At 37.2% G+C, this 115,343-nt stretch carries 105 protein-coding genes and 7 tRNA genes (2 of these 112 only partly in view); 55 read left to right on the forward strand and 57 right to left on the reverse strand.

Annotated features, from left to right (window positions below):
- The 3 genes from KO02_RS07965 to KO02_RS07975 form a co-directional block, all read right to left on the reverse strand.
- Positions 1-1,110: the start of an efflux RND transporter permease subunit gene (locus KO02_RS07965; protein WP_038697361.1), read on the reverse strand. It extends 2,067 nt beyond the left edge of the window; only the first 1,110 of its 3,177 coding nucleotides appear in the window; its start codon is at positions 1,108-1,110; the stop codon falls past the left edge of the window.
- Between the two features lie 9 nt (positions 1,111-1,119).
- On the reverse strand, positions 1,120-2,508 hold the full coding sequence (locus tag KO02_RS07970; protein ID WP_038702314.1) for a TolC family protein: 1,389 nt from the start codon (positions 2,506-2,508) through the stop codon (positions 1,120-1,122).
- A 111-nt stretch (positions 2,509-2,619) separates the two neighbouring features.
- Positions 2,620-3,021 (reverse strand): hypothetical protein, encoded by a 402-nt coding sequence (locus KO02_RS07975; RefSeq protein WP_038697363.1) that lies wholly within the window; start codon positions 3,019-3,021, stop codon positions 2,620-2,622.
- Between the two features lie 820 nt (positions 3,022-3,841).
- On the opposite strand from KO02_RS07975, the gene KO02_RS07980 reads away from it, so the two are divergent.
- The 5 genes from KO02_RS07980 (at position 3,842) to KO02_RS23925 (ending at position 6,438) form a co-directional block, all read left to right on the forward strand.
- A complete protein-coding gene (locus tag KO02_RS07980) occupies positions 3,842-4,396 on the forward strand; it encodes a hypothetical protein (protein ID WP_051959811.1) in 555 nt (184 codons plus the stop codon).
- Between the two features lie 471 nt (positions 4,397-4,867).
- Positions 4,868-5,629 carry a hypothetical protein gene (locus KO02_RS07985; protein ID WP_038697365.1) on the forward strand — a complete coding sequence of 254 codons (762 nt, stop codon included), beginning with the start codon at positions 4,868-4,870 and terminating at the stop codon, positions 5,627-5,629.
- A complete protein-coding gene (locus KO02_RS07990; protein WP_038697367.1) occupies positions 5,629-6,033 on the forward strand; it encodes a DUF5675 family protein in 405 nt (134 codons plus the stop codon). The genes KO02_RS07985 and KO02_RS07990 overlap by 1 nt, the downstream gene beginning before the upstream one ends.
- A complete protein-coding gene (locus KO02_RS07995; RefSeq protein ID WP_200878611.1) occupies positions 6,030-6,275 on the forward strand; it encodes a hypothetical protein in 246 nt (81 codons plus the stop codon). The genes KO02_RS07990 and KO02_RS07995 overlap by 4 nt, the downstream gene beginning before the upstream one ends.
- Positions 6,268-6,438, forward strand: a complete 171-nt coding sequence (locus KO02_RS23925; RefSeq protein ID WP_200878612.1) for a hypothetical protein — start codon at positions 6,268-6,270, stop codon at positions 6,436-6,438. Before KO02_RS07995 ends, KO02_RS23925 begins: the two co-directional genes overlap by 8 nt.
- 279 nt (positions 6,439-6,717) lie before the next feature.
- Here the strand turns inward: KO02_RS23925 and KO02_RS23745 are convergent, their stop codons facing one another.
- A complete protein-coding gene (locus KO02_RS23745) occupies positions 6,718-6,888 on the reverse strand; it encodes a hypothetical protein (protein WP_158500274.1) in 171 nt (56 codons plus the stop codon).
- A 77-nt stretch (positions 6,889-6,965) separates the two neighbouring features.
- On the opposite strand from KO02_RS23745, the gene KO02_RS08000 reads away from it, so the two are divergent.
- The 15 genes from KO02_RS08000 (at position 6,966) to KO02_RS08075 (ending at position 20,531) form a co-directional block, all read left to right on the forward strand.
- Entirely contained in the window at positions 6,966-7,970 is a 1,005-nt protein-coding gene (locus KO02_RS08000; RefSeq protein ID WP_038702320.1) for a sensor histidine kinase, read from the forward strand.
- Between the two features lie 5 nt (positions 7,971-7,975).
- The gene (locus tag KO02_RS08005) at positions 7,976-8,728 is read left to right on the forward strand and encodes a LytR/AlgR family response regulator transcription factor (RefSeq protein ID WP_038697369.1); all 753 of its coding nucleotides are present in this window, start codon (positions 7,976-7,978) and stop codon (positions 8,726-8,728) included.
- Positions 8,729-8,873: 145 nt separating this feature from the next.
- Positions 8,874-9,959, forward strand: coding sequence for an alpha/beta hydrolase (locus KO02_RS08010; RefSeq protein WP_200878613.1), 1,086 nt, complete (start codon positions 8,874-8,876; stop codon positions 9,957-9,959).
- 19 nt (positions 9,960-9,978) lie between these two features.
- A complete protein-coding gene (locus tag KO02_RS08015) occupies positions 9,979-10,608 on the forward strand; it encodes a flavodoxin family protein (RefSeq protein ID WP_038697371.1) in 630 nt (209 codons plus the stop codon).
- A gap of 43 nt (positions 10,609-10,651) precedes the next feature.
- On the forward strand, positions 10,652-11,290 hold the full coding sequence (locus tag KO02_RS22715) for a cupin domain-containing protein (protein WP_200878614.1): 639 nt from the start codon (positions 10,652-10,654) through the stop codon (positions 11,288-11,290).
- Positions 11,291-11,314: 24 nt separating this feature from the next.
- The gene (locus KO02_RS23930; protein ID WP_200878615.1) at positions 11,315-11,509 is read left to right on the forward strand and encodes a nuclear transport factor 2 family protein; all 195 of its coding nucleotides are present in this window, start codon (positions 11,315-11,317) and stop codon (positions 11,507-11,509) included.
- A gap of 2 nt (positions 11,510-11,511) precedes the next feature.
- The gene (locus KO02_RS08030; RefSeq protein WP_038697373.1) at positions 11,512-13,128 is read left to right on the forward strand and encodes a carboxylesterase/lipase family protein; all 1,617 of its coding nucleotides are present in this window, start codon (positions 11,512-11,514) and stop codon (positions 13,126-13,128) included.
- Complete coding sequence (locus KO02_RS08035) at positions 13,125-14,228, forward strand: alpha/beta hydrolase (RefSeq protein WP_038697375.1); 1,104 nt, start codon at positions 13,125-13,127, stop codon at positions 14,226-14,228. Before KO02_RS08030 ends, KO02_RS08035 begins: the two co-directional genes overlap by 4 nt.
- A gap of 6 nt (positions 14,229-14,234) precedes the next feature.
- Entirely contained in the window at positions 14,235-14,957 is a 723-nt protein-coding gene (locus KO02_RS08040) for a carboxymuconolactone decarboxylase family protein (protein WP_038697377.1), read from the forward strand.
- A 38-nt stretch (positions 14,958-14,995) separates the two neighbouring features.
- Entirely contained in the window at positions 14,996-15,847 is an 852-nt protein-coding gene (locus KO02_RS08045; RefSeq protein ID WP_038697379.1) for an aldo/keto reductase, read from the forward strand.
- Between the two features lie 65 nt (positions 15,848-15,912).
- Positions 15,913-16,971 (forward strand): alpha/beta hydrolase, encoded by a 1,059-nt coding sequence (locus tag KO02_RS08050; protein WP_038697381.1) that lies wholly within the window; start codon positions 15,913-15,915, stop codon positions 16,969-16,971.
- A complete protein-coding gene (locus KO02_RS08055) occupies positions 16,971-17,459 on the forward strand; it encodes a cupin domain-containing protein (protein WP_235212366.1) in 489 nt (162 codons plus the stop codon). The genes KO02_RS08050 and KO02_RS08055 overlap by 1 nt, the downstream gene beginning before the upstream one ends.
- A gap of 914 nt (positions 17,460-18,373) precedes the next feature.
- Positions 18,374-19,414: a hypothetical protein gene (locus KO02_RS08065; RefSeq protein ID WP_038702328.1), complete on the forward strand. Its 1,041-nt coding sequence runs from the start codon at positions 18,374-18,376 to the stop codon at positions 19,412-19,414.
- On the forward strand, positions 19,414-19,911 hold the full coding sequence (locus KO02_RS08070; protein ID WP_051959812.1) for a type II toxin-antitoxin system death-on-curing family toxin: 498 nt from the start codon (positions 19,414-19,416) through the stop codon (positions 19,909-19,911). Before KO02_RS08065 ends, KO02_RS08070 begins: the two co-directional genes overlap by 1 nt.
- A 422-nt stretch (positions 19,912-20,333) precedes the next feature.
- Complete coding sequence (locus KO02_RS08075; RefSeq protein WP_144243278.1) at positions 20,334-20,531, forward strand: hypothetical protein; 198 nt, start codon at positions 20,334-20,336, stop codon at positions 20,529-20,531.
- 124 nt (positions 20,532-20,655) lie between these two features.
- Here the strand turns inward: KO02_RS08075 and KO02_RS08080 are convergent, their stop codons facing one another.
- Positions 20,656-21,060 carry a helix-turn-helix domain-containing protein gene (locus KO02_RS08080; protein ID WP_038697385.1) on the reverse strand — a complete coding sequence of 135 codons (405 nt, stop codon included), beginning with the start codon at positions 21,058-21,060 and terminating at the stop codon, positions 20,656-20,658.
- Between the two features lie 168 nt (positions 21,061-21,228).
- Here KO02_RS08080 and KO02_RS08085 point away from each other — a divergent pair, with 168 nt between their 5' ends.
- Genes KO02_RS08085 through KO02_RS08095 form a run of 3 tightly spaced genes read left to right on the forward strand, consistent with a single transcriptional unit; the run spans position 21,229 to position 23,484 of the window.
- Positions 21,229-21,696, forward strand: coding sequence for a hypothetical protein (locus KO02_RS08085; protein ID WP_038697387.1), 468 nt, complete (start codon positions 21,229-21,231; stop codon positions 21,694-21,696).
- A gap of 12 nt (positions 21,697-21,708) precedes the next feature.
- Complete coding sequence (locus KO02_RS08090; protein ID WP_038697388.1) at positions 21,709-22,335, forward strand: GIN domain-containing protein; 627 nt, start codon at positions 21,709-21,711, stop codon at positions 22,333-22,335.
- Between the two features lie 18 nt (positions 22,336-22,353).
- Entirely contained in the window at positions 22,354-23,484 is a 1,131-nt protein-coding gene (locus tag KO02_RS08095) for a hypothetical protein (RefSeq protein WP_038697390.1), read from the forward strand.
- Positions 23,485-23,572: 88 nt separating this feature from the next.
- On the opposite strand, the gene KO02_RS08100 is transcribed toward KO02_RS08095, so the two are convergent.
- The 6 genes from KO02_RS08100 to KO02_RS08125 all read right to left on the reverse strand — a co-directional run bounded on the left by KO02_RS08100 (position 23,573) and on the right by KO02_RS08125 (position 27,831).
- Positions 23,573-24,247, reverse strand: a complete 675-nt coding sequence (locus KO02_RS08100; protein WP_051959814.1) for an ATPase — start codon at positions 24,245-24,247, stop codon at positions 23,573-23,575.
- Complete coding sequence (locus KO02_RS08105; protein ID WP_038697392.1) at positions 24,171-24,938, reverse strand: hypothetical protein; 768 nt, start codon at positions 24,936-24,938, stop codon at positions 24,171-24,173. Before KO02_RS08105 ends, KO02_RS08100 begins: the two co-directional genes overlap by 77 nt.
- Positions 24,939-24,948: 10 nt before the next feature.
- Positions 24,949-25,221, reverse strand: coding sequence for a helix-turn-helix domain-containing protein (locus KO02_RS08110; protein WP_038697394.1), 273 nt, complete (start codon positions 25,219-25,221; stop codon positions 24,949-24,951).
- Positions 25,222-25,305: 84 nt separating this feature from the next.
- A complete protein-coding gene (locus KO02_RS08115; RefSeq protein ID WP_051959815.1) occupies positions 25,306-26,154 on the reverse strand; it encodes an RteC domain-containing protein in 849 nt (282 codons plus the stop codon).
- An 81-nt stretch (positions 26,155-26,235) separates the two neighbouring features.
- Positions 26,236-27,483 (reverse strand): site-specific integrase, encoded by a 1,248-nt coding sequence (locus KO02_RS08120; protein ID WP_038697396.1) that lies wholly within the window; start codon positions 27,481-27,483, stop codon positions 26,236-26,238.
- A 263-nt stretch (positions 27,484-27,746) separates the two neighbouring features.
- Positions 27,747-27,831: transfer RNA gene (locus KO02_RS08125), tRNA-Ser, on the reverse strand.
- Positions 27,832-28,075: 244 nt separating this feature from the next.
- Between KO02_RS08125 and KO02_RS08130 the strand changes: the two genes are divergently transcribed.
- On the forward strand, positions 28,076-28,639 hold the full coding sequence (locus tag KO02_RS08130; protein ID WP_038697398.1) for an NADPH-dependent FMN reductase: 564 nt from the start codon (positions 28,076-28,078) through the stop codon (positions 28,637-28,639).
- 40 nt (positions 28,640-28,679) lie between these two features.
- On the opposite strand, the gene KO02_RS08135 is transcribed toward KO02_RS08130, so the two are convergent.
- Positions 28,680-28,753, reverse strand: a tRNA-Arg gene (locus KO02_RS08135).
- A 373-nt stretch (positions 28,754-29,126) separates the two neighbouring features.
- Between KO02_RS08135 and KO02_RS08140 the strand changes: the two genes are divergently transcribed.
- The 6 genes from KO02_RS08140 to KO02_RS08165 all read left to right on the forward strand — a co-directional run bounded on the left by KO02_RS08140 (position 29,127) and on the right by KO02_RS08165 (position 36,461).
- Positions 29,127-29,933 (forward strand): helix-turn-helix domain-containing protein, encoded by an 807-nt coding sequence (locus KO02_RS08140; protein ID WP_038697400.1) that lies wholly within the window; start codon positions 29,127-29,129, stop codon positions 29,931-29,933.
- A gap of 315 nt (positions 29,934-30,248) precedes the next feature.
- Complete coding sequence (locus KO02_RS08145) at positions 30,249-31,679, forward strand: MFS transporter (protein WP_038697402.1); 1,431 nt, start codon at positions 30,249-30,251, stop codon at positions 31,677-31,679.
- Positions 31,676-32,125 (forward strand): VOC family protein, encoded by a 450-nt coding sequence (locus KO02_RS08150; protein WP_038697404.1) that lies wholly within the window; start codon positions 31,676-31,678, stop codon positions 32,123-32,125. Before KO02_RS08145 ends, KO02_RS08150 begins: the two co-directional genes overlap by 4 nt.
- Positions 32,126-32,234: 109 nt before the next feature.
- Positions 32,235-33,170: a proline dehydrogenase family protein gene (locus KO02_RS08155; RefSeq protein ID WP_038697406.1), complete on the forward strand. Its 936-nt coding sequence runs from the start codon at positions 32,235-32,237 to the stop codon at positions 33,168-33,170.
- A 94-nt stretch (positions 33,171-33,264) separates the two neighbouring features.
- Entirely contained in the window at positions 33,265-35,745 is a 2,481-nt protein-coding gene (locus KO02_RS08160) for a phosphocholine-specific phospholipase C (protein ID WP_038697408.1), read from the forward strand.
- 248 nt (positions 35,746-35,993) lie between these two features.
- Complete coding sequence (locus KO02_RS08165) at positions 35,994-36,461, forward strand: GyrI-like domain-containing protein (protein ID WP_038697410.1); 468 nt, start codon at positions 35,994-35,996, stop codon at positions 36,459-36,461.
- 296 nt (positions 36,462-36,757) lie between these two features.
- Here KO02_RS08165 and KO02_RS08170 read toward each other — a convergent pair whose 3' ends face one another.
- Positions 36,758-37,324: a hypothetical protein gene (locus tag KO02_RS08170; RefSeq protein ID WP_038697412.1), complete on the reverse strand. Its 567-nt coding sequence runs from the start codon at positions 37,322-37,324 to the stop codon at positions 36,758-36,760.
- A gap of 1,044 nt (positions 37,325-38,368) precedes the next feature.
- On the opposite strand from KO02_RS08170, the gene KO02_RS08175 reads away from it, so the two are divergent.
- Entirely contained in the window at positions 38,369-40,678 is a 2,310-nt protein-coding gene (locus tag KO02_RS08175; protein ID WP_235212367.1) for a tetratricopeptide repeat protein, read from the forward strand.
- Between the two features lie 126 nt (positions 40,679-40,804).
- Here the strand turns inward: KO02_RS08175 and KO02_RS08180 are convergent, their stop codons facing one another.
- The 6 genes from KO02_RS08180 to KO02_RS08200 all read right to left on the reverse strand — a co-directional run bounded on the left by KO02_RS08180 (position 40,805) and on the right by KO02_RS08200 (position 45,333).
- Positions 40,805-41,386, reverse strand: coding sequence for a YdeI/OmpD-associated family protein (locus KO02_RS08180; protein WP_038697416.1), 582 nt, complete (start codon positions 41,384-41,386; stop codon positions 40,805-40,807).
- Positions 41,379-42,341, reverse strand: a complete 963-nt coding sequence (locus KO02_RS08185) for an alpha/beta fold hydrolase (RefSeq protein WP_038697418.1) — start codon at positions 42,339-42,341, stop codon at positions 41,379-41,381. Before KO02_RS08185 ends, KO02_RS08180 begins: the two co-directional genes overlap by 8 nt.
- A 380-nt stretch (positions 42,342-42,721) precedes the next feature.
- Positions 42,722-43,111, reverse strand: a complete 390-nt coding sequence (locus tag KO02_RS08190) for a hypothetical protein (protein ID WP_038697420.1) — start codon at positions 43,109-43,111, stop codon at positions 42,722-42,724.
- Positions 43,112-43,220: 109 nt separating this feature from the next.
- Positions 43,221-43,331, reverse strand: a complete 111-nt coding sequence (locus tag KO02_RS24340) for a two-component regulator propeller domain-containing protein (protein WP_410528210.1) — start codon at positions 43,329-43,331, stop codon at positions 43,221-43,223.
- 296 nt (positions 43,332-43,627) lie between these two features.
- The gene (locus tag KO02_RS08195) at positions 43,628-44,773 is read right to left on the reverse strand and encodes a hypothetical protein (RefSeq protein ID WP_038697422.1); all 1,146 of its coding nucleotides are present in this window, start codon (positions 44,771-44,773) and stop codon (positions 43,628-43,630) included.
- Positions 44,770-45,333 (reverse strand): hypothetical protein, encoded by a 564-nt coding sequence (locus tag KO02_RS08200; protein WP_038697424.1) that lies wholly within the window; start codon positions 45,331-45,333, stop codon positions 44,770-44,772. The genes KO02_RS08195 and KO02_RS08200 overlap by 4 nt, the downstream gene beginning before the upstream one ends.
- Before the next feature lie 410 nt (positions 45,334-45,743).
- Between KO02_RS08200 and KO02_RS08205 the strand changes: the two genes are divergently transcribed.
- Together KO02_RS08205 and KO02_RS08210 are read left to right on the forward strand one after the other, a co-directional pair.
- Positions 45,744-46,796 carry a hypothetical protein gene (locus KO02_RS08205; protein WP_038697426.1) on the forward strand — a complete coding sequence of 351 codons (1,053 nt, stop codon included), beginning with the start codon at positions 45,744-45,746 and terminating at the stop codon, positions 46,794-46,796.
- A gap of 81 nt (positions 46,797-46,877) precedes the next feature.
- Positions 46,878-47,318 (forward strand): hypothetical protein, encoded by a 441-nt coding sequence (locus KO02_RS08210; RefSeq protein WP_038697428.1) that lies wholly within the window; start codon positions 46,878-46,880, stop codon positions 47,316-47,318.
- 416 nt (positions 47,319-47,734) lie between these two features.
- On the opposite strand, the gene KO02_RS08215 is transcribed toward KO02_RS08210, so the two are convergent.
- Positions 47,735-48,097, reverse strand: a complete 363-nt coding sequence (locus KO02_RS08215; RefSeq protein WP_038697430.1) for a winged helix-turn-helix transcriptional regulator — start codon at positions 48,095-48,097, stop codon at positions 47,735-47,737.
- A 96-nt stretch (positions 48,098-48,193) separates the two neighbouring features.
- On the opposite strand from KO02_RS08215, the gene KO02_RS08220 reads away from it, so the two are divergent.
- Entirely contained in the window at positions 48,194-48,724 is a 531-nt protein-coding gene (locus KO02_RS08220) for an NAD(P)H-dependent oxidoreductase (RefSeq protein ID WP_038697432.1), read from the forward strand.
- A gap of 208 nt (positions 48,725-48,932) precedes the next feature.
- Here the strand turns inward: KO02_RS08220 and KO02_RS08225 are convergent, their stop codons facing one another.
- Together KO02_RS08225 and KO02_RS08230 are read right to left on the reverse strand one after the other, a co-directional pair.
- A complete protein-coding gene (locus KO02_RS08225) occupies positions 48,933-49,211 on the reverse strand; it encodes a helix-turn-helix domain-containing protein (RefSeq protein ID WP_038697434.1) in 279 nt (92 codons plus the stop codon).
- 4 nt (positions 49,212-49,215) lie between these two features.
- Entirely contained in the window at positions 49,216-49,623 is a 408-nt protein-coding gene (locus KO02_RS08230) for a helix-turn-helix domain-containing protein (RefSeq protein ID WP_038697436.1), read from the reverse strand.
- 589 nt (positions 49,624-50,212) lie between these two features.
- Between KO02_RS08230 and KO02_RS08235 the strand changes: the two genes are divergently transcribed.
- From KO02_RS08235 to KO02_RS08260, 6 genes are all read left to right on the forward strand, one after another.
- Positions 50,213-50,878, forward strand: coding sequence for a hypothetical protein (locus tag KO02_RS08235; protein WP_144243279.1), 666 nt, complete (start codon positions 50,213-50,215; stop codon positions 50,876-50,878).
- 249 nt (positions 50,879-51,127) lie between these two features.
- Entirely contained in the window at positions 51,128-52,516 is a 1,389-nt protein-coding gene (locus tag KO02_RS08240; RefSeq protein ID WP_081918325.1) for a carboxypeptidase-like regulatory domain-containing protein, read from the forward strand.
- 67 nt (positions 52,517-52,583) lie between these two features.
- Positions 52,584-53,729, forward strand: coding sequence for a TonB-dependent receptor (locus KO02_RS08245; RefSeq protein WP_051959816.1), 1,146 nt, complete (start codon positions 52,584-52,586; stop codon positions 53,727-53,729).
- A gap of 11 nt (positions 53,730-53,740) precedes the next feature.
- Positions 53,741-54,124, forward strand: a complete 384-nt coding sequence (locus KO02_RS24235; protein ID WP_081918327.1) for a RagB/SusD family nutrient uptake outer membrane protein — start codon at positions 53,741-53,743, stop codon at positions 54,122-54,124.
- A 5-nt stretch (positions 54,125-54,129) separates the two neighbouring features.
- Positions 54,130-55,104, forward strand: coding sequence for a RagB/SusD family nutrient uptake outer membrane protein (locus KO02_RS24240; RefSeq protein ID WP_051959817.1), 975 nt, complete (start codon positions 54,130-54,132; stop codon positions 55,102-55,104).
- 19 nt (positions 55,105-55,123) lie between these two features.
- Positions 55,124-56,380 (forward strand): TlpA family protein disulfide reductase, encoded by a 1,257-nt coding sequence (locus tag KO02_RS08260; RefSeq protein WP_081918328.1) that lies wholly within the window; start codon positions 55,124-55,126, stop codon positions 56,378-56,380.
- Between the two features lie 79 nt (positions 56,381-56,459).
- Here the strand turns inward: KO02_RS08260 and KO02_RS23520 are convergent, their stop codons facing one another.
- The gene (locus tag KO02_RS23520) at positions 56,460-56,684 is read right to left on the reverse strand and encodes a hypothetical protein (protein ID WP_144243280.1); all 225 of its coding nucleotides are present in this window, start codon (positions 56,682-56,684) and stop codon (positions 56,460-56,462) included.
- Between the two features lie 1,051 nt (positions 56,685-57,735).
- On the opposite strand from KO02_RS23520, the gene KO02_RS08270 reads away from it, so the two are divergent.
- The 4 genes from KO02_RS08270 to KO02_RS08285 all read left to right on the forward strand — a co-directional run bounded on the left by KO02_RS08270 (position 57,736) and on the right by KO02_RS08285 (position 67,732).
- On the forward strand, positions 57,736-60,678 hold the full coding sequence (locus KO02_RS08270; RefSeq protein WP_235212368.1) for a SusC/RagA family TonB-linked outer membrane protein: 2,943 nt from the start codon (positions 57,736-57,738) through the stop codon (positions 60,676-60,678).
- A gap of 11 nt (positions 60,679-60,689) precedes the next feature.
- Entirely contained in the window at positions 60,690-62,309 is a 1,620-nt protein-coding gene (locus KO02_RS08275) for a RagB/SusD family nutrient uptake outer membrane protein (protein WP_038697449.1), read from the forward strand.
- Positions 62,310-62,826: 517 nt separating this feature from the next.
- Positions 62,827-66,126 carry a SusC/RagA family TonB-linked outer membrane protein gene (locus KO02_RS08280; protein WP_038697451.1) on the forward strand — a complete coding sequence of 1,100 codons (3,300 nt, stop codon included), beginning with the start codon at positions 62,827-62,829 and terminating at the stop codon, positions 66,124-66,126.
- 13 nt (positions 66,127-66,139) lie between these two features.
- On the forward strand, positions 66,140-67,732 hold the full coding sequence (locus tag KO02_RS08285) for a RagB/SusD family nutrient uptake outer membrane protein (RefSeq protein WP_038697453.1): 1,593 nt from the start codon (positions 66,140-66,142) through the stop codon (positions 67,730-67,732).
- Positions 67,733-67,786: 54 nt separating this feature from the next.
- Here KO02_RS08285 and KO02_RS08290 read toward each other — a convergent pair.
- The 5 genes from KO02_RS08290 to KO02_RS08310 all read right to left on the reverse strand — a co-directional run bounded on the left by KO02_RS08290 (position 67,787) and on the right by KO02_RS08310 (position 68,311).
- Positions 67,787-67,859: transfer RNA gene (locus tag KO02_RS08290), tRNA-Phe, on the reverse strand.
- Positions 67,860-67,899: 40 nt separating this feature from the next.
- A tRNA-Phe gene (locus KO02_RS08295) sits at positions 67,900-67,972 on the reverse strand.
- Positions 67,973-68,009: 37 nt separating this feature from the next.
- Positions 68,010-68,085: transfer RNA gene (locus KO02_RS08300), tRNA-Phe, on the reverse strand.
- Positions 68,086-68,122: 37 nt separating this feature from the next.
- A tRNA-Phe gene (locus KO02_RS08305) sits at positions 68,123-68,198 on the reverse strand.
- Positions 68,199-68,235: 37 nt separating this feature from the next.
- Positions 68,236-68,311 (reverse strand) — tRNA-Phe (locus KO02_RS08310).
- Positions 68,312-68,498: 187 nt separating this feature from the next.
- On the opposite strand from KO02_RS08310, the gene mnmA reads away from it, so the two are divergent.
- Positions 68,499-69,590 carry a tRNA 2-thiouridine(34) synthase MnmA gene (mnmA, locus tag KO02_RS08315; RefSeq protein WP_038697455.1) on the forward strand — a complete coding sequence of 364 codons (1,092 nt, stop codon included), beginning with the start codon at positions 68,499-68,501 and terminating at the stop codon, positions 69,588-69,590.
- Between the two features lie 75 nt (positions 69,591-69,665).
- On the opposite strand, the gene KO02_RS08320 is transcribed toward mnmA, so the two are convergent.
- From KO02_RS08320 to KO02_RS08330, 3 genes are all read right to left on the reverse strand, one after another.
- Complete coding sequence (locus tag KO02_RS08320) at positions 69,666-70,106, reverse strand: nuclear transport factor 2 family protein (protein WP_038697457.1); 441 nt, start codon at positions 70,104-70,106, stop codon at positions 69,666-69,668.
- A gap of 235 nt (positions 70,107-70,341) precedes the next feature.
- Complete coding sequence (locus tag KO02_RS08325; protein ID WP_038702348.1) at positions 70,342-71,655, reverse strand: ABC transporter permease; 1,314 nt, start codon at positions 71,653-71,655, stop codon at positions 70,342-70,344.
- Positions 71,648-72,589, reverse strand: a complete 942-nt coding sequence (locus tag KO02_RS08330) for an ABC transporter ATP-binding protein (RefSeq protein ID WP_038697459.1) — start codon at positions 72,587-72,589, stop codon at positions 71,648-71,650. The genes KO02_RS08325 and KO02_RS08330 overlap by 8 nt, the downstream gene beginning before the upstream one ends.
- Positions 72,590-72,727: 138 nt before the next feature.
- On the opposite strand from KO02_RS08330, the gene yihA reads away from it, so the two are divergent.
- The 3 genes from yihA (at position 72,728) to KO02_RS08345 (ending at position 75,926) form a co-directional block, all read left to right on the forward strand.
- Positions 72,728-73,435, forward strand: coding sequence for a ribosome biogenesis GTP-binding protein YihA/YsxC (gene yihA / locus KO02_RS08335; RefSeq protein WP_081918329.1), 708 nt, complete (start codon positions 72,728-72,730; stop codon positions 73,433-73,435).
- A 3-nt stretch (positions 73,436-73,438) separates the two neighbouring features.
- A complete protein-coding gene (locus KO02_RS08340; RefSeq protein WP_038697461.1) occupies positions 73,439-74,290 on the forward strand; it encodes a UbiA-like polyprenyltransferase in 852 nt (283 codons plus the stop codon).
- A gap of 175 nt (positions 74,291-74,465) precedes the next feature.
- Positions 74,466-75,926, forward strand: coding sequence for an alanine/glycine:cation symporter family protein (locus KO02_RS08345; RefSeq protein ID WP_051959819.1), 1,461 nt, complete (start codon positions 74,466-74,468; stop codon positions 75,924-75,926).
- Positions 75,927-76,039: 113 nt separating this feature from the next.
- Here the strand turns inward: KO02_RS08345 and KO02_RS08350 are convergent, their stop codons facing one another.
- Both KO02_RS08350 and KO02_RS08355 read right to left on the reverse strand, forming a co-directional pair.
- Entirely contained in the window at positions 76,040-76,798 is a 759-nt protein-coding gene (locus KO02_RS08350) for a murein L,D-transpeptidase catalytic domain family protein (RefSeq protein ID WP_051959820.1), read from the reverse strand.
- 80 nt (positions 76,799-76,878) lie between these two features.
- Positions 76,879-77,913: a L,D-transpeptidase gene (locus tag KO02_RS08355; RefSeq protein WP_038697463.1), complete on the reverse strand. Its 1,035-nt coding sequence runs from the start codon at positions 77,911-77,913 to the stop codon at positions 76,879-76,881.
- Between the two features lie 239 nt (positions 77,914-78,152).
- On the opposite strand from KO02_RS08355, the gene KO02_RS08360 reads away from it, so the two are divergent.
- Entirely contained in the window at positions 78,153-79,202 is a 1,050-nt protein-coding gene (locus KO02_RS08360) for an alpha/beta hydrolase (protein WP_038697465.1), read from the forward strand.
- Between the two features lie 5 nt (positions 79,203-79,207).
- Here the strand turns inward: KO02_RS08360 and KO02_RS08365 are convergent, their stop codons facing one another.
- The 3 genes from KO02_RS08365 to KO02_RS08375 are packed head-to-tail and all read right to left on the reverse strand — an operon-like array spanning position 79,208 to position 81,397.
- The gene (locus KO02_RS08365) at positions 79,208-80,410 is read right to left on the reverse strand and encodes an oxygenase MpaB family protein (RefSeq protein ID WP_038697467.1); all 1,203 of its coding nucleotides are present in this window, start codon (positions 80,408-80,410) and stop codon (positions 79,208-79,210) included.
- Between the two features lies 1 nt (position 80,411).
- On the reverse strand, positions 80,412-80,774 hold the full coding sequence (locus KO02_RS08370) for a hypothetical protein (protein ID WP_038697469.1): 363 nt from the start codon (positions 80,772-80,774) through the stop codon (positions 80,412-80,414).
- On the reverse strand, positions 80,756-81,397 hold the full coding sequence (locus tag KO02_RS08375) for a YgjP-like metallopeptidase domain-containing protein (protein ID WP_038697471.1): 642 nt from the start codon (positions 81,395-81,397) through the stop codon (positions 80,756-80,758). Before KO02_RS08375 ends, KO02_RS08370 begins: the two co-directional genes overlap by 19 nt.
- 83 nt (positions 81,398-81,480) lie before the next feature.
- On the opposite strand from KO02_RS08375, the gene KO02_RS08380 reads away from it, so the two are divergent.
- Positions 81,481-83,484, forward strand: a complete 2,004-nt coding sequence (locus KO02_RS08380; protein ID WP_038697473.1) for a M13 family metallopeptidase — start codon at positions 81,481-81,483, stop codon at positions 83,482-83,484.
- Positions 83,485-83,552: 68 nt separating this feature from the next.
- Here KO02_RS08380 and KO02_RS08385 read toward each other — a convergent pair whose 3' ends face one another.
- From KO02_RS08385 to KO02_RS08405, 5 genes are all read right to left on the reverse strand, one after another.
- Entirely contained in the window at positions 83,553-84,527 is a 975-nt protein-coding gene (locus KO02_RS08385) for a bifunctional riboflavin kinase/FAD synthetase (RefSeq protein ID WP_038697476.1), read from the reverse strand.
- Between the two features lie 43 nt (positions 84,528-84,570).
- Complete coding sequence (gene truB / locus KO02_RS08390; protein ID WP_038697479.1) at positions 84,571-85,308, reverse strand: tRNA pseudouridine(55) synthase TruB; 738 nt, start codon at positions 85,306-85,308, stop codon at positions 84,571-84,573.
- A 170-nt stretch (positions 85,309-85,478) separates the two neighbouring features.
- Positions 85,479-86,294, reverse strand: a complete 816-nt coding sequence (locus KO02_RS08395; RefSeq protein ID WP_038697481.1) for an undecaprenyl-diphosphate phosphatase — start codon at positions 86,292-86,294, stop codon at positions 85,479-85,481.
- Between the two features lie 15 nt (positions 86,295-86,309).
- Complete coding sequence (locus KO02_RS08400; protein WP_038697484.1) at positions 86,310-86,540, reverse strand: DUF3098 domain-containing protein; 231 nt, start codon at positions 86,538-86,540, stop codon at positions 86,310-86,312.
- Between the two features lie 2 nt (positions 86,541-86,542).
- Positions 86,543-87,421, reverse strand: a complete 879-nt coding sequence (locus KO02_RS08405; protein ID WP_038697486.1) for a cell division protein FtsX — start codon at positions 87,419-87,421, stop codon at positions 86,543-86,545.
- 217 nt (positions 87,422-87,638) lie between these two features.
- On the opposite strand from KO02_RS08405, the gene leuS reads away from it, so the two are divergent.
- Positions 87,639-90,422 carry a leucine--tRNA ligase gene (gene leuS, locus KO02_RS08410; RefSeq protein WP_038697488.1) on the forward strand — a complete coding sequence of 928 codons (2,784 nt, stop codon included), beginning with the start codon at positions 87,639-87,641 and terminating at the stop codon, positions 90,420-90,422.
- Positions 90,423-90,645: 223 nt separating this feature from the next.
- On the opposite strand, the gene KO02_RS08415 is transcribed toward leuS, so the two are convergent.
- From KO02_RS08415 to KO02_RS08425, 3 genes are read right to left on the reverse strand one after another with little or no spacing between them, the layout of a single operon-like run.
- Positions 90,646-90,927 carry a GNAT family N-acetyltransferase gene (locus tag KO02_RS08415; RefSeq protein WP_038697490.1) on the reverse strand — a complete coding sequence of 94 codons (282 nt, stop codon included), beginning with the start codon at positions 90,925-90,927 and terminating at the stop codon, positions 90,646-90,648.
- 58 nt (positions 90,928-90,985) lie between these two features.
- Entirely contained in the window at positions 90,986-91,750 is a 765-nt protein-coding gene (locus tag KO02_RS08420) for a TIGR03915 family putative DNA repair protein (RefSeq protein ID WP_038697492.1), read from the reverse strand.
- Between the two features lies 1 nt (position 91,751).
- Complete coding sequence (locus KO02_RS08425; protein WP_038697494.1) at positions 91,752-93,008, reverse strand: putative DNA modification/repair radical SAM protein; 1,257 nt, start codon at positions 93,006-93,008, stop codon at positions 91,752-91,754.
- Between the two features lie 251 nt (positions 93,009-93,259).
- Here KO02_RS08425 and KO02_RS08430 point away from each other — a divergent pair, with 251 nt between their 5' ends.
- Positions 93,260-93,697 (forward strand): GNAT family N-acetyltransferase, encoded by a 438-nt coding sequence (locus KO02_RS08430; RefSeq protein ID WP_038697496.1) that lies wholly within the window; start codon positions 93,260-93,262, stop codon positions 93,695-93,697.
- A 7-nt stretch (positions 93,698-93,704) separates the two neighbouring features.
- On the opposite strand, the gene KO02_RS08435 is transcribed toward KO02_RS08430, so the two are convergent.
- A complete protein-coding gene (locus KO02_RS08435; protein ID WP_081918482.1) occupies positions 93,705-95,246 on the reverse strand; it encodes a DUF3943 domain-containing protein in 1,542 nt (513 codons plus the stop codon).
- Positions 95,247-95,356: 110 nt separating this feature from the next.
- Positions 95,357-95,944: a sugar O-acetyltransferase gene (locus tag KO02_RS08440; protein WP_038697498.1), complete on the reverse strand. Its 588-nt coding sequence runs from the start codon at positions 95,942-95,944 to the stop codon at positions 95,357-95,359.
- A 52-nt stretch (positions 95,945-95,996) separates the two neighbouring features.
- Here KO02_RS08440 and KO02_RS08445 point away from each other — a divergent pair, with 52 nt between their 5' ends.
- Together KO02_RS08445 and KO02_RS08450 are read left to right on the forward strand one after the other, a co-directional pair.
- The gene (locus KO02_RS08445) at positions 95,997-97,463 is read left to right on the forward strand and encodes an aminoacyl-histidine dipeptidase (protein ID WP_038697500.1); all 1,467 of its coding nucleotides are present in this window, start codon (positions 95,997-95,999) and stop codon (positions 97,461-97,463) included.
- A 473-nt stretch (positions 97,464-97,936) separates the two neighbouring features.
- The gene (locus KO02_RS08450) at positions 97,937-100,519 is read left to right on the forward strand and encodes a TonB-dependent receptor (protein WP_038697502.1); all 2,583 of its coding nucleotides are present in this window, start codon (positions 97,937-97,939) and stop codon (positions 100,517-100,519) included.
- Positions 100,520-100,900: 381 nt separating this feature from the next.
- On the opposite strand, the gene KO02_RS08455 is transcribed toward KO02_RS08450, so the two are convergent.
- The 5 genes from KO02_RS08455 to KO02_RS08475 form a co-directional block, all read right to left on the reverse strand.
- On the reverse strand, positions 100,901-101,974 hold the full coding sequence (locus KO02_RS08455; RefSeq protein ID WP_038697504.1) for a fatty acid desaturase family protein: 1,074 nt from the start codon (positions 101,972-101,974) through the stop codon (positions 100,901-100,903).
- Between the two features lie 280 nt (positions 101,975-102,254).
- Positions 102,255-103,424 carry a tetratricopeptide repeat protein gene (locus KO02_RS08460; protein ID WP_038697506.1) on the reverse strand — a complete coding sequence of 390 codons (1,170 nt, stop codon included), beginning with the start codon at positions 103,422-103,424 and terminating at the stop codon, positions 102,255-102,257.
- Between the two features lie 2 nt (positions 103,425-103,426).
- The gene (locus KO02_RS08465; RefSeq protein ID WP_038697508.1) at positions 103,427-104,524 is read right to left on the reverse strand and encodes a tetratricopeptide repeat protein; all 1,098 of its coding nucleotides are present in this window, start codon (positions 104,522-104,524) and stop codon (positions 103,427-103,429) included.
- A gap of 5 nt (positions 104,525-104,529) precedes the next feature.
- A complete protein-coding gene (gene gyrA, locus KO02_RS08470; RefSeq protein WP_038697510.1) occupies positions 104,530-107,112 on the reverse strand; it encodes a DNA gyrase subunit A in 2,583 nt (860 codons plus the stop codon).
- A 162-nt stretch (positions 107,113-107,274) separates the two neighbouring features.
- A complete protein-coding gene (locus KO02_RS08475; protein WP_038697512.1) occupies positions 107,275-109,374 on the reverse strand; it encodes a heavy metal translocating P-type ATPase in 2,100 nt (699 codons plus the stop codon).
- A gap of 108 nt (positions 109,375-109,482) precedes the next feature.
- Between KO02_RS08475 and KO02_RS08480 the strand changes: the two genes are divergently transcribed.
- Positions 109,483-110,337, forward strand: coding sequence for a mechanosensitive ion channel family protein (locus KO02_RS08480; RefSeq protein ID WP_038697514.1), 855 nt, complete (start codon positions 109,483-109,485; stop codon positions 110,335-110,337).
- On the opposite strand, the gene coaA is transcribed toward KO02_RS08480, so the two are convergent.
- The 6 genes from coaA to lysS form a co-directional block, all read right to left on the reverse strand.
- Complete coding sequence (coaA, locus tag KO02_RS08485; protein WP_038697516.1) at positions 110,334-111,293, reverse strand: type I pantothenate kinase; 960 nt, start codon at positions 111,291-111,293, stop codon at positions 110,334-110,336. The genes KO02_RS08480 and coaA overlap by 4 nt on opposite strands.
- A 69-nt stretch (positions 111,294-111,362) precedes the next feature.
- On the reverse strand, positions 111,363-111,767 hold the full coding sequence (locus KO02_RS08490) for an OsmC family protein (protein ID WP_038697518.1): 405 nt from the start codon (positions 111,765-111,767) through the stop codon (positions 111,363-111,365).
- Positions 111,768-111,833: 66 nt separating this feature from the next.
- Positions 111,834-112,208: a methylglyoxal synthase gene (locus KO02_RS08495; protein WP_038697520.1), complete on the reverse strand. Its 375-nt coding sequence runs from the start codon at positions 112,206-112,208 to the stop codon at positions 111,834-111,836.
- Positions 112,209-112,229: 21 nt separating this feature from the next.
- A complete protein-coding gene (locus tag KO02_RS08500) occupies positions 112,230-113,462 on the reverse strand; it encodes a nucleoside recognition domain-containing protein (RefSeq protein WP_038697522.1) in 1,233 nt (410 codons plus the stop codon).
- A 31-nt stretch (positions 113,463-113,493) separates the two neighbouring features.
- Positions 113,494-114,549: a patatin-like phospholipase family protein gene (locus tag KO02_RS08505; RefSeq protein WP_038697524.1), complete on the reverse strand. Its 1,056-nt coding sequence runs from the start codon at positions 114,547-114,549 to the stop codon at positions 113,494-113,496.
- A 182-nt stretch (positions 114,550-114,731) separates the two neighbouring features.
- Positions 114,732-115,343, reverse strand: partial view of a lysine--tRNA ligase gene (gene lysS, locus KO02_RS08510; RefSeq protein WP_038697526.1) — the 3' end only. The gene runs 1,107 nt beyond the window's last position; 612 of the gene's 1,719 nt are visible here — the last part of the coding sequence; its start codon lies off the right edge, out of view; the stop codon is at positions 114,732-114,734.

Here is a 115,343-nt window from a genome sequence, read left to right on the forward strand (position 1 = left end):
AAGAATGGCAATTGGAATGGTCAAAACCACAATGAGTGCTCCACGGCTATCACCTAGGAATAAGAATATCATCAATCCAGTAAACACAGCTCCCAAGATACCTTCGTGTATGAGGTTTGACAATGAGCGTTCGATGTATTTTGACTGATCAAATTCATAACGGACATCTACCTCTTCTGGTAGTTGATTTTTTAACTTGTCCATGGATGCTTTTAAATTATTAACAGCATCTAATGTGGAAGCATCAGCCTTTTTGATAATCGGTAAGTACACAGAACGTTTACCGTTCACCAGTGCATAACCTACCGTTTGATCCGCACCATCAGTTACCGAAGCGACATCTCTGACATAGATGGTTCCATTGTCCGTTGTCTTAATTGGTGTATTTAAAAATTCTTCAGGATTTTTGGCGATGGAGTTGATTGGAGCCATTAAGTTTTCATCTCCTATCCGGATGTTACCAGCAGGAGAGGGGGTACTACTTTTTGTGATGGCAATCGTAATATCTTCGGCACTTAAACCACTAGCTTGCATAGCTTGAGGGTCGATATTGACTACGATAGAACGGGCATTACCCCCAAATGGTGCAGGTGCAGTGATCCCCGAAATCTCAACAAACATTGGCCTGATCTTAGTCAGTACGAGCGTCTGTATTTCATTAATAGAAAGTTTGTCACTTTCAAATACCAATTGACCAACAGGAAGTGAACTACCATCAAAACGTACCACCATTGGCGGTACTGCCCCAGCGGGCAAAAAACCCATGGCTCTTGATACAGAAGTAGATACTTCACCAGCAACTTGTGCCATATTGGTGCCAGGGTAAAAGGTAAGCTTCATCAGACTTAACCCCTGTACACTTTTGAAGTCAATATTTTTGACTCCGCTGACAAATAGCAGGACCTTTTGAAATTCATTGGCCATAAATCCATCCATATAAGCGGGAGATAATCCGCCGTATGGCATAGCGATATACATGGCAGGTAGTTCAACTTCAGGGAAGATGTCTACGTTTATTTTTTTTATTGTGCTATAGGAAAAAAAAGCGATCGTAATGACTGCTACCATAATGGCTATTGGCTTCCTTAGCGCAAATCTGATTAGATTCATGTGTATGTATTAAAGGTTATTAAACAGGTAATCGAAATCCGCTGTCAATTCTGATTCGTATGCAAGTAACAGCCAGTAAGAGCGAGAAGCCTCGATATGATTATTCTCCGCTTGTTCTAACAATATGCGAATCTGTAATAATTCACTAAGTGAAATAAGTCCACTTTTGTACCGAGCAAGGTACATGGCATAGGCATCTTGAGCTTGCCTCACGGCAAGTTCCGATTTTTGAATTTGTTTATACTGCCAAAAACTTTTCGTTTGTGATGCCGAGAGGTCGGCCTCCATGGCTTGCTCGTATTGTGCATGAAGGAGTTTAGTACTTATAGCTTCCTTAAATAATCCTTCTCCTTTTAATCGGTTCGTATATATGTTCGTGATATTCCAGGTTAAACCTATACCAATTAGCATATTATTGGTGCTGTTGTTAAATCCATTTTTCCATGCTCCAGAACTATTGCCTGTTGCACTAACTCCTGTACCGCGGTAAGCGTAACCACCTAACAGTCTTAAAGATGGCATTGCCGCTCTTTTCTGCGCTTCACCACTTAGCGTATAGTATTGCGATTGTTTGTCCAATGCATTTAATAGTGGGTGTGATGGTGTTATCTTTTGACCTATTTTTAAACCATGTTTCTCCATGGGATTGGAAAAACGATGAGTAGATGCGCTATAAGAAATCCCTTCTGACCCATAAAGTTCCTGCAATTTAATAAATGAAGCATTTTTATTACCACTCCACTTATCATATTCCCCCAATGCTTGTATATAGGAAGAGGAAGCTAAGAGGCTATCTGCAGCCGGTTTAAGACCAGAAGCAGCTAATCCTGAGCTGATCTTGCGGATATCATCTAAGCGCTCTGTATTTGCTTTAGACCACGCTAATTTTGCATCATTATAAAGGAGTGTGATGTATCGCTCAGATAAGGTTTTTTTGAGGTTCAGCGCATATGCATCTTTTTCACTTACTTTTTTCTCGAATAGCGCATCTGCTGCTTCATTTTCTTTTGTAAGTCTACCGAACGAGAATAATTCCCATTCGATTGTAGCAGAGCCAAAGCTATTGGCGGCCATGTTGCTGCCATCAAGCGCATTTGGGGCACCACTTACATTGAAAAATCCAGGTTGAGGGAAAAAGGCTCCTGCACTACCTTCGTATGTGCCATAAGTGTTTTGTACCTGCGTTTTTATCTGTGGAAGTATGCCACTTTTTACAGCCCTAGCATTTAGCTTTGCTGCATCCATAGCATTGTTTTTAGCTCCTAAACCGGGATAATTTTCTTCCACCTTTGGCCATAAACTGCCCAAGGTGTTTTCTTTTTGTTGCTGTCCGTATGTGGGTAATACGGGTGCAATGGCAAGCCACAAAAGTGTAGTCGCCACCATGTGTTTGATCATAGTGATATTAAGTTTTGATAGGTTGGTAGTTAACCAACAATCTGTCTTGAATACAATAATAATGTTGCCCATTGAAAAATCAATAGGAGTAGAGGGGGGTAAAAAGAAGTGCTAAATTTGGAGATTACGATCTCGAATAAAGATGGGTATGGAACCTGATATTTTCAAGTTTCCATAATGGGGATGTGCTTGTTGGCTGCGAACGGTAACGCTAAACAGCAACATAAATGCAAGGGTAAATAATACTATTGGAGCATAGTCACCAGCCTGAAAAGAAACAATTTGGGATATCTGTGTATCTGTAGTTTCACTATTGATACATTTTTCCGTAATACTACTGGAAAATAGATTTCCGCTCTTTATAGGGGCTTGTGCTGTACTACTTGCGATATCTGCCCAGCTTTTGATGCTACTTTTAACTGCACAGGAAGTCAATAGCACAAAAAAAATCGTGGCAACGATAAATAAGGTGCTCTGAATTTTTTTTGTTATATGTAGTCTAAAGCGGTTCATATATCGGTAAATCTAGGACTTTTTATGTGAGCCAGCAAATATTGTGTTCTATTTTTTTGTTTTCTAACAGGTTTGTTGCTTAAGACACAATTTCATATTTCCTAAAAGTGCGATATGATTTTATGCGCATAAAAATCATAATATATTAATTTGGGCTGTTTTATGTTTAGGAATATTAAGGTTCACGATATAAACAACAAAAGCCCAACTTTGCTTTGGGCTTTATTTTTTGTTGGCGGAGAGCGAGGGATTTGTTACGACCCTCAATCCCCATACACAGTCTGCAACGATATTGTTCGAACCCCACCCAGCGCTTCTGGTCCGAATCGGCAACTGCTTTTTACAATATTTCATGCAGAGATTAAATTCTGTGCATAAAAAAAACCTTCATCTTTCGATGAAGGTTTCTTCGGAGAGCGAGGGATTATTCTATGAACCCTAAATGGGGGAGGCTTCATCAAAAAATAAAGCCATTCACTTCGCTCATTTTTTTGTTGCTTATAGCTTTTGTTTAAGCAAGCTTACAAAATCTTATAAACAACAAAAGCCCAACTTTGCAGTTGGGCTTTATTTTTTGTTGGCGGAGAGCGAGGGATTCGAACCTTGCTTGTAACTCCTTGATTTTGTATCTTTTATATCGTATAGTTTTTGCGGGTCTCTAAAAGGTCTCGCTAAAACTAATTACGTTTTTCCTACTTCTGATTTCTTATACAAATATACGAAATGAACAGCGTTATTTGATGTTTTAATTCTAATTTATACTTATGTAGATGTCTGTATATTAGTCTTGTTGCGATTGATTTTATATATTTGGGTATACATGTTTTATTATAAACCAATTGAGACATTTATTATGGAATTTAGAAATCTTTTTAGTGATTGTGTAGGTATTGGAAATCGGGAATATGTCTTTGATATTGTAGTAAATTCTGAAGAGAACTTGAAACTTATTATTTCTGAAAATCAACCTGCAGGTGTAAGAATTTATCAAAATAGTATTTGTGTACCTATTGAGGATGTCAAGACTATTAGAGATGCTTTAAATAAGTCACTAAAACGGATTGATAAAATTACTCGAATGAGATCTCATTCTTCATCAGAAATCTTTGAAAATCTTGGAACGAATGTGAGGATTATTTATAAAGAAGAGATTGGTGTCATTTATGGTCAAAGTCCAAAAAGTTATACATTAGATGATAAACGGAAAACCCATGCTCGAGCTTATTTGCCTTGGTCCGTTGACGATGACGAGAAACTTGAGAAGCTATTTTGTGATGGTATCAATACTAAGGAATTAGCTGAGATATTTCAACGAAACCCTGGGGCCATCATATCTAGGGTCAAAAAGCTAGAATTATGGGAAAAGTACGAATAGTGCCCTTTATAAGCTCTGTTTTATTTGATCGGTATCTAGCCCCAGATACTGACAAGCTTCATCTATACTGATCAATTGATGGGTTTGTTTATTGTGAATCTTTTTTATGTTGTGATAGATGCGCAGGCTTTGCCGGTAACTCTTGCCGGTTATTCTGGAAATATCCTTTGGATAAATACAAATTCTTTTCATAAACAATACTTTATGTACACTTCATCTATGCTGTTGGTTGGCTCTAGACCATGGGCAGCTGACTATTATTTAATCCTACCAAGTTGGTAACAACTTGTGGTTTGCATTGGTGGCTATTCCTTGTTGCAATTTACAAATTCTTTATAGTCTATTTTAGTAATTGAATGTCTACTAATGCCATTTGGTATGTGCTGCACTGTTTTGTAAGGTAGTTTTTGCAAGTTTTGTCTTATTGGTCACTAATAGCTGCAGCGGAGGTGAGATTAAAAATTAAGTGAGATGGCAAGACAATCAGGTATTATTAAACTAAAAGGTACTATCGGGGATATTACTTTTTACAAAAGTAAGGATGGCTATTTAGCCAGACAAAAAGGAGGGATCGATAAGGACCGGTTTTTAAACGATCCAAAATTTCAGCGTACTCGAGAGAATGCTGCAGAGTTTGGAAGGGCTGGTAAAGCTAGTAAGGTTTTATGCACAGCAATTCGTCCAGTGTTAAACAAGACACAAGATTCACGTATGATTTCAAGACTTGTCAAATTGATGATGAAGGTCATCAAGGCAGATGGAATTAGTGATCGTGGTAAGCGAAATGTGCTGGATGGAGAGTTAATCCTTTTGCAGGGATTTGATCTCAATGGAAATGCTAGATTATCTGCTACAGTTTATGCACCGGTTTCTTTTAGTATTGATCGCGCATTTGGAATTATGGAAGTCAATGTGCCGAGCTTTAATCCGAATAGTCAGATTGTTGCTCCTGGGGGCACTACGCATTTTAGATTTATTTCTGCGGGAGTTGAAGTTGATTTTGAGAATGAAACATTTGTTTTGGCTCAAGCTAGTACTGCTGAATTAAAGTATGATAATTCGAATACAGCATTAACTATTTTGAGTAATGAACTTGATATATCTGATTCTACTAAGCCTTTATTTTTGGTTTTTGGAATTGAGTTTCTTCAGGAAGTAAATGGTTCTTTCTACTCGTTGAATAACGGCGCATTCAACGCATTGAATTTGGTTGCAATTGATACTGGTGTGTAATGGTTATGCGGTTATTGCGGACTTATCATAGTCAGGGTACTCATGGTGAGATTTGGATCGGAGGTGAATTTGTTTGTTATGCTATTGAGTTGCCCTGGTTAGATAATGTCCGCAATAATTCTTGTATTCCGGAAGGGACATATTTACTGGCCAAGCGTTATAGCAAAAAATTTAAGTGGCATGTGTTGGTAAAGGATGTGTATGGGCGCAGTGAGATTTTGTTTCATCCGGCTAATGATGCGAAGACTGAATTGAGAGGATGTATAGCACCGGTCAGTCGGATTGTTGGAATAGGGGGAGGCGTTCAGTCAGTAGTTGCTTTTAACAAATTGAGGGAAATGGTTTATGCTTCGATCGATAAAGGTGAGCAGGTTTTGTTGGAAGTATTAAAAAAGGGGGAATGATGAATGTGATAGAGAGAGCTCAAGCTCCTACTCCGAAATTTTTTAAGTTGTTGAGAAGTGTAGGGATTATTGTTGCGGCAATCGGAGGAGCCATTCTAACAGCTCCTATTGCTTTGCCTGCAACACTTATTAGTGTTGGTGGTTATTTGACTGTTGTAGGTGGTGTAATATCTGCTATCAGCCAGATAACTGTTGATGATCAGAAGGTCGATAAAGGTATAGAGGAGATAAATAATGAATAGAGCTGCTGTTGGTCATGGTACTTTTGGCGGCGTATTGATGGGTATTTATCCGGCATTGATTATGGGTGATATTTTGAAAACAATTTTGCTGGCCTCCATTGGCGCGATAGTTAGTTTTTGTGTATCTTTACTACTTGGATCACTGACCAAAAGAAAAAAATAGAGTTGTGGTGGCTTTATTCAAATTAAAAGCTCGGCATTATGTCGAGCTTTTGTTATTTTGATTGATGCAAATAATTATTTGCTTGATGTTGTTGTTTTTAATGAGTGACCACGTCTCTGTGCAGATTTCAAAAAAGAACTTAACTCCAAAAGAAAAAGGAAAAAAAGAAAGTCTTTGCTACAATTGCTGAAGGCTAATAAAGCAAGGTTTTTGAGTGAAATACTATCCTACCGTAGGCGGATGGAGATTTCTCTTAAAACCAGGGCTTAACCTTGCTGTTTAGCCTGCTGCATTTAATTTTGTATTCTTTTTTGTCTTTCTTACAGTGTTTTTATAACGAGTGCGATATTTGTAATTATTGAAAATGGATAATCTGGCTTTGCCTATATTTAAAGCTATACTAAAGTAAGTTATGATTTTCGCTTTAAATACCCCATTTTTCGTTTTCATCCGAGATTACATATTTTAAGAATACTAATTTGTAATTTTAGTATATGCGAGATACCCCAATTGATAATACTCACCATATGTTAGATGAATTCAAGACTTGGCAACTAGCAGCTTTAGCATTGCTAGCTTCACTTTTTGTAATTTACCCAGATATCACTTGGCTGCCTTTTGAACTGAATGAGTTAGTAGGAAGCGCAAAGGTAGAACGGATTATGTTGTTGTTGATTCGCTACAGTTTACTTTCTACTTTGATCTTTTTATTAGTAAGATATAACTTAAAGTCGTTGCATAGCACTGCACTTTCTAAACGATTCTTTCTCAATCTAATAATTACTGTTACGATATTTGCCATTTATGGGGGTATTTGTTATCTACTTTTGGTGAAAATACGTCATTATGGTAGCTTAGTGCTATTCCAGTTTTTCATTGTGTCCGTATTGAGTACATTGGTTGGTCATATTGCTATGCTGTATCTGGACCAAAGGAAGAAAAACAAAGAAATCGAAGAATTGCGCGTGCAAAATTTGCAAAGCAGTTACGATGCATTGACTAATCAGATCAACCCTCATTTTTTCTTTAACTCGCTCAATGGTTTAGCCTCCCTCATTCGTAAGAAGGAGGATCGGGTGACATTGACCTATTTGGATAAGCTGTCTGATGTATTTCGCTACATCCTTCAAAGTCATAAGAAAGGTCTTGTTACACTAGCTGAAGAATTGGCCTTTGTCACTTCTTTTCAGTACATGATGGAGGTGCGCTTTTCGGACAAGCTACAGTATCATATCGAAATTGAAAAAAGTAAATTTACATTAAAGCTTCCCGTACTTTCCATCCTTCCGCTGCTAGACAATATTGTAGTTCATAATGTGGTAGATAGCGATCACAAAATGCTAGTCAAGATATGGTTAAACGAACAAGATGAATTATGTATCTCTAATCCAATCTATCCGAAGCTCGTGCGCCCCACAACCAATGGAACGGGTCTTGATAATTTAGAGAGCCGATTCAAGTTGTTGTTAGGGCAATCTATCCGTGTAGAAGATGATGGAAAGTTATTTACAGTCATATTACCTTTAAAATAAGCGCTATGAGAATCTTAATTGTCGAAGACGAAACTGCAGCATATGAAACCCTGGTTGATATACTTAAAGAAATTGATCCTACTATAAAGGTAGTTGGGAATACAGAAAGTGTATCACAGACGACAAAATGGTTAAATGAGAATCCTGCACCTGATCTTATACTGATGGATATCCATCTATCGGATGGTTCTTCCTTTTTGATATTTGATCATATTACCTTAGAGGTACCCATTATTTTTACTACAGCTTATGATGAGTACGCTATCGAAGCCTTCAAGGTCAACAGTATAGATTATCTGTTAAAGCCTATAAAGAGCCATGAGTTGCAACTTGCATTGAATAAGTTTAAGAAATTATCGCAACCTGATATTCTAGCCTATCTTTCGCAAATAAGCAATTTGAGCCCAGCTAAGAGCTATAGCGAACGTCTTTTAGTTCCTGTGAAAGATAAGTTGTTACCAATTCCAGTAATAGAAATCTCCTATTTCTATACGACAGACAAGCATACCGTTATACAATTACAGGATGGGAAGCAGTATCCCTATAGCAAGACTTTGGATCAGATCTTTCAGATGCTAGACCCTAATCTCTTTTATCGTGCGAATAAGCAATTTATCATCGCGCGTCATGCCATTAAAGATATTACAATTTGGTTTGATAGTCGTCTACTTGCCACATTGAACACCGATGTACCAGAGCCTATTTATATCAGCAAAAATAAAGCAGCAGCTTTTAAAGACTGGATGATAGTTGGTTAAGACTTTCGCTTTTATTCTTCAGTTTTTCGCTTTGGTCAGCGTATATATAAATGGAGAGACTATTATTTCGAAGTTTGTCTAAGTTTAAAAAAGATAAAGACATATGAACAAGTAGCATTTATTGTAAACAAATAATTCAATTTCCATGGAAAATATGACAAGAAAATATGTTTTTATATTGATCATTGTTTTCGGTTTATTTAACGCTCTTGTTGCACAACCGAAAACAGGAAGATTGCTTATTGCAGAGCAAGGAAGCTTTATGGTTGGTGGTACGCAGACTGTTGTTCCAGGTGCATTTTCAGTAGACAATGCGTTAAAACCAGAGGGGCAGACTTATCATGGCGACCATGCCTACATATTCTTTCAAAAACCAGTAAAATCACGTAAGCTTCCTTTAGTTTTCCTACATGGTGCGGGACAGTCCAAGAAAACATGGGAGACTACAGCAGATGGTCGAGAAGGTTTTCAAAATATATTTTTACGTCGCAACTATGCAGTTTATTTGCTGGATCAACCAAGACGAGGTGAAGCTGGTAAAAGTATGGTTGAAGGGACTGTAAAACCGACTGCCGATGAGCAGTTTTGGTTTACGCAGTTTAGACTTGGCAATTATCCGGACTATTTTCCAAATGTTCAATTTCCGAAAGATTCGCAATCTCTCGAGCAGTTTTATAGACAGATGACTCCTAATACTGGAGCTTTTGATACGAAAGTCGTAAGCGGTGCGATCTCGTCCTTATTTGATAAAATAGGCGACGGGATATTGGTTACGCACTCGCAAGGTGGCGGTCCAGGTTGGATGACAGCCATCCAAAACGATAAGGTTAAAGGTATTGTCGCTTATGAGCCTTACAGCGGGTTTGTGTTCCCAAAAGGGGAGCTCCCTGCTGCAATTCCGTCTAGTGGATTGTTTGGAGAATTGAAAGGAGTAGAAATCTCGGTAGAAGATTTTAAAAAACTAACTAAGCTTCCAATCGTTGTTTATTACGGCGATAATATTGCTAAAGAGCCAAGTAATGTTTGGAATATGGATCATTGGCGCTCAGGTTTAGAGATGGCTAGATTGTGGGCTGCTACTATTAATAAATATGGTGGAGACGCTCAGGTGGTACACCTTCCTGAAGTCGGTATCAAAGGCAATACACACTTTCCTTTTTCAGATCTCAATAATATCCAGGTGGCCGATGAATTATCGAAATGGCTAAAGGAAAAGGATTTAAGTAAGTAATCAAAAAATAAAGAGCAGGATGAAAATAATTCAAAACTATAGCCCTTGGATAGGCGTCATATTTTTGATGCTCACCTCTTGTTCCAGAGCTTCAGAGTTACCTGTGGGAAAAACGGAGCTTATTAATGACATGAAAGTATTGATTGTCTATTTGTCGAGAACAAAAAACACTAAAGCTATTGCTGAGATGATCAACCAAAAGATAAATAGTGATCTAATTGAGTTGGAGTTACAAACACTTTATCCAGCAGATTATAAAACAACAATAGATCAGGTCGCAAGCGAAAATGCAAGAGACTTTTTACCTCCTTTGAAAACGAAAATTGACAGTATTGAAAAATACGATATCATTTTCATTGGATTTCCGACCTGGGGCATGCGACTTCCGCCTCCGATGAAAGGCTTTTTGAATCAATATGATTTAAGCGGCAAAACAGTAATTCCATTTAATACCAATGCGGGTTATGGTATGGGGAGTAGTTTTGAAACAGTGAAGCAATTATGCCCAGATAGTCAGGTTTTGGAAGGTTTTTCGACCAAAGGTGGTAAAGAACGAGATGGCGTTTTATATGTGATGGAAGGCAATAGAGAATTTCAGGTGCAGGAAGAAATACAAAACTGGTTGATTCGTATAGGGATGATCAAATAGGGTAGACATAATTAATTAGAAAATATTAAAAGCAGTAGATATCATGAAGAAATTAATCTATTTAACAGGATTATTATTAACCGTTATTACGGTAAATGTAATGGCGCAAGATCAATCCATTTTTACATTGGGTGAAAAAGCCAAAAATGTAAACCATACAGGCGATGTATGGTTGCGTGAGTTAAACGCTGCGGATAAAGATATCAATTCACAAATATCACTTGCTGTTTTTGCTCCCAATGCGAAGTTAAATTGGCATACGCATTCCGCTGGTCAAATATTATTGATTACAGATGGAGCAGGCTATTATCAGGAAAAAGGTAAAACGGCACAATTGGTAAAGAAAGGTGATGTCGTGAAATGTCTTCCAGGTGTGGAGCATTGGCATGGTTCTACACCGACTACAGGTGTTACTTACTTAGCTGTCTCTCCTAAGAGTAGCACCACTTGGTTACATCCAGTAGATGAACAAACCTATTTAAACTTAGAAAGAACAACAGAGAATGCGCTGAATGATGAAGAGCAGCTAAAAGCTCTTTCAGCATCGAAATGGGGCTGGATGGCCGATAAAAATACAGACGAACTGAATAAGTTATTTCATGAAAAATCAATGTTTGTTCATATGGGTGGATCATGGGGCAAGCAACGTGAACTCGATGTAATTAAGAGTGGTGGGATATGATATAAGAAAGCAGAGGTATATTCGGTGACGCTAAATATTATTGGTAATACGGCTATATTGCTCAATGATATAGATCTAGAGGCGGTCGTCGGAGGTAATACCGTTACGAATCCTTTTATGGTGACAGAAGTATATGTTAAGGAAAATGGTGAATGGAAAATGGGATCACTAACATTTTCAAAGTTATCAAGATCAGTTAAGATGAATAAGGCTAAATAGAGATGGGAAAAGTAAGCTTAATCAGTGTTTTATTTCTTTTCATCAGTTCCTTTGGACAAGGTGTATATGCTGACACTTCTGAAGCCCCAGTGATTCGTACAAGTGCTGGACTTGTGAGAGGTAAAAGCGAATTAGGAGTAGAAAGTTTTAAAGGTATTCCGTATGCTGCTGCTCCTGTTGGAGCGCTGCGGTGGCAAGCACCCCAACGTGTTCAGCCATGGGAAGGTATACGAGATGCGAGTAACTTTTGTGCAGACTGTGCACAGGCGGGCTGGCCTCGAAACAGTGGAAAGCTTAGAGACAATACTTCAGAAGATTGTCTTTTCGTCAATTTGTGGAAGCCTACTATTAACAAAACGCAAAAGAAACTTCCTGTTATGGTATGGATTTATGGAGGAGGTTTTGTTGGAGGAGGGAGCTCATATGCTGAGACATCAGGGCAACAATTTGCGAAACAGGATGTTATATTGGTCAGTTTCAACTATCGCTTAGGGAGATTAGGACATTTTGCATTCCCTGCACTTTCTAAAGAAAACCCAACGGAGTTAAAAGGGAGTTATTCTTATATGGATCAGATTGCCGCGTTAAAATGGGTGCAGCAAAATATTGAAGCCTTTGGTGGAGATCCTAACAATGTAACAATTTTCGGAGAGTCTGCCGGAGGAGTATCTGTACACTCGCTGATGACTATTCCATCCGCAAAAGGACTTTTTCAAAAAGCCATTGTTCAATCAGGCGGTGGAAGGGATGGCGTATTGACAGGAAGACCGATTAGTAAAGAAAATGCAAGTATACATTATCCGGTTTCAGCTGAAGCTATAGGAGTAAACTTTGCTAGAAAACAAGGTATAGAAGGAATTGATGCTGATGCATTATCAAAATTACGCGCACTATCTGTTGAAGAAATCGTAGATGGCGGTGAAGAGTACTATGAAGGAATACCTATTTATTCGGGTCCTATACTGGATGGGAAATTGGTAGTCGAAACGGCGGAGCAAGCTTATAAAAGAGGAAGCCAGCATGAAGTCGCTTTAATGATCGGCTCTAACAGCGCTGAGGTTTCCGGTGGTTTTGTCAATGCGTGTTCAAAGGAGGAGTTGTTGGATTTGTTTGCTTCGTATAGACAAGAAGCAATAGCGGCTTACGACCCTACGGGTCAGACTGATTTTACCGAGATGCTTACTATGGTTAATACGGATAAAGTGTGGGCAGAACCAGCTCGATTTACAGCAAGATCTTTTTCAGATAATGGCTATCCAGCCTATATTTATCTCTATTCCTATGTTGCTGAAGCGATGAAAAGCAGAATGCGTTATGGCGCATCACATGCTTCTGAAATTCCTTATGTGTTTAATAACTTAACGGTAAGAAATGGAGCTTCCGTTTCGGATAAAGATCAGATTGTGGCAAGTATGTTGAATACCTATTGGGCGAACTTTGCTAAGACAGGAAATCCAAATGACAAAGATTTGCCAAATTGGCCAATCCATCAAAAGGAAAAAGGTGGCATTATGGAATTTACTGATTCAGGTATAGGGATAGGCAGACAAGATCCTCAAAAATTACGATTGGATCTTATGGAGAAGATTTCTGAAGAATTAATATTTGATAAGAAATGAGCTTAGTACAACAATTTATAGTTGCTTTTTTACTTATAACAGTTTTTGGTGCATGTAAAAGTAAAAAGTATGGATCAGAAGAGGGATATATCGTAGTAAAAGAGCAGGGAAGTTTTGCTGTTGGCGGAACTGTTGTAACAGCAGCAGGAAAGTTTGACCCCATAGCTGATGGTGCATTTAATCCAGATAATCAAAGTTCAGCAGGGCAGACATTGCATGGCGATCATGCTTTTGTTGTCTACCAGAAGCCTGTGCATGCGCATCACTTACCGCTTGTATTTTGGCATGGTTACGGGCAGTCCATGAGAACTTGGCAGACGACGCCAGATGGTAGAGAGGGTTTTCAGGATATATTCCTTAGAAGAGGCTTTGATGTTTATAATTTAGATCAACCGAGACGCGGAAATGCGGGTCGTAGCACCAAGCCAATGCACATAACCGCTTCACCGGATGACCAGCTTTGGTTCGGAATATTTAGATTAGGTATAGGAACCGAATTTTATAAAGGTGTACAATTCTCTAAAGATCCAAAAGTGTTGGATCAGTTCTTCAGACAGATCGTACCTGATACAGGTCCTATTGATTTTGAGGTAAATACAAATGCTGTCTCTGCATTATTTGATAAAATTGGCGAAGGGATATTGGTTACACATTCGCATAGTGGTGGACAGGGCTGGATGACAGCAGTAAAGAATGGCAAGATTAAAGGAATAGTGGCTTATGAGCCCGGATCAAATTTTATATTTCCTGATAATGAAGTTCCCGAACCTATTCCCTATGTAGGTGGAGTTCTAAAAGGTTTAGGATATCCTATGGCAGAATTCAAGAAATTAACGAAGATTCCGATCGTCATTTATTATGGAGATTACATTCCGGAGCAACCGGTAAGCAATCCTGGTGAGGAGCAATGGAGAGGAGCACTTATCATGGCCAAAAGATGGCGCGATGTGGTGAATAAGCATGGAGGAGATGTGACACTGATCCAATTACCAGAGGTTGGGCTTAAAGGAAATACACACTTCCCGATGTCTGACTTAAACAATATTGAAGTTGCTAATTTAATGTCAAAGTGGTTAAAAGAAAAAGGGCTAGATAGATAAAAAAATATGAAAAAGCATATAAGAATTGTATTGTTATTCGTTTCAATGCTGGTTACAACGTTTGTAAATGCACAAGAAACGGATAGCTTGAGCAAAAAGCAGGGGTCTATAGTGCAAATAGCTGCATTAACGGGTAAAGGTTCTTTGCCTGCCTTAGCTACTCGATTGCATGCAGGTCTAGATGCTGGATTGACTATCAATCAGATCAAAGAAGTTATCATTCATACCTATGCTTATGCTGGTTTTCCGCGTAGTATCCGTGGGTTGCAAACCTTCATGACTGTTCTACAAGACCGCGAAGCGAAAGGAATAAACGATAAGTTAGGAGCAGAGGCATCTCCTATACGTAATGATGCTCGTAAATACGACAGAGGTAAGGCTGTTTTAGACTCATTATTAGGTGCACCTCAAAATGGACCACAGACAGGCTATTCGGCATTTGCTCCTACGATAGAGATTTTTCTCAAAGAGCATCTTTTTGCAGATATTTTTGAACGTGATGTACTGACTTACACCGAACGAGAATTGGCAACTATTGCAGTATTGAGCAGCATAGGAGGGGTTGAGCCTATGCTTAAATCTCATTTGAGTATCTGTTTAAATGTTGGCTTATCAGCGGCACAGTTGAAACAATTTATAACAGTTGTAGAATCTACTGTTGGCGAAAAGGAATCTGAAGATGCGAAGATAGTTTTGGAGGTGCTGCTTAGTAGCCGTAAGACGAAGTAAGGGAAAAATACTATTTAACAGTGCTAAATTATAGAAAAATGAAAAAAATAACATTAAATAACGGAGTAGAAATGCCTATTTTGGGTTTTGGCGTTTTTCAGATAACAAATCTTGAGGAGTGCGAACAAAGTGTCTTAACAGCAATAGAATCAGGTTATCGTCTTATAGACACGGCTGCATCTTATCAAAACGAAACGGCAGTTGGCAAAGCAATCAAAAGAAGTGCAGTGCCTAGGGAAGAGTTGTTTATTACGACCAAACTTTGGATTGAAGATACAGGCTACGAAAAAACAAAGGAAGCGATTGAAAGATCCCTCAATAAGTTGCAATTAGATTATTTGGATCTGTATTTAATTCATCAACCTTATGGTGACATTCACGGCTCTTGGCGGGCGATGGAAGAACTATACAAAGAAGGGAAAATCCGAGCTATTGGTATTAGCAATTTTCATCCAGATCGAGTTGTAGATTTAATGGCTTTTAATGAAATTGTACCAGCGGTGAACCAAATTGAAACACATCCATTCCATCAGCAGATTGAAACACAAAAATTCTTAACGGAAAACAATATCCAAATTCAGTCTTGGGCTTCCTTTGCAGAAGGTAAAAATGACCTTTTCAATAACGAATTATTGGCCTCCATTGGCAAGAAGTATAATAAGAGCGTAGCGCAGGTCGTACTACGGTGGCTTATCCAAAGAGGCATTGCTGTAATTCCAAAATCAGTAAATAGAGGAAGAATGATTGAAAATATAGACATTTTTGATTTTGAATTGACTGCAGAGGATATGGCTACTATTCAATCACTAGACACGAAAGAAAGTTTATTTTTCAGCCATCGTGATCCCGAAATTGTTAAATGGTTGACAAGCCGCAGACTTCCTAAATAGCATTTACAGAGGAATATACCAACTTCAGGTTAGATAAATACTATTCATCCTAAAATAATATAACAATGAACAAGTTATCATTAATCATCGTATTGACAACACTTTCCTTTATGAATATAGCAAACGCACAAACTATACAAAAACGATATGAACAAAATCCTTTTACATTGGTGTATGACGGCGCTATTACCAAAAATGAAAAAGGTAAAGTAAATATCCAACCAGTAACCTATAAATTAAACGGTAACGACATCGCTGCAAATGTGTATTTGCCTGCCAACTATGATCCACAAAAGAAGTATGTTGCTATAACTGTAGCGCACCCCAATGGCGGTATTAAAGAGCAGACAGCAGGCTTGTATGCGCAACGATTGGCAGAAGCTGGGTTTATTGCTATAACCGCTGATGCTACTTTTCAAGGGGCAAGCGGAGGTAAACCTCGTCATACGGACAAGCCTTTCTTCCGTGTTGAAGATATTCGTGGCATGGCAGATTATATCAGCCAATTTCCGGGCGTCGATATCGACCGTATAGGTGCATTGGGTATCTGTGGTGGTGGCGGTTACACGTTAAAAGCTGCACAGTCGGACAAAAGGTTAAAAGCGGTGGCAACATTGAGTATGTTCAACTCCGGCGAAGTACGTCGTAATGGTTTTCAGAACTCACAAATAAATACGGTGGCGCAACGTATGAAACAGGCTTCCGATGCGCGTAAACAAGAGGCTGTGGGCGGAGAATTGGTTTTTTCTGGTGTCGCTAGCATCACGGACGAAGAGATCGCTAAGACCAGTACAGATCTGTACCGTGAGGGCTATGAGTATTATTACAGATCGCATACGCACCCGAATTCTACCTTTCTATATACGACCAGTAGTCTAATGGAACTGATGACTTGGGATGCTACGGATCAAATAGAGCTTTTAGATCAACCTTTGTTAATGATATCTGGAAGTAAATCGGATACCAAATACATGACTGACGAAGCATTTCCTAAAGCGATAAATGCCAAAAGTAAAGAGATGTTTCTAATAGATGGGGCGACCCATATACAAACGTATTGGAAACCTGAGTATGTAGCGCAAGCGGTTAATAAACTAGTAGAATTTTATCATAAAAACTTATAATGATGAAGCTTCTTTTTAATTACTTATTCTTCGCTTTACCCGTTTTATTTACGGCTTGTTGTAATCATGTACAGACTTCAGGGTTGAAAAAGAATGAAGAACCTGTTTTCGCTAGAGGAGAAAAAGTAGTTAGCGAAAATTTTGTCGGAACAGTATGGCTGAACTATTTAGCGGAGAATGATACGACCTTTAATGTCAATATCGGATCGGTGACTTTTGCTCCTGGTGCCAGAACCAATTGGCATTACCATAAAGGAGGTCAGATCTTATTGGTTACCGAGGGTAAAGGTTTATACCAAGAGAAGGGTAAGCCTGTAGAGATTATTGAAAAAGGGCAGGTTGTTAAATGTCCGCCTCATATAGAACATTGGCATGGCGCTACGTCTACCGACACGATGATGCATGTTGCTATCGGTACTAATACCAATATTGGTGGTGCTGTGTGGCTGAAGCCTGTTACTGAGGAGGAGTATGGTTCTTTTCGGTAGTTAATTTAGTAGGTTAGAACTAAGATGATGAAGTCCTATTTTTACATTGAAATTTTAGCTTTTTTTTTGTTTTTGCAGCTGCCGTTGGTATAGCGGGTGTTTGCAATGAGCGCAGCGGATTGCAAAAAGCCTGCTAGCGCTAGCTCGCCGTCTGCGAGTTGAGCGAGGGTGGTGGACCGAGAGGTACGTAGTACTGGGGGACAGCATATGTCGGTGAGCGTGGCTGGCGGTATTTTTGATAGCGTGGGTTTGTGTGTGAGGGATTTCAAAAGTGGTGACAGTCGAAAGCTCGCCTACACAAGGGTGCCTAGGCATGAATGGGGCTGTGAAACTATTGGCCAGCCTATGGCAACAGAAGCCCGAGCGATCTGCAGGCGAGCCAAATTCGAGGCGACGGTGGATGAAGCAGTGCATACTTGATGGTGAATGGAATGAAGCTTGTCGAAATGCAAAGAGCAGGAGAGTATGCGCTGTGACAGACAGAGTAGTCGCCTATGAGGAGGAGGACTGAACTGCAAGGATGATGACAATCTGCGTTAGCACCCGTAGGGTAAAGAGGCTCTATAGGATGCTTTTTTAATATATGGCTGAATCATATAGTGCCTCTTTGGATTGGCGTCATTCTTTGCTGAAGGAGGACGAGGAATGCCTTATTTCCTTTTTTTGGATTATATTTTATTTACCTTTATCAGTTATATAACAGATGTAATTCTGATAATGCTTGCTTTTTTTTGATTATATCTTCTTATATTGTTGAAAATAAGAATGTTGTGTGTTTTTGTTTTTGATAAAAAAAAGTGAAATTGTATTGAAAATAAGTTGTAACTAAGTTTTTGTAATACAGTTGTTTACATAAAATATAAGGGGGGTTACCGACATGAATGTCGGTAACCCCTTTATTAAGCGTAAAAATAATGACAAAAAAGGATTTAACTAACTCAATTGTAGAGCGTAAAAATGTTATTAATAATACCATTGCTCTACCAGAAATTTATAAAGCGATTGGCTTCGCAGGCATCATGTTTGAAAAGAAATATAGATTTACTAAGAGCCAATTAGAGAATTTTTATGAGGTGGAATCAAGAACAATCGAGCGATTGTTATCTAACCACGAAGAAGAGCTTAAAGAAAGCGGCTATGAGGTCATTAATAGTGATCGTTTACGCGAGTTTAAGCAAGTGGCTTTGTCAAGTGATCTATCAGATTTTACGCAAAAGGATAAGGATAGTATTTCGACGTCACCTGTATTAGGCATATTTACTTTTAAGGCATTTTTGAATGTTGGTATGTTACTCGCTGAATCTGAGCGAGCTCGTCAGGTTAGATCATTGATTTTGGATATTATTATTGATGTATTAAACCAAAAAGCTGGAGGTCATACTAAGTTTATAAATCAACGAGAAGAACAGTATCTACTTGCTGCAATGGATGAATTTTCATACCGTGAAAAATTCACAAATGCTATTGATAAATTTATAGCTAAAAATAGTTTTAAGTATAGTCAATTAACGGATAAAGTTTATAAAAGTATTTTTAAAGAAGATGCGCAAGAGTACAAGAAAATTTTAAAATTGAAAGTCAAGGAAAGTGTACGATCAACGTTTTATAGTGAGATCTTACGTGTGGTATCTGATTACGAAAATGCATTTGCAAAGGAATTGGAAAGAGCGTTTGAAGTTAAAAAGGAAAAATTAAGCTTATCCGAAGCTCATCAGCTTTTTAATGATTTTGCTGTACGGGCAGAAGATATGATGGAAGCTTCAATAAACGATGCTCGTTCTAAGATGGCAAGTCGAGATCTCGTTTTTAGAGACGCTCTACATACTAAACTTGAAGAGTATGTAAAGGAAATTTCGGAAGATGATTTTGATAAGTTTTTTGGAGAGCAAAGTATGGCACTTGAAAAACGATTAGAACAAAATGAAGATGTTTTTAAGCGTTTAAAGGATAGATAATGAGATTTATTTATATTGAACGCATCGAGGATGTCATAAAAGCGCATGATAAAGTCATTGCTATATCAGGCGGATTGCCTGGAGTAAAGAATATTGAATATATTGACAGTGTAATTTATCAAATTAGGAATGATGACTATTATCCAGAGTTTGAAGATAAATTGACGCATCTTGTTTTTTCAGTCAATAAATTTCATGCTTTCCAGGATGGAAATAAGCGTAGTTCAATAGCTGTTGGTGGATTGTTCTTAGAATTGAATGGTTTTGACTATGTAGGATCACGATTTATTCGTGAAATGGAAAATATTACTGTATGTGTTGCTGAAGATATTATTGATAAAGATATGCTTTGGGAATTAATCTATTCTATTATTTACGAAGATGATTTTCCGGAAGAATTGAAAATTAGACTGACTCATTCATTGTTAAGAGCTCAAGCATTAAACTTATTGAAACTGGATGATGACGATGATGTGGAGTTTGAAGATGTATTTTAACATTATTAAATGCCAAATAATGATATTCTTTATAAGGGGTAGAGTTATCTCCACCCATGGTCATAGGATTAAAAGGTAGGGGATTGTGTGCGTATTTCAACGGTTTTGCTCATTTTCAAAATTCTATATGTCAAACGTCGATTCAAAAATTCTCATTTGCTCAATCTGCGTATTTATAGCCTCCTCTATTCTATTTAGAAAAATTTGATTATTGTAACAAAAGCTTCTAATGTTAATAATCATTGATTCTATCTTTACATAATGCTTCTAAAATCCTTGTCTTCAAAGTAGAAGCCATCTTCCTTTATTTTTTTAACAAGAGTGTAAATTAGACTATCTACTACAGAAATTTCCGAGGGTCAGACTTTTGGGTAGAGTTTAGAAAGGATATCTATCATACCGAGTATCTTGAGGCTCTTGGATTGAACGGGTGGCAAGTGAAGGCTGTTTTGTTTGCCAAAGACAAAGGGAAAATAACGAATAGTGATTATCAGGTGTTAAATAGTATATCCAAAAGAACTGCAACAACTGAATTGACAGAACTGGTAGATAAGTTCAAAGTTCTTATTAAAACAGGGACATCCGGCTCGAGTATCTTCTACAAGATTGTGGGGCAATAGTGGGGCAAAAACTGCCATAGTGGGGCAATATAGCATGAAATGATTTTATATTTATTGCTGACAAAATGATGTGTTTTTAATTGTGCAACTCCCCGTTGCACAATTGATATATATAAGAACTAGCTTATTTGCTGTTCAATAATTTTTCTAAAAGTTCTACTTTAGATTTCTCGGATTCAAGGAGGCGCTCGTAGAGTTTTTTGTTTTCTTCGTGAGCTTCGATTAGTTTTTCTATGGGATTGAATGAGAAAGTGGAATTTGTACTGTATGCGCCGGCACCACTGTTGTCATGGAAAGAGTTAAAATAATTAAACACAGCTTCTTCACTAAAATTTTCAATAGCATCTGTAGTAACGCCCAAAATTTCGGCTACCTGAGCCAAAAGATCTTCTTCTATAGATTCACTGCGTTCTATGTTGGAAACGGTCTGCTGACTTACACCTAGTGCATTTGCCAGTGCTTCTTGCTTCATACCACGCAACTCGCGTAAGCGACTGATTTTTGGTCCAATCTTGTTTTCCTTACTCATACTTCAAAGTTAATAATATTCTGTCATTTGTTTATCGAGAATCTTATGCTTTGGTAATTTACAAATTTTTGATTGTTTTTTACTAAAGAGATTGGTGCGTTACAAGTCGTTTTAGTTCGGTACGTGAGGTTTTCTATAGTTATTTGTATAAACCAAATGTAAACAGTTATGGGAAATAAAAAAGAGAAAATCGTTGAAGTTAGCCGTTTTGATAAATACGCTGAGATCAATGAAGTCTATTCAAGTCTAGACAGGACTTATCAAATTAATGTACCTAGTAATTTTAGAATGCTTTGCACTATTCTAGATGTTAAAGTTGATGATATTCTTAAAGATTTTATGTGGCTGGTAAGCTATTCTGTACATAGTAATACTACTAATAAAAGAAGAAAAGCTGCCCGAAAGTTTTTTATGAGTTGTAGGTATGGTCAACCTGGGTATTCGGAAGAGCAAATTAACCAGATGTTTGACGAGCTTAAAGCAGAACGACTAAACTATGATACTATAGATGGAATGGAACGTGAAGATTTAGAGTTGTTTTGGAGAAATAACCATATGTATAAACAACATTGGTTTAAGCGATGGTTTAATAAAAAATGTCGTAAAGAGGCTATAACAGTACTTAATGATTATTAAAGCATTAATACGATGATAGAATTTGATAGCATTGTTGTGCAAACCCAATGTAGGGTTTCGCTTCAAAAAGGAGAAGTTACTTCGTTTAGTATTGACGAGGATTCTGACAGAGCGGGGTGGATTGAAATAGACATAGTAAATGGAGAACTGGTCATATATACAAGACCTGAATTTTATGGCTTTTTATTATTACATGACTATTATCCTAAAATAAATATAACCTTCAATGAGTTGAAAGGCCTTAGATTACTAGATCGTTGCTTTGTGAAATCAATAGATACGTTGCTTTTACATCAAACCGGTATTATTGTTAAAGAAGGAAGTTTGAATATATGTGTAGATGCATTTTCAATAGATTGCACCGTGCTAAAAAATGCCCGTGTAAAAATATCAGGTGAAAGCATTATCTCACATATCTTAACGAATCAAAAGGCGATTTATGATGGTTCAGCATTTGAATGTTCAGAAGGGACTGTACATGCTCATTTTGATTCGACAATTTCAATCTGGTATACAACTGAGGTTGAAATAGGACTTTGGGGACGTAGTAAGCTAACTTATCGAGATACCCCTAGGATGAAGATAGTTCAGATTGACGAGGGGTGTTCCTTGAAAGCCTTGGAGATACCTTTAACATAACACCTAAACTGAGGCATTATGCACCACGTAGAATACGAAAATAATTACATTACACTATTGACAGAACAGGAAATATTAAATCCGTATTTAGTATTTGAGAATTTGTTTGTTGATTTTTCGTCCGCAGAAGCATTGCAAGATGAAATATTTGAAATCTTGACAATAGCTATACGACGAAATTACTGGTTGACTTATGATTCTCCTCTTGTTTTATACAAAAAGTACAAGAAGCTTGTCCGGATATTTGAAGCAGGATGGTTAATCTGTAAAATAAGACCTGTGACTTGTGTTCGCGAGAATCTTTTAATCCCCTATGATGAGATTGAGGCTGTCGTACCAAAGAGAAAAAAAATAAAAATTATTAAAGATGGATTTTCTGAGGGGTATCGGACAGTTATTTTTTCTTATAACTCTAGCTCGCTAGATACCATACGTTCAGATCTTTTCTATTTACTATTTGAGGGACTAATGCCTACTTGTGTGAAGTATTCAGATGAGATCGATGAATATTATTTTAGAATGATCCAGCAAATGAATGATCTTATTAGTGCGCTTCATACAGTGTATTATTATGAAAAGGATAATATCTTATCTGCAACAGATATGGAAGTTTTGAAGACTATGTGTGATGAGTTTATGACTAGAGAATCTTTTTTTGATTATAATAGCGATTTGCAAGGTGGGTTAAGCTACGCCAATAAGGAAGAGATTAAAAATGCCCTAACTATATCACGTAAAATTCTTTTTACTACTAATTTTTGGAAACTACACGGTAATCCAGGTAATATACTATACTACTATCATGACTTTTTGTTTATCCTTGACTCTTATTGGATTCATTATCTAGAACTTTGTAATGAAGATACAGATTTTAACACCAAATGGGAATACCCTGAAGAGAAAAAGCAAGAGATATACAATTCTGGGTATGAATGGATAAAACGGCCATGGAAGTTGTTACATGATAAATTTGAAAAGCGATCGATTTATGAGTGGCGAAATTTACTTGATAAATGTTTAGAGGATGTTCTGAGTAATCGATTTATCGGTTATAGCACCGATTCTCATAATGAAGATATCTTGAGCTTTATTAACTCTTTACTTGTCTTGGAATCACTGCAAGAATATGAGCCTCAAATATATTATTAATTCACCTTGAGAATGATGTTCATTTACTATTATAAAAATTCGATAGGCATAATAGGAGAAGGTCGTTGGCATAAAACCAACGACTTTTTTATTTTCGCTTATCCTGCACACTCATATCAAAACCAATTAGATTAACCATTTCCCGGAGCCGTGATCGTAACCGGTTACCGTATGCTTCTTCGAGTTCGGTGGCGGAAAGATTGGTGGTGATGTGTGTCTTCAACTTTCCGGCGATAAAGAGATCGTATCTGGAGAGTAGTATCTCGGCTAAGACATTGCATTCGTTACCGAAATGTTTCATGTTCTTTTCGGTACCAAGGTCGTCAAAGCAATAGTTGCGGAATTCACTGGAATAGATCTTTCCACGGCTGTACCGGTGGATGGTTTCATAACCATCTTGGATAAATTCAAATGTGATATCTCTGGCACTTTTTACTACAAATTTGTTTTCGTTACTGCAGATTAATCGACAGAGGTTCATCAATGTGGTTTTTCCGCAACCGATGGGACCGGTTAGCATAATTCCTTTGTTGAGATCAATGTTTTGTTTTTGACATAATTCCTGGTCCTGAAGAAAGTATGCTGTAAGTTTGAGGATTGTAGAAACATCGTCCTGGTGTATCTGAAACTTTGGACCATAAAGTTCTTTTCCTTTTTGCTCAAGAAAATTGAATACTTGATTATAATCAAAGAGGTTCGAAATAGTTTTTATTTGCGCTGCTATGGAGGTGTTGTGCTCTTGGTGATTTGTCCTGTTTTGCATTTGAGTTGAATTTGGTTGTGTTTGCGATCCAATTTTTTCCTGAAGCTTTCCAATCTATCATTGGGCTTTTTCCGCCAACTAGCCATCCATTGGCAGTGTAGTGATTGATGAACCTTTGCGCTTCCTGAATGGTGGCGTGCTGGCTGAGGAAAAACTCTTCGACCTGGTGTGTTGCTGGTGGTATTTTATTTTCTTTTTTTTCGGAACTTTTTTCTTTTTTGAATTGAGGAATTGAAAATTCGGACCTAACCATTTTTTTATTTAATTTTTTCTCTTTCTCTCGCGAGTGAGTACTGATATTATCTGTGATAATATTAGTACTAGATAGTTTATTATATGGCTCGTTTAATGGTCTTGTGGTCAAAATATGAACAGGTTCATGCTTTGGACTGCTGACTGGTAAATCTTTTGGAAAAAACGAGATCTGGCTTCCTTTTAATGGATTGTAAGATGGCTTATAATCGATATATCTGTTGGAATGAAGATATGCCATTGCTTTGTGATATGTTGCCTTTGAATTTATCTTACTGAGACGCATGATATCGTCACGGATAATTTGAATTTGTTGAGTAAAACGAGCCTGATTCCAACTTTGAAATAGAGCCATAAAGAGGCTCATATATGTAGGTGTAAATTTCGGATCTACAGATGACTTGTTGAAAAAATGAGTTAGCTGCTTAATGTAGTTCATGATTGGGTTTTTATGAAAATGAAGAAGAATTGCTTTCAAAAGATTGTTGGATGGCGTCCAAAGAATAGAAATAGGTGTTTCCAAATTTTGTCCATTTGATAGTTCCATTGATGCGATAGTTCTGTAGTGTACCAGGAGAAATATTTAACAGTTTTTCGACTTCTTTAGAGCGAAGCCATTTCTTACGGTGTTCATTTTTCTCATTCATTAAATTTTTAAATTCGCTAATTAATTCAACTTTGAATCTAATCAGGTCTTCCTTAGTCAAAATTTCAACTGACATAACTTTTTGGTTTATTGTGAATTGTAAAATTGGACATTATCTAAATGTATTTTTCACAAGTTGGTAACAACTTGTGAAAAATAATTATGGAAATATCTCGTTATCAGTGTCTTTTATTCTTTTGGATAAAGAGTCTTTTAATGCATCTAGAAATTTGGTCTTATTATTTTTACGTGCACGTATGTCGAAAAAAACGCGATTATACTGCCCTAAGTCGAGGTCGAATATTTCTTGAAAATACTCAGCTATTTCTTTTAGATCAGCTTTACCATTATTGAATACACCGGAGGAGTGTAGTGCGTAAATGGACTCGATAAGGTCAGCTTTAGAAGCTGTCCATTTTAGTTTCGTTTGACCGGATTTAACAGTAATCTGGGTAGTACAATTGGTTTTGATTTTTTTCTTGAGATAATGTCTAATCATTTCTAATGCTTCCACATTAGCAAAAATATAGACCGATGGCGTAGTGTATCTTTTGTCAATATCAATGATCATATCATCATTTGGTAGGAAGAAATCGTTCTTTAGTCTCCTAAAAAATTGTTGATCTAATTTATTGGAGTTTGTTTTATAATAATTATAATAGAAGTGATTATCACTGATTTTGCTCTTGATTTTGTAAAGTGCTTTTAGATAATACTTTTTTATTTTTTTTAATGGTATAGCTGGCTTTTTGATTTCTATTTTTTGCACCATGTAATAATACTGTAGAAGCGCCAGTAGATGACATTTAATGTTTTTAAAATAAAAGATTTCGTCTTCGGCGGTTAGATCTTGTATAGATTCAAATTTTTCCTTTATGAATTCGAGTCTACCAGAGATAAAGTGTATGGCCATCTCGGTAATTTGTGAGCTGTCGTGCTGATATTTTTCTTCCAAATTTTTGATATAGGAAGTGATATCTTCATTAATTTTATGAAAGGTTTGATTCATTATTGTTATGAAAGGTCCGTAAACCTCAATTTTAAATATTAAATCTCTAGTAATCTTTTATTTCCTGTAACATCTATATTGTTAACTCGTTTTTTTTATTGTTTTCGTTTTGTGAATTTCAAGTACTGCTTTTAGATTATCCATATCGTTAGCAACTTTTCTATCCGTAATTTTTGCATAATGTTGTGTCGTTCGAATGCTTTTGTGTCCTAACATTTTAGAAACGGATTCTATTGGTACTCCGTTGGAGAGGGTTACTGTTGTTGCGAATGTATGTCTAGCGCAATGGAAGGTGAGTTCTTTATTTATTCCACAGATGGTCGCAATTTCTTTGAGATATGCATTCATTTTCTGATTGCTAGCTACTGGCAGAAGTGTGTTTTCATTGTTGCATTTGGGATGGTTATGATATTTTGTAATGATATCCAATGCAGAGCCTAATAATGGTATCCTTGAAGGTGTGTTCGTTTTTTGTCGTTTGGTATCTATCCAAAGTTGTCCGTCTATGCCTTTGATGAGATTTGTGGGTGTTAATTGTTTGACATCAATGTAGGCTAGTCCAGTAAAGCATGAGAATAAAAATATATCACGGACTACATCCAGACGGTCTATGGAAATTTCCTTATTGGTAATGATTTCTAATTCTTCTTGTGTAAGGATGTTGCGTTCTACTTCCTGTAGTTTGATTTTATAATTTAGACATGGATCCATGTTGATCCATCCATTTGCCAGACATATTCTTATGATCTTCTTAAAGTTCTTGATATACTTGACTGTGGTGTTGTTGCTACAACTTTTTTCTGTCCGTAGATAGAAATCGTAACCTGTGACAAAGGCATGATCAATCTTAGCAAGCGGTATATCGTTGGTACCGTATTGAAATTTGATGTATTCTTGGGTGTGTTTTAATGATGTTTCGTAACGTTCGTGTGTACCCTCGGAATAGTCAATATCTATTAAGGCTTTGATTTTATTGTTGTGATCTTGGAAGATAGGGATGAGGGTTCTTTCTCTTAGCATGTTCTTACCAAGATAAGCGTTCATGAATTTTTCTAATGTTAATTCTGTTCCCTGGTATTCTAATACAATCTGTGTTTGTGTTAGCTTGTTTTTAATTGATTCGAGATAGCTATTTATTGAACGGGCTTCTTCGGTGGTACCTTTCATTTTCATCGTTTTTTTGTCCCACTTGGATGGGGTGATGAATTTCTTGGATGAGAATTCGGTTCGATTACCTTGTATGGTTATCCTGACATAAATGGGATGCAAGCCTGCTGTATTAGCTTTTGCTGCACGCGCATAAATATAGACGGTGACTTGATTGCTCATTGTGGTGGTGTTTTATTTCAATAGTCAATTTATCTGTTGTGAAATAAACTGTCAAGATGTTCAACGACTGGTCATGTAATGCCTTTGTGCGATGTTCATCTAGCGGTTCATTTTAGCGAGACCCTAGCTAACCATTTATTAGGGTCTCGCTAGGGTCTCGCTGGAAATGAGAAGTATTGAAAAAAACGATATGTGCGTATAAAAGAAAAACCCTACAAATTGTACAATTTGTAGGGTTTTGATACTTTCTCCTTGTTAGGATGCGGAGAGCGAGGGATTCGAACCCCCGGACCTATGACAGTCAACAGTTTTCAAGACTGCCGCATTCGACCACTCTGCCAGCTCTCCGCGACAAAAGTACAAATTTTAACGGTGCTACCAAATTTATTTTCAAATAATATCCACTTAAATACGGTTTTAGTCAGTATTTGATTGATTCAAAACATATTAAATTGTTTGAAATTCGTGCTTTTGGATTTAAAACTCTGGGGGGTACAGCATCAAATTGATTATTATGACCCGATTCTTCCATTTACATTGAAAAAACAAATGTTAGTGTCGTACGTTATGTAAAAAACAAATGATTATTCGTATGAAACCATTTAAAGTTGCACTTATTGTTGGCAGTTTAAGGAAAGAATCTTTTAATAAAAAGATAAGTAAGGCTATTTCCCAGTTAAAGGTCGCCGGTATGCATTTCGAAAGCATTGCAATTGGAGATTTGCCGTTATATAATGAAGATTTGGAAAAAGATGTGCCCGCTACCTGGCGCTATTTTCGAGAAACACTAAAACCCTACGATGCGGTATTATTCATTACTCCAGAGTATAACCGATCGGTTCCGGGAGTACTTAAAAATGCACTAGATGTTGGCTCACGACCTTATGGAGAAAGTGTTTGGGACAATAAGCCCGCCGCAATTATAAGTTGTACAGCAGGCGGGTTAGGAGCTTTTGGTGCCAACCATCATCTTCGACAATCATTGGTCTTCTTAAATATGCCGACTTTACAGCAGCCCGAGGCATATTTGAGTCATGCTGCAAAATTATTTGATGCTTCGGGAGAGTTGATAGATGTCTCCACCCGAGATTTTCTGCAGTCCTTTGTAGAGAAATTTGAATTATGGATTGAAAGAAATATAGTAAAAAAGTCATAAAGCAAAAAATCCTCTTTACAAAAGTAAAGAGGATTTTAAGTACGCCCATCAGGATTCGAACCTGAGACCGTCGGTTTAGAAAACCGATGCTCTATCCAGCTGAGCTATGAGCGCGTTTCCCTTTCGGTGATGCAAAAGTACTTAAATGATCTATATATCCAAAACTTAAGTGCTTTTTTTTTACACCAAAACATTAAGTCCTTGCATTTCAAGCTGATTAATTTTTAAGTTCAAGACTTAAAAATGCTGATTCCGGCTATCTATGCTTATTTTTTTTCATGAGGTAAGGTTTTATTTTGAAAAATGGATTGCAATATTCAATTACCTTTAATTTTATGTGTAACCAATATGGTCAAATTCTCTTATGCAAATAAGATAAGTCTTTTAACTCTTGGGATAGACTAAAAAGCTTCAGTTATATTAAATAGATATTGGATCCATTAGATATAAGAGCTACTTTTGTAATCTAAATGTACATTTTATAAAGATGGAGTTTGAAATTATTTACACAAAATCTGTTGATAATCTTTTTAAGATAAGTCCAAAAAAAAACGATTTTTATAGTGTTTTACTTTGTTTAAAGGGAGACTTATCTATAAAAATCGGCTACCATAGTTTTGAACTAAGCGCGAACATGATATCTATCTTGGCCCCCAATATGATTTTTTCTACAGATCAACCTTCAGATGACTTTGAAGTAATACAGTTGTTTTTTCATAAATCTTTTTTGCAGAAAATATTCATTAAAGACGAGATTATCAATGAACTACTAGAACTCAATACAAACTATCCACCTGTATTTATGTTAGCGGATTCTTTCCATAAAGTTTTACAGAAATTTAAGCAAATCGGTCGGGAGATTGAAAACAAAACGGCCTATCACCTGGATGTTAGTCGACTACTTACCGTAGAAATTTTGTACGAATATAATCGGGCATGCGAGTATTGCTTACTTGGTTTTCAAAAAAATATGAACCGTAATTATCAATTAACCTATCAGTTTAAAAAAATGGTAGACCAACATTTTTTAGTATGGAGGTCTATTGGCAATTATGCCGAATCTTTGGGAATTACCGCAAAGCATTTAACTGAAGTTATTAAAATAGAAACAGGACAAACGGCATTGCAAATACTTCATGAGCGATTATTATTAGAAAGCCAGTATTTATTAAAACATACTTCAGGTTCTATAAAAGAATGTGCTTATCTATTAGGGTTTGATACACCATCTTATTTTACCAGATTTTTTAAAGCACAGACGGGAATTTCTCCACAGGCCTATAGAGCGCAATAAGTTGTTTTTTAATTATGCTACATAGAAATGCATTAGGTTTTGATATTTAATTAAAAATTGGGCAGATTCAATTTAGAACAGCACTTAAACGGCATTCTTACTGATTTACATTTTAAATGAAATTAGATGTCTTTACACTTATCATATTCCAACATTCTATTTAAAAATAACTATAATCACACCGTACCATTAAATATTCCAGAAATAATAAAAAGAAAAGTCAGTAATCCGAAAAAAATGAAATAGATGCCGAAGAATTGAGCTGGTATAGAAGTGTATTCATCTCGAAATTTGTACTTATAAATTCAAATTGAAATGAGTACAATCAATCAAACGACATCAGTTTCCGAAACAAGCAATTGGAAAGCTTTGTTTAAAGGAGGCAACGGAATAAAAGCCACTGCTTTGGCATTAGGGGTGATGCTACATGCTACCAATATATATTTGGCAACGACAGTGATGCCTTCTATTATACAAGATATAGGCGGCTTAGCATATTATGCATGGAACACCACTCTATTTGTGGTTGCCTCGATAATAGGTTCCGTCGTTTCTGCCAATAGACTTGCCGTATTAGGACCACGAAGGGCTTATCAGTTTGCTATTATTTTATTTTTCTTGGGCTCGTTACTATGTACATGTGCATCAAGTATGTATATATTGCTAGTCGGTAGGTTTATACAAGGTTTGGGTGGAGGTTTGCTTTTTGCTTTGTCTTATGCAATGGTTCGTATCGTTTTCGGTAAAATACTATGGTCAAGAGCTATGGCCTTGATTTCTGGCATGTGGGGCATAGCCGCTTTCTCAGGACCTTTTATTGGCGGTCTTTTTGCCGAAAACAATCAATGGCGCTGGGCATTTGGTACGCTATTGCTCATCTGTATTGTTATATTCACCATCAGCACCCTAATTCTTCCATTACAGAGAAGCAAAAAGAATCCTCCAATAATACCATATTTTAAATTAACGTTACTGGTGTCGGCTGCCTTATCTGTTTCTATAGGAAGTATTTTCGAAAGTATCGTTATCAATATATTAGGTGTCGGAATTGCTCTTCTGTTCTTATATATATTAATTGTTGCGGAGAAAAAAAGTACTGTACGGCTTTTGCCAACAGGTGCATACAATCTGTCTTCTCCTTTGGGAGCTACCTATGCAGTTATGACATTACTCACGATCGGCACATCAATAGAAATTTTTGTTCCTTACTTTGCACAAGTAATTAGTGGGTACTCACCATTGCAGTCAGGTTATCTCACTGTTTTGATTGCTTTTGGATGGACCTTTTCATCACTTTTATTCTCAGGTATAAAAACCAGTTCCATTGCTAAGATCATTCGTTTGGGTACAATATTAATGTTGGTTGGTTTAGTTGGTCTAACTTGGTTGGCTGGAACAAATAATAATCCATCAACATTATTCCTGTTTCTGAACGGCCTGTTTTTGTTTTTAGTAGGAGTAGGAATTGGATTGGGCTGGCCGCATTTATTAACGAATGTATTTGCGATGGCACCTGAAGGGGAAGAAGAGTTAACGTCGACTTCTGTTACCACTGTACAATTAATGGCGACCGCATTCGGAGCTTCATTAGCAGGCCTTGTATCAAATATGGGAGGCATCAATGAGCCCGGTGGTATAATAGGAGCACAAAGTGCGTCTTTGCTGTTGTATGGTGTTTTTTCCATTGCACCCTTGTTAGGCATTACAATACTATTAAAAAAAAAACAAATAAATTCAATATTATGATAACAGGACTTTATGAAACGCATATTCAGGTGAGTGATTTGAAAAAATCAGTTGAATTTTATACCCAAGTATTGGGGTTAACACTCGCACACTATGATGAAAACAGACCTATTGCTTTTTTATGGATCGGAGAAGATAAGAAAGCAATGCTCGGTTTATGGGAACAAGCAGAAAATTTGCAGAAACGTCATTTTGCATTTAGCTGTGATAAAGAATTTATATTAAATTCAGCAGCATGTTTTTTAAATGATCACCATTTGAAACCCTATAATTTTTTAAAAAATAAATCTGCCACACCAATGGTCTTTAGCTGGATGCCAGCTCTTGCTATTTATTTTGATGATAGAGATGGCAACCAATTAGAATTAATTTCTATTCTGGAAGGAGATGGTCAACCGGAGTTAGGTATAATTACCTATGAGGAATGGCTTAAACTAAAAAGGTAGACAGGGATAAATTTTATAAATGATCGTTTAAAACAATGGAATTGATAAAAAACAATATTCTTTTTCCAATAATTAGTTTATAATTGCTATTCAATATAAAAAAGTTATTATGAATAAAGACTTAATACAAATTGGTGCTGAGGCATTAAGAAAAGCAGCACTAAATGAAGATTCGAAAGCCTATATATTGACAAACCCAGTCTTATTCCAACTTTTCAAAAAAGCAGCCGATAGATATATTGGGGGCGAAACCCTAGAAGAAACTATAGTTAAAGTTAAGGCTTTAAATAATTTAAAAACTTCAATAGAATTCATGGGTGAAAGTACGCGAACAGAACAAGAATCAAACGCTGCTACCGACGAGTTTATCCGTATCTGTGAACAAATCAGGCTACAGCAATTAAATGCTACGGTATCTTTAGATCTGTCGCATGTAGGCTTAGCAGTATCCAAAGATCTTTGCTTAAATAATTTAAATGCCATTTGTCATGAAGCATCCAAATCTGGTGTTGAAATTATTATCAGTGCCGAAGGAACTGAAAGAACAGATGCTGTAATTGATACCTATCAAAAAGCAATAAAAAATTATAATCATTTGGCAATCACGCTGCAGGCCTATCTATATCGAACAAAAGATGATTTTGAGGAGATAAAAAAAGAAAGTGGAAGAATCAGAATTGTGAAAGGTGCGTTTGAGACAGCTAGTGGCCTTTCCATGCCTAGAGGCGAGTTGCTTGATGATGTTTATTTGAGTTATGTCGATCAGTTACTGGCCCAAAACCATAAATGTTCAATTGCTACGCACGATAAAAATATACAGGCAAACGTTCAATTACTAATTGAGCAATACAAGCCAACGAAAGAAAACTATGAGTTTGAAAGTCTATATGGTATTTGCAATGAGCAACTTTTCTTACTTCGCGACCAAGGATACCAAACCAAGCTCTATTTTGTTTATGGAAAGGAATGGTACTTATATCTATGCAATCGGATAGCAGAATATCCAATGAGCATATTTCAAGCCTTGAGCGATATTACAAAATAGAATATGCAATCCAACGACAATATCTAGAAGGAGATAATACCAATGCCACGATGTGGTTGATTAAATATGTACATATAAAAGAATAGTTGATAATATGGATAATAGGAGAGATTTTCTAAAAAAAGCAGCTATGCTGACAGGTGGAATGTCCTTGTCACAGCTCTTACCTCAATCTATAGCCAAGGCTATGGCCATTGATCCTACATTAGGAAGTACATTTTATGATGCAGAACATGTGGTTTTGCTCATGCAAGAAAATAGGTCATTTGACCATGCATTTGGCACCTTAAAGGGAGTCCGAGGATTTAACGACCCTCGTGCTATTCGCCAGCCAAATAATCGAAAGGTTTGGTTACAGTCTCAATCCGAAGGTAAAACATATGCACCTTTTAGATTGGATATCAAAGATTCTAAGGTCACCTGGATGGGCTGTTTACCACACAATTGGACAGATCAGACCGATGCGCGTAATCACGGCAAGATGGACCGTTGGTTAGATGTTAAACAGTCTGGATTTAAAGATTTTAAAGATATGCCCCTAACACTGGGACATTATACGCGTGAAGATATTCCATTTTACTATGCAATGGCCGATGCGTTTACCATCTGTGACCAGCATTTTTGTTCCAGTCTGACAGGCACCAACCCCAATAGGCTCTATTTTTGGACCGGTAATATTCGAGAAAAACTAACCGATAAAGCATTGGTTTGGAATGGAGATTCCGAGTTTAGTGGAAAAGCCACATGGAAAACCTTTCCCGAGCGTCTTCAGGATATGGGCGTGGATTGGAAGATCTACCAAAATGAAATATCTTCAAGTAGTGCCGGATATAGTGGACCTGAAAATAGCTGGTTGGGAAATTTTGGATGTAATGTAATGGAGTACTTCCCGCAATATGCCGTCAAATATAGCAAGCGTTATCAAGACTTATTGGTCGAAAAGAGGAAGCAGACCGAGGAGAAGTTTCAGGAACTACAAGGGCAAGGTATCGCGACGGGCGAAGCTTACGAGAAATTGCAGAAAAGATTACACGAAACAGTTAAGGAGCAAGAGCTATACACGAACGAAAACTTTGAGAAGTTAAGTGCTTACACAAAAGAGATCCATCGACGTGCATTTGTCAATAACAGTGCTGATCCAGATTATATGCAATTGGAGGAGATGGAATATCAAGAGGGTGATGTGAAGCGAAAACTTCAAATACCTAAGGGAGATATCTTGCATCAGTTTAGAGAAGATGTCGACACGGGGAATCTACCCACTGTATCTTGGTTGACAGCACCACAGCTTTTTTCCGATCATCCCGATTCTCCTTGGTTCGGAGCTTGGTATGTCAGTGAAGTCATGGACATCTTGACAAAAAATCCAGAAGTGTGGAAAAAGACCATTTTTATCCTTACTTATGACGAAAACGATGGTTATTTTGACCATGTAGCACCCTTTGCAGCACCAAACCCATACCAACAGGGTACAGGTAAGGTCTCTCAAGGTATCGACACTCGGCTGGAGTATGTCCGAAAGGATGATCAGTATTACCCCGAAAGTGGACGCGAAAGTAACATCGGATTAGGGTATCGTGTCCCGATGATCATCGCCTCTCCTTGGTCCCGTGGAGGATGGGTCAATTCTCAAGTGTTTGATCACACTTCACCTTTACAGTTTCTAGAGCGATTCATTAGCCACAAAACACGTTCTAATGTCAAAGAAACTAATATTACAGCATGGAGGAGGGCCGTTTGTGGCGATTTAACTTCGGCTTTCAGACCTTATCGGGGAGAAGTGATGGCGAAACCTGAATTTGTCCAGAAAAAACCATTTATTGAAAGCATTCATCAGGCACAGTATAAAGATGTGCCAAAAGGATTTAAACCTTTGAGTCCGGCTGAAATAGATCAAATCGAACAAAAACCTCAATCTTCACCCTACTTCCCTCAGCAAGAAAAGGGCTATAAAGATTCATGCGGGTTACCCTATGAACTCTATGTTGATGGGTGTTTGGATAGAGAAAATGGGGAATATCAGATCAGCTTTGCATCTGGCAACCGTGTATTTGGTCCCGCATCTGCAGGGGCAGCATTTACAGTTTACAGCGAAACCCCTTATCATGATGAGCGAGGAAGAAGTTGGAATTATGCCACGGTCCCAGGGGGTCACTTGCAAGATAGTTGGCTATTACATGCCTTTGACGACCGTGCCTATAAACTGAGCGTTTATGGTCCTAATGGTTTTTTTAGAACTTTTGCTGGAGGGAAAGAAAATCCAAAAATCAAAATTTGTTGTCGTTACGAAAACGATAAAAAAGGTAAAGGATTTACAGGTCGATTGTTGATTGAAATTACCAACCAAGAAGACCATCAGGTTGAATTGTTGCTTCAAGATAGTAGTTATGGACAAGCAGCACGTAGTATCAAGGTGCTTGCGAGTTCTAGCAAAGTTGCGGAAGTTGATTTATCAAAACAACATTATTGGTACGATGTCAAAGTGACCTGTACTGGATATTTGGATTTTTACGAACAATTTGCTGGACGTATTGAAGTCGGGCAAAGCGCGAAAAGTGATCCGTTAATGGCATAAGAACCTCAACGATCCTTATATTTTATGCTAAAAGCGCCATACGACTCAAAATTGTATGGCGCTTTTTAAATATCAACGACTTAGTGTGACATATTTTGTTGTTCCTTGTTTTTAAATAGGAGATTGCTGCTTGGAACCATCTTTTATCCGGTATGAATTATATTTGATTTTTAAAAATCCTCCTGACATATAGCTGTCAGTCGCTAAGGCTATTTTCGCTTAAATATTAATAATCAAATAGCGATAAAATGAAAAATGTAACCATCCCAGAAAAGAAAATCATTGGCTTAGCCATTAGAACTACAAATGAAAACGGACAGTCGGCAAATGATATCGAATTATTATGGCAAAAGTTTTGGAAAGAACAAGTCGGACATCAAATCGAGCAAAAGATAAATGATGATATCTATGCCGTTTATACCCATTATGAAACAGATTTTACAGGATACTACGATACCATAATAGGATATGAGGTCAACTCGTTATTAGCTATCCCTGATGGTCTAGTCGGTCTGGTCATTGAAGGGGGTGTATATGATAAATTTGTATCTACAGGCAAGATGCCAGAAGCGGTATTCAATACCTGGTTGGAAATTTGGGGCGATAAAGAATTTGATTCGAAAAGAGCCTATAAAGCAGACTTTACCATTCATGGGGAAAAATACAATGACGGACCCGAGGCTGAAGTAGAGACCTATATCTCAATAAAATCTTGATGGTCGTAGCATCTCTATTATTACAGGGGAAAATCGAAATAAAAAGGATATTATCATCAGCAATTCGCAGGTTGGTATAGTTAAATGTATTGAAGCCATCTTGTTAAAGTTATAACCCACTCAATTTCGACATAAGGGACAATTTGTTATTTTCCATTACGAAGATGAAGGTTCGCGGTATGGATGGCTTCTATAATATACCTATACGACTCATATAGAAATTACAGTGCATCTTGAACTCATTATTTATCCTTACCAGATATGCCAAAATATGACCTTTATGCCATTTATTATGTTTACTTTATTTTACCTTGAAAGTCGCCTCTAGCATACTGTTCATAAACTGTTTTTAGAGATATACAAATAGCTTTTACACAGTCGAAATAATATTCTACTACGATCCAATTTCGCTCATTGAGCCTTTCGAAAAAATATCTGGAATCAAGGAAAATGGTCGATAATGTTTTGATAGCACCATCAAAATTGTCAAGTTTTTCCTTATCCGGTAGGAGCGTAGTTTCTGATATATTATCTGCTATTAGTATAGAAACTTTGAATAAGTTGGCATTCCTGTCAAAGTTGTCTACATAATGCTGCTTAATTAAGATTTTAAGAAATTGGGGAAGTTGATTGAATAATCTTTCAAGATTATGTCCTTTTATCACGGCATCTTTTCTTAGCGTACGAGTAAAAGCCTTCAGATAAAGTTCGATACATAGCCCACTCATCACATTCAAGGCGTTCATTTCTCCTATGTATTTTTCCTTAACTTGGATGTTTTTATTTAAAATCTGGATAGAATTAAATATTCCGTCAGCTTGCATTTTTGCGAACTTACTCTTATTGAGATTGAAATTTTTCATAATTTTTTATTTTCAAAAACCAATTAGCTATTCTCTAAGGTAATAAATTATTGTTAGAATTTTAAAATAGCTATAATTTTAGTGTCAAGTATTTTGAAAAATTAATTTATTGTTAAGATGACGGGTAGGGTAGAAAATCTAGCTATGGGACTATTTTTTTATGCTATTTTTCGACGTGCTTGTGTTAATATTATACCTTAACAAATTTCAATTACGATTTTCGAATTGTGCTACAACGCTATTTCATGTATCGCTGTGTGATTCATTATGAAATTGCCTGTAAAATTAGTTCGTCGATAAAAATATGTGTTAGCAAGAAAGCTACATAAATCTTATTAGCGATATATAATATTTAACATCTTGTATGAAAGAAACAAGCTTTTTGACGGCACTAGGCATTGCCCTTTGCATTACGATTGTATATTTATTGACTGTCTGGCTACTAGATATACCATCAGGCTTAGATGCGATTGGTTATTATTTAATCTTTCCATTTACATAAATTCTGCTTATCAACAACCATTCTCAGCTACACCAAACGTCCAACTATAAAATTAACCACCTATTCTATTAGAGGTTAAGCTAAGTAATTGGCTCTAAAATTGTATCAATTCAGTTGCTGATAGCAAGCAGAGAAATAGAAAATCTAGGAAATAAGATGGATATGGCTTATAAATTGCCTATTAGGGGCTGATTTCTTCATAACTGTTTACACAATGTTGTTAGAATTCTTTAGTTTTGGCCCTACTAGCTTAAGGAAGATGATAATATTGCCTCATCGGCAAAGGAACATTTAGAATAACCCAGAAATACGGAAGAACAATGATATTGATAAAAAGAATTGACCACAACTCCCTGAAATACCTATTTACCGTGGTGCTTTCTGGTTTGCTGGTTACGGGCTATGCGCAGGAAGTGGAAAAGCAGCAGAAAGAAAAGCAACAACTGGATGGGCATCAAATTAAAACGATGGATTCCATTGATGTTGTACGCGACTACCGGCCTGTGCTGGCCGATGCCGTAAAGGTTCGCAGGAGCCCAGATATGAGTCATATCAATCGGGAGGCCATTGAGACGGAATTGCGCCAAATCGCCACGGCTACATATTTTGCAAGTAAGACATACAAACAAGCTTATTACAATGAATTGCAGAAAAGGCATCCAAACGCTTTACGCGGCAATATTGATAATTACCGTATCAGCTATCTGGCTTACCAAGCACGGGAATACCCAAGAGCGGCCTCTATTTTGGAGTCGTTGGAAGCTTCGGATGCCTTTTATCAGGGTTCGATAATTACTTTGGGTCATATTGCCTTGGAAACCGGCGATAAGCAACGCGCACGAAATGCATTTGCCAAAGCGATGAAACTAGATTTCGACCGTCAATTGAAAGCAGATGCGCTATATAACTATGCCAAAGTCTTGTTTGCAATGGACTCCACTCAAGCCGCTCAGAAAGTTCTCCAGAAATATATTGATCAAGAATATGGGGATTTTGATCCAGGCGTTCAAAAACAAGAAAGTCCGGAAATACTATCGGTTCAAACCTTATTGGGCACGAGTAACTTCCATACTGGCGTAAGTCTTCTGGAATCGTTGAAAGATAGAGGGCCGGAAGCCGATGCTACCTATCAAAAAGCAACATACTATCGCGGATTGGAGTTTTATAACGAGCGCGCTTTCGAGAATAGCATATCTATATTCATGAGATCGGAAAAATTTCCGATCGATGCAAAAATGGCTGCGCTTGCTACGTATTGGAAAGCGGAAGCGATGTATGAAGTGCGTAAATACGGGGAGGCGGTAGAAAACTTCTCCCGGTTCCTTCGATTGCCCATTGCAAAAAACACCAACGTATATAACTATGCAAATTATGGACTGGCTTATGCCGCGTTTAGAAATAACAGTTTTGGTATATCGGCCGATTATTTTGAACGCTTTTTGGCTATCGAGGGAAGTTCGGTAGATGAAAATATACGTCATGACGTAATCGCACGTTTGGGCGATTCGTATTTATCCATGCGCAATTATGACCGTGCCAACCAATACTATGACAAGCTGATCAACAGCAAAACTTCCAATCAGGACTATGCATTGTTCCAACGAGGTGTTATCTTTGGATTGCAGGGAAACAATGAAACCAAGCTAAGTATCCTGCAGTCTGTTTTGAAACAATTTCCGAGTTCGAACTATGCAGATGACGCTGCCTTTGAGATCCCCTATACGTATTTCACTACTGGAGATTATGATCGTGCCATCGATGGGTTGCAACGGATGATCGAAAAGTACCCACGAAGCAGCTATGTGCCACGCGCGTTGATGACCATAGGGCTCGTGCAGTATAATAAAGATGATTCCGAAGCGGCGAAAGCCACTTTCAAAAATGTTGTAGAGAATTATTCCAAAACCAATGAGGCACAGCAAGCGATGCGTTTTATTGAAAACATCTACCTCGACCAAGGGGATGCTTCGACCTATATTCGTTACGCCATCGGTACCAATGTCAGTAATCTGAGTCCTGCGGAACAAGATAACATGGCGTTTCAAGCAGCCCAATCTCTGTTTGCCAAGGAGCAATATGCAGCTTCGGTGGAAGCGATCAACGCGTATTTTGATAAATTTCCGAAACCCAAACAAGAAAAATATGCCCGTTACATCCGCGGGGTGAGTTCTTATCGCACCGGGCATCCAAAAGAAGCACTGCACGATCTGAATATCATTCTGAACGACTGGACAAGCAAGTATACGGAGAACACCTTGCTCACAGTGGCTGCGCTATATCTGGACCTAAAAGAATACAACGAGGCAATTGTGCACCTCAAAAAATTGGAGCTCAATTCAGAATATAAAAAGAACTATGGCTACGCAATAAGTAACTTGATGATTTGTTATTTCGAACTCGGCGATATGGGGCAGATGGCCAAATATGCGAAGATGATTAAGGATTACGAGGGTGCATCGCAGGAGGAAATTGCCAAAGCACACTTATATAGTGCAAGGGCCTTACTGCAAGAAGGGAACAAAGCGTCCGCGATGAAGGAACTCAATCAGGCTGCTCTGAAGAGCCAAAGGGCGGTCGGCGCAGAGGCGAAATACCGTGTGGGGCAACTGCAGTATGATAACAAGGAATACGATAAAGCCCTTGCAACAGCCTTTGAAGTGATTAACAGTGAAGAAGAAAGTCCATATTGGGTGGCCAAGAGTTTCCTATTGCTTGCTGATAGCTATGCGCGTAAAGGCAATGTTTTGCAAGCGAAGAGTACGTTGAAAAGTGTGATTGAAAATTATGAAGAAAAAGATGATGATATCATCCCGTCAGCAAAAGAACGTTTACAGAAATTGAACAATAAGTAACATTGAAGATGTCGAAAAACTGAAATAGAAGATCTTATTAAAATATAGAAAACCGCTTGGGGACACTTCAATGACCAAGCGGTTTTTTTTGTGGGATAATTTTGCACCATTAAATGCTTTTATCTTCTATCGCAAGTGTGTTGGTTTAAGATTCTGCACTGCACTTTTTACAACTTCGTCAATGCGTTTTTGTCGGGTTTCCTGCCGTTTGGCAAGAACAATCCAGCCTAATATGATTTTTCTTGCCGATTTACTCAAACTTAGGAAATAGTTCTTTGAACCTTCCTGTTCTTTGAACGCTTTCTCTAGATCGTTCGGTATTACCAGTTCTTCCACTTCATCTAAAATATTCCAAGAACCATTCTGTTTGGCGGTTTCAATACTATCAAAACCTGCTGCTGTCATTAGTCCATTTTCAATGAGTTGTTGAACTTTTTCTTTGTTGATTTTTGACCAGTTGCTTTTAGGTTTACGTTTGCTAAAAAACTGCAAATACGAAAAATCGTCAATCGTTTTTTTTGTGCTGTCAATCCAACCGAAGCAAAGTGCTTCATCAACAGCCTCACTCCAACTTAATGAAGGAATATTAGACTTTTTTGTGTAATAAACAAGCCAAACAGATTGTTTGGACTGATGGTTTTTTTCCAACCATTGTCTCCAATCTGTTCCGCTTTGAGGACAATATGTTTCTACCTCCTTGTTAAGCATTTTGTTGTTCTAACCATTTTAAAATTGATTGGGTAGTTTCCTCTGGCTTTTCTTGCTGTATCCAATGACCACAATCTAGACACACAACATCCAGATTAGGAACAATATTTTTTAGGTTTTCAGACTTTGGAATCGTGTCCTGTCCACCATATATCATAAGAGTCGTCTGATAAATGATTGGTTTTATGTCCGCCATTAAGTGCCAGTTTCTATCCAGGTTTCTATACCAATTTATACCTCCTGTAAATCCTGATGATTCAAAGGCAGAAACGAACACAGCGAGTTCACTGTCGTTCATCAATGGTTCGCCAAGTGGTTTTTCTGCCCTTGCAAGATTAATCATTAGCATTCCTGGCTCAGGTGGTGTGGGAGCTGTGTTTTTGCGGAATATGTTACGAAGGAACTGAGCTGTGTTTTCATTCATTATAGCATCTGCTACTCCAGCTTGTCTATTGAAATGAACAAAATAGAAGTCTGCTCCAAAGAATGCTTCCATCAACTCAATCCATGGCTTTTCCCCACGATCCTGATAAGGTAAAGCCAAGTTTATTACTTTACTTACTCTATCAGGATGCAATAGAGCTAGACTCCAAACGACATTTGACCCCCAGTCATGACCGACAAATGTAGCATCCTTGTACCCAAAATGGTCAAGCAGTGCAATAAGGTCACCAGTCAAATGTTCAATATCGTAATCAGTTACTTCAGTCGGACGTGATGAATTACCATAGCCACGTTGATTTGGGACAATTACATGGTAGCCAGCTGCAACAAGGGCCGGTATCTGATAGCGCCATGAAAATGCAAGCTCTGGAAATCCGTGACAGAGGACGATAGGTTTCTCTGAATTTTGTTTACCTGCTTCAAATACTTCCAGAACTATTCCATTAACTGAAATCAGATTAGGTTTTGGAAATTCGATCGAATTAAATCCTGTGTTTATAACGTTTGTCATCTATATATCTTTTAAGAATCAATTAATGACGCAAATTTATACTTGAAAAGTGACAGCCTTATGTCAGGAGTCTAAAATAAATAATAGGTAATAAAATACTTTTGTAGGATCATTATGTGTGGTTCAAATTTGTCAGTAAGCATTTAGAATCTTTTCCTTTCATCATTTTTCAGCATAAGTATTTTAACCCCATATTCGCCATGTGTTCGGGAAGGCTTCGGGAAATATCTACTCTTTGCCTACAGATGCTCTACAGTTGCTCTACAGTTTGCCTACAGAAACAGTAGGCGCGAGGTAGGCGCAGAGTAGGGAAACTGTATGGTCGGTCCGAACAAGGGGCGAAGCAGACCCGAGGAATGGCTTGATCTTATCGCAACACTTTACTTCTGAAAATCATATCGTTGTTGTCGGATTTTTTCCAGTATATCATTTGCTGACGTTATATACGTATTCACATATAGTTCTTGATGTACTATATTTTGAGGAACAAAAACCTTTTCAGGTGTTAATTGGGTTAAATAATTGACTATTTTTTCTTTAAGAAAAGATAGTGGAGCAATATCACAGATGACTGTGTTGGTCGCGATGTCAATTTCTCTTAACCGATCAAAAGTCACGTGTTTAGGTTTGTTTAGATAGCTTGGGCCAGCATCAGCATGGCAGTTCCGTGCGAAGTAGGCATTTACAGCACATCCACCCCAGTTTGATTTACGATACTGTTCGCACCATGCAGCTTCCTGCATCGTGCCCCTTTGTTTTATTGTTCTCATGTGCTTATTTTTTTATTCTTTACGCTAAAGATAAAAAAACAAGAAATCAACTTTTAAATATAAGTTTTCACTTTGGAATGGTAATAGAAAGGCTACCACTGCTCATTCTTTATCGTTTCATCTTTAAAGTCTGAAATGGGCTCCCATCATAACGATACACGCCATTAAAAGTGCCAAACCAAATACTACCATCCTTATCTTCGAGAATTTGAAAAATCACTGTTTCACCTGCTCTAATTATGCTCAATAAATTCTTTAAACGTAGACAATACCATACCTTGGTCGTTTTCCAACTCAAACCCTTCGATGACTTTTAAATAATCTTGTTGACCCATAATATTTATTGTAAAATACTATATAAACTAATAACTTGGCTATCATTACATAGTGTAGTTCAATATATCAAATTACTTCATTTATAACTTTAGAACAATTGATGTTATAAATGAAAATAAAAAAGAAAAACCCCCATTGTTAAAATTGGACTTTTTCTTTTTTATTTAAAATTTTACTGCATCAATAAGGAGAATTTCCTAAATAAAAAGTATAATCTTTAGTGAATACAGCGCAGCCACTTGTTACGGTGCATCTTAATTGAATGGAGCCACCGACTCCCTTAGATTGGACTACTACTTTATTATTATTAGATGACCAAGTTACTAGTGGAATACCAGATGTACCTAAAATTTTAGTCCAAGTATAAGTTGTAGGAATACTATTGTTAGAATTTTTTACAGTAAGTACACCTGTATATTTATAATTAGATGTTCCTTCCACTACAGTAAATTGATCTCCGCTTGGAAAATCCTGTAAACCTACCATACTTTCAATGCCTAAATTGATACTCCCACCTACCTTAATTTCATAATCATATGATTTGCCTGATTTAGTAGATTTTAATTTTACAATTCCATTTCCGCCATTTATCCTTGTCACCTTCCACTTATTGTTACCTAAAGATGTAAGTGTAGCAATACCTGCCGCATTTTCAAGGGTAACTGTCCCTGGGTTGATTAAAGTGTAGGTACCTTCAGAGCAGATATCATTTGGTCCCGAGAATATGGTGCTCATGGATATATCCATTTTTGAAGAAGCTCCCAAACTTGAACATGTAGAGTTTTTTCCTTGGACCATTATCCATTCTAAATTATCATTGGTAATATTTAAATTGAATGTTGGTACAGTTGTGGTTGTAGTTGTGATTGTCGTCCCTATTTTTGTCGTCCATAAATATGAAGTGGCAGGAAATAGGGCATTTTTAATTTGTGCGGTATAAGTTTTAGTGCCACGAAAACCTCCTGGAATGACGTCATCTCCTAAAATTTTAAAATCTGACACTGCATTTACTTTTATTGGTTGTTCAAAGTAGGTTGAGGTGCCACAAGAAGCACCAAACTGTGGAGTATAATGGGCTCGAACATGCCATGCCCCATTTCCTACAAATCCTTCTTGCCAAATTACTTTAACACTAAATTTCTTCCTTTCAACGATAGTACCATGATTAACTGACCACATGATATTTCCATCACAAGATGTACCATTGAAGCTATATTCATATGTTTCACCTGGACAAGGTTTTTTTTCCCCTAATATTATTTCTTGAGCTTTCAGGGAAGTACATAAAATGCTTATTACGGCTGCTATTATTATTTTTAATTTCATTTCTCGATTATTTTATTTGTCCACTCCTCAAATTCGCCATCTTTTATTTTATTGGAAAATATTTTGTTCATATAGATTTTTCCATATTGCTTTACAGAGATCTCTTTAGTACTATATGCTTTCTTACCCTTATCAACATTATCATTCAAGATTACTGCTATGAAGTATTTCCCTGGAGTCAAATCTTGAAATGATATTGCAGATCCTTTATATGTGAAACCTGTTTTCACTTCTGTTTTTGTGTTTTGGTCTATTGCTATACCTTTTATTGCTTTTTCCACATCGCCTATATCCAAATCCCTATTATCACTTGGCCAAATAATTATATAAGAATGTTCAGGCCAAACAAAAAAATTTTGCCATTCATTATATTTAATAATACTAGCGGAAACCATAACGACAGACATCGTATCCGGAATTCCATAGAATGGGTTTTCTGGCTCTTGGTATATAGTTTCATAATCTATGGTTTCTTCCTGTGGATCTTGGTCATTTGAATCTTTTGAACATCCCAATAATAGAGCAATTATTATTGGGATTAATAAGAAGTTGTTTTTCATGTTTAAGGTTTTAATTTGAAAATCATATGGTAATAAAATTATATAGTTAGTTATGAATAATATTACGGGTTCCCGTAAAACATTTATTATGAGTCATTAATCCAGTCGTAACTACAATCTGTTATGGAAATATATCTTAGAGCATACCTTTCGCTCATTTTATAAGATTTTTCTTTTCCTATGCTGTTGTAGTGTTTGACCTGAATAAACCCTAATTATCTGGTTAAGGAATTTGAGACACTGAGGTACAAGAATTTTTTTATATGAAAATTATTCCTTTTATAACCAATTAGAAATGATTTATTGAGCTTTGTATAGAAGTAAGCATAATTCTATGAGTCTAGAGTGTTACTTTTGAATCGACTGCAAGAAATAATCAACGACAAACTAAATGTAAAATAGCTAATGATATGAGAGAAATTTACTATAATTCTGATATTACGCCAAAATCAATTAATGAGATTAAGTTGTTAACATTGTATTATGACAAGATAAACATTGTTAACGATACAGTTTATTCACCGAAGTTTAGTCAAGCAAACGGAAAGTTTGAATTTGATGGAGTCGAAGACTTGCAATTTATTCCTAAGACATTTACAACGGATTATAAAGTCCTCATTGATGAAAATGTCATTGCAATAACTGAGAGTTCTGAAAGTATTGAGGATGAATTTGAAAAAGGGTTTGCAAGTAAAATAAGTGAAATAGTTAATTCGAGTCATGACCTAATATTTCCATTTCACCCGACAAAAAGAGACAGTAAGATAATTACTGAAGAGGTTTATGAGATAATGAAACATATGTGGGGTTTCGAATGGGGTAAACCAGTTGAATCAGATTTAATATGGTGGTACTATTCATTAAAACTAAAGTGTTTTGTAAAACTCTTAATTGAAGGAAAAACCTGTTTGAGCAGTAGTAATAATTTAAACACTCTTTTTGCGAAATTTATTCAACAGTCAGCTAAATCTAATGTTGATTTGAGAACTCAAGGAAGCACAAAATCTTTAGCGCTTGACGCTTTAAAAATTAGTTTACCCAACCCAGACATTTTAAGCTTTGATGACCTTTTAGAACTCAAATTAAAATTAAAAGATGAATTGGGACTGTTTTATCAGACTATAAATACTATAGAAGTTAATAACATGCAACTTTATAACACAGGTTTAAAAGACAACGAATATCAAAGCATTTTCTTTAATGAAATACAAAAACCTCTCATTGAATTAGAAAACAAAATGAAGAACTTAAGTAGCAAAACATTTAGAAAATTTATTGAGAGAATGCAAAATCCAAAAAGTTATGTTCCGTTAATTGGGACAGTAGTTGCAAGTATGCCAATACAATATGCTCTATTGAGCTCATTAGGCATGACAGCAGGAATGACAATATTAGAGTATAAGGAGCAGAAAAGAGAACTTGAGAGCAATGGGTTATATTTTTTACTAAAATTGAAGCAATAAACAACGAAATAATTATTATATTTAAGATAGTGTAAATGAGCTGTATTTCTATTTGAAGTTTAATTATAAAATAATCATACTATGATGCACAAACAGAATAATTCTACTTTGCAAATTTTGGTAGCAATCATAGCTATTGGTTCAGGTACCTATGGCCTTTTGAATATATGTTATGAAAAGGGAATTTGGATTTACACAGAACAGCAACAGGTGGTATTTCCATTTTTGATAGAGAACAAGGTAATGTTATTGTTAACGTCATTTGTTCTTTTTTTATTAATTAACTGGGCACTACTTTTGGTGAATTTTACAGAGGAAGAGGAGTATGATTGGGAAATATTTGCTATTAACTCTTTCGCTTATTCAGTTCCATTTTTACTTATCAATTTTATGTTGAGTATTTACTCAAGACCTTTGGGAGGTATAGAGCTTTTCGTTGCATTAATTATTTCATGTATAATTGGTTACTTTTTTATTATCTCTAGTAAATTGGCCGTGTTTCGATTCAAGAAACTGTTTTAAAATATGCCTTACAGCCGAAAACATTTGAACTTTGCTCTAAAAATCTTCAAGGAGATGGAATACAATCCTTAATTAATAAACTTATTAAAAAAAAGCAACTGACTCTATATGAAGCTAAGTCTGCTGGACCATTGGCTTTCAATTTATTTGTATTCATAGGCTATAAATACATTGGTCCATTTTCAACAAAAGAAGCATGATTAATAAATATTATCTGCCAAGAAAAAATAAACCTCTTATTTTCATACTTATTATTCTTGATCAATTTGAGAACACCCTTTGTGCGGTTGCTACCTTAAAGAACATTGGCTAGGAATAGGGGAGTAAATTGGGACTTTCAGTTCCGCTTCTCAGTCTTTATATATTTGACTAGTTAGACTTTCAGGAAATGCAAATTTAAAATCTTCAGATGGTTATTATTTAGATTCCATATTCTTGTGTTCTTCTCCCCAAATTCCAAGTTCTTTGATAATTGATTTGAGTTTGTATCCGACTACAGTCAGTTCGTATTCAACCCGAGGTGGGACTTCTGCAAACACAGTTCGTTTTACAATTTTATTCTCTTCAAGTTTACGTAACTGTAAAGTAAGCATTCGCTCTGTAATGTTTGGTAAACATTTTTTTAGTTCCCCAAATCTTAACTTACCATTCATCAAATAGCAACATATTGCTAAGGTCCACTGACCTCCGATCATTATAGCAGCATATACTTCAGGGCATTCTTCAGCCAAGGTTTGCTTGTTCTCGAAATTGGTAGAAGTTATCTTTATCTTGCTCATTACTTACATTTTTGTTAGTACCATACAAAGGGAAGCTAAGATACTAAATCATTAGAAAGAGCATTACTTTTATAAAAGTAAAATTTAGTTAACGTTATGAAAATACTGGTTATAGTTATTCATCCAAACATGAATGAATCAAAAATAAATAAAAGATGGGTTGAGGAATTTAAAAAATTTCCTGATAAGTATTTTGTTCATGATCTTCATCAAGCTTACCCTGATGAAAAAATAGATATTCTCAGAGAGCAACAATTGATAGCCTCCCATGATAAAATAATATTCCAATTTCCTTTTTACTGGTTCAATTGTACACCATTTCTGAAAAAATGGCTAGATGAAGTATTGACTTACGGCTGGGCATATGGCAGTAAGAGTGATTATAAAATGAGGAATAAAAAGATAGCTCTGGCCATTTCCGCGGGAATAGATGAACATGAATTTAGTGTTACAGGTAAATATAAGTATAGCATGGGCCAGCTTTTATCTCCTTTTGAATTAACATTTGAATATGTAAAGGCTGACTTTAAAGGCTTTTTTGCCTATTATGGAATAGAATTGAATAGTTCAGAACAAATGATTGAGAAAAGTGTGCATAAATATTTTGAATTTATTGAGAGTATCTAATAATTCGCTATTCTTCTGCAACTTTTCTTTAGTCGATGACGTAAAAAGAAAGAAGGTGTCCACTTCCTAGTTTATAGTCAATTATTTAATTTTAGGAACTTTCAAAATATGGCTTAATAAACGCATTTCATAACAATTTATATGCAAAACGTAAAATGCCGTTAATCTTAAAATAATTAACGGCATTTATATTATATTAAATAATCTCTTATCTTTCTTTTTCTTCTCCTTCAAAGTATTTGTCGGCATATATAGTTCTACTGTAAGTGCCAATGTTATAGTTTATTGAGCCAGACGTTTGAATCAGTAAGGTTGGGTCGATTTTAAATAAATTACCCAGAATACCTGCTTGAGTATAATTGATTTTTAATTGACCATTCTCTATAGCGACATATTCTTCTACAGAAATATTTAATTCTGTAGCAACTTTATCAATGGAAATTTCTTCTTTTAGTCTCAGCTCCTTATATAGGGTAGTTGTTTGCATATTTTTATTTCAATTTAAGTGCTAATTGATCCTTTAGAAATTGTTTGTCACTTCTTAGATCATTTATTTCATCCATAAGCAATCTAATCAAAACATCATTATCTGTAATGATGTTTTGAAAAAGTTGTCGCTCTTCCAAAGATACTTTTTCTTCTGTAATTTTAGAATTAATAATGGTGCGGCTGAATTGACCTGTGTTGTAATTTATTGTCGAATTATTCTCTTTACTAAACATAGATATCGGTACATCATAAAGAGTAGCTAATTTTTTTGCTCTTTCAAATGATAATTTGGTTTTATCTAATTCTAAATTACAATAAGCAGGTTGGCTCATATTGAGTTCATTGGCCACATATTCTTGTGACCAAGCATTTTTATCTCTTAGTGCTCTTATTATTAATCCCAGGCTCATAATTCACTATTTATTAGTTTAGATTATAACATTATTCGTTTTATGTATAATCATCTGGTTATTAGTTTTTTATATTTGTATACCGTATGGTAAATATAATGAAAATATTAATATTATTATTTGTTATATTTTATTTTTGGATACAAATATAAGAGTCTTACTTCTCCATTCTGACGCTACGGAGTAAGGCGGTGGTATTTTTATCCCTGTACTCTAATTGAAAATTATATATTTGCAATAAGTATGGGGTTTCCACTGCTTTTCATCCCGTTTAAGTCGTCAGAAATTTTTCCGGAGAGGTGAGGAGAGTGGGCCTCATATTATTTGCCTAGCTTCCTCAAGAGACTCGTTATCAATAACGAGTTATGATTATACAAAAGAACCAGTTAAAAACAATAATCCCCCCTTAATTTGGCGGAATAAAGTCACATTGATGACTATCCATTAAAGATGCAAGGCCATTAACCATTTATAAAAGCAGACGAAGACTTTCTAATTGCATTTTTACAATCTTATTTTTTAACCATCAATTGGTAACGTTGTAACTTATTTTAGTTTCAAACTCACCATTGATATGAACCTTAAAATCATGCAAAAAACTTGCAAAGGGGATAGTTATGCACTATCCACAGGAGAAGATATGTCTTTTGTTTTGAGTAAAATACGGGTTCCAATTATTAAAATGCCAGTTATGATAACAGATTTACCAGAACGCTATTTTAAAGAACTGAGGTTTGATATCGTGAAGGGGCTATCTCCAAAATCATTGAAGTATATCATGGGTGAGCACCCCAAACAGCTCTATTATTCACTGTTGATAGACTTGTTGGAGACTACGGAATCATTCAGTATGGTCGTGCGCAATGACAGTACCGATGTACTCCGGATATCCTTGATCAGTATGGAGGTATATGAAATCTACCTGTTTGCCTTAGGTTTACCGGCAGACTTTCCGACCAATCGGATATTGGTACTCGGTGAGGAGCGCGAAAAGTTAGTTCCCAATGATAAATTGGTAAAAACTCCATCCTATTGCTATGAACTGGCTGTACCTGCTAGGACCGAACGTGAGGAATACCGTCAGCGGATACTGAACGATATGAACAAACATTTCCAGTTAGATGTAAGGGTCGAGAAATTGGCCGTGGTTCAAGGTAGTCGAACAGTTTTGACCAATGATGGTGAGTCATTTGAACTCATTTGGGAGGAGCAGTTGATGATGATCATAAAGTCTAATAAAGTTAATCCTTCTTGACCATGATAAGACAGACAAAAGTTCCGCCTTAAGATGTAGGGTTACAAGTCATCAAGGATGACTTCATGTCGATGAAAGCGTGCTGATAACCAATTATGATAAATTAAATCCAGACGTATAACGCTTTTCGATTCCATCATTTTATTATAGCCTGAGCGCAAGCTTATGGACACCTGACTAGCTTCAAATGGAAGCTATCCTGGATGTCTATTGCCTTCAGGTAAATCTCAAATTTAACCTTACGAAAAAATGAATAGTTTTTATAAGGATGGGAGAGGACATGCCTATTTTAAGGGTATTCTCCAGTCCATTTATAACCTAAAAAACAGGTGCATGCAGCTAAGGATAGCACGTCGATATCCTACTGCTGAATATGCGCTTGAAAATAATATTGCACATGCAACTAATGTGTGTTTTGGCAGTCAGGTTTTTATTGATGAACGTTCGTCTATTCTTGGGAACAGCTCTGTGCCTGAGTCTGGATTGGGCCGCCATTCGTTTGGCGGTTCTTCGACCGTTGTTCGACAATTTCCCGAAGCCCAGTCGAAGCGGAGTCGAACAGCACCCGAACAAGTGTCGAAGCGGTCTCGAACAAGTGTCGAAGGATACTCGAACAAACCTCGAACAGGAATCGAAGAAAAGGCAGGGAAACATTCGAGTACGGCAGTACTTCAAGATTTCAAGAGTGGAGCTAGCGACCGGCCGATGTATTGCTTTTCGGGTAGCAAGCAGGCATCAAATTCGGGTCAGGTTCGTACTGTGTTCGTACCAGCTTCGGAGAATGTACGACCTGCTAAATACCGTTTAATTACCTTCCAACACCCTTTTCTTGGGGAACAGTTGGTTAGAGGATGTGTCAGGGGTGTGCAAGAGATGGGTGAGGGGCGAAGCAGGTTCGAAGGAGGTACGAACCCGGTACCCAGAATGTACTGTTTAAGTACTGTTAGTTCACGGGAAAGGTACCGAAAAGGTACTGGGAGTGTACTACGAAGCTACTGGAGAGCTACCAAAGAGGTACTGAGAAGCTACTGGAAGGGTACAACGTTTTGTAAGTTCGCAGTGTCTTCAGGTCGGGAAGCGGGTAGTTCAAGCTTGGAGGGTTCGTTATCTCAAATAAGCGCCTTTAAGGCTTCTAAATTTTTAAGTCAAGTATTTACTCATCTTGAATGTGATAATTCTATGAGCCGCTTAAAACGAAGCTTAAACTTAACGCAAGGAGTAGGGAAGGTTGTTGGGAATAAGCGGTTTGTGCGTTTGTTTGGTGCAGCAAGGTTTTCGATAACACCGATTTTACTGTTGTTGCTGACGTTCGGAGCTTTAAATAGCCAAGCCCAGAGCAAGCAAAGTTTTGTCCTGCAGGGAACGGTGGTATCCGCCGTGGACAAGAAACCACTGCAAGGAGTATCTGTGCGCGTCGAAGCCGAGAATATCAAGATATCCACCAAGAAAGACGGTTCGTTCAGCGTACCAGTAGCACACCGAAATGGAAAGGTCAAATTTACCAATGTAGGCTACAAAACTGTGGAACAGGAATACACTTCTGGAGTAGTATTGTCTATACAACTAACTGTGTCGGATAATCAGCTGGAAGAAGTGGAAGTCGTGAGTACAGGATGCCTCCAATCTGTTTGGCGTTAAGAGTAATGATCGTGGCCAACCTTTTTGGTCTATTGGTGGGGCTTGGGTCTTATCAAAGGAATCTTTTATGCAAAACAGTCCAATTAACTATTTGAAGCTCCGAAGTACCTATGGTTATAATGGTAACGTGAATAATAGTGTTTCTGCTTATCCGATTATTTCCATTGAGAGCGATGCACATTATATCACCAATCAAAATTATGGAAATATCAATACACCACCAAACCCCAGTTTACGCTGGGAGCGAATAGCGATCACTAATCTCGGTCTTGATTTTGCATTAAAGGGGAATAAGTTTTCGGGGAGTATCGAATACTATGTTAAAAATGCCAAAGACCTGATTGCTGCAGACCGCGTTGACCCAAGTACGGGCTTTACAACTTTGATGATCAATAGTGGAAATATCCGTACAAAAGGTTGGGATATTTCCTTAAATGCTGCACCTATTCAAGTCAAGAATTGGACTTGGAACAGTCATTTGGTTTTTACCTATGCACGTACCAAAGTGTTGCAATCGTATATTGAAAATGAGAATGGGAAAGATTTTATAAGTTCTGCTCAATCTAATGCAAGGACTGCAGTTGAGGGACTGGATTTATATAGCCAATTGGCTTACAAATGGGCGGGCTTGGACCCTGAAACGGGTGAGGCACGAGCATATTTGAATGGCGAAGTATCCAAAAATTATAGCGCTATCTTAGCCTTGAAGGTACATGATCTTGAAAATTACGGTTCGACCGTGCCCTTGTATACTGGGAGCTGGCGTAATGCCGTCCGCTATAAAACTTTGGAACTCTCTTGGAATATTTCCTATCAATTGGGGCATAAGTTCCTGCGCAATTCTTTTGATAATAACCTGTTTTTAAACAGTGATGTTGGGCATAAAGATTATGCGTTACGTTGGCAAAAACCAGGTGATGAACTAAAAACTGATGTACCCGCTTTTAAATATCCTGCAGATCTAGGAAGTCAAGTGTTTATGCGTTCTTCTGCTTTAGTGGAGAATGGTGGGCAAATCAAACTGCGGGATATACAGTTGAGTGTAGATATACCATTTGCTAATAAGTTCAAAATGAAGAATTGCCGTGTATACGCTTATATCCAAAACGTCGGCACCATCTGGCGGGGTAATAAGCTGGGGATAGACACGGAGTATGGTTCCAATATACCTGATGCGATGATGTCTTCGTTAGGTTTAAGTTTTAATCTTTAATACCCGAAATTATGAAAATATACATTTCTATTTTTAGTATCTCTACGCTATTGTCTTTTTGTTGCTGTACTGATTTTTTAGAGGTAAAGCCCGATATCAAAATGGTTATCCCTAATAGTCTAGCGGATGCTGAGCTTTTACTAAACGATTATTCTACCATGAATACAGGCTATCCAGTATATGGCGAATTATCTGCTGATGAATACTATGTAGCTTTGGAAACATTCGATGGCATGCTAGATTTTGATCAGCGTAATACTTATACTTGGATGGATATCATCTATGATGATGTAGCACAATGGCAAAGACCTTACAAAGCAGTTTTCAATGCCAATCAGGCATTGGAGATTATTAATAATAACAGTGCTGATACTAAGATAGATATTAAAAAGTAAACAACTTGGCGGGTATTGCATATTTCTTTCGTGCATTTGCCTTCCAGCAATTGGTCGAAGTGTTTGCGCCTGCCTATCGAGAAGTAACTGCTGCAACTGAAATGGGCATCCCATTACGATTGAATCCAGGTATTGATGATCCTTCTGTTCGCGCATCACTACATGAAACTTACGATCAAATTATAAAGGATTATCAAAATGCAGCCCATAAACTACCACTTATCGAAGGAATAAAGGGAAGGCCTTCGCGTGCAAGTGCATATGCGGGTTTGGCAAGAACCTACTTGGTGATGGGGCAATATGAAAATGCCTTTTTATATGCAGACTCCTGTTTGCAGTTGAAAAGTGAGCTGATGAATTTTAATGATTTAGATAAGGACAGGGATTTACCAATTGATCGGTTCAATGTGGAAGTACTATTCGCTGCGGGTTCTACAACTGCTGTACCTATGAGCCTTAATGTCGGTTTGGTTGATTCGATGCTATACAAAAGTTATTTGTCGGATGATTTAAGAAAAAGTATTTTCTTTAGTAAGAACACGTATCCAGTAGATTCATATGGTTTCAAAGGAAGCTATGATAATGCTATGGCAAGTTTGTTTGTGGGTTTCACAACAAGTGAAGTTTACTTAATCAAAGCGGAAGCAGCTGCAAGAATTGGAAAAATAGATGCGGCCTTGGTAGCATTGAATACTTTGTGTGAAAGTCGATTTGAACGAGGTACATATGTAATTGTTAAAGAGCAAAAACCCGAATTGCTGTTACCCTTGATTTTGAAAGAAAGACAAAAAGAATTGGTTTTCCGTGGTCGTCGCTGGTCGGATCTAAAAAGATTGAATCTGGAAACTCGTTATCAGAAAAAGTTGAAGCGGGAGATGCATGGTATAGTCTATCAACTGGAACCCAATAGTCGAAAATATGCCTACCGGCTCCCTGAAATCGTGATTAATAATGGAAAACTATCGCAAAATAAAAGGTAATCCTACAAAATAAGATAATATGAAATATTTAAAAATAATGGCACTGTTATGCATGATGCTGATAACGGCTCAATATACCAATGCACAGTCGGATAAAAAAGTAGATTTGAGTAAAGCACTCAAAGTGGGTGATACCTTTGTACCACCAAATTCAATACATCAGATGCGCGGTAATGGAAAACCAATCGAATTACAGAAACTGAAGGATAAAGTGGTCATATTAGATTTCTTTGATACTTTTTGCGGTATTTGTATTCAGACGATGTCTAAATTGCAGAAACTGCAAGATAAGTTGAAAGACAAAGTACAGATTATTACTGTTGGTTGGCAGGATAGGGCAACTCTGGAAAAGTTCTTTGAACAGAATGAATTTCTAAAGGAGAATAGGGCCAATCTTCCTGTTATCTACTCGGACCTGTACTTGAAAGAACTATTCCCGCATCGTAGTGTACCTCATGTTGTGTGCCTTTATAAGGGAAAGGTACATGCGATAACAGGCAATAAGTTAATAACTGAGGAGCATATCTTGGGGCTATATAATAATGGGCAGATTGATTTACCACTCAAGGATGATTTTGGGAAAGGAAATTTGTCAGGACAAGCTAAGAATGAAATGCCTATAAAGGGAATGGTTACGCTATCGGGTTATCAGAATGGTGTGCCTTTTGAATCTTTCAGAAGAAAAATTGATAGCGTAAGCCGAATGCAAAAGACTTCTTTTTACAATGTCTCTGTCTACAGTGCTGTATTATCGACTTGGGCGAAAATACATAAAGCAAACTATATCCCAAGACCAGAGCGATTGGTGCTGAAGGTAAAAGATTCAAATCGTTATGTTGATACTGCAAATGTTGGCGATGTTTGGTATGCGCAAAATGCCATTTCTTATGAACGTTTGGATTCTATTACACGTACAGATTCGACTCAGGCTTGTATAGTCCTAAATGATTTGCATAGCTTTTTGGGAATCCGAACTTATAAAATGATGATGAATATCGAATGTCTCATACTAAAACCGAGTCCTCTGAAAATCTATTCAAGGAAGATATCTTTGAATGGAATGACATACCAAAGTACTGCAGCCTTATCTATTATGACCGATATGAGTAGGCAATTTCCTCCTGTACTGGATTTGGTTAAAAGTGAGGAGGAAATAGTAATAGGAAACTACAACAATTTGGAGGAATTTAATGAACAGTTAGCACATTATGGTATTGTAGCAGAAATCGGAATAGGGGAGCAGGAAGTGTTGGTGATTGAAGAGGTGGAACGTTAGCTAAATTTAGAATAGGGTATGAAGTTTCATACCCTATTCTAAATTTAGCTAACGCTTATGTATTTATTCTATTGACCCCTTATCTCTCCGTCAATTTTACATGGGTATCATTAATCTGATTTTGTAAACAATTGATGATTTCATCTTTTAATGCTTCTGTAATTACAGGCTTGTTAAGTCCATTGTTAGCAGCTTCTATAGTGCACATTTGTTCGGTTACCAAACCACATGTAGGTGTTGTTGTTACTAAAGTGTACGAATTCGGTTGTGACGGGTTTGTACCCGTGTATGAAAATAAAGGCATAACTTTAAAGTTTTGTAATAATGAAGTCTATTATGGAGGACAATTTTAAAAAGTTTGAATTGTCATTTTTAATAATAAACTGAAAAAGTGATTTATCCTTCGTTGCGAGGTGCAGTTTGTCAATACTGCGGTTCGGCCTACTGAGTTGCCCCGAAGGGTGTATCTATCATAAAGATAAACAGCAGGGCTTTAATTATTCCACCCTTTATCAATGGGAAACACTGCAAATTTTCGTTTGTATCTCTTGATATTTATGAAATTTTTTTTCATTGTTTATTCTGCTTAAAAAACTCCCTAGCTCTTTTCGAGCTAGGGAATCATGACATTATTCAACTAAACGGAATCGCAACCCTAACGAACCCATTATACTGTTTCGAAGAGTTTACATCTTAAGAATTTCAGCCTTCTTGTATAGATGTAAAGCAATCTTCTTTTATTGTTGATTTGAACTAAGACTAAGGTAAAGAGGAAAACAGAGGCAGCGTTACCGCATTTCTTACAATTTTATTGTTACATCTGTTGCAAAAAAAATGTAAGAAATGCGACTCTTTTATTGTTACAAGTGTGCGTTTTTTATTGATTTACAACATATGTATACTGTAAATCGATAATAAATATTTCGCTGTTGGAGATTTTGGTGAAATCTGTGTTTTGTGGCATTGTCATTGTTCGCAGACGAAATTCTGCGTGAAATAGAGGAGTTTCTGAGTTCGCTATAATGTATACCTGTAAATAAGGATGAAATATTGCGTTTGAAAAATGGTGTTGTAACTAATGCGAGGAGTGGGATTTCCCCAATTTCATTACTAGCGTAAGAAGTCGTTGTATATAACGTTTTCGTGAATTACACAATCGATTGTCTATTTGCAGTTTTAATATAATGTTAAAGTTACGTGTATTTTGTCGTCACACTATAAACTATATTATAATGAACCAACCAAATTTGAAAATGATTAATCGGCTTTATTTATGTCGAAAGTCAATTTTATTAAGTCCTATTCTTTTAATTGGGTTACAAAGCTACGCTCACACCCATATTTCCAAAAGTGATATGTCAGAATACCATACTGTGCAATCAACCATAAAAGGAACGGTTAAAGATGCAGATGGTAACCCAATTTCTGGCGTAACAGTTAAAGAAAAGGGTGGCACGACTTCAACATCCACAGATAAAACGGGACAATTTGAATTGAGCGTTACATCTTCAAGTTCAACTCTTGTTTTTTCGTCTGTTGGTTTTAAAAGTAAGGAAGTTGCAGTTTCGGTTGCTGGTCATGTGGTCTTGACATCAAGTTCTGAAAACTTAGACGAAGTTGTTGTAGTGGGGTATGGCGCACAAAAGAAATCAGATTTAACAGGAAGCATGGCTACGGTATCTTCCAAATCTTTAGAAAATATCAATTCTCCTAATATCGTGGACAAGTTGCAAGGTAAAGTTGCCGGATTAAATATTAATTCCGGAAATGCGCGTCCTGGAACTACCGCTTCTTTTACGATTCGTGGTGAAAACTCCATATCGGCATCTAACGATCCATTGATTATTTTGGATGGTATTCCCTTTAGTGGATCTTTAGGTGATATCGCTTCCAATACCATTGAAAATATATCCGTGCTAAAAGATGCATCTTCAACAGCTATTTATGGCTCTCGTGCTGCAAATGGTGTCATCTTGATCACTTCTAAAAAAGGGTTATCTGGCAAGCCACAGATGAGTTATAATGGATATTTTGGGATACAAAATGTGGAAAGAAGACTGAACCTGATGAATGGCCCCGAGTATATTAATTATATGCGTGATTATCAAATTTCAAAAGGTAAAACAGGCAGTCAATTGGATCCAGAAAATTATCTGTTTGCCAATGTTTTACAACAATATAAAAAAGGGGAGGAGGTGGATTGGCAAGATGTTATCTTTAACAGAAATGCGCCAGTTAATGAACACCAATTAAGTTTTTCGGGAGGAAGTGACCGATCTGATTATTATGCTTCAGTTGCTTATCTCAATCAAGATGGGCTGGTGAAAAACACACCTTATGAGCGCTTTAATATCAATCTTAATCTCAATCAGCATCTGACATCATGGTTGAAACTTGGTCTCGCAGTACAAGCGTCGCAAGGTAAGCGGAATGGTGTGCAGCCTTCTATTGATAATGCGGTGAAAATGAGTCCTTATGGTATCAACCGTGATGAAAATGGTCAAGTTGTTACCTATCCGATGTATGCGCAGACCTTATACCCTCATCCTTTTGCCGATGATAACGGGATTAATGATGATATCAAGAGAACGGTGTACGCCAATACTTTCTTGGATGTTAAATTACCTATTCAAGGTTTGAGTTTCAAAACGACTTTTGGTACAAATTATCAAAATAAAGAACAATCCTATTATTATGGATCGAACACCCTTACAGGAATGGGGATAAGAGGGAAAGGCGAAATCTATAACAACAACAGGTACGATTGGACTTGGGAAAATCTCCTTACTTATGACCGTACTTTCGGTGACCATAAGTTAAACGTGGTTGGATTGTACAGTGCATCGGAGTCGCAAGAAAAATGGTCTCGCTTATATGGTGAAGACTTTGTCTCGGATGTCGGTTATAACAATTTGGGCTCGGCCGCAAAAAATCAAAAGATATCTTCCGGGTTGACCAATACGGCTTTACTTTCTTATATGGGAAGAATCAATTATGGGTATAAAGAACGCTATCTATTGACATTGACAGGCCGATCGGATGGTTATTCATCTTTCTCTAAAAATGATAAATATGCATTTTTCCCGTCTATAGCCGGAGCATGGGTGATATCCAAAGAGGATTTTTTCAGCTCTGAATATCTCAATATGTTAAAGTTGAGAGCTTCTTATGGTAAAAATGGAAATCAAGCTGTAAGCCCATATCAGACTTACAACCGCTTGTCCAAAATAGAATATCTGTATGGCGACGATGCGACGGTATCCAATGGATTGGTGATGAACTATAATGGTCGCGGAAGTAGTAGCCTAAAATGGGAGACAACCAAATCCTTGAATATTGGTTTGGATTTTGGTTTATGGAACGATCGCATCAGTGGTAATGTTGATTATTATAATGCAAAAACTTCTGATCTGTTGATGAGCCGTCAGGTTCCTGTTATGAATGGTTATAGTACGATCTTGAGTAATATTGGTCAGACTGCTAATGTCGGTATTGAAGTTGGGTTAAATACGAAAAATATCGTAAAAGAAGACTTCAGCTGGTCGTCGAGTATAAATTTTTCATGGAATAAAAATAAGATCGTTGACCTAAGGGGTGATGGCAAGGATGATCTGACCAATGCTTGGTTGATTGGACAACCCATTCGTATCTTCTACGATTATAAGGTAACCGGTATCTGGCAGAAAGAGGATGATATCGCGCAATCGCACCAACCGAATGCAAAACCTGGAGATGCAAAATTGGCCGATATGAATGGTGACGGAAAAATTACTGCAGCAGATCGTACCATGATGGGCAATAAAGTGCCTGTTTATAACCTGAGTTTTGGTAATGAATTTAGCTATAAGAAATTTTCACTATCGATCTTTATGAATGGCGCTTTTGACGTTTCTAAAGAAGACAATTTTAGAAATATTGAACGTTTCTTACCTAATAATGGAGCCAACTATTTGTCAGATATGGAGTATTGGACACCTGAGCGTCCGAGTACGAGCATCCCTTCACCTGGATATACACCCGTCAATAACCATAGCTATTATTTGAATGCTTCCTATTGGCGCATTCGTGATCTATCATTGGGTTACACCTTCAATGGAGCGCAGCTCGAGCGATTGAATATCGGGTCTATAAGAGCATTTATCAATGCCCGAAATCTATATACTTTTACGAATGTTAAAGGATTTAATCCAGAAGCATTGGCAGTGAGCGGTGTAACGGGCAATCCAACGACAACAAATATGGTATCGCCTTATCCCGCTGCAAGAACATTTTCATTAGGAGTCAATGTACAATTTTAACCATTTAAGTCATGAAAGCAATTAAGAACATTACATATTTATTATTAAGCACCACACTATTTGTTGGCTGCAGTAAAGATTTTTTGGATGAAGATACCAGCGGTTTTCAAGCTCCTAACAATACGTATACCACTACTAATGGTTTTGAAACCGGATTAACAGGACTTTATGCCTTTGCTAGATTGGAGTTTCATACTTGGAACAACGACTTTTTTTCGCAAGGAGCTACCCCGCAGGAAGCACTGCAAGTAGGGACAGATATTGTTGCTATAAAGCAGACAGGTACAGATGCGACACTGGCACCCTTTTCCAATTATACCTTAAATCCGACGTCTTCCTACGTTCGTAATTATTGGAAATTTGCCTATGGATTGATCGGTAATTCAAATCTGATATTATCCGCTTTGGACAATCCAAACATTCAATGGAAGGATGCCGATCAAGATCCTAAAAGAGTCCGTGCTACGGCAGAATTTTTCAGAGCTTATGCTTATCGCTACCTGGTTAGTTTATATGGAGATGTGCCTTGGGTGGATAAAGTCTCGGAATTACCAAGGACAGATTTTACAAGAGCTCCTAAACAGGAGGTTATTCAAAATATGATTGCAGATTTTAAATATGCAGCCGAAAATCTGCCTGAAAATCCAGGAAGTGTCGAAGATGGTAAATTGACAAAATGGGCAGCCTATCATTATCTTGCAGAGGCCTATTTATGGGCCAATAAACCCGATTCGGCGATTATTGCAGCTCAAGCTGTTATCAATGCTCCGTATTTTAGCTTGAACAATCAACGGTTTGGTGTAGAAAAGGATTTATCTGGAGATTATTTTCACGATATGTTTATTGAAAAAAATCAAAATCGTAAATCAGGAAATCAAGAAACTATCTGGGCAATACAGCTGGAATATAATAGTCAAGGTGGGGGAGATCTCTATACCGATTGGAGTAAGCGTGCTTGGGTGCCTTTCTATGCGCAGCAAACGGGTTTTCTATTGGCAGATTCTTTGGGTGGTCGTGGCTTAGGTCATATCAGACCATATGAATGGTGGCTGAATAGCTATGAAGTGCAAGATGTCCGCAATTCGGAATATAACATCAAAAGAGATTGGTATCATAATGATCCGAAGAGTCCATTGTATGGTACTAAACTCAATATTACCGAGCAGATCAAAGAGTCTGGCAATGTGTTTGCGACGACAACTAAATTCTTTTATGGAAAGACAGCTGATAACCCTGCGTTTGAAGGTAATATGAAAGATCGTGTTAAGATCCGATTGGCCGAAACGTATTTACTCTTAGCTGAAGCCTATTTGCAAAAGAATGACCCTGCGTCTGCTGCTTCGACAATTAATGTAGTGCGAGCGCGAGCTAAAGCTACTCCTGTATTGGCATCTCAAGTTAATATAGATTATTTATTGGACGAGCGAGCTAGGGAACTGTTGGGAGAGGAAATGCGTAGAATGACACTTTCTAGATTTGGTAAAACTGTATTTTTAGATCGCGTGAAAAGATTGAATACGCAATCTAAGGATGCAATAAAGGACGGGAATGAACTATGGCCTATTCCTCAAGAGGTCATTGATGCAAATTCTGGAGCAGATTTTCCTCAAAATATAGGGTATAATAATTAGTGTTCTTTTTGTAGTAGCGCCTAAAAAGGTAGAAGAGCTGGTGAATTACGTTATTCATCAGCTCTTTTTATTTCATAATGTCTTATTTTATAGTGTGAATTTTGATTGGGAAAAAAATATATTTATATAATCGTCTTTTAAACGATTGTTAGTAACAAAATAGATCAGTCATTACTGAGCATTATGTCTGATGTGTGCTATATTTTTGTTACAATTGGTTGGGAGGTATATTTTTTTGTGGTATCATGCCGATGTTTGCGTCTTTGCAGAAGTTTGCGCTATTGAAAGTGCTGTGATACGTGTATAAATCACTGATTTTATGCGTTTAAACTTTTAAACTTGTATAAGTTTATTTTGTGTTATTGTGAATTTTAACCTTCAAATATTATTGTTTTAGCAATTATTTTAGCAGTTCTTTAGATTTATTTTTACAATTAATGTGTTTTGTTAAAAATATTTTATTGATTTGTCGCCGCGTGTGGATAATGCATCATACGTACTAACAAATTATTTTTTTATGAATAAATCTAAACTATTTCATGTTTTAGCCTTTTCAATGGTATTTGGTTTTGGTGGCCTCGATCAATCGATCGCGGGTATACAGGTCGAATACCAAAGCAACCAAGTTAAAATAACCGGGGTTGTGCGTGATGGGAATGGGCCGATTTCTGGAGCTTCTATTTCTGTCAAAGGAACGGCTATAGCGACTTTTACAGATACTTCGGGTCGCTTTAATTTGGCGACGATTCCGATGGGATCAAAAATCGTGGTTAGCTATATGGGCTATGCATCGAAAGAAATTGTATGGAAAGGGGAGACTACGCTCAATGTGCAACTTGAATCGACAGCTAATGATCTGGATGAGGTGGTAGTCGTGGCTTATGGTACGGCTAAAAAGTCTACATTCACTGGTTCTGCTTCGGTGGTCAAATCGGATCAATTGGAAAAAATATCCGGTTCGGGTTTTGCAGAGGCACTACAGGGGATGAGTCCTGGTGTCAATGTGGTCAACAATGAAGGTAATCCAGGTGGTGAAACGCGTATTCAGATACGCGGGATCAGTTCCATGTCTGGGACTTCTAATCCACTATATGTGGTGGATGGGATGCCTTATGATGGTCAGCTCAACTCGATATCTCCTTCAGATATTGAATCGGTTACGGTCTTGAAGGATGCGGCTGCTTCTTCGCTCTACGGTTCTCGTGCAGCAAATGGGGTGGTGGTGATCACGACTAAAAAAGGAAAAACGGCTAAACCGGTGCTGAATTTTAGATCGGCTTGGGGTACTTCGGACAATGCGGTCAAAAATCCAACAAAAGCTTCTCCTCAAGAGCAATTGCTCAACACTTGGGAAGCGATGTACAATGATCAATTCTATAAATATAACTTGACTTCGGAGAAGGCTGGCGATTGGGCTTCGGACAATGTGCTCAGCAAGCTGTTGAAAAAGGTGAACAATTCCAAAGGTGAGTCAATATATGTATCGCCCTTCCAGCACATCGATGAAGATTATGTCATGCATGATGGTAAAGGCAATCCTTATATCAACCCGAACTTGAAAATGATCTGGGATGAGGCTGATTATGATGTGTACAAAGCCGTGTTTTCAAGAAAATTGAGACAGGATTATGGTCTGGATGTTTCAGGTACTGCAGGTGATGGAAAGACCAATTATTTCTTATCTTCTTCGTATTTGGATGATAAGGGGTATGCGTCTAGCCAATATTTTAAACGCTATGGTTTCCGTGCCAACGTAACCACACAGGTCAATAAATGGTTGCAGGTAGGGGGTAACCTTTCTTATAGCGGTAGCAGACAGAATGTTTCTGGTGCAGCACGTGCTTTGGTGTTTACCACATCGATGTATTCGCCTTATCTGCGCAATAACGACAATACGGATTGGGTGTACTCGGAAAAAACAGGTAAACGCATGTACGATTATGGAAATTATGTCAATAATTTCTTTGGTGCCAATGTCATGCAGAATAATGGTGACTACTGGAACAATGCGAATGATGAGGACTTCAATAATGTGATGAACAGTATGATAGCGTCCCGGTTTTTTGCACAGGTTACTTTACCGTACAATTTTACCTTTAAAACGAGCTTAAGTATCGACGATAATAGTTCGAAAAATTTCACCTATGGATCTGCAGTCCATGGAGCAGGGCAGCTGGCGCCATATGGGGTTACCGTGATGACGAATGGCGGGACTGCTTCGCGCTCGAATAACAATACCAAATCCGTTACATTCAACAATATATTGAGCTGGAACAAGGATTTTGGTAGTCATAATTTAGCTGCATTGGCTGGACAGGAGTCCTATACCAATAACAGCTTGTACGACTATGGATATGGAGAGGGGATCATGCAGCTGGGGCAGTATGAATTGTCTTCGACGACTAAAAATTGGTCGGTAAATTCCAACAAGGATCGCTATGCACTTTTATCTTACTTTGGTAAGTTGGATTATAACTACGATAGTAAATACTTTCTGTCCGGTTCATTCCGTCGGGATGGTTCTTCTCGCTTTCATCCGGACAACCGCTGGGGTAACTTCTTTTCGGCAGGCCTTTCTTGGCAGATTGCTAAGGAGGATTTCCTAAAGGATGTGAGCTGGTTGGATAATCTATCCTTTCGCTCTAGCTACGGTACCACGGGTAACGATAAATTGAGTCGCCGTGGTGATAATGGTGTGGCTGGTGGTGATATCTACTATGCTTACCAAGGGGTGTATGAATCAAGTGACTTGTATGGTCAAGCGGGGTTGTATCCTTCGGCTTTCCCGACTCCGTCGTTGATATGGGAAAAGAACAAACAGTTCAATGCCGCATTTGATTTTGGTATCCTGAAAAATATCTACGGTACGATCGAGTATTATTCGAGAACGGCATCTGATCTTTTGTATTATAAAGAGTTTCCATTGTCGGCACAGGTGGGTAGTGCTAATGGGTTGAATACCAATTTGGGCGATTTGAAAAATTCAGGTTTTGAATTCTCATTGGGTGCTGATGCCATTCGTAAGGAAAACTTTAAATGGAAGATCGATGCGAACTTATCTACGTTGAAAAACGAGATCACATACTTACCTAGTGGCGAGTTTACCTACAACAATCGGGGGGCAGGCTACAAACTTGCTGAAGGATACTCGTTGTACGAATTCTATATGGTTAAAAATGCAGGTGTAGATCCTGAAACGGGTAATATGCGCTATTGGGTACGTGATGGTGAAAACTGGAAAATGACAGAAAAATATGATGCAGAGGTAACCTCTGATGATTATCAGAACATCGGCTCGGCGCTACCGAAAGTGTATGGTTCATTGACCAATGCATTCCAGTTTAAAGGAATAGACCTGTCGTTTATGTTGTATTATTCGCTGGGATCCAAGATGTTTGACTATGCGTATGTCGAGCGTACTGCTGTACGTGGTGGTGTAGGTGTGATCCAAGATCTAGTGGCAGATCATTGGCGCCAACCTGGAGATCAGGCTTTATTGCCTAAGTATTCGAATGATGATTATGCGAGTACGCGTAAAAATTCTGATTTCTATGTGTTTGATAACGATTATATCCGTCTGCGTAACGTTTCATTGGGCTATTCATTGCCGACGAATACCTTGTCGAAGATAGGTTTGTCTAAAGTGCGCTTCTATGTATCGGGCGATAACTTGCTAACGTTTGGTGCAGCGAAAAAACGGTATTCGGATCCTGAAACGGCCTTGTCTGGTAATAATTATAACGGTTCTGCTGATAAGGATAATGGGATACAGGGTGCAAGAAGAGTGTATATGGCTGGTTTACAGGTGTCGTTTTAAAAGAGAATAGAAAATGAAAAAAATTGCTAAAAGTTTACAATATATCGCATTAGGGGCTGTCCTTTTAATGCAAACGGGCTGTAAGGACTTCTTGGATGCCGATTCTTCAACAGCGACGTCGGAGGATGTAGTTTTGTCGAGTGCTTCGCAGTTGGAGCGTGTGCTGACGGCTACTTATAGACAACTGTATTTTAATGATCAGGGCACGGACCGTGTTTATGCGGGGTTGCCAGGTTTGCAGATGTATGTGGATCTGGGGGGAGCGGATATCTTGAGCCATACCAATATGGGTGGCAACCAGGTGACGGCATATACCTATGAGCCTCAAAAGACGCAAACGACGGGTCTATCTAATGGTATTTGGTCGATGATGTATAAGATCATCAACCAAACGAATATCATCATCGATGCACTGCCTGAAGCGCAGGGTGAAGAGACTCTGAAAAATCAGATCATGGGTCAGGCAAAAGCGATCAGGGGATTGTGTTACTTTCACCTGATCCAAAACTATCAACAGACTTATATGTTGGCTAAACAGAAACCTGGGGTGATCTTGCGCTTAAGTCCGAAGGAAAATGAAAGTTTACCTCGTGCTACTGTGGAAGCAACATATGCTCAGATTGTCCAAGATCTGACGGATGCGAAGTCTTTATTGGCAAATTATACGCGTCCAAATAAGTGGACGATCGATAAAAGCGTGGTAGCGGGGCAGTTAGCTCGGGTCTATTTGGTGATGAATAATTGGGAAGGTGCATATGCAGAGGCTAATGCGGCTTATACTAATTACAGCCAATTGATGACCAAAGAGCAGTATCGCTCTGGTTTTGATGATGTAATCAGCAATAATTATGCTGAGGTGATGTGGGCTGTCCAATTTACGGCGACCAATAACCTGGGTGGTGGTACGCAGTTTAATTTCTGGTATAACCAAGATGAAAGTTATGGTGAGGGCTATACGGATGGACCTATCTATTCGTTCTTGGACTTTTTTGCGGATGGTCAATATGAAAAGCTGTTTGAAAGAACAGAGGATCGTTACCAGTTTTGGAAACGTACTAAAAATGCTTCGAAGGAATGGTCTACGAAATGGGCGTATGATAAGTATAAGCATTATGGCGATGCCAATGGTGCTGTTCAGGGAAATACCAGACCAGAAATTTCGTTGATGCGTGGTTCGGAGATGTTACTGATCATGGCGGAGGCTGCTGCACAATTGAACAATGGACAGGCGTTGACCTATCTGAATCGTTTGCAAACGGCTCGTGGTGTTAAGGGATTGACCACTGCTGCGGCGGGAACACCACTGCTAGAGGCTATCTATGTGGAGCGTAGGAAGGAGCTGTTGTGTGAGGGTGTTACGGGAATATACGACTTGTTGCGCTTGCAAAAACCATTGCTCCGTATCCAAGAAACGGCTACTTATCCGGAAGGCCATTATACTTGGGGAATGAACAACTTGAATGGTTATGTAGCGGGTAGTGCCAATCCAACCGGTACTTTTCCTTCTAATGATTACCGTTTTCTAAATCAGATTCCACAATTGGAGATCGCGAACAATAACGCGCTTTCTGAAACGGATCAAAATCCATATTCAGGTAATAAATAAGATGCCTATAAATGAAGAAAGCTCTCTCAGTATTACTGAGAGAGCTTTCTTTTGTGGTGCCAGCTGGATTCGAACCAGCGACACAAGGATTTTCAGTCCTTTGCTCTACCGACTGAGCTATGGCACCTTCCAAGTTTTTGTTTTTAATCTGTTACTTTCAGATCTAGTGGTGCCAGCTGGATTCGAACCAGCGACACAAGGATTTTCAGTCCTTTGCTCTACCGACTGAGCTATGGCACCTTCCAAGTTTTTGTTTTTAATCTGTTACTTTCAGATCTGGTGGTGCCAGCTGGATTCGAACCAGCGACACAAGGATTTTCAGTCCTTTGCTCTACCGACTGAGCTATGGCACCTTCCAAGTTTTTGTTTTTAATCTGTTACTTTCAGATTTGGTGGTGCCAGCTGGATTCGAACCAGCGACACAAGGATTTTCAGTCCTTTGCTCTACCGACTGAGCTATGGCACCTTCCAAGTTTTTGTTTTTAATCTGTTACTTTCAGATCTGGTGGTGCCAGCTGGATTCGAACCAGCGACACAAGGATTTTCAGTCCTTTGCTCTACCAACTGAGCTATGGCACCTTAACCTGCATCCCCGTTTAACTTTGAATGCGATGCAAATATAGCCCGATAATTCGAATTCTAAAACTTTTCAATCATTTATTTCATGTATTTTTTTGAAAGACTTGATTTAGATACAGATAAAATTTACAAGAAATTAACACGTAAAATTTTGAAATAGCCTATCTTTGCAGTTCAATAAAATAAAATGAGTAAAAGAGGAAGAGTATTAGTTGCTATGAGTGGGGGTGTTGACAGTTCGGTAGCGGCTGTCATGCTTCATGAACAAGGGTATGAAGTCATAGGGATCACGATGAAGACTTGGGACTATGCAGCTTCTGGTGGTTCGTCTAAGGAAACCGGATGTTGCAGCTTGGATAGTATCAACGATGCGCGTTCATTGGCGGTGAATTATGGTTTCCCGCATTATATATTGGATATTAGAGACGAGTTTGGCGATTTTGTCATTGACAATTTTGTAGATGAATATATTGCTGGCCGTACGCCGAACCCTTGTGTATTGTGTAATACACATATTAAGTGGGAGGCTTTGATGAAACGTGCGAATAAATTGGATTGTGAGTTTATCGCAACTGGGCACTATGCCAATATTCGTCTTCACGATAATGATCGTTACGTGATTTCGAAAGGTAAGGATGAAAATAAAGATCAATCTTACGTGCTTTGGGGTGTTGCGCAGGAAAATTTGGCTCGTACCCAATTCCCATTGGGCTCGTTCGCTAAAACAGAAATTCGTCAGATGGCTTTGGATATGGGGCAAAAGGAACTGGCTAATAAAGCGGAGAGCTATGAGATCTGTTTTGTTCCGGATAATGATTACCGTGCATTTTTAAGACATAAAGTTCCTACATTGGATCAACAGATCGGTAAAGGTAACTTTATCTTGACGGATGGTACTGTGGTTGGTGAACATATCGGTTACCCTTATTTCACAATCGGACAACGTAAAGGTCTGGGTATTGCATTGGGTAAACCGATGTTTGTGGTAGAGATACTTCCAGAAAGCAATACGGTTGTGTTGGGTGAAGAGTATGAACTGGAAAAATCATTCGCTTATGTGCGCAATGTCAATTTGGTGAAATATGCTTCATTGGAACAACCGATGGAAGCGATTTCGAAGGTGCGCTATAAAGATGCTGGTGCTTTGTCTACAATCTCGCAAGAGGGTGATATGGTGAAGATCGATTTCGTGCACAATGTAAAAGGTATCGCACCTGGTCAATCGGCAGTTTTTTATGAAGGCAATGATTTGATTGGTGGTGGTTTCTTAGTGAAATAGATAACATCGATTTTATATAAAATAAGAAAAGGTCTTAAAATTAGTTTTAAGACCTTTTTTCATGGAGGGGTGCTGCTATTTGTACGATTCGATGATTTGGGTTATTTTCCATTCCTGATTTTCATTACATAGGGTGATACATTCTACTTTTGTGAAATTGTCATATTTCATTTCTACTTTGGCCATGACACAGTTGTCATTTTTCTCCATGATACTGTAGCTGGTTTTACAATTTTGAATAAGACCTTTATGCACTTTTAAGAAGTTAACAAGATCTGTTTTGTTATAGGTTTTTGTTTTTGCATTGGATGACTGTGTCCACTTAAAATCGTTGGAGAATAATTTTTGTATCCCCTCTGTATTGCCCACTGTTGTAATCTGTATGTAGCTGTCGATAACGGCAATGGGGTCTGTGTTTTTAGCAATTTTGTCTTTTGCAGAACTGCTATTCGTAAGTACTACCAATGCTCCGATTAGTGCAAGTACGAGAAAGATGGAGGTTAATGAATTTTTCATGATCTTTAGTTTTAAGTTTTTGATTTGTTTTTTTTTGTTTAATTGATTGAATCAAAGGTATATACGAAGACTAAAAACTAGAAGTGGAATAAGGTAAACGACGAGGTAAACTCGGTGAAGAGGGGAAAGGATTCGGTGAATTGCGACGGAATTGAAATGGGTCGGTAAATGGGCTGTAACCAAAAAAAGCTCTTTGCTATTCGCAAAGAGCTGTTATATAGGTATATATGCTGCTTTAATATTTAATCCACTTCATGATTTCTTTGAAATTTGCTTTTTTGCCATAGATTAAAATACCGACGCGGTATATTTTGGCTGCTAACCAAGTGACGAGCAGGAAGGTAATGATCAAAATGGTCAACGATACGGCAATCTGCCAGAAGGGTACTCCAAACGGAATGCGCACCAGCATGGCAATAGGGGAGGTAAAGGGTATAAAGCTTAACCAGGTTGCAATAGGGCCGTTAGGGTCGTTGATAATGACTCCAAACGACAATACGTAGGTCAGTAGCAATGGCATGGTGATGGGCATGGTAAATTGATTGGCTTCTGTTTCGCTGTCTACAGCCGAACCCACGGCAGCAAAGATAGCACTGTATAGTAAGTAGCCTGATAGGAAGAACAGGAAGAAGCAAATGACGATCTCTGTGACGTTAACAGACTCGAGATGTTGTAAGATGCCAAATCCGAGTCCAGTGTCTGCGGATTGGTTCATAGCGACCATACCAGAACTACCTTGTTGCATAGCGGCTTGTTCCACGACTTCTTTATTCAGTAGTTTGGTTGCTAAAAAGATCAGCCCGCCGGTGAGTAATATCCAAAGTAGGAATTGTGTCAACCCGACCATACCGATACCAATGATTTTACCCATCATGAGCTGAAAGGGTTTGACTGATGATATAATCACCTCGATGATGCGGTTGCTTTTTTCTTCGATGACACCGCGCATTACCTGTACTCCATATAGAAATAGCGATAGGTATACCAACACGGCCAAACCCACTCCGATGCCCATGGCGATGCCTGTGTTACTATTTTTCTCTTGACCATCTTCTGTAAGTTCTTTAGCATTGACTTTGATGTGCGGCTGCACAGATACCAATACCTGCGGGTCAATACCCAGTTTCTTGTATTCTGTGAGTCTGATGATGCCTTCTAGTTGGCGAGCGATGGAATTTTGAATCGTAATATTGGCCTTATCTGCTGAAATGAGTTCGATGGCAGACTTCTGGTAGATATCTTTTGGGATGATCAAGATGGAGCTGTTTTGCTCATCGTCTTTGATCTGCACTTTTAGATCCTTGAGAGCGCGGTCGCTAACGGTAAACGTAATGTTGGGGTCGCTTTTCAAGTGCTGGGCAAAGTCTCCTTGCTGGTCCAAGATGTAAACATGGGCATGAGCGTCTTTGAAACTTTTCTTGGTCAGATAAAATATGCCGCCATAAAGGGCAATGAAAAATAGGGGAACCAGAAATGTCATCAGCAGGAATGATTTCTTTTTGACCCGTGAAAAGTATTCGCGTTGAATGATGAGTAGTATTTTATGCATGGTCGATTTCGTTTTTAGCATTGTTGGATAACGTCACCTGTTCGATGAAAATGTCGTTTATAGAGGGTACTATTTCTAGGACTTGATGGATTTCTGCCAGTGGGATTAAGGCACTCAGTACCTGATTGATACTAATGTCTTTGTTTAGCTTAATGGTGATATTGATTTTGTTTTCAATGTTTTCTAGAGATTTTATAGTGTATAGATTTTCTATATGTATCGATTTTTCATCTTTTACGGAATGTAGTTCTATTTTGTAGGTTTGGTTTTTGTACTTGTCTTTGATGTCCCGAATATTGCCGTCGAGTATCTTTTGCGAGCGGTTGATCAGTGCAATATGATCGCAAAGTTCTTCCACCGACTCCATACGGTGGGTCGAAAAGATGATTGTAGCCCCTTTTCTGTTCAATTCGAGGATTTCATCTTTGATTAAGTTGGCATTGACAGGGTCAAAGCCAGAGAAAGGCTCATCCAGGATGATCAGGTCAGGCTCGTGCAGTACAGTAGCGATAAATTGTACTTTCTGCTGCATACCTTTACTGAGGTCTTCGACCTTCTTATCCAACCATGACAAAATGTCAAGTTTCTCAAACCAATGATTTATTCTTTTTGTTGCTTCGTTTTTACTCAGACCTTTTAACTGTGCTAAGTAAAGCATTTGTTCACCTATCTTCATCTTCTTATAAAGCCCTCTTTCTTCAGGAAGGTAACCGATGCGGGCGATATGTTGGGGTGATAAGGGCTCTCCGTCGAAGATAATTTCACCTCCATCGGGTCCGGTAATCTGATTGATAATTCGGATCAGTGATGTTTTTCCAGCTCCATTTGGACCTAGTAGTCCGAATATTTTGCCTTTAGGAATGCTGAGTGATACATGATCCAAGGCTCTATGACTGGCATAGTCTTTTACGACGTTTTTGATTTCTAAAAGCATGTTTTATTTTGGTTATTTTATAATTAGTCAATAGTAAATGAGAAACGTTACATAAATATAGCCATTATTCCGTTTTTTATATAGATTCTGCAGGCTGTTCAATTTGTCAAAAGGATAGTTTTATACTACCTTTGCAAGATGCAAATTAAAAAAGCCGAATTCATCTGTAGTAATACACGAGTTGATAAATTGCCTGAGGGCAAACTACCTGAGTATGCTTTTATTGGTCGTTCCAATGTAGGGAAATCTTCATTGATCAACGCCATGGTTGGCAAGAAAGGTTTAGCAAAAACATCGCAAAAACCTGGTAAGACACAGCTTATCAATCACTTTATCATCAACGATGACTGGTTTTTGGTGGATTTACCTGGATATGGTTTTGCGAAAACTTCAAAGACAAATCGCGAGGCTTGGGAAAAGTTTATACGTCGTTATCTAACGCATCGCGATAATTTGCAATGTATTTTTGTCTTGGTAGACAGTCGTCATGAACCGCAGAAAATAGATTTAGAATTTTGTTATTGGTTAGGTGAGCGGGGTTTACCCTTTATGTTGGTATTTACAAAAGCGGATAAGCAGTCAAATGTGAAGTCTGATGTCAATATGTCCAAGTTTAAAAAAGCATTGGGCGAATGGTTTGAGGAGATTCCAAAGTGTTTTTTAACTTCTGCGGAAGTAAAATCGGGTTGTGATGCTATATTGGATACCATAGCGGATATCAATACCCGTTTTGTTCTACCTGAAGTGGATACTGATCGTAATGATGAGTATGATGACGACGATGAAGATAGATTTGCTGATGTGGAGGATAAAGATAGATATCGTTTTGCTGACGAAGAGGAATAGCGAATGAAGAAGTATTTATCTTTGGTGCTGTTTGCGCATAGTATCTTTGCGCTACCTTTTGCTCTAATCGGTTTTTTCTTAGCATTACATACGACCAATCATACTTTTGATTGGAAGTTGTTGGTGCTTATGTTAGTGTGTATGGTAACTGCACGCAATGCTGCGATGGCCTTTAACCGCTACTTGGATCGGGATATTGATCTGATCAATCCGAGAACAGCTATGCGGGATATACCTGCTGGACGCATATCTGCAAAGGGTGCATTATGGTTTACCATCCTCAATTGCTTACTTTTTGTAATAGCGACTTATTTTATCAATAGTTTGTGTTTTATGTTGTCACCTATTGCTTTACTTGTCGTACTCTTTTACTCTTATACTAAGCGGATTACAGCTTTGTGCCATTTGGTACTGGGCTTAGGTTTAGGCTTAGCTCCGGTAGGCGCATATCTGGTGGTGACAGGGCAATTTCATATCGTACCTGTATTGTATGGGCTTGCTGTATTGTGTTGGGTGAGTGGATTTGATATTATATATGCCTTGCAGGATGAAGCTTTTGATCGTGAAAATAAGTTGAATTCTATTCCTGTTTTACTGGGTACTAATGGGGCATTGCGTTTCTCAGAAGTATTGCACGTCTGCTCGTTTATATTTGTATTACTGCCTGTTTTATATATGGAAGTAGGTTGGTTGTATTATATAGGGGTTATATTCTATGGTTGCTTATTGATCTATCAACATAGGATCGTAAGCCCAAATGACCTAAGCCGTGTAGACCGCGCTTTTATGACTACCAATGGTGTAGCATCCGTTATATTTGCTGTTTTCTATTTGCTGGACATTATTGTGCAATAGCATAAGCTGAGGTTTAGCTCGATATAATTTTTTATGGTAAAAGCCAAATTAATCAAATATTAATTTGGCTTTTTTGCGTTTTTTTAATTTTATTACTGCCTTTTTTGAATAAAAATTTATACTTTCAAGCCTTATTTAGATGAACTTAACCCCAATTATTTGTAAAGCTTAAATTATGGTCGATAATTATTTTGAAAATTTTGTTAAAATTGCTTCTGATCTCGTCTGGAGCGATATTTTTATTTACTTATGTCTATTGACGGGTTTGTATTTTTCGATACGGACCGGATTCTTGCAGCTCACTTACATCAAAGATATGTTGCGCTTATTGTTTCAGAAGAAAGAAACGAACGAGGGCATCTCATCATTTCAGGCATTTGCATTAGCCATTTCGGGTCGTGTAGGTACAGGAAATATTATTGGTGTGGCTACGGCTATCTATATGGGTGGGCCAGGGGCCATCTTTTGGATGTGGGCGATTGCTTTTTTGGGAGCTTCTTCGGCCTTTGTAGAGTCTACATTGGCGCAAGTATATAAACAAAAGGTCGGTGATGAATTTAAAGGTGGACCTGCTTATTATATTGAAAAATGTCTAGGAGTAAAGTGGTATGCTGTATTGTTTGCCGTTATCACCATAGCAAGTACAGGTTTTTTATTACCTGGTGTACAAAGTAATGCAATAGCTTCTTCTATGCACAACGCCTTCGAAATTCCGGTTGCCTATACTGGGATTGCTGTAGTGGTTTTACTCGCTGTTATCATTTTTGGAGGTGTGCAGCGTATCGGTCGCGTTGCTGAATTGGTTGTGCCGTTTATGGCAGGTGGCTATATCTTGATGGCACTTGTGATCATTGCTTTAAATTATACCCAGATCTTTGATGTATTTGGCTTGATCTTTAGTTCTGCTTTTAGTTTAGATGCTACTTTTGGCGGTATTGTGGGTATGGCGATTGCTTGGGGTGTGAAGAGAGGTATCTATTCCAATGAAGCAGGGCAGGGAACTGCTCCGCATGCAGCAGCAGCAGCAGATGTCAGTCATCCTGCACAGCAGGGTTTAGTACAGGCTTTTTCCGTTTATGTAGATACGATATTTGTATGTACAGCTACAGGACTTATGATTTTATTTACGAATCAGTACAATGTCGGGCAGTTTGATGGCGCAGGAAAGCTCGTGGGTTTTATAGCAGAACATGTACCTGGTGTGAACTATACTGCATTTACGCAGGCGGCTGTATCGCATCATTTTCCGCTGATCGGGAATGGTTTTGTTGCGATTGCTTTGTTCTTCTTTGCTTTTACGACTGTTATGGCTTACTATTACTATGCTGAAATTAATTTATCTTATATTTTTTCAAATAAGGTAAGTCCGTTAGTTATCTGGTCTTTACGTGTTATTTTTCTTTCTGCGGTGTATTTTGGTTCGGTTAAGACTGCGGAAATGGCTTGGGCAATTGGTGATATCGGTGTTGGCCTAATGGCTTATGTGAATTTGATTGCGATATTACTGATGAGTAAAACTGCGCTAAAGGTGTGGCAAGATTATAAACAGAAACGCAAAAATGGCGAAGAGAATCCAAGCTTTAGTGCAAAGGCTTTGGGTATAAAAAATGCTGAATTTTGGGATGAAGACAAATAACTGAACGCTATAGATTGGGCTCGTATCAGATATTTTAGGAACGAGGTGATGGTCAATTAACAGTTGGAAATGTAAGAAAAATGCCTTCAATATTTATTGAAGGCATTTTTTTATTAATTTAAGGTTCCGAATTTATCGGCCATATCTTTTTGATAGTGTGCCATGAGTTCGTTACGCTGATTCAATACTTTTGATTTGGCGAGATATTCTTCGTCATCAGCATAGATATAGAGCAAGGTACCATCCTTTATAGTGTTGATGATAGGCTTGTTCAATGCTCTTGGCAGTGCTGGGCATCCATAACTGCGACCTAAGCGCCCTAGTGAGCTAACGACACTCGGATTTGCATAGTCGGCACCATGAATGACTACAGCTCTTGATTTGGCTTTATCATTGAATCCTTTATCTAACCCATTTAATACTAAAGAGTATCCGTTGGCACCTTGATAAGTATTCTCTGTAACGTAAAAGCCTAATGAGCTTTGGTAAGACTCTGGTCGATTTGAAAATGAAGTAGCAAAATTGCTACCGCTATTTTTACCGTGAGAGACGACTGAATGATAAAGTACTTTTTCGTTTTTGAGATCCAATACGACAAGTCTTTTTTCTGTAGATGCTAATGTAAAATCGATGATTGATAATACATCTTTATTTTTAGCAGGAAGTAAAGTATAGCCTTCCATCGCTTCTTTGAATGCCTTGTAATTGACAACATTCTTGAGATTCATGCTCTGGTAGAGTGAATCTACTTTTGATATTTCTTTAGTAATTACAATTTCTTTTTTTTCAATTTCTGGTTTAGTTACATGTTTTGAATCTGAAAAGACAGATGCATATAACCCTATAAATAAAATGAACACTAATTTCTCCATATGTAATCCTTAATTGTTTTCGACTGCAAATTTAAGAATTAAAGATACTAAAAAATTGTAAATCAATGTGTTAATTATTGTTAATCAATAACTACGACTAAAGTTTGAAGGTCTTTTGACCTTTTATAAACAAACTGGGCATGTGATGACGCATTTCTGACACACATATGCGAACGTGGTGTGGTACCCAATGTTTGGCTATATTCTACTATTTTTCCTTTTGGATTATTTACCGGAACGCCATGTACATAGGCCCCGGCTGTAAAACGACTGGCATAGGGTGCATATCCTTCAATGCTCTTTGTTCCGTCTTTATAATAGAACATTTTGGATTTATGCTCTTGGAGAACAAAGATGCCTGTAGGTGTCTCTTGAGCATGTGGAGGTTTATGTACGCCTGTGGTAGCGGGATTCATGCTGCGGACGATCCAACCTTTTTCTGTTTGATCTAGGGTGCAAATATTTTGGTTTGTAACATCTACAATGATAACTTTATCATATATTACCGAATTTCCAATGGTTTTCAGGTATTTTTTAGGTACTTCCCATTCTCCCTCAAAAGATACTCCAGCAATTTTCACATACTTTAAGGTGTCACTGCTCTGTAGCTTGACCAACCAGCCATCTTTGCCATAGATGGTTGGGAGCTTTGTTTCTCCTTCAGTATATAGCGGCGTTGCCTGATAGCGCTCTGTACCTAATGAATCTGAAACCCGCTTGTATGCATCTCTTTTGAAATTGGGTATGGTTGGTGCTTCTCCATTTGAATTTTGGTAATTTTGTAAAACGCCATATATGGATCTGCCATCCTGAAAGTTTTCAATAAAGGCCAGTTTTTCTTTTATTTTATCCCATTGAAATTGTCTCACTGTATCCTTATAGGGATAAGTGTCTTCTAATGTATACTTTGTATACTGCAGCTCTTTGGTTATTTCGATATCATCTGCGGTCTTAGCCTTCTTTTCTTTTTTATCTTCTGTTGCTATTGAATCTTTGGTAATATCATTGCGATTTCCTTGTGCACTACTTTTGGGTTGGCCTTGTTGACAAGAAATGAACAGAAAGGATACGAAAACACTATTTATTAATATGTTTTTGATGTACAGATACTTCATAAAATATGGCTCAAAAAGATGTTGATCAATAAGAAAAAAGCTCATGACCTAACTGATGTGCCTTTTCTGAATGAATTCATTACCAAACATAGTGCCGAGATTTATGGGTGGATTAAGTTCCACGCGGGTTCTCTTAATAATATGAGTTAAATTTTTTATGTAGGCTATATATCGAGTTGGAGTAAAACAATTTTCGAATGACGACGTTGTATCAATAATTTCAATTACTGTAAAGCTATATGCATTCAAACTTACGCTATTTAATATTTCTGGTATTTATGACTTCATGTGGAATCATGCATAATGTGCCTATTTCACAGAAACCTAACTCATTTGTCCAGCCTAATATATCCAACTCTTTTGTGGATCAAAATGGTAATTTCTATCCTGATAATTGGCGTAAGACCTATGGTAATCCTCCTCGTAACGGGAAAAGGGACGCTTACTCTTTGATGAAAATTGCGGCAGATCGGGGTATCACAGATGATCTAACGGGGTTTGAAACTCAAAAACTTAAAGATTTTAAACAGCATGTGAAGGCAAAGAAACGTGTCTTTATTTTTGTCCATGGTTTTAATGCCAATAACGAAGAGGTGAATGAAAGCTACGGTTATATCCAAAAGCTCATTAAAATCAATACGAAAGACGATGAAATTGTCCGTTTTTATTGGGACGGTCTGTGGACGAGCAATCCTTTTGCAGGTGCAAAAATTTGGTTTACGGCGACGTCCTTCAGTCAGATGGCAGGTGAGTTTGGCTTAAGACGTGTGCTGAATACCATGTCTAATAAAGATATTTATATCATTTCGCACAGTAGGGGCGCATCAGTAGTCTTGAGTGCATTGGCCGAGCCGCATTTCAATGAGAAATTTGTGAAAGAAATCAAGGAAATACATAAAGTCGATGTTGATAATGCGAAAGAATTGATGGAGAATAAAAATCGGATTACCTGCATCATGTTGGCCCCCGCAGTTGGTTTAAAAGATTTTAAATCCAAAGAAGTGGGCGATGAATCTTTTTGTTCCTTTAGTCCGCAGGTGAAAAAAATACATATCACGATCAATAATACGGATAAGATGCTTAAGAAATTTTTTGGATTTCTTGCCGATAAGCTGAATCCAACAGATCTGGGTTATAAAGATAATGTATACAATGAGCTGATAAAGGAATATACTTGTTTTGATAAAACTGATTTTTCGGGCATGGAAAGTCATGCCTTTAATAGCTATATCCGCAATGCAAAGTTCAAGACGATGTTAAAAGCAAACGGTATCACTTTGAATAAGTAGGTAAGTTATTGATTTTTATTGTTCGCTCGTTTGTTGTAGGTAAGGTAGATTCTTTTGACCTCCAATTGTTCGGCTCTTCCTTTTTTGATAAGCAGATGTCGCTGTTGTGCTAGTTTAGCCTTGCTGTTTCGCATTTTGTTCTTTAATACATTTAAATAGGCGATGGCACCGATTTTTGTTGTATCGAGTCCTAAAAGCCGACAGGAATAACTGCCCAAGAGGTAATGGTTGTAGTACAGGTGGATTTCCCGCATCATTTTACGGCCTAAAGCGGACTCTGGATAGTAGGCTACTATAGGTTCCTCTTGAAGTGCATGGGCTAATAATTTGGAATCGGCATCACCTTCCTTTTGTGTCATAGTCCAATAATAAAGTGATTCGATAGCCTGCTGCTCGGTATCTGGGAGCAGCTGCAGGGGAATACCTAATAGGTGACCGATGTATTTCCAGAGATGAAGGAGCCCTGTTATCTCCTCCGGAAGAATTTGAAACTTCATGCGCTGTAAGCCCACCATAAAGACTAATGAAAAGCCCAGGTTGGTGGCTAGCATGTCCCAGTGATTGAGTGGAATACCCCATTCGGATTTGTCCCAGTTTGTTTTAGCTAGAATATTGATCCGGGAGAAGGAGTGGATCATGCGGGTTTCAATGACTTTCTGAAATCCAATCTGATTCCTTCTTAAAGCGCCTTTTCCCATGACATCTACCCAGAAATCTACAGTATCAGCAAGTCGCTTTACAGCTCCTTTTTTCAAAGCTCCTGTATAAATTAAGGGCTTGTTGATGGCCGCTGATTCGTAACCACCCATAAGGCAGTAATCGCGCAATACAATTAAGCCACTTAGCCCCGCGCGTTGACTAAGGTCTATTCCCCTTTCCAGAAGCTCCCAATCGAGCCATGATGGCGAAGGGTCTATCTGGTTGAAAAAGACATCTAGCGCTTCTTTAAAGGGGGCTGCGACAGCAGTTGGATCTGCGATATAATCTTTTATGAGCTGCTGCCCTTTGGTAAATCCAACTTGTTGATGCAGTTGTTTGACCAACGTATCGGCTAGCTCATCGTAGGAGAAGAGGTAAGGGATAAAATCTTTCGCCTGATTGAGATCTGGTTTCTGCTGTAGTTTTTCTAAAAGACCTACTCCAGCACCCATTGTCCAATAATGGTGGAAGGAGGAGGTATTGGTTTTAAAGCGGCTCGGTATTTCCATTTTAATTGTCCATATCCCAACTCATAAAATGACCCACAGCTGCTAAGGTATTGGATGCGTAGGTGAAATCGAAATCCATATAGTCGGACTGGCAGGAGCTTGTATCGCTGCAACAGAATTGACGGTCGATATTGAAGGTGATGCGAAATTGTCCCTTCTTTTGGTTCTCGTTAAAGGTGAAGTTCGTGATGGTAAGATCTCCAATCTGCGGAGCACCATCTTTATCTGCTAGGCTATCGAATACCAGTTCCTGTATCTTTTTGCGGTCCTCCGCTGTGATTTTATCAAGTAGTAAAGCGAAATTTTGTTCGACTTCCTTTACTTCTGTATCTGTGATCGCTATGTTTAATTTGATTGTTGACATGTTTTTAGTGTATAAGCAATTTGGTGTTCCATATCCTGCTCTTCGGGAAAATAAGCTGCTCTTAGGTGCGGGGTAAAAGCAAAGTGCTCTGCTAGTGCCCTAAATGTAAGGTAGGTGAGCTCTGTAACCGATAAGCAGGTTATAGCGCTGCTAAAAGTAATGTTATTGTTAGGATGAAGGATATATAGATTCTTTGTCAATGCCCTAAGTTTGATTGTTCCTACTAAGACTTTCAACTCTTGCTCCCAGTAGCTGATTAAATCTGACAACTGCTGTAGTGCAAACTGCTTTCCCCAAGCTTTTAGCCGTTTTTGATAGTCAGCATTTCCCTTACAATACAGGGTAACGGTTTTATTTTTAACCTGTATCTTGTTTGAAGGACTGTTCTTAATGATTTTGAGTAAATAGTTTTGTTGAAAAAATCGAAGCGGCTGATTGTGATACTCGATTTCTTCAGTAACCGGATTAATGATTTTCTTGCTTTTGATAAACTGCTCTAATGTATCGATGTCAATGTCCGCTGGAGCGATGATGGTCGGGGTATTGTGTTGTATAGTCAATCGGACGTTTTTGGAGTCCGTTGTCATGATTTTATAATTTTTTCCAGCGATTTCGATGTACATATAGAAATTAAATGTTCGACCTTGTAAACTTAATACTTACTTTTATTAAGTTTGTCATTAAATTAAAACAAATAAACGGTAATATGAAAAAACATTCAGTTCTTGCTGCTTTAATGATGTGTGGAGGGGTTCTCTTTGCACAGCAAAATCCAGCTATCAATACAGCATTTATGGATAAGAGTGTTCGTCCTCAGGATGATTTTTACAATTTTGTAAATGGCCAGTGGATGAAAACAGTATCGATACCTTCAGATAAAGCGCGATGGGGATCTTTTGACGAGTTGCGTGAAAACACGGATATTGCGACTTTAAAGATTTTGAAAGAATCGCTAAGTACAACATTTGAAAAAGGTACAGACGGTCAAAAGATCGGTGATCTGTATCATTCTTATATTGATTTTGATAAGCGTAATCAATTGGGGATAAGTCCGATTAAACCTTATTTGGATAAAATAGAGGCAATAAAGGATTTTAATGGATTGTATAATTATCTGGTAGAGGTGACCCCAATCGGTGGCAATCCTTTTTTTGGAGCTTATGTATATGCGCATTTAAAAAACAGTAATGTCAATACAGTTTATTTAGGAGCAGCAAGTTTAGGTTTAGGGCGTTCTTATTATCAAGTGGTGGATGCTAAAAACACAGAAACATTAGGTGATTACTCCAACTTCATTTCGACGCTGTATAGTAAAGTAGGGCAACGTACACGTGACTTAAAAGGTCCTAAAATCGTTGCTTTTGAAAAGGAGTTGGCTAAAAATCTAAAGACAGTAGAGCAATCTCGTGATGCTGATAAACGCTATAATCCTGTTGCAGTTTCCGACCTGAAGAAAATGGTCAAAAATATAGATATTGCAAAATATCTGAAAGACACTGGTTTTAAGTCGGATACGGTAATCGTTTCGGAACTGGCATATTACCAAAATCTGGACAAGGTGTTGAAGCCTGAGAATCTGGAAACGATTAAAGAAGTGTTAAAATTTAACGTGATGAATGATGCTGCATCGTATCTAACGGCAGATTTGGACCAGCTTAATTTTGATTTCTGGGGTAAAAAACTGAAAGGGCAAAAAGAGCAGCGCGATCTTGAAAAAAGAGGTGTTGAGTTTGTAAACAGTGTTGCAGGAGAGCTTTTAGGAAAGTTATATGTAAAAGAAAATTTCCCTCCTGAAGCAAAAGAACAAGCTGAAGAATTGGTTGGTTATCTGATCAAATCTTTTGAGCAGCATATCAATGACTTGAAGTGGATGTCTGCGGAAACTAAAGTAAAGGCATTGGAAAAATTGGCTAAGTTCAATGTTAAGATTGGTTATACGGATAAATGGAAAGATTACGCTACTTTAAATGTAGGATCATCCTTATTCGACAATGTAATGAGTGCACAAAAATGGTCGTTTGAGCAAAACCTAGCGAAACAGGGTAAGCCTGTAGATAAAAGCGAATGGGGAATGACACCTCAAACTGTCAATGCTTATTATAGCCCATTATTTAATGAAATCGTATTTCCTGCAGCAATTTTACAACCACCATTTTATGACTATAAAGCAGATGCAGCGGTTAACTTTGGTGGTATCGGAGCAGTTATCGGACATGAGTTGTCTCATGGATTTGATGATCAAGGTGCGAAGTATGACGGAAATGGTAACTTGAACAATTGGTGGACTGAAGCGGATAAAACTAAGTTTGAAGCTTCTGCTGATGCTTTGGTAAAACAATTTGAGGCTTACGAACCTGTACCAGGTGTGAAGGTGAACGGTCGTTTTACTTTAGGTGAAAACATTGGTGATTTAGGCGGTTCTTCCGTTGCTTTTGATGCATTGAAGATGTATTTGAAAGATAAAGGAAATCCAGGTTTAATCGATGGATATACGCAAGAACAACGCTTTTTCTTGTCTTGGGCAACTATCTGGAGAACTAAAACAACGGATGAGTTTGTGGTCAATCAAGTGAAGACCGATCCACATTCGCCAGCGCAGTACCGTGCTTTTGCACCTATTATCAATTTGGATGGATTCCATGATGCCTTTGATACCAAGGAAGGGGATAAGTTATTTGTCCCTAAAAATGATAGAATCGTAATTTGGTAGTTCTGATTAAATTATAATAAAAAAGGGCCAGCGTTTATCGCTGGCCCTTTTTTATTATAATTTTTATTTTAGAAAAGTAAAGCTCTAATTTGTCTTTCGTCTTCTTGGATTTGATCTTTCATTTCTTGTAAAGAATCAAATCGCTCATCATGACGGATGAAGTGTAAAAATTTAACACGTAATGTCTTTCCATAGATATCTTCGTTGAAATCAAATAGACTGATTTCAATGCTTCTGTTCATCCCGTCTACAGTAGGACGGGTTCCAATATATCCCATTCCTTTCGCAACTGTATGGGGCTCGTTTTCGATATATTCGCCAGTTGTAATATTTTGCAAGTGATCGAAAATATGTACTTCTACGGCGTAAATACCATAGGCTGGAATAAGCTTATGTTGTTCATGCACTTGAAGGTTGGCCGTTGGAAAACCAATGGTTCTACCAATTTGGTCTCCTCTAATGACTGTTCCTGTTAATTCGAATGGATAACCGAGGTACAGGTTTGCTGTGTTTATATCACCAGTTATCAATGCAAGACGAATACGGGTCGATGATACTGCTACATCGTTGATATCTTGTTCGGGTATTTGTTCCACCGAATAATCAAAAATATCAGCGTACTGTTGAAGGTCTTTTAATGAACCTTTTCTATCTTTTCCGAAATGATGGTCATAACCTATGACAATCTTTTTAGTTCCCAGTTTTCCAACTAATACATTACTAATGTATTCTTCTGGAGTCTGGTTTGAGAAATCCCTTGAAAAAGGGGTGATGATTAAATGATCGATATCCAGTTGCGCAAGTCTACTCACTTTTTCCTCAATATCGTTAATGAGACGTAAACTATCATCATCAGGATTGATAATAAGTCTTGGGTGCGGGTAGAAGGTTAATAATACCGTTTCACCATTGATTTTTTTTGCACATTCTTTTAAATGAGTTAATATCTTCTGATGACCAATATGTACACCGTCAAACGTACCTATGGTGACAACTGCATTATCCAATGCTTTAAAATCATCTAAACTTCTATAAATTTTCATTTAATGAAATATTTGCGGGAGATTAACAAAAAGAACCTCAATATTAAGCCTGAGGTGCTGTTAAACTAATTTCTTTGTGAGCCTTTATTTTGTGGATTAATTCTTCTAAATACCATGCTTTATCAACATGGTATTCGCCGCTTTTGGTCCTTCTTAACGAGCTGAGATGACCACCGCTATGGAGTGTTTTTCCAAAGTCGTAAGCGAGTGAGCGTATATACGTTCCTTTACTACAGGATACTCTAAAATGGACAATTGGCATTTCGATTTTTTCGATGATAAAGCTATTGATGGATACTTTTCGAGTTTTTAATTCGACTGTTTCACCACGACGTGCTTTTTCATAAATACGTTCTCCGTTTATCTTGATAGCTGAATGAGCGGGAGGATATTGGTCTATATCACCCTCAAAACTCTTCGCAGCATCGTGAATCATCTGTTCCGTAATGTGATCGGTTGGAAAGGTCTCATCAACTTCTGTTTCGAGATCGTAAGAGGGGGTAGTACCACCTAAGGTGATCGTGCCGGTATACTCTTTGTCTTCTGCTTGGTAGCTGTCTATTTTTTTCGTGAATTTACCTGTACATACGATTAACAATCCTGTTGCTAATGGATCTAATGTACCTGCATGCCCTACTTTTATTTTTAGAGGTTTGATTGAGTTTCGGATTTTACCAACCACATCAAAACTTGTCCAAGTAAGCGGTTTATCTATCAATAACATTTGACCCTCGGCAAATGAAAATGCCTGTTCTATTTGATCTTTTTCGTTGTTTTCCATTCATTAATTTGCATTAGATCATTGATTATTGTTTTCAATTAGGGTATTGTTAGAAACAAAGTCTAATTGAATAAAATCAAGCTGAACTTTAATTGCTTTTTTTGCAAAGGTACTAATAATTTTTACGATAGATACCGAAAGTAGAAGTGCATTTTAGATAGTTTTAGGAATTAGTTATTCCAAAAAAACACCAATAAAGCTATACCAATAATAATGCGGTACCAGCCCCAGAACTTAAATCCGTATTTCGTTAGAACCGTTATAAATGACTTTACAGCAATCATTGCAACGACAAATGCGACAACATTACCTACGATAAAAACAATGATGTTTTCATTGCTCGAAAGTATCATTTCATACCCTTTTTGTGCATGGGCTGTTCCTTCTCCCCAAGTTTTTACAAAAACGGAATAAACCGTTACTGCCAACATCGTAGGAACGGCTAAAAAGAATGAAAACTCAGCAGCAGCTTTTCTATCCAACCCTTGGGTCAGACCCCCTATGATCGAGGCTGCAGAACGTGAAGTTCCTGGCATCATCGCTAAACACTGCCAAAAACCGATAATCAATGCTTTTTTAATAGGAATATCTTTCTCGTCTAAAATTTTAGGATTCTTAAACCATTTGTCGACAAATAAGAGAACGACACCACCTAGTACCAAAACGGTAGAAATAGCGATTTGATTCCCTAATACGGCCTCAATTTTGTCATCTAATAGTTTTCCAAGAACTAGCGCTGGGATAACAGCGATTGCTAATTTATAATAGAGCTGTATGTTTTTAACGTCAAAAAATTTCTTCCAGTAAAGTACTACAATAGAAAGAATAGCACCAAATTGGATAGATACCTGAAACATTTTAAGGTATTCGCTTTCCTGCATACCCATTAAAGCTGCAGTAAATCCCATATGTGCTGTAGACGAAATCGGAAGATATTCAGTTAAGCCTTCTACAATAGCTAGAAGGATGGCTTCAAATAAAGACATAGTTTGGCTTTTCTTTTATTTAGATTTTGGTTTGTAAAGAATGGCGACAAAACCCAATGCAAAGCCTAGTACGATGACAATGGGTGCTAAAGTGATTTTAGTGAAATTATAGATATCTGTCTTACCACTCATTAAGAAGAAACCAATGATAACAATGATTATACTTACTATAAATAATTGATAATTTACTTTTGTGAAAACAAATGAACCTTTGTTTGTCGTTGGGGATTTTTTGATTTGAGCCATTTTTAACTGTATAAATCGTTAGATTTTGCTTTTAAATATTTGGTAACGGCAAAGTATGTACTTAAGCCAGAAATTAGGATTCCGATTGCAATTACTACTAAAAAGATAGCTGCAAACTCATACCAGTTTCTTAAAAATACCAATTCTGGAATTTGTTGCTGTGCAAATTTTAATGTAAATATTAACAATAGAATAGCAATTAAAGAGCCTAATAATCCATGGATAATACCGTAGGTGATAAATGGTCTACGAATGAAATTTTTCGTTGCTCCAATTAATTGCATGCTTTTGATTAAAAATCTTTGAGAATAAATCGCTAGACGTATGGTGTTGTTGATTAATGCTACGGCAATTACTAATAAAATCGCGGCAAAGGCTAATACAACGATACTGATGATACGGACATTTTTATTGACCATATCAATTAGAGATTCTTGATAAACAACTTCTTTGATCTTGCTGTTGCGAGAGATTTTATCAATAAAGGTTTTAATACTATCGGTGTTTGCATAATCTTCCTTCATATAGACATCAATTGATGGAAGTAAAGGGTTGTGCCCTAAGTATTGTACGAAGTCTTCTCCTAAATCTTCTTTTAGTGATTTGGCAGCTAGTTCTTTGCTGATATACTCTGAACGGAGCACATAATTATCCTTTTCCAAATCCTTTTGTAGAGAAAGGACGTCTCCTTCGTTGGTACCGTCGTTAACGATTACGTTTAAAACGATATTTTCTTTTACGTATTTAGATAAATTCTTTGCGTGAACAAGTAATAGACCTAGCAATCCAGTCACTAAAAGCACTAATGCAATACTAATAACTGTAGAGACATAAACTGATTTTGTTTTTCTTTTTTGCGTGCTTGATTCGTATTCTGACATAATAAGCAATAAAAATTTATTTGCGAAAGTAATGATTTGAGAGGATTAATTCGAATTAAACTTGTAATAACTTTCTGATAAAAAGTGTAAAATTCGATACCCCCTCTGTATTTAACTTTTCAATACTATCATTTATTGTTTAAACTACAAAACTTTTCTTACAATTCGCCATTAAAATCGTATTTTCGCAAGTCTTACAAAATTCCTCAATACAAAAATGGAGTACAATCACAAATCGTTAGAAAAAAAGTGGCAAAAATTCTGGGCCGATCATGCAACATTCAAATCAGCGGATACGCATGAAAAACCGAAATATTATGTATTAGATATGTTCCCTTATCCTTCTGGAGCGGGTCTGCACGTCGGTCATCCACTTGGCTATATCGCTTCGGATATTTTTTCAAGATATAAACGTTTAAAAGGCTTCAATGTTTTGCATCCTATGGGATATGATTCATTCGGCTTACCTGCAGAGCAGTATGCGATCCAAACTGGACAGCACCCTGCCATCACGACTGAAGCGAATATAAATCGCTACCGTGAGCAATTGGATAACATTGGTTTTTCTTTTGATTGGAGCAGAGAAGTGCGTACTTCTGAACCGGCATATTATAAATGGTCGCAATGGATTTTTATGCAGTTATTCAATTCTTGGTATAACAACGAGTCGGATAAAGCAGAGTTAATCGATACTTTAATTGGACGTTTTGAAAAATCTGGTTCTGAAGGAATTAATGCTGTTTCTGATGATGATGTATTATCGTTTACTGCTGAAGAATGGCTTGCCTTTGATGAAGAGAAACAACAGCGTGAGTTGTTGAAATACCGTATCGCTTACTTACGTGAAAGTACGGTGAACTGGTGTGCTGCTCTTGGTACAGTGCTTGCCAATGATGAGGTCATCAATGGTTTTTCTGAGCGTGGCGGACACCCTGTTGAACAGAAGAAGATGATGCAATGGTCTATGCGTATTACGGCATATGCTGATCGTATGTTGCAAGGATTGGAGCTTGTTGATTGGCCAGAACCATTGGTTGAGATGCAACGTAACTGGATCGGCAAGTCTGTTGGTGCTTTGGTGAAGTTTCCGGTTCCACAATTGGATACGAATATTGAAGTGTTCACGACACGCGTGGATACTATTTTTGGTGTTTCATTTGTTGTTTTGGCTCCGGAGCATGAATTGGTTTCTAAATTAACGACTGATGAGCAACAAGTTGAAATCAGTGCATATATTGATAAGACGAGTAAAAAATCGGAACTAGATCGTATGTCTGATACGAAGACGGTATCGGGTGCTTTTACAGGTTCATATGCCAAACACCCGATCACGGGAGAGGACGTTGCGATATGGATTGCTGATTATGTGTTGGCAAGCTATGGAACAGGTGCTGTAATGGCGGTTCCTTCGGGAGATCAACGTGATTACTTGTTTGCAAAGCATTTTAATTTGCCTATTGTTCAGATTTCTGATTCGCAGCAAATCGAAGAGGAAGCTGACGCTAATAAGGATGGCAAATATATCAACTCTGATTTTATGAATGGCATGAACTACCAAGAGGGTGTGACTGCTGTGATTGCGAAATTGGAAGAATTGAAATTAGGGAAGGCAAAAATTAACTACCGCATGCGTGATGCTATTTTTGGTCGTCAGCGTTACTGGGGTGAGCCGGTTCCTGTATATTTCAAAAATGGTTTACCTTATTTGATCAAAGAAGAGGAGCTACCTTTATTGTTACCTGAGGTCGATAAATACTTACCTACTGAAACTGGTGAGCCACCTTTGGGGCGTGCAGAAAACTGGAAGTATGAGGATCAATACGAGTATGAATTGAGTACAATGCCAGGATGGGCAGGTTCTTCTTGGTACTGGTTCAGATATATGGATCCTCAAAATGCAGAAGCTTTTGTTTCTAAAGAAGCGGTTGCTTACTGGAAGTCGGTAGATTTATACATTGGTGGTTCTGAGCATGCTACAGGTCACTTGCTGTACTCACGCTTCTGGAATAAGTTTTTGAAGGATTTGGGTTTTCATAATGAGGAGGAGCCTTTCAAAAAGTTGATCAACCAAGGAATGATCCAAGGTCGTTCTAACTTTGTGTATCGCATATTGGGTGATGAGGGGAAAGCGACGGATACCTATGTGTCATATGGATTGAAGGATCAATATAATACGATTCCACTGCACGTAGATGTTAATATCGTGGTGAATGATGTATTGAATGTAGATAAGTTTAAAGCTTCGAGACCAGATTATGCGCATGCTGAATTTATTTTGGAAGATGGTAAATATGTCTGTGGAACAGAAGTAGAAAAAATGTCTAAGTCTAAGTTCAATGTTGTCAATCCTGACGATATCATTGAAGCTTATGGTGCAGATACGCTGCGTCTGTATGAAATGTTCTTAGGACCATTGGAACAAGCAAAACCATGGAACACGAATGGTATAGAAGGTGTATATAAGTTCCTTAGAAAAGTATGGCGATTATTTCATGATGCAGCGGGTAACTTTGCGGTATCTGATGAGCAGCCTACTAAAGCTGAGTTTAAAGCTTTGCATAAAATCATTAAAAAAGCAGAGGAAGATATTGAAAGATTCTCTTTCAATACCTCGGTTTCGGCATTTATGATTTGTGTGAATGAGTTAACAGACCTAAAATGTAATAAGCGTGCTGTTTTGGAGCAACTGATTGTAGTACTTCAACCGTATGCTCCACATATCTCTGAAGAATTGTGGTCCTTGTTAGGTAATGAGGACGGTGCTATTTCTTATGCTAATTATCCAGAATTTATTGCAGATTATTTAGTTGAGTCGGAATTCGCTTATCCTGTTTCTATCAATGGTAAAATGAAATTAAACCTCTTGCTAGCATTAGATTTAGATGCAAAAGCTGTTGAGGAGATTGTCCTATCAAATCCAGATGTACAGCGTTTTATGGATGGTAAGCCGTTGAAGAAACTTGTCTTTGTGAAAGGTAAAATCATCAATGTTGTGATTTAAGTTGAACAATCAATAAGTATAAAAAAGACGCTTTCAGAAAAATGGAAGCGTCTTTTTTTTTTAATGTCTATTTTTACTTAAGATGCCGTGATTTGCAAAATAGTGATCTTTTGCATATCAATTTTAGTTTATGATGTTGATAAACTATGACTTACCAGTTTTACTTTTATTATTTGGGCTCATTGTTACCAATGAATTTGTCTTTAACACTTCGATTAAAGGCTTAAAACAGGACATCTTGAAATGCTTCTGTTCTGTCGAAAACAGATTTTGCAAAAGGACAAAGGGGCATTATTTTAACATTTTTCTTTCGGGCATAATCTACTGCTTCTAACACTAGTTTTTTACCAACTCCATTGCCTTCAAATCCAGGGTGAACTTCAGTATGGTCAATGATGAATTTATCTTCCCCAGCCCAAGTATATCCCATAACACCAGCTTCTTTACCATCAATTTCTGCAACTATTTGACCTTTTTTCTCGTCTTCAATATTTTTTATAGTCATCTCTTTTTATTTAAATAAACAGTTCATTTCTGACTTTGGTTTTGTAAAAATAAGATTTTTATAATAAATTTTTCTCATTTAAATATTTCCAATACCGTTTAGGCAGACTTTGCACATGCAATTTTGTGTTTTTACGTTCTTTAATGTTGACCGAATCAAAGTAATGTTTCCAGAGGTAACTATAGCGTAATTCTTCATCATCTAAATGGAAGGCTATGTAATCGCTATTGAAAGTATTGCTGAATTGTACTTCTACTACCTGATCTAAATCATAATAGATGCCGAAATGGCGTTTTAAATCGTAGATAAGCCATTTTTGATCTGCAAAACGCTCTTTGAAAAAGTTGACCATCAAGGGTAGTACATTGAAATCAGGCTCAAGATTGGCAAAATATAATCCATCTTTCATTTTTTGAAATCTGACAAATGCTTTTAAACGGTGCTTTTCTCTTGATACTGAACGAACTATCTTTTTTATCTGTAAGATGTCGTCATTAGCATAGTTGAGATTGGGTTTGTTTTCTGAATTAAAATAATAGGAGATACTACGCAGGATCAAGAGCTCACGATGTTTTATTTCTGAAAGGAATACGTAATATAATTCTTTGATACCCTGAATACCTATTTTCTTTTCCAATCCGAGGAGGACACGTTTGGCTTTATCATCGTCTGAGATGATGTTTTCTGTGGTAACAAATAAGCCTGACTGTATGTATTGGGCATTGTGCTGGATAGTCGCAATTTGCCATTTATATTCGTAGGAGCAAAATACTATGGTCATCAGGCCCGTCCAACTGCCATCATAGAGAAGTGTTTTTAGCATTTTAAAACAAGGTTAATTGTTGACTATTGTTTTTGGTATACTTGCTTGTCGATTGAGCTAATATATACTGCTTGATATTTGTTCCAGATTTGTCTGCATAGATCTGTTGAAAACCAAGACAGGTGATAAAGTATTTTGCACGATTGGTGGCGACGCCTAGTTTTTGAAGGTGTTCAATGCGCAATGGACCAAAGCGTCTAGCCATGATGATTTTTTTTGCTGACTGCACTCCAATTCCAGGTACGCGCAAAATAGTGTGATAATTGGCCTTATTGATATCAACAGGAAATGCATGCTGATTTCGCAAGGCCCAACTTAGTTTTGGATCGATGTCTAGATCCAATAATGGATGGGTGTCATTGACAATCTCTTCTGCCTTGAAACCATAGAAACGCATGAGCCAATCGGACTGATATAATCTGTTCTCTCGTACCATGGGTACAGCTGTACCGATTTCAGGTAGTCGTTTATCATAGGAAATGGGAACATATCCGGAGTAATAGACGCGTTTCAAATGATATTTTTTATAAAAATGCTGAGCCGTCAATATGATGTGTTTATCGGACTCGCCAGATGCACCAATAATCATTTGGGTACTTTGGCCTGCTGGTGCAAAGGTTGGGGTAGATTTGATGACCTTTCGTTCTTCATTAGTTCTAATAATTTCATTTTTGAGATAGCGCATGGGCAGAATCATTTCTTCACGGCTTTTATCTGGTGCTAACAGTTTGAGCCCTTCTTTTGTCGGAATTTCTAGATTGATGCTCAGACGGTCGGCATATAAGCCTGCTTCATGGACGAGTTCATCACTTGATCCGGGGATGGTCTTTAAGTGGATGTATCCATTGAATTTATGCTCTAACCGTAATTTTTTAGCAATGGAAACTAATCTTTCCATCGTGTAATCGGCATTTTTGAAAATACCAGAACTTAAAAATAACCCTTCAATGTAATTCCTTCTGTAAAAATTGATAGTTAGATCAACAACCTCCTGTACGGTGAATGCCGCACGCTCGATATCATTGCTTTTTCTGGAGACACAGTAGGCACAATCGTAAATGCAATGATTGGTCAATAGGATCTTTAATAAAGAGACGCAACGACCATCTTCGGTATAGGAATGGCAAATGCCGCTCTGATTGGCATTGCCAATCCCTTTATTTTTATTAGCTCTATTGCTACCACTTGAACTGCAGCTTACGTCGTATTTGGCGGCATCTGCTAGAATATGAAGTTTTTTAAATATACGATCGGACATATCTCTATTAATTTTAGCAAATATACTAATATTGTTAGTTATTCTACGACTTGTGATAATTTAGGGCAAAGAAGGGTGCGTTTGGAGAAGTTATTTTATTATTTTAGGCTATTGAAATTACAGTATTCATTGTTTATCTAAAATTTTCGAATTTTTATAAATAAAAATTATTTGTAACGAAATAGGCTCAAAAGAATTATGCTTGTTTGGTTACACGCATGTTATTATCTTTTTATTAAATATGCCATAGCATGAAAATAGATCAATTGTATATCGAACAAGTTATTGCTTCACGTACTTGGAAAATCCGTCAAGAGGTATTATATCCGCATGGCTCTTTAAAAGATGTGATGATTGATGATGATTTTGAAGGAACACATTTTGCAGCGACTATAGAAGGGGTATTGGTTGGCGTTATTTCTGTTTTTGAGATTGATGAGGGATGTTATCAATTTCGAAAATTTGCAGTATTGCCTAATTTTCAAGGTTACGGCATAGGTACAGCGTTGCTTCATGCGGTTTTTAACTTTTGTAGACTGTGGCGGGCCTCTTCGCTATTTTGCGATGCTCGAATAGGAGCGGTATCTTTTTACGAAGGGGTTGGCATGAAAATACAGAGCCAGTCCTTTTTCAAAAAGGGATTAGAATATGTGCGTATGAAAGTTCTTTTATCTGATGAATTAACTTGATCGGCCCTTAAAACAATACATTGTAACCAAGAGATAGTCGAGCAAAAGGATAGCTTTTATCTATATCCTGATGATCTTTGAAATTGCCTTCTAATCTAAAATATCCTGAGTTTAGGTTGATAGAGAAGTTTTTCAATAAGCGTAGACTACCACTAACGGAAGCAGTATGTAAAAAATAGTGTGATTCATTACCGCTGATGGTCACAAAGTAACCTCCGTGATATTGCGCTCCAAATTTAAATCTTTTCCATACACTTATTTCACCTGCACCACGTATATCTATACCGGGGCCATAGTTGTAGTTTCTGCTGTCACCAAAAAGAAGATAGGGGTCAGGTACCGCTGCAAGTAATACGGGGCCTCCACCCAAAGTTGTTCTTAAATGATTGTTTCCACCTAAACTAAAGGTCGAAATCATATTATAGTTTAAGCTTTGTGCACCGTAGAAGAATGCCTCATTATGATAAAAGTCATAATTAGCAGAAAGAACACCAAGATGTCGTCCTGGTAAATTTTTTAATACACGTTTGCCATATAACGATGCATATATATTGACGGTGTTGACAAATGAACTGTCGTCTCCGCCGACTTCTAGATTGACGTAAAAATCATCAAATGGTTTTTTCTTCTCCATGTCATCATTGGAGTAAATAAGACTCAATCGAACAAAATAATCTGATTTTCCCTTGTTAATGATATCTAAGTCCTTCGTGTCGAATCGGCGAATACCAAAATCAATCTCTGCTTTGACATTTGAAGAGTCTTTTACAGAGCCTTTTACCACTCTGCCCCAACGTCCATCTAACAATCGGTTCAAGCCATTGACAGGGTTAATAAAAAAGGCTAACACTTCCTTACCTTGTCGTTCGGCTAGCGAATTTGTTGGTCTTGATAAGACATTTTGCGAAATCCTATGTGTTATTTCTCCTAAAATAATCCCACCATAAGTGGTGTTGATTAAATCGTTAATCGATGGTGCTTGTGTTTCTCCAGCTGTTTCCCAGATAAAGCTTCCTGCTAGGGTGGCGAGGGATGATTGTAAAAATGAATAATTGTTGGACCGGAATGCATTAAAATACAACTGCCCATGATAAGGATGAGCGATTTGGTTAGTTGCAAACGCATTATCGTCCCATGCCCATGCATTTGGTTTTAAATGTTTGAACCAGTTGTTTAATGTAATATGAGAATAGGGATCTTTTCTTATAAAATAATTGAACGAGGCAGGTAATGCTTGAAACATAAACCATTCGGTTCCCGCTCTAGCAAAGTGCTTTCTGGGGTTATGGTTAATCGTATCTTGATAATTGGGGATTTGATATATTTTGTTTTGATAATTTCGATTTTGAAGGACAGTTGGTGATGAATTAGCTGAAATTCTGTGACAAATGATTGTATCTGAGTATATTGTGTCATTTAATGGTTTAAATTTATTTACAGTATCTCGATACTCCTGTATGTATTCTTGCGCATGTAGCGCTCGTGTTGAAATCAGGACCTGCAGGAGGAGGAGTATCACATATAAAGAAAGAAATCTAATTTTAGTCATTTTGATCATATATACCCGGCTTAATGTCTTAAACAAGTAACAAACTTAAATAGTTTTAGAGGAATGTTAAAAAATAAGATTGCTATTGAATGAATTTGACCTAGTCCTGATTAAAAGTCATCGGCATCTTTGATCTCCAGTCTATCTGCTTCGGTGATGGTCCGGATTATTTGACATGGATTTCCTGCAGCAATCACATTGGCAGGAATATCTTTTGTAACAACAGACCCCGATCCAATAATACTATTTTCACCTATATGAACACCTGGATTAACAATGACATTGCCTCCTAACCAAACATTGTCGGCTATTGTGATGGACTTTGAACATTGCCAACCTTTTGCACGGTCTTCCGGATGAATGGCATGAGTAGAGGTAAATAAGGATACCTGTGGTCCAAATAAAACGTTTTTACCGATAATAATCGGAGCAGCGTCTAGTAACGTGCAGTTGTAATTGGCAAAAAAATTGTCGCCAATGGAGATGTTAAACCCATAATCACAATAAAATGGAGGCTCAATAAAAAAACGATTGGTTTTTGTATTCAATAGATTTTTAATGACCAGCTGCCGTTCTTTAAAAGATTTTGGTTCTGTATCATTAAATTTTTTAATCTGCATTTTAGCCTGAAGTCTTTTTTCAAAAAGCTCTTTTCCAGATTCACGATAAAACGGATTCGTTAGATTCTTGTTATCCATGGGCCGAAATTACTTCAAAAAAACTAACTTTGTTGTTGAAATATAAAAAATTATGGCAAATAATAATTTAGATGCTTTAGCTCCACAAGAGTTATGGGCAAATTTTTCTGCATTGAATGCAGTTCCTCGTGCTTCTAAGAAGGAAGAACGCGTTATCGCATTCATGTTAGATTTTGGTGAAAAATTAGGACTTGAGGTCAGTAAAGATCATGTTGGGAATGTCATAATCAAAAAAGCGGCATCTGCTGGTATGGAAGACCGTAAAACGATTGTATTGCAGTCTCACTTGGATATGGTGCATCAAAAAAATAATGATACTGTTTTTGATTTTGATACACAGGGAATCGACATGTTTGTCGATGGCGACTGGGTAAAAGCTAAAGGAACAACGCTAGGTGCGGATAATGGAATTGGTGTTGCGACTATTATGACCATTTTAGCTTCTAAAGATATCCAGCATCCTGCTATAGAGGCTTTATTTACAATTGACGAAGAAACGGGTATGACCGGTGCAATGGGCTTGCAAGGAGGAATCCTTACAGGAGACATCTTGTTGAACCTGGATACGGAAGAAGATGATGAAATCGATATCGGTTGTGCAGGTGGGATTGATGTGACTGCAACGAAGTCTTATAAAGAGGAGGCAAGTCTTTCTGGAGCGGTAGCTTTTGAAATTAAAGTTCAAGGTTTAAATGGCGGTCACTCTGGAATTGAAATTCATAAAGGCTTGGGGAATGCAAATAAAATCATGAACCGGTTGTTATATAAATCTTACGAAGAGTTTGGTTTACAAATCGCTACTTTAAATGGCGGAAGCTTACGAAATGCCATACCACGTGAGTCAGTTGCGACGGTAATTGTATCTTCGGAACATGAAGATCATTTTGCATCAGATTTAGCACCACTTATAAAATCTATCCAAGATGAGTTTAAGACGGTTGATGCAGATTTGACGATTACCATTGATAAATTAACTACTGTTCCTGCTCATGTTATCTCTTCTTTGGATCAACAGTTGCTGGTAAATGCTGTTTATGCTGCTCAAAATGGCGTATATCGTGTAAGTGCAGATTTTGAAGATTTAGTGGAAACTTCCAATAATATCGCTAAGGTTACAGTTGGCAATGGAAAAATGAATATCCAATGCTTGACTCGGTCATCTGTGGAAAGTTCTAAAATTGATTTAGCGCAATCTCTACAAGCAACATTTGAGTTGGCAGGATTTGATGTTGAATTTTCTGGTTCTTATCCAGGATGGACACCTAATGCAAATTCAGAAATTTTAGAGGTTTTGAAACGTATTTATGTGGAGCAACATAATGAAGAACCAAAAGTTGTAGCGTGTCATGCAGGCTTAGAATGTGGCATACTGGGTACCAATTACCCTGAGATGGATATGATTTCTTTTGGCCCCACAATTCTAGGAGCACATTCGCCAGCAGAGCGGGTGTCGATTTCATCTGTTCAAAAATACTGGGCATTTGTCAAGCAGATTTTGAAAGAAATTCCTAATAAATAAACTGAAACAACGAATATTAAAAGGCTTAAATTAATTTTTAAGCCTTTTTTTGTATACCATGTAGTGGTTTTTAATATATTTTATATAAATTTACTTATAGTTGCTCATAATAAGGGAGGTACAAATACTTATTTACTCCTTTATCTTCCTATTTCTTAATCATGACATTTACTCCTGCAAATAGCTGTCTTTTAGTGAGAGTATGCTTTTGTTATTTATCAAAAAATGACAAAATGTTATTCCAGCTAGAATTGTAATTGATGTATTTAATGTGAGGTTTTGTAGTTGAATATGTAATGATTTCCTTCCTTTTATTGTTTTTTTGTTATCCTATCGTTCTATTTGATAGGTTTTTGGTAAATATTACGATTACAAAAAACGTGTTTTAACATATTCATTGCATGTTAAAATTAGTTAAATAGGTAAGGGAGTTTTACTTTTGCAGCATTAAAACTATATCAAACACATCTTACATGAAAAAGTCTCTACTTTTTTTTGCTCTTGCTGTTGCTAGTTATGGAACAATCCATGCGCAAACAACTACAAGTAGTGTTACAGGGGTTGTAAAACAATCAACTGGACAAACAACGACAGGTGCAACAATTAAAATTACGCATCAGTCAAGCGGAGCCACCTTCAGCGGATCGGCAGATTCTAATGGACATTTTAATATCGCAAATTTACAAGAGGGGGGACCTTACAAAATCGAGGTCACCTATATCGGTGAAAAACCGCTTATTTACGATAATGTCTTTTTGAAAGCCGGTGAAGCATTGCAATTAGATCCTATTTTTGCAGAATCATCTGGTACAAATTTAGATGAAGTTGTTATTGTAGGCCGTGGTTTGATTGATATTGCAGAGGATCGTAAAACTCCTATTGCAGTTTCTACTATTACAAAACAGATTATTGAAGAAAAAGTGGGAGCAATGGATATCACTGCTTCAATGGTAAATACACCAGGAGTATATGTATCTGGTCAATCGAAAGGTTTTGGAGAATCATCCATGACGACTCGTGGATTTGATCAATCTAACACAGCTTTCTTATTAAATGGCCAACCTATCAATGGTATGGACAACGGTCGTGTGTATTGGTCTAACTGGAGTGGTTTGACAGATATCGCTTCTTTAGTGCAAATCCAACGTGGTTTAGGTTCTTCAAAATTAGCGATTTCTTCAGTAGGGGGAACGATTAACTTTGTAACTAAATCTACAGATATGCAACAGGGTGGTTTTGTTAAAACATCAATCGGTAACGATATGTTTGTGAAATCAACGATTGCATACAATACGGGTTTAATGAAAAGTGGATTTGCAGTATCTGCAATGGTCACTGGATGGAAAGGTAATGGTTATATGAACGGTACTGAAGGTGCTGGTCAGAACTATTTCTTGTCCGTTGGTTATAAAGTAAATGAAAAGCACAACTTAAACTTAATGGTTACAGGTGCCCCGCAATGGCATAACCAAGGTTATACTTCATCATTGAGTAATTTCTTGAAAGAAGGAAGAAAATTCAATGCAAATGTGGAGACGATTAACGGTGTGGAAAGGAATGTACGTAAAAATTACTACCACAAACCTGTTGCTAACTTAAACTGGGATTGGACTATTGATGATAAATCATCTTTATCAACGGTATTATATGGTTCTATTGCTAGTGGTGGTGGTCAGTCTAAACGTACTGAAAGAGATGTAAACCCTGAGCCATTTTTAGCTTCTCAGGTGAATAATCACCAATGGTTTGGTGTAGTGTCTAACTACAATCGTAAATTGAATGATAACTTAAACTTTAATGTTGGTTTCGATTTACGTGACTATAAAGGTGAACACTATATTCAAGTAACGGATAAATTAGGTCAAGAAACAATTTCTCATAAGGGTAATGTGAACTATGGTACAATGACAACGCCGAATTCTTATACCACTAATCCTTGGAAATCTTTTGGCGATAAGCCTAAAAATGCAGAGGACCGTTTAGGTTGGGATTACGAACAAATGATCAGATATGCTGGTTTATTCGGACAGTTGGAATATGCAAAAGATGGTTTTTCTGCATTTTTCCAAGGTTCCCTTTCAGGTCAACAAAATAGCAGACAGGATTATTATCTTTATAAAATAGGTGAAGGAAAATCTAAAGATGTCAATAACTTAGGTTACAACGTAAAAGGTGGTGCAAGTTATACTTTAGGTAACCATACAGTCTTTGGTAATGCCGGATTATATTCACGCCAACCTTACCAGAACAACATCTTCATGAACTACAGAAATGATGTTAATGGAGAAGCTAGAAATGAAGAAATCTTAGGTCTAGAAGCTGGATATAAATTTGCATCTGAATATTTTGACGTGAATGTAAATGCATACAAAACAACTTGGGCACATCGTGTGACTGGAAGTTCTAAAAATGCAACTGCGGCTGATGTTAAAAAATATAATCCGACAAATGATCCGTCTGTTTTAGTCGAGGGCGATTATCTTTACTTTTCTAATTACGGTGTAAAACAAGATCACAAAGGAATTGAATTGGATTTTGTAGCTCGTCCATTCCGTGGTTTTGAATTAAAAGGTTTTGCATCTGTTGGGGATTGGAAGTATGATGGCATGGCACAGACTATTGTTCGTAATGAAAACCGCGAGGTGTTAGCGAATGAAAAAAGAGATTTAACGGGTGTGAAAGTTGGTGAAGCTTCTCAAACAAGTTGGGGTTTAGGTGCTAAATACAAAGTAATAAAAGGTCTTTCATTCGATGCTGACTATAGACGTTATGAGGATTTGTATGGTTCATTACCTGCTAGTGCTCCAACAATGAAGTTACCAAACTACGAATTGGTTGATGCAGGTGTATCGTACCGTTTGGAAGTTAGTCCTAAAAATGCAATTAGTTTCCGTATGAATGTCAATAATATCTTTGATACCTTGTATATTTCTGAAGCGACCTCTAATAGTGTTGCCCAAGAAAATCCTCAATATTGGAAAGGTATTGATACCTCCAATTCTGTATTAATGGGATGGGGTCGTACATGGAATGCTTCTGTGAAATTCACATTCTAAGCGAGTAGAAAATATCATATTAAAGAGCCGTTGCAATATCTATTGCAACGGCTCTTTTTGCTTAACTATATGACTGGAAACAATAGTCAAACTTTATCAACCGATGTCTGCGTGCATTACTTTAACGATGCAATTGGCTTTTGGTTAAAGGTATTCCAGTAAAACAATAGCCCATCTGAATATAATAAGTGTTTATTAATTTCTAAACGGCTATGTCCAAAACTGTCACTAACCACTAATTAGGTACAAAAGATCTAATGTATTACTAGTAGTAGGGCGGAAGTCAATCACCAGAGCGGAATTGCTTTAAATAAGGTAAAAGGGCATAAAAAAGGCTAAACAATAATGCTTAGCCTTTTTTATTTTTATATGTTATATCGATTATCTTGACATAGACTGAATTACACTGACATGTGATTTGAACGCTGAATTGAATGTCTTATACTCGAGATACTTGACATTAAACTCAATGCATGTCTCTCTCACTAATTTGTTTATAGCAGGATAGTGAATGTGGCTTATTTTTGGGAACAAATGATGTTCTACTTGATAATTTAAGCCTCCTAATATCCATGTTAAGAATTTGTTTTTTGTTGCAAAATTAGCCGTAGAGCTTAATTGATGTATCATCCACTCGTTCTCCATTCTTGTAGCATCTGTAGTTTCTTCTAATGCAACAAACTCGGTTTCGCTTAATACGTGAGCTAATTGAAATACAGTTGCTAAACATATACCACAAGCTATACCAGATATTAATAATCCAACTAAAGTTGGCAACCAACCTACAACTAAAATAGGGATAACGATAAAAATACTAATGTGAACAATTTTACTGACCCAAAAAATAACTTTTTCACGCAATGGAAAATCAAATGATTTTTTTCTGCTTCCCATTGTTTCCGAGAAGTATTTTTCATAATCCTGATAGAAGATCCATGCTAAATAGGAAACACTATATAGAAGCATAAAATAATATTTTTGATAGGAGTGATGTTTTTTTAATTCCTGATCTTTATGTACACGCATAAACTTAATATCAATATCATGATCTTCACCCTCAATATTGGTATAAGTGTGATGAGCAATATTATGTTTTAGTTTCCAGAAATAAATATTGGCTCCCAAGAGATTAAAACTATAAGATAAGACGCTATTAAGCTTTTTACTTTTGGAAAAAGTATCATGACCAGCATCATGCATAATATTAAAACCTATGGCAGCGAAGTTGATGCCAAGCAATATACAGACGATGACGCTGATAGCCCAGTGCGGTTGAATTACTACTAAAATAATGTAGAAAAATATAGCTGTTAAAAACAAAATAATTGCCTTTGTCAGGATTTTTTTCTCTCCTGTTTTTTGAATTTTATTTGTTTTGAAATAATCGTTAATTCTTTCCTTTAAAGATTTGGAAAATAGTGTATTAACATTATTAAATTTTATTGTTGTTTTCATTGAGATCGATTAACTCTGTTAAAAATTAATGGTTGAAATTAGGTTTTGCATACAGAGCTTATATTGATGAAATTTATTATTTTTATAAAGGTAACAATTATTTTTTTTAATGTTGTTAATTTAAGTTAAAGCTTTTGAAAAGTTAATAATATAAGAGTAGAATTTTATTATTAATCAGTAAAGGTACATTGTTTATAATCCAATTATTTTAGAGAATTTTTAAATTAAAAAGGGCTTACAAAATTAATGTAAGCCCCTTCATTTTAAATTAATGATTAATCTAATTTAGAGCATCTATTTTCGCAGTAACTTCTGAAGTTTTAGCTTCATCTTGCATGAAAATGTAATAATTTTTTAAATTAGTCAGAGCATCAATATTAGTAGGTTGCAACTCAACTGCTTTTGTTAGGTATACCAAAGCGGGTTTTATTTCTTCTTTGATTTTGTTAACGCCTTCGTTATATTTTGCTTGGCTAAGTGTTCTATCATTATTTAAGACATTTAGTTTCTCACGTACACCATTCATCATAGTGATTGCCATATTTGTATTTGCTTCGAAATAATCAGGGTCAATCGCTAAAGCTTTTTTATAAGCTTCTAAAGCTGCTTCATCATTCTTATTAGCAGATTGAGCGATACCGAGATAATAGTTTAAGCTTTTATTATTAGGGTCTTTTGCGAGCTGTGATGTAATGCCAGCTACAATTTCTTTTTCACGACCAGAAATCAAATTAAACTCAATGTTTTGAACGGCTGCAGCGTTATCTTCAGGATATAATTCTACTGCTTTTGCAGCGTACTCTAATGCTGAAGTTGTATCTTTTGCAGATAAAAATAATTTTGGTAAATCAACAACAACCTGTTTGTGAGAAGAAAATTCTTTTACAGGAATCAGTTCTTTATATTTAGCAATTGCCTTGTCGTAATCATTTATTTGCAAAGCTGAAATACCTCCGTAATAAATTAATGTTGTATCACCAGGTAAGTATACAAGTGCTTTTTCAAATGAATCATAGGCTTCTTTATACTTTTGACCCTGATATTCTTCAGCACCATTATTGAAGTTAAACTGACCTAATACCTGTTCTGCAATGCGGATGTTGTCTTTATTAGCGCCATCACTGTCATAGGATTTTGCTTTAGCAATTCCATCCTCAGCTTTTTTAGCATCTTCGGCAGACTTATCTAAAGTTGCTAAATTGGCATACACTAGCGAGTATATTGTCCATGCTTCTGGATTTTCCTTTGTTTTGTCATTAACAATAGCAAGATCGATAGCTTCTTGTGCAGTTTTTAAGTTAGGTAGCGCTAATTGTGCAGTTCCAGCAGCTTTAAGTTCCTCAAATTTTGCTATACCCGTTTTTGCTTTATTAACATTATTTTTTTGTGCATAAACAGATGTGCCTGCCGATGCGATAGCTGCCAATAATAATAATGATTTAATGTTCATCTCTAATTAACTGTTAATTGATTTAATAATATATTCACACGATCTAATTGCACAAAGTCCTCAATCGCACTGTAATATGTCGATAGAGCATTAAGAGCATTCACATCATATGGTTTAATTTCATTTGCTTTCAAAAGAAAAGATTGTGCATACTGCTTATCTTCGTCATTTTTTGATTTCAGGAAATCTTTTAAATAAATAAGTCCTAAAGCTAAATTTGAAGCATAGTTATTAGCATCTAAACGCAAAACTTGATTGTAATATTGTTTTGCAGTTCGAATATCTTTAGCATCTTCATAGGCGTATCCTGCCAAATAATTTAACTCGACATTTTCGGGCTCTAATTTAATTGCTTCATCTATAATTGGAAGTATAGCACCGTAAGATTCATTTTTGGAATAGATGTCGATGAGTTTAAAAAGAATTTCTTTATTTTGTGGAAATTCTAATCTTCCTGCTGTTAGCGTATTAAGCTCATCTTGTTTAGTCCCGATTTTTTCATATACAGCTGCAAGTTCTATATAATATTGTGCTTTTCTAGAATCTTGATTGATTAGCTCTTTATAGTATTTTATAGCATCAGGATACTTTTTGCTACTTACCGCTAAAGTTGCTAAATTAAACTTTAAATCAGCATTTTTAAAGCCCAGAGAATCCACTTTCAGAAATCCCATATAGGCATCTTCAAATTTATTATTCTTTAAATCAGTGTTAGATTTGTAGATAAGGGCAGTGGCTAGATTTTGTTTAATGTAGTCAACTTCAGTAGGGAAGTTTTTATAGGCCTTTTTCTTATTAATAAATTTTAAAGCATTAAAACTTTCATCGATGGGGTCTAAAGTATACTTTTGGCTTCGTGTGGAATCTGCAACTGCAAAAGAACTATAAACTAATCCTCTTAAAATATTATTTCGTACTGAGGAGGAGTCTTTTCTAGTCTTAAATGCAGCATCGCTAAACTTTCGAGCATTTTCTAGATTTTTTATATCTCCAGTTTGCGTATAAAGTGCAAAACTGTTGTTGCCCTCCTTTATATTGGATTGGGCAACAACAGTTAAACTTGTAGCTGACAGTACTAATGATGTCAATAATGCTTTCATTCTATTTATTCTTCGTTAGATTCCGATTTATCATCTTGATCAGGTTCTGTATTTTCTGTAGAATTTTCATCACCCTCAATTGCTAGCGTTTCTTCTTCTAGCTCCTCTTCTTCTTCTTCACGATCTACCTTAGTGATGGATGCTATTTCGTCATCGCCTTTCAAGTTTATTAAGCGTACACCCTGCGTTGCACGGCCCATTACTCTTAATCCTTCTACTGAAATCCGAATAACAATCCCTGATTTATTGATAATCATTAAATCTTCGGTATCATTAACACCCTTCACAGCAACTAAATTACCAGTTTTTTCTGTAACACTGATAGTTTTTACACCTTTACCACCACGATTTGTAACACGATAATCTTCAATATCAGTACGTTTTCCATATCCTTTTTCAGAGACAACAAGAACCGTAGTCTGTGGATCATCTACACTAATCATACCAATTACTTCATCGCTTTCGCTGCCTAAAGTAATACCACGTACACCAGTAGCAGTTCTACCCATAGGTCTTACTGTTGATTCATTAAAGCGAATAGCACGTCCAGAACGTAAAGCCATTACGATTTCACTCGTTCCACTGGTTAAGCAAGCTTCTAATAACTGATCGCCTTCATTGATATTAATAGCATTGATACCATTAGCGCGAGGGCGAGAGTATGCCTCTAAAGAAGTTTTCTTAATTGTACCTTTCTTAGTACACATAATGATGAAGTTGTTTTCCAAGTACTCTTGGTCTTTTAAATTCTTCACTAATATGTACGCTTTAATTTTTTCGTCTTTCGGGATATTGATAATATTCTGTAAAGCACGTCCTCGGGAAGTTCTACTTCCTTCTGGGACTTCAAATGCACGAAGCCAGAAACAACGACCAGATTCCGTAAACAATAACATATAATTATGCGCTGAAGCAGTAATAATGTGTTCTGTAAAGTCTTCTTCACGTGTGCTTGACCCAATAGAGCCGCGACCACCTCTTCCTTGACGTTTGTATTCGGTAAGGGGAGTACGTTTTACATAGCTATTATGAGAGATTGTAATAACGATTTCTTCATCATCAATAAAATCTTCCATACGCATATCTTCCGCTGAATGAACAATGATTGATCTTCTCTCGTCACCATATTTCTCTCTGATCTCGATCAATTCATCCTTAATGATTTGCATACGAAGACTCTCGTCTGCTAAAACAGATTTTAAGTAATCAATTGTTTTCATTAATTCAGCATATTCTTCCTTAATTTTATCATGCTCAAGGCCTGTTAAACGACGAAGAGTCATGTCTAGGATAGCACGTGCTTGGAGGTCAGATAAACCGAATTTCTCCATTAAACCTACGCGTGCATCTTCTGGTGTTGCAGAAGCACGAATAAGTTTAATCACTTCATCCAAATGATCTAGAGCGATTAAATATCCCTCAAGGATATGTGCTCTTTTCTCAGCTTCTGCCAATTCAAATCGTGTACGACGTGTAATAACCTCATGACGGTGATCTACGAAGACCTGAATCATATCTTTCAGATTCATCAATACTGGTCTCCCTTTGACAAGAGCAATATTGTTTACTGAAAATGAGGTTTGTAGCGCAGTATATTTAAAGAGGTTGTTTAGAACAACATTGGCATTTGCATCGCGTTTAACATCGTATACTATACGTAAACCTGTACGGTCAGACTCGTCACGAATAGCGGAAATACCTTCTAATTTTTTCTCATTAACCAATTCCGCGGTACGTTCAATCATATTCGCTTTATTGATTTGATATGGAATCTCCGTGACTATGATTGATTCTCTACCTGACTTTGATACTTCAATTTCGGTTTTTGCACGCATCACAACACGACCGCGTCCTGTGGTTTCAGCATCTTGCACACCTGAATAACCATAGATTAAACCACCTGTAGGAAAATCTGGTCCTTTGATGTATTGCATCAATTCAGGGATGTCAATATCACGGTTGTTAATATAGGCAACTGTACCGTTGATTACCTCTGTCAAGTTGTGTGGCGCCATATTTGTAGCCATACCAACTGCAATACCAGAAGCACCATTCACTAATAAATTAGGAACACGTGTGGGCAATACTGTTGGCTCTTGTAGCGAGTCATCAAAGTTCAATTGATAGTCTACTGTATCTTTATTGATATCCGATAAGATGTCCTCAGCAATTTTCTTAAGTCTCGCTTCAGTATAACGCATTGCAGCAGGAGGATCTCCATCGACAGAACCGTAGTTACCTTGACCATCCACTAAAGGATAGCGCATGTTCCAATCTTGTGCTAGACGTACCATTGCATCGTAAACGGAAGTATCACCATGTGGATGGTACTTTCCTAGAACGTCACCAACGATACGCGCTGATTTTTTGTAAGGTTTAGTACTTGTAACACCTAAATCCAACATGCCGTAAAGAACACGACGGTGTACAGGTTTCATACCATCTCTAGCATCTGGTAATGCACGAGAAACAATAACTGTCATTGAATAATCAATGTATGCAGTTTTCATCTGATCCTCGATACTTACCGAAATAATTCGATCGTTTGCAGGCACTAAATTATTATCATTTTCTGTTTCTTCAGCCATATTAATTTGGTTTCGATAAAACTATTAAACAATACCGTCTACACGGATTGCTACGCATGCGAAGTTACGAAAAAATAACCTCAAATGCGAATATTTTGAAGCTCAAGATACTGAAAAAATAGACTATATTTTTAAAAAAATATAGGCATATATGCTGTCTATTTATCTTAGTTTTTTTAAACGTAGACGGAGAGAATTACCAATCACAATTATATCCGAGAAAGCCATCGAAAACGCAGCTAACATGGGACCTAAGTATCCGGTCGCCGCAAGTGGTATGGCTATTATGTTGTAAGCAAAAGCCCAGAATAGGTTTTCTTTGATCGTTTGCAGGGTATGTTTTCCAATAAGGAGTAGATTTTCAACCGATTTAAGATCAGAGTTTAATAAGATGATTTTTGCAGATTGAATCGCAATATGACTTGCATCTCCTAAAGAGATGCCTACATGAGCTGTTGTAAGAGCTGGGGCATCATTGATTCCATCTCCCACCATAGCTGTAATACCGGATTTCTTTAGGGTATTGATGATGTTCAGTTTCTCTTCCGGGTTGCGGTCGGCATAAACTTTGGCTATTCCAAGTCTTTGAGCAACTAAATCACATTTGCTTTTACGGTCACCACTTAGTATTACAGGTATGATATTTTTAGATTTGATTGTCTGGATCAATTCTTTTGCATAAGGTTTTATCTGGTCTTCTATTACCAATCCTGCAACAACAACATCATTAATGGAGAGCACCAGATCATAGCGGTTAGAGTAATCTACTTTCCCCAATCGTGCATTAGTCAATTTGTATTTATTGTTGTTCGTATCTGTTGCATAGATGCCTTCGCTTTTAACCTCTTTGACATGTTGAAAGATTATTCGATACGCTTTTACCTCTGTCATATGCTGTCTTATTGACTTTGCAATGGGGTGGTTAGAATAGCTCTCTAATTGCGCAATGATAGATTCAACTTGTTTTTGGTCAATACCGAAAGTTTGAATCGCCTTAATATTAAAATCGCCAGTTGTTAATGTGCCCGTTTTATCGAATACCATGTATTTGAGGTCTGACATTTCTTCAATGGTGTCACCCCCTTTGATAAGTATCCCCATTCGAGCGGCCCTTCCTAACCCCACCATGACAGCAGTAGGAGTGGCTAATCCCATAGCGCACGGACAGGATACAACAAGAACGGCAATTGCATTCATTAAAGATTGTTGCAATGATACCTCTGCAATAAAATAGGTTATGAAAAAGGTGAATAGTGCAATGACGACGACTATAGGAACAAAATAGGATGCTACCTTGTCACCTAATTTTTGAATAGGAGGTTTTTTTGACTGCGCCTCTTTAATGAGCGATATGATTTGGGACAATACCGTTTTTCGACCAACTTTTGTGGCGGTCATTTTGATATGTCCCTCTGTTAAGGTTGTTCCGCCGATGACAGCATCGTATTTTTTTTTGAATACAGGTAGACTTTCTCCAGTGACCATGGCTTCATCGATGAAACCATCGCCTGTTAAGATGTCACCGTCCACAGGAATAAGATCTCCTGACTTGATAAGTAATACATCACCTTGTTTAACATCTTTGGTATGTATAATTTCCTCTTGATCATCGGTAATTTTTGTAGTAGTCACATTTTGAATCTTGATGAGGTCTCCAATTGCAGATGTTGTCTTTTTGATGGATTTTTTTTCAAGGAGATTCCCTAATAGAACTAATGTGATAATAGTAGCGGAAGTCTCATAAAACATGTAATCAGAGCCAAGATTATGGAGTGTTCCAATTAAGCTATAGGTAAAGGCGGCTGTTGCACCAATAAATATCAGTACATCCATATTAGGCATGCCGTTCTTAAGAGAAAAGAAAGCACTTTTACCAAAGTGAAAAAATCCGAGTAAAAACACGGGAATACAGCAGCCTAGTTGCACATAAGGGTCGTGCAATAAAGGGTGATGGACGAACATGTGTGCAAATAATGGAAGTGTGAAAATCAGACTAAACCAAAATTTAGCTTCTATTGTTTTATAGAAACGTTCTTTCGGAGCCTGATCCGTTATCACTTGAAAACCTAAATTTTCTATTCCTTTTGTTATTTCTTTTAGATTTTCTTCTGCTATACCAGAGAACTTGACTTCATCAGAGGCAAAATCGACATATATATTTTGTGCCTCATTTTTTTCTAAATATTGGTGGATAGCGATTGCGCAATTTGTGCAATGCATCCCTGTTACGGTAAGTTCTATTGTTGTTATTTCTTTATCCATACTTATTCAACCATGGGTCTCTTGCAAATATACTTAATTTTAGATGGATCACTTTTTTGTATTGTCTGAAAAATGATTAGTTTAGTTCCTTAAGAAAATAAAATTTAAATGGTTAAAAATAAATTGTCCCTATCATTTGTTTTTCGTTGTGCGCTGTGGATCGCCTTGAGCTACTCTTTCGTGGGTTTAGCGTCATTTTATGAGAAAAATCGTATTTTATTACATTTTGCCTATGCGTTCAATACATTCTTGACAGCAAATCTGTTGATTTCTATTGGACGATTTTTAATTGTTTCCTTGTATAATCGAAAACACGCCAATCATGATGTTAGAGGAAATTTTGTTTTGGGCATCTCTCGGGTTTCAAGAGTATTGAATGCCGGGATGATTGTGGTTACGGTGATGATTGCACTGGGTATTGATCCAAAAGAATTTATAACCAGTATGACCATTGTGGCGATGGCAATAGCGGTAATATTCAGGGAATATATTACCAATATGATAAGTGGACTTCTCGTGATGTTCTCAGATCAGTTTTCGATAGGAGACCACATTAAAATCAGTAATTACCAAGGTAAAATCATTGATATCACGTTGGCTAATATTGTGGTAAGGGATGAAGATGACGATGTGGTGCTGATTCCAAACAATTTGATATTCACCTCAACGATGGTGAATAAATCTTCTCAAAAATCAAATAAGCTGATTGTTAAGTTAGAGCTTCCATTGGAAAAGCCATTGCAAATCCAGGCTGCTGAAAACCATTTAAGACCACTGTTGATGGTTAATAAGAATATCATTTGGAATGATGATTTGTTTCATATTAAGGTTGCAGAAATAGGAAAGGACTTTGTGAAATATAAAATTGAACTTACGATCATATCCAGTAGTAATAAATTACACCATCAGATTCAGAATGAAATATTAAATGAAATTCTATTGTTTCGTTCTAAGGAAAGTTAGATTTTACGAACCTTTACATTTTTAACAAAATGATGGCTGCCCTTTTCCAAGATTAAATCTGCTCGGTATCTGGTCGGTAATATATTTTGCACTAAATTTGGTTTGTTGATTTCATTCCAGATTTGATGGGCCATTTGAATACTTTCATCAGCATTCATATCGGCATATCGATGAAAAAAGGATGCCGGATTCTGGAAAGCAGTACGACGTAAAGATTCAAATCTGTTGGTATACCATTCCAATAGATTTTTCTCACTTGCGTGCACGTAAATGGAATAGTCAAAGAAATCGGAGACGAAAACGCTGTGACCTTTTCTTGGTCTTTGTGAATTGACTTGTAATACATTGATACCTTCAACAATTAGGATATCTGGATGATCTATTAGTTGCTGCTGATTATCTGGTAACACATCATATTCCAAGTGGCTATATAAAGGGACAGAAAGTGATCCCATACCTGATTTTATAGCCGATAGGAACTGTATTAATTTTTTAGCATCATAACTCTCAGGAAAACCCTTTCTATTCATGATACCTTTTTCATTTAATACTTCGTTAGGGTACAGGAAACCATCGGTAGTGACTAGGTCGACTTTTGGTTTACTAGGGAGTAACTTGAGTACCCTTTGCAATACTCGGGCAGTTGTGCTTTTTCCTACTGCTACTGATCCTGCAATTCCTATAATAAAAGGAAGTGTGCTCTCATTTTTTTCAAAAAAGTGATTCGTACTTTTATGTAAATCCTGAAATCTTTCAATATGAATACCCAGCAAGTGACTTAAAGGAAAGTAAACATCTTCAATCTCCGCAGCATTCAAAGGTTCGTTGAGGGCATGCAATTGATCTAAATCATGTTGCGAAAATATGTGTTTAAAGTGACCATTCAGTTTTTTCCAATTTTCTCTTTTTATAGAAGTGAAAGGAGAGTCAATAGGAGTGTGCTGTTCATTTTGCATGTTCATAGATTCTTTATGGCGACAAATATAGCATCTCGCGGATATAATCAAAAATTCTAAGTGAATATTTTAGATTAAATTGGAAGAAATGATGATTGGATTAGACATAATCTTGTGAATAGGGCATTTGTCTGCTATTTGAAGTAACCGTTCTTTCTGAACCTGGTCTAGGTCTCCTTTGAAAGAGATATGACATTGTATGTAGGTATTTTGTTGTAATTCGCTTTTTAAAGTTTCATAGGAAAGTTTAATACATACTTCTTCTAAATTCCACTTTTTGCGATCCGCGTACATTTTGATAGTCATCGCTTTGCAGGAACCTAATGAGGAAAGCAATAGGGCAGGTGGATTGAATCCTTCATCCTGACCACCCAGTTCTTGCGGTTCGTCAGCAATAACTGTATTGCTTTTTTGTGTAATGGTTGTGGTATAGGGTACAGTGCCAATTGTCACTAAGATTTCATGATCATTCATATTTCTAAATATAAAAAAATATAAGGGAATTATAACGTTAATTTCCGAATATTAAATTCCTAGCGATTATTCATCTTCTAATAAACCCTCGATAATTAGGCTCCCTGTAGCCGGATTGGTAGCTAGGGGTACATTATATAAGTCGCAGACACGCATTAACATTTGAATATCGGGTTCATGGGCATGTTTTCCTAAAGGGTCTCTAAAAAATATAATACCATCGACCTTTCCTTCTGCGGCCATTGCTGCAATCTGTGCATCGCCACCCATCGGGCCGCTTAATTTTAATTCTACATCAAGCCCTGTTTGTTTTACATACGAACCTGTTGTACCTGTTGCAACTAAATGTGCTTTCCCTAAAAATTCGATATGATCCTTTACAAAAGCAACCATTTCGGTTTTTTTTCCGTCGTGAGCAATTAAAGCGATTGTTTTTTTCATTTTAGTAAGAGGGTTATAGATTTAACCAAAGAATATATAAGCTAAAATAATTGCGGCGACTAAACCGACAAAATCAGCGATCAGCCCACATATAAGAGCATGTCTTGTGTTCTTGATGCCAACGGAACCAAAATAGACAGCTAAAACATAAAAAGTAGTCTCTGAGGAGCCTTGGATAACACTAGCAAGTCTTCCTTGGAACGAATCTGCTCCATACGCTTGCATAACATCAACCATTAATCCTCGAGCACCTCCACCACTCAATGTCTTCATTAAACCAACAGGTAGTGCTGGAACAAATCGTGTGTCAAAGCCAAAGTACTCAAAACATGAGCCAATAGCGTTTACAAGATAGTCCATACAACCCGTGGTTCTAAAGGCTGAAATGGCAACTAATATGGCAATTAGGAAAGGAATAATCATAATTGAAGTCTTAAAACCTTCTTTAGCGCCATCTATAAATGCATCATAAACATTCAGTTTTTTAAATGCTCCGTAAACAATAAATAAGATGATGATGGAGAAAATCAAAACCCCACCAATCAAGCCTGTTACTATTTCAATCTTTTCAGGAGGAAGGCCATTTAGCCCGAAATATAATCCCACCATTAGTACGATAAAGGTTCCTAAAAAAAGTAAAATAGGTGTTTTAAACAAGTTGATTTTTTGAAAAAATGCTACGGCAATCATTCCGGATATAAAGGAGATAAACGTTCCTATCAAAGCTGGAATGAAAATATCTGCAGGATTCGCAGCGCCATTGGCCATTCGTAATGCAATTACCGATGTTGGTATGAGTGCAATTCCGGCAGTATTAAGCACTAAAAACATGATTTGAGCGTTTGTTGCCGTCTCTTTTTCAGGGTTTAACTCTTGTAGTTCTTGCATAGCTTTTAGACCTACTGGAGTGGCAGCATTATCCAATCCAAGCATATTAGCTGAAAAATTCATGATTATAGAACCGTTAGCGGGATGGTTTTTGGGAATTCCTGGAAAAAGTTTACTGAAAAATGGATTGACTGCTTTTGCAAATAAGGTAATCATGCCAGCTTTTTCGCCTACTTTCATAATGCCTAACCAGAAGGTCATCATACCCACTAGGCCCAATGAAATTTCTGCACCATTTTTTGCGCTATCAAACATTCCATTGATGATTTTCATAAAAATTTCAGTATCTCCTAAGAAAATAAGTTTAATTAGAGCGACGATGAAGGCGATAACAAAAAACGAGATCCAAACGATATTTAATGCCATATAGATTTAAAATATGCGTAAATGTAAACTATTACAATCTATCCATCAACTTAGACCAAGGATTTTTCTTGTTCTTTGTGTAATTATCTTTTATCAAATGATCGACTATGCGATTCAGCTCGTCTTCATTGTCACTCATAAGTCTATCCGCTAATGAAATAAGTTTTTGAATGTTGTTTTGAGAAGCGGCATCCATTGATGACTCTACACTGGACAAATTTGTGGGTTCTAATCGGATGTAATTTTTTGATTTTCTATTGAATTTGAATAACTGTTCCATAAAGAACTCTGTACTTTCAGAAGAAGCACTTGTCATGATGTCTACTAAAGAGGGCCCAATCTGGATAGCTAGTTTTTTCTTGAAATGATCATAGTTATAAGCTTTCTTTGCCAAACCAGTACCTAAAGACACCATGAAAAGATCATTTATTTCTGTGTCTTCAAAAGCTTTCATCACTTCTATTAAAGCACAAATGGATGGGTTTTGGGCAACCATTCCACCATCTACCAAAGGAAATCTTGTGCCAGATATTGAATAGATTTCGGCCACTGAAAAGTATGTGGGAGCGGCCGAGGTGGCTCTACAGACGTCTTTTAAATAAAAGTCGCGTGCTGTGCCATGTGTTATTGCCTTTTGTTGTCTGAAAAAATGATTCTGTCGAAGTTCAATGTTATATGCCGTAATGATACATGGTTTGATCAATTGACTTAGTTTAGTGTCGCCAAAATACTCTTGTAAGACATTTTCCAAAGCAGTAGCGGAGTAGAGTTCGCTAACGAGCCCAAACTCACTTAAAAAGCGTCTCCACTTGGTGGTTTTAAAAATATCAGAACCATGGGAGACATACAGACCCAAGGCCTCTTTTGCCGAGAATTTAGGTTTTGTAGGATTTTCCTCACTGGGATATAAAAGAATACAGGCCAAAATACCACCTGTACTTGTACCTGCTATAAAATCAAAATATTCAGCAATTCTTGCATCAGGATTATTACTTTTTTTTTGCAGTATTTCTTCTAAAACCACTAATACTAACGCTGGTATTATGCCTCTTATTCCACCGCCATCTATGGAGAGTATATTTTTCATTATTTATAATATATACTTAAAAGTAGTATTAAATAATGAAATTGATATAAGGTTTTTATTTTTTAGAGACCAATTGTGGTGGCAGGGGCTATATGTCAACCCATATTGGTATGGATTGAATTCGTTAAAATAAAAGGAGCCGATTATCATCATGACAATCGGCTCCTTTAAAATTTATTATTTTATGCGAACCAAGCAAGGACTTCATCCATTGTTGGCATAGCGATATCTAATTTCATTTTTTTCCGCATTCCTCCTAAGTCATTGAATACTTTATTAGGGTTAGCATCTTTTAGTTCTGGAATAGTATGGAACCCCATTTTTTGTAAAACAGGAACCCATTCTTCAGGAATACCCAGTGCAACATAATCTTCTGTTGATGCTACTGTTATTACCTTCTCAGGGCGCATTTGAGGGAAAAATAATACTTCTTGAATAGAAGGATTATTTGTTAAGAACATAATTAAACGGTCCATTCCGATGCCTAAACCGGAGGTAGGAGGCATACCATATTCTAATGCGCGTAAAAAATCTTGGTCGATAAACATTGCCTCATCGTCACCACGAGCTGAAAGTGCCATTTGCGATTCAAAGCGTTCACGTTGATCAATAGGGTCATTCAGTTCTGAATATGCATTTGCAATTTCTTTACCACAAACCATTAATTCAAAACGTTCTGTAATCTCAGGATTATCGCGGTGCTTTTTAGTCAGCGGCGACATTTCTTTTGGGTAATCGGTAATGAATGTTGGTTGTATGTAGTTTCCTTCACATTTTTCACCAAAAATTTCATC

This window comes from Sphingobacterium sp. ML3W, assembly GCF_000747525.1.
Lineage (GTDB): Bacteria > Bacteroidota > Bacteroidia > Sphingobacteriales > Sphingobacteriaceae > Sphingobacterium.

Coding starts and splice junctions, on each gene's coding strand:
- KO02_RS07970 (WP_038702314.1), bottom strand. CDS start 2,508: ATGATCAAACACATGGTGGCGACTACACTTTTGTGGCTTGCCATTGCA.
- KO02_RS08190 (WP_038697420.1), bottom strand. CDS start 43,111: ATGAGAACAATAAAACAAAGGGGCACGATGCAGGAAGCTGCATGGTGC.
- KO02_RS08270 (WP_235212368.1), top strand. CDS start 57,736: ATGTCAGAATACCATACTGTGCAATCAACCATAAAAGGAACGGTTAAA.
- KO02_RS08030 (WP_038697373.1), top strand. CDS start 11,512: ATGGGAAAAGTAAGCTTAATCAGTGTTTTATTTCTTTTCATCAGTTCC.
- KO02_RS08145 (WP_038697402.1), top strand. CDS start 30,249: ATGAGTACAATCAATCAAACGACATCAGTTTCCGAAACAAGCAATTGG.
- KO02_RS08220 (WP_038697432.1), top strand. CDS start 48,194: ATGAAAATACTGGTTATAGTTATTCATCCAAACATGAATGAATCAAAA.
- KO02_RS08000 (WP_038702320.1), top strand. CDS start 6,966: ATGTTAGATGAATTCAAGACTTGGCAACTAGCAGCTTTAGCATTGCTA.
- KO02_RS08140 (WP_038697400.1), top strand. CDS start 29,127: ATGGAGTTTGAAATTATTTACACAAAATCTGTTGATAATCTTTTTAAG.
- KO02_RS08215 (WP_038697430.1), bottom strand. CDS start 48,097: ATGAGCAAGATAAAGATAACTTCTACCAATTTCGAGAACAAGCAAACC.
- KO02_RS08240 (WP_081918325.1), top strand. CDS start 51,128: ATGAATAGTTTTTATAAGGATGGGAGAGGACATGCCTATTTTAAGGGT.
- KO02_RS08320 (WP_038697457.1), bottom strand. CDS start 70,106: ATGAAAAATTCATTAACCTCCATCTTTCTCGTACTTGCACTAATCGGA.
- KO02_RS22715 (WP_200878614.1), top strand. CDS start 10,652: ATGAAGAAATTAATCTATTTAACAGGATTATTATTAACCGTTATTACG.
- KO02_RS08430 (WP_038697496.1), top strand. CDS start 93,260: ATGAAAATAGATCAATTGTATATCGAACAAGTTATTGCTTCACGTACT.
- KO02_RS08375 (WP_038697471.1), bottom strand. CDS start 81,397: ATGTACATCGAAATCGCTGGAAAAAATTATAAAATCATGACAACGGAC.
- KO02_RS08505 (WP_038697524.1), bottom strand. CDS start 114,549: ATGAAAAATATACTCTCCATAGATGGCGGTGGAATAAGAGGCATAATA.
- mnmA (WP_038697455.1), top strand. CDS start 68,499: ATGAGTAAAAGAGGAAGAGTATTAGTTGCTATGAGTGGGGGTGTTGAC.
- KO02_RS08325 (WP_038702348.1), bottom strand. CDS start 71,655: ATGCATAAAATACTACTCATCATTCAACGCGAATACTTTTCACGGGTC.
- KO02_RS08110 (WP_038697394.1), bottom strand. CDS start 25,221: ATGTCAGTTGAAATTTTGACTAAGGAAGACCTGATTAGATTCAAAGTT.
- KO02_RS08210 (WP_038697428.1), top strand. CDS start 46,878: ATGATGCACAAACAGAATAATTCTACTTTGCAAATTTTGGTAGCAATC.
- KO02_RS08155 (WP_038697406.1), top strand. CDS start 32,235: ATGAATAAAGACTTAATACAAATTGGTGCTGAGGCATTAAGAAAAGCA.
- KO02_RS08450 (WP_038697502.1), top strand. CDS start 97,937: ATGAAAAAGTCTCTACTTTTTTTTGCTCTTGCTGTTGCTAGTTATGGA.
- KO02_RS08200 (WP_038697424.1), bottom strand. CDS start 45,333: ATGAAAAACAACTTCTTATTAATCCCAATAATAATTGCTCTATTATTG.
- KO02_RS08225 (WP_038697434.1), bottom strand. CDS start 49,211: ATGCAAACAACTACCCTATATAAGGAGCTGAGACTAAAAGAAGAAATT.
- KO02_RS08455 (WP_038697504.1), bottom strand. CDS start 101,974: ATGAAAACAACAATAAAATTTAATAATGTTAATACACTATTTTCCAAA.
- truB (WP_038697479.1), bottom strand. CDS start 85,308: ATGGAAAACAACGAAAAAGATCAAATAGAACAGGCATTTTCATTTGCC.
- KO02_RS08015 (WP_038697371.1), top strand. CDS start 9,979: ATGAAAATAATTCAAAACTATAGCCCTTGGATAGGCGTCATATTTTTG.
- gyrA (WP_038697510.1), bottom strand. CDS start 107,112: ATGGCTGAAGAAACAGAAAATGATAATAATTTAGTGCCTGCAAACGAT.
- KO02_RS08420 (WP_038697492.1), bottom strand. CDS start 91,750: ATGCTAAAAACACTTCTCTATGATGGCAGTTGGACGGGCCTGATGACC.
- KO02_RS08070 (WP_051959812.1), top strand. CDS start 19,414: ATGAGATTTATTTATATTGAACGCATCGAGGATGTCATAAAAGCGCAT.
- KO02_RS08490 (WP_038697518.1), bottom strand. CDS start 111,767: ATGAATGATCATGAAATCTTAGTGACAATTGGCACTGTACCCTATACC.
- KO02_RS08480 (WP_038697514.1), top strand. CDS start 109,483: ATGGTTAAAAATAAATTGTCCCTATCATTTGTTTTTCGTTGTGCGCTG.
- KO02_RS08235 (WP_144243279.1), top strand. CDS start 50,213: ATGCAAAAAACTTGCAAAGGGGATAGTTATGCACTATCCACAGGAGAA.
- KO02_RS08425 (WP_038697494.1), bottom strand. CDS start 93,008: ATGTCCGATCGTATATTTAAAAAACTTCATATTCTAGCAGATGCCGCC.
- KO02_RS08380 (WP_038697473.1), top strand. CDS start 81,481: ATGAAAAAACATTCAGTTCTTGCTGCTTTAATGATGTGTGGAGGGGTT.
- KO02_RS08185 (WP_038697418.1), bottom strand. CDS start 42,341: ATGACAAACGTTATAAACACAGGATTTAATTCGATCGAATTTCCAAAA.
- KO02_RS08260 (WP_081918328.1), top strand. CDS start 55,124: ATGAAATATTTAAAAATAATGGCACTGTTATGCATGATGCTGATAACG.
- KO02_RS08360 (WP_038697465.1), top strand. CDS start 78,153: ATGCATTCAAACTTACGCTATTTAATATTTCTGGTATTTATGACTTCA.
- KO02_RS08205 (WP_038697426.1), top strand. CDS start 45,744: ATGAGAGAAATTTACTATAATTCTGATATTACGCCAAAATCAATTAAT.
- KO02_RS08345 (WP_051959819.1), top strand. CDS start 74,466: ATGGTCGATAATTATTTTGAAAATTTTGTTAAAATTGCTTCTGATCTC.
- KO02_RS08400 (WP_038697484.1), bottom strand. CDS start 86,540: ATGGCTCAAATCAAAAAATCCCCAACGACAAACAAAGGTTCATTTGTT.
- KO02_RS08130 (WP_038697398.1), top strand. CDS start 28,076: ATGAAACCATTTAAAGTTGCACTTATTGTTGGCAGTTTAAGGAAAGAA.
- KO02_RS08005 (WP_038697369.1), top strand. CDS start 7,976: ATGAGAATCTTAATTGTCGAAGACGAAACTGCAGCATATGAAACCCTG.
- KO02_RS08445 (WP_038697500.1), top strand. CDS start 95,997: ATGGCAAATAATAATTTAGATGCTTTAGCTCCACAAGAGTTATGGGCA.
- KO02_RS08105 (WP_038697392.1), bottom strand. CDS start 24,938: ATGAACTACATTAAGCAGCTAACTCATTTTTTCAACAAGTCATCTGTA.
- KO02_RS23925 (WP_200878612.1), top strand. CDS start 6,268: ATGAATAGAGCTGCTGTTGGTCATGGTACTTTTGGCGGCGTATTGATG.
- KO02_RS08230 (WP_038697436.1), bottom strand. CDS start 49,623: ATGAGCCTGGGATTAATAATAAGAGCACTAAGAGATAAAAATGCTTGG.
- KO02_RS08350 (WP_051959820.1), bottom strand. CDS start 76,798: ATGGAGAAATTAGTGTTCATTTTATTTATAGGGTTATATGCATCTGTC.
- KO02_RS08405 (WP_038697486.1), bottom strand. CDS start 87,421: ATGTCAGAATACGAATCAAGCACGCAAAAAAGAAAAACAAAATCAGTT.
- KO02_RS07980 (WP_051959811.1), top strand. CDS start 3,842: ATGTTTTATTATAAACCAATTGAGACATTTATTATGGAATTTAGAAAT.
- coaA (WP_038697516.1), bottom strand. CDS start 111,293: ATGCAAAATGAACAGCACACTCCTATTGACTCTCCTTTCACTTCTATA.
- KO02_RS08095 (WP_038697390.1), top strand. CDS start 22,354: ATGCACCACGTAGAATACGAAAATAATTACATTACACTATTGACAGAA.
- KO02_RS23745 (WP_158500274.1), bottom strand. CDS start 6,888: ATGAAAACGAAAAATGGGGTATTTAAAGCGAAAATCATAACTTACTTT.
- KO02_RS08495 (WP_038697520.1), bottom strand. CDS start 112,208: ATGAAAAAAACAATCGCTTTAATTGCTCACGACGGAAAAAAAACCGAA.
- KO02_RS08440 (WP_038697498.1), bottom strand. CDS start 95,944: ATGGATAACAAGAATCTAACGAATCCGTTTTATCGTGAATCTGGAAAA.
- KO02_RS08055 (WP_235212366.1), top strand. CDS start 16,971: ATGATGAAGCTTCTTTTTAATTACTTATTCTTCGCTTTACCCGTTTTA.
- KO02_RS08330 (WP_038697459.1), bottom strand. CDS start 72,589: ATGCTTTTAGAAATCAAAAACGTCGTAAAAGACTATGCCAGTCATAGA.
- leuS (WP_038697488.1), top strand. CDS start 87,639: ATGGAGTACAATCACAAATCGTTAGAAAAAAAGTGGCAAAAATTCTGG.
- KO02_RS08050 (WP_038697381.1), top strand. CDS start 15,913: ATGAACAAGTTATCATTAATCATCGTATTGACAACACTTTCCTTTATG.
- KO02_RS24235 (WP_081918327.1), top strand. CDS start 53,741: ATGAAAATATACATTTCTATTTTTAGTATCTCTACGCTATTGTCTTTT.
- KO02_RS08195 (WP_038697422.1), bottom strand. CDS start 44,773: ATGAAATTAAAAATAATAATAGCAGCCGTAATAAGCATTTTATGTACT.
- KO02_RS07975 (WP_038697363.1), bottom strand. CDS start 3,021: ATGAACCGCTTTAGACTACATATAACAAAAAAAATTCAGAGCACCTTA.
- KO02_RS08080 (WP_038697385.1), bottom strand. CDS start 21,060: ATGAGTAAGGAAAACAAGATTGGACCAAAAATCAGTCGCTTACGCGAG.
- KO02_RS08245 (WP_051959816.1), top strand. CDS start 52,584: ATGCAAAACAGTCCAATTAACTATTTGAAGCTCCGAAGTACCTATGGT.
- KO02_RS08175 (WP_235212367.1), top strand. CDS start 38,369: ATGAGTCATATCAATCGGGAGGCCATTGAGACGGAATTGCGCCAAATC.
- KO02_RS08460 (WP_038697506.1), bottom strand. CDS start 103,424: ATGAACATTAAATCATTATTATTATTGGCAGCTATCGCATCGGCAGGC.
- KO02_RS08120 (WP_038697396.1), bottom strand. CDS start 27,483: ATGAGCAATCAAGTCACCGTCTATATTTATGCGCGTGCAGCAAAAGCT.
- KO02_RS23520 (WP_144243280.1), bottom strand. CDS start 56,684: ATGCCTTTATTTTCATACACGGGTACAAACCCGTCACAACCGAATTCG.
- KO02_RS08035 (WP_038697375.1), top strand. CDS start 13,125: ATGAGCTTAGTACAACAATTTATAGTTGCTTTTTTACTTATAACAGTT.
- KO02_RS08355 (WP_038697463.1), bottom strand. CDS start 77,913: ATGAAGTATCTGTACATCAAAAACATATTAATAAATAGTGTTTTCGTA.
- KO02_RS08370 (WP_038697469.1), bottom strand. CDS start 80,774: ATGTCAACAATCAAATTAAACATAGCGATCACAGATACAGAAGTAAAG.
- KO02_RS08275 (WP_038697449.1), top strand. CDS start 60,690: ATGAAAGCAATTAAGAACATTACATATTTATTATTAAGCACCACACTA.
- KO02_RS08285 (WP_038697453.1), top strand. CDS start 66,140: ATGAAAAAAATTGCTAAAAGTTTACAATATATCGCATTAGGGGCTGTC.
- yihA (WP_081918329.1), top strand. CDS start 72,728: ATGCAAATTAAAAAAGCCGAATTCATCTGTAGTAATACACGAGTTGAT.
- KO02_RS08365 (WP_038697467.1), bottom strand. CDS start 80,410: ATGGAAATACCGAGCCGCTTTAAAACCAATACCTCCTCCTTCCACCAT.
- KO02_RS08170 (WP_038697412.1), bottom strand. CDS start 37,324: ATGAAAAATTTCAATCTCAATAAGAGTAAGTTCGCAAAAATGCAAGCT.
- KO02_RS07995 (WP_200878611.1), top strand. CDS start 6,030: ATGATGAATGTGATAGAGAGAGCTCAAGCTCCTACTCCGAAATTTTTT.
- KO02_RS08415 (WP_038697490.1), bottom strand. CDS start 90,927: ATGACTATAAAAAATATTGAAGACGAGAAAAAAGGTCAAATAGTTGCA.
- KO02_RS08435 (WP_081918482.1), bottom strand. CDS start 95,246: ATGACTAAAATTAGATTTCTTTCTTTATATGTGATACTCCTCCTCCTG.
- KO02_RS08040 (WP_038697377.1), top strand. CDS start 14,235: ATGAAAAAGCATATAAGAATTGTATTGTTATTCGTTTCAATGCTGGTT.
- KO02_RS08180 (WP_038697416.1), bottom strand. CDS start 41,386: ATGCTTAACAAGGAGGTAGAAACATATTGTCCTCAAAGCGGAACAGAT.
- KO02_RS08085 (WP_038697387.1), top strand. CDS start 21,229: ATGGGAAATAAAAAAGAGAAAATCGTTGAAGTTAGCCGTTTTGATAAA.
- KO02_RS08340 (WP_038697461.1), top strand. CDS start 73,439: ATGAAGAAGTATTTATCTTTGGTGCTGTTTGCGCATAGTATCTTTGCG.
- KO02_RS08160 (WP_038697408.1), top strand. CDS start 33,265: ATGGATAATAGGAGAGATTTTCTAAAAAAAGCAGCTATGCTGACAGGT.
- KO02_RS08385 (WP_038697476.1), bottom strand. CDS start 84,527: ATGAAAATTTATAGAAGTTTAGATGATTTTAAAGCATTGGATAATGCA.
- KO02_RS08065 (WP_038702328.1), top strand. CDS start 18,374: ATGACAAAAAAGGATTTAACTAACTCAATTGTAGAGCGTAAAAATGTT.
- KO02_RS08150 (WP_038697404.1), top strand. CDS start 31,676: ATGATAACAGGACTTTATGAAACGCATATTCAGGTGAGTGATTTGAAA.
- KO02_RS08395 (WP_038697481.1), bottom strand. CDS start 86,294: ATGTCTTTATTTGAAGCCATCCTTCTAGCTATTGTAGAAGGCTTAACT.
- KO02_RS08165 (WP_038697410.1), top strand. CDS start 35,994: ATGAAAAATGTAACCATCCCAGAAAAGAAAATCATTGGCTTAGCCATT.
- KO02_RS07985 (WP_038697365.1), top strand. CDS start 4,868: ATGGCAAGACAATCAGGTATTATTAAACTAAAAGGTACTATCGGGGAT.
- KO02_RS07990 (WP_038697367.1), top strand. CDS start 5,629: ATGGTTATGCGGTTATTGCGGACTTATCATAGTCAGGGTACTCATGGT.
- KO02_RS08465 (WP_038697508.1), bottom strand. CDS start 104,524: ATGAAAGCATTATTGACATCATTAGTACTGTCAGCTACAAGTTTAACT.
- KO02_RS08475 (WP_038697512.1), bottom strand. CDS start 109,374: ATGGATAAAGAAATAACAACAATAGAACTTACCGTAACAGGGATGCAT.
- KO02_RS08010 (WP_200878613.1), top strand. CDS start 8,874: ATGGAAAATATGACAAGAAAATATGTTTTTATATTGATCATTGTTTTC.
- KO02_RS08280 (WP_038697451.1), top strand. CDS start 62,827: ATGAATAAATCTAAACTATTTCATGTTTTAGCCTTTTCAATGGTATTT.
- KO02_RS08115 (WP_051959815.1), bottom strand. CDS start 26,154: ATGAATCAAACCTTTCATAAAATTAATGAAGATATCACTTCCTATATC.
- KO02_RS08500 (WP_038697522.1), bottom strand. CDS start 113,462: ATGGCATTAAATATCGTTTGGATCTCGTTTTTTGTTATCGCCTTCATC.
- KO02_RS08045 (WP_038697379.1), top strand. CDS start 14,996: ATGAAAAAAATAACATTAAATAACGGAGTAGAAATGCCTATTTTGGGT.
- KO02_RS08100 (WP_051959814.1), bottom strand. CDS start 24,247: ATGCAAAACAGGACAAATCACCAAGAGCACAACACCTCCATAGCAGCG.
- KO02_RS08090 (WP_038697388.1), top strand. CDS start 21,709: ATGATAGAATTTGATAGCATTGTTGTGCAAACCCAATGTAGGGTTTCG.